This is a genomic window from Xanthomonas sp. NCPPB 2864, from assembly GCF_056675615.1.
Genome location: NZ_JBWWVS010000010.1, coordinates 1 through 115,343 on the forward strand (window position 1 = coordinate 1; position 115,343 = coordinate 115,343).

General features: G+C 65.9%; 98 protein-coding genes, 2 tRNA genes and 1 pseudogene (1 of these 101 running past the window's edge). 61 read left to right on the plus strand and 40 right to left on the minus strand.

Translation table 11 applies throughout. The features are described from left to right. From AC1KVE_RS17660 to AC1KVE_RS17670, 3 genes and pseudogenes are all read left to right on the plus strand, one after another. Positions 1-334, plus strand: a pseudogene (locus AC1KVE_RS17660) (xylose isomerase); the annotation flags it as partial. 87 nt (positions 335-421) lie between these two features. Beyond that, entirely contained in the window at positions 422-1,849 is a 1,428-nt protein-coding gene (locus tag AC1KVE_RS17665) for a sugar porter family MFS transporter (protein WP_481093082.1), read from the plus strand. A gap of 383 nt (positions 1,850-2,232) precedes the next feature. Beyond that, positions 2,233-3,771 (plus strand): MASE1 domain-containing protein, encoded by a 1,539-nt coding sequence (locus AC1KVE_RS17670; protein WP_065032301.1) that lies wholly within the window; start codon positions 2,233-2,235, stop codon positions 3,769-3,771. On the opposite strand, the gene AC1KVE_RS17675 is transcribed toward AC1KVE_RS17670, so the two are convergent. Next, a complete protein-coding gene (locus tag AC1KVE_RS17675) occupies positions 3,725-4,213 on the minus strand; it encodes a hypothetical protein (RefSeq protein ID WP_456362914.1) in 489 nt (162 codons plus the stop codon). The two genes, AC1KVE_RS17670 and AC1KVE_RS17675, sit on opposite strands and share 47 nt — an antisense overlap. Positions 4,214-4,402: 189 nt before the next feature. After that, positions 4,403-4,627: a hypothetical protein gene (locus AC1KVE_RS17680; protein WP_046342384.1), complete on the minus strand. Its 225-nt coding sequence runs from the start codon at positions 4,625-4,627 to the stop codon at positions 4,403-4,405. Positions 4,628-4,846: 219 nt separating this feature from the next. Between AC1KVE_RS17680 and AC1KVE_RS17685 the strand changes: the two genes are divergently transcribed. Then, positions 4,847-6,007, plus strand: coding sequence for an N-acetylmuramoyl-L-alanine amidase (locus tag AC1KVE_RS17685; RefSeq protein WP_481092460.1), 1,161 nt, complete (start codon positions 4,847-4,849; stop codon positions 6,005-6,007). A 35-nt stretch (positions 6,008-6,042) separates the two neighbouring features. After that, positions 6,043-6,972 (plus strand): GTP cyclohydrolase FolE2, encoded by a 930-nt coding sequence (folE2, locus tag AC1KVE_RS17690; protein WP_481092459.1) that lies wholly within the window; start codon positions 6,043-6,045, stop codon positions 6,970-6,972. Positions 6,973-7,410: 438 nt separating this feature from the next. On the opposite strand, the gene AC1KVE_RS17695 is transcribed toward folE2, so the two are convergent. Next, positions 7,411-7,485, minus strand: a tRNA-Glu gene (locus tag AC1KVE_RS17695). Between the two features lie 47 nt (positions 7,486-7,532). Between AC1KVE_RS17695 and pcnB the strand changes: the two genes are divergently transcribed. From pcnB to AC1KVE_RS17735, 8 genes are all read left to right on the plus strand, one after another. Continuing rightward, entirely contained in the window at positions 7,533-8,900 is a 1,368-nt protein-coding gene (pcnB, locus tag AC1KVE_RS17700) for a polynucleotide adenylyltransferase PcnB (protein WP_024939771.1), read from the plus strand. 4 nt (positions 8,901-8,904) lie between these two features. Beyond that, complete coding sequence (folK, locus tag AC1KVE_RS17705) at positions 8,905-9,390, plus strand: 2-amino-4-hydroxy-6-hydroxymethyldihydropteridine diphosphokinase (protein ID WP_046342387.1); 486 nt, start codon at positions 8,905-8,907, stop codon at positions 9,388-9,390. Between the two features lie 35 nt (positions 9,391-9,425). Further along, complete coding sequence (gene panB / locus AC1KVE_RS17710) at positions 9,426-10,241, plus strand: 3-methyl-2-oxobutanoate hydroxymethyltransferase (RefSeq protein WP_039510407.1); 816 nt, start codon at positions 9,426-9,428, stop codon at positions 10,239-10,241. Then, on the plus strand, positions 10,238-11,080 hold the full coding sequence (panC, locus tag AC1KVE_RS17715; protein ID WP_039510409.1) for a pantoate--beta-alanine ligase: 843 nt from the start codon (positions 10,238-10,240) through the stop codon (positions 11,078-11,080). Before panB ends, panC begins: the two co-directional genes overlap by 4 nt. Positions 11,081-11,256: 176 nt before the next feature. After that, positions 11,257-11,637: an aspartate 1-decarboxylase gene (gene panD, locus AC1KVE_RS17720; protein WP_024939767.1), complete on the plus strand. Its 381-nt coding sequence runs from the start codon at positions 11,257-11,259 to the stop codon at positions 11,635-11,637. Continuing rightward, the gene (gene pgi, locus AC1KVE_RS17725) at positions 11,634-13,148 is read left to right on the plus strand and encodes a glucose-6-phosphate isomerase (protein WP_065048970.1); all 1,515 of its coding nucleotides are present in this window, start codon (positions 11,634-11,636) and stop codon (positions 13,146-13,148) included. The genes panD and pgi overlap by 4 nt, the downstream gene beginning before the upstream one ends. A 157-nt stretch (positions 13,149-13,305) precedes the next feature. After that, positions 13,306-13,650, plus strand: a complete 345-nt coding sequence (locus AC1KVE_RS17730) for a type II toxin-antitoxin system prevent-host-death family antitoxin (RefSeq protein ID WP_047125491.1) — start codon at positions 13,306-13,308, stop codon at positions 13,648-13,650. Positions 13,651-13,653: 3 nt separating this feature from the next. Beyond that, the gene (locus tag AC1KVE_RS17735) at positions 13,654-14,277 is read left to right on the plus strand and encodes an ATPase (protein ID WP_184455753.1); all 624 of its coding nucleotides are present in this window, start codon (positions 13,654-13,656) and stop codon (positions 14,275-14,277) included. A gap of 788 nt (positions 14,278-15,065) precedes the next feature. On the opposite strand, the gene AC1KVE_RS17740 is transcribed toward AC1KVE_RS17735, so the two are convergent. After that, entirely contained in the window at positions 15,066-17,021 is a 1,956-nt protein-coding gene (locus tag AC1KVE_RS17740) for a PhoX family protein (protein WP_026064900.1), read from the minus strand. Between the two features lie 435 nt (positions 17,022-17,456). On the opposite strand from AC1KVE_RS17740, the gene AC1KVE_RS17745 reads away from it, so the two are divergent. Both AC1KVE_RS17745 and AC1KVE_RS17750 read left to right on the plus strand, forming a co-directional pair. Then, the gene (locus AC1KVE_RS17745; RefSeq protein ID WP_046345913.1) at positions 17,457-20,069 is read left to right on the plus strand and encodes a glycoside hydrolase family 3 protein; all 2,613 of its coding nucleotides are present in this window, start codon (positions 17,457-17,459) and stop codon (positions 20,067-20,069) included. A 257-nt stretch (positions 20,070-20,326) separates the two neighbouring features. After that, positions 20,327-21,889, plus strand: coding sequence for a sodium/sugar symporter (locus tag AC1KVE_RS17750; protein WP_039509865.1), 1,563 nt, complete (start codon positions 20,327-20,329; stop codon positions 21,887-21,889). Between the two features lie 92 nt (positions 21,890-21,981). Here the strand turns inward: AC1KVE_RS17750 and AC1KVE_RS17755 are convergent, their stop codons facing one another. After that, positions 21,982-23,838 carry a putative bifunctional diguanylate cyclase/phosphodiesterase gene (locus tag AC1KVE_RS17755; RefSeq protein WP_481092458.1) on the minus strand — a complete coding sequence of 619 codons (1,857 nt, stop codon included), beginning with the start codon at positions 23,836-23,838 and terminating at the stop codon, positions 21,982-21,984. Positions 23,839-24,319: 481 nt separating this feature from the next. Here AC1KVE_RS17755 and AC1KVE_RS17760 point away from each other — a divergent pair, with 481 nt between their 5' ends. Beyond that, on the plus strand, positions 24,320-25,276 hold the full coding sequence (locus tag AC1KVE_RS17760; RefSeq protein WP_481092464.1) for a glycoside hydrolase family 5 protein: 957 nt from the start codon (positions 24,320-24,322) through the stop codon (positions 25,274-25,276). A gap of 626 nt (positions 25,277-25,902) precedes the next feature. Here AC1KVE_RS17760 and AC1KVE_RS17765 read toward each other — a convergent pair. Both AC1KVE_RS17765 and AC1KVE_RS17770 read right to left on the minus strand, forming a co-directional pair. Beyond that, complete coding sequence (locus AC1KVE_RS17765; RefSeq protein ID WP_016903100.1) at positions 25,903-26,481, minus strand: response regulator transcription factor; 579 nt, start codon at positions 26,479-26,481, stop codon at positions 25,903-25,905. Beyond that, positions 26,478-27,704, minus strand: a complete 1,227-nt coding sequence (locus AC1KVE_RS17770) for an ATP-binding protein (RefSeq protein WP_016903101.1) — start codon at positions 27,702-27,704, stop codon at positions 26,478-26,480. Before AC1KVE_RS17770 ends, AC1KVE_RS17765 begins: the two co-directional genes overlap by 4 nt. 120 nt (positions 27,705-27,824) lie before the next feature. On the opposite strand from AC1KVE_RS17770, the gene ispG reads away from it, so the two are divergent. Then, positions 27,825-29,090, plus strand: coding sequence for a flavodoxin-dependent (E)-4-hydroxy-3-methylbut-2-enyl-diphosphate synthase (gene ispG, locus AC1KVE_RS17775; RefSeq protein ID WP_016903102.1), 1,266 nt, complete (start codon positions 27,825-27,827; stop codon positions 29,088-29,090). Next, positions 29,071-29,769: a phosphatase PAP2 family protein gene (locus AC1KVE_RS17780; RefSeq protein ID WP_104568526.1), complete on the plus strand. Its 699-nt coding sequence runs from the start codon at positions 29,071-29,073 to the stop codon at positions 29,767-29,769. Before ispG ends, AC1KVE_RS17780 begins: the two co-directional genes overlap by 20 nt. Positions 29,770-29,847: 78 nt before the next feature. Here AC1KVE_RS17780 and AC1KVE_RS17785 read toward each other — a convergent pair whose 3' ends face one another. The 8 genes from AC1KVE_RS17785 to amaB form a co-directional block, all read right to left on the minus strand. Then, positions 29,848-31,146 carry an MFS transporter gene (locus tag AC1KVE_RS17785; protein WP_481092457.1) on the minus strand — a complete coding sequence of 433 codons (1,299 nt, stop codon included), beginning with the start codon at positions 31,144-31,146 and terminating at the stop codon, positions 29,848-29,850. 165 nt (positions 31,147-31,311) lie between these two features. Next, positions 31,312-32,016: an aspartate/glutamate racemase family protein gene (locus tag AC1KVE_RS17790; protein ID WP_481092456.1), complete on the minus strand. Its 705-nt coding sequence runs from the start codon at positions 32,014-32,016 to the stop codon at positions 31,312-31,314. A gap of 141 nt (positions 32,017-32,157) precedes the next feature. Beyond that, complete coding sequence (locus tag AC1KVE_RS17795; RefSeq protein WP_481092455.1) at positions 32,158-33,069, minus strand: DMT family transporter; 912 nt, start codon at positions 33,067-33,069, stop codon at positions 32,158-32,160. Continuing rightward, a complete protein-coding gene (gene murB, locus AC1KVE_RS17800; RefSeq protein ID WP_226427755.1) occupies positions 33,063-34,115 on the minus strand; it encodes a UDP-N-acetylmuramate dehydrogenase in 1,053 nt (350 codons plus the stop codon). Before murB ends, AC1KVE_RS17795 begins: the two co-directional genes overlap by 7 nt. Further along, positions 34,112-35,167, minus strand: a complete 1,056-nt coding sequence (locus AC1KVE_RS17805; protein ID WP_481092454.1) for a quinone-dependent dihydroorotate dehydrogenase — start codon at positions 35,165-35,167, stop codon at positions 34,112-34,114. The genes murB and AC1KVE_RS17805 overlap by 4 nt, the downstream gene beginning before the upstream one ends. Before the next feature lie 5 nt (positions 35,168-35,172). Then, positions 35,173-35,940 carry a class I SAM-dependent methyltransferase gene (locus AC1KVE_RS17810; RefSeq protein ID WP_016903109.1) on the minus strand — a complete coding sequence of 256 codons (768 nt, stop codon included), beginning with the start codon at positions 35,938-35,940 and terminating at the stop codon, positions 35,173-35,175. 2 nt (positions 35,941-35,942) lie between these two features. After that, entirely contained in the window at positions 35,943-36,227 is a 285-nt protein-coding gene (locus AC1KVE_RS17815; RefSeq protein WP_016903110.1) for a DUF4190 domain-containing protein, read from the minus strand. A 336-nt stretch (positions 36,228-36,563) separates the two neighbouring features. Beyond that, on the minus strand, positions 36,564-38,096 hold the full coding sequence (amaB, locus tag AC1KVE_RS17820) for an L-piperidine-6-carboxylate dehydrogenase (protein ID WP_024940134.1): 1,533 nt from the start codon (positions 38,094-38,096) through the stop codon (positions 36,564-36,566). A gap of 133 nt (positions 38,097-38,229) precedes the next feature. Here amaB and AC1KVE_RS17825 point away from each other — a divergent pair. Further along, positions 38,230-38,306, plus strand: a tRNA-Arg gene (locus tag AC1KVE_RS17825). A 755-nt stretch (positions 38,307-39,061) separates the two neighbouring features. Here the strand turns inward: AC1KVE_RS17825 and pgaD are convergent. Genes pgaD through AC1KVE_RS17845 form a run of 4 tightly spaced genes read right to left on the minus strand, consistent with a single transcriptional unit; the run spans position 39,062 to position 44,600 of the window. Further along, positions 39,062-39,508, minus strand: coding sequence for a poly-beta-1,6-N-acetyl-D-glucosamine biosynthesis protein PgaD (pgaD, locus tag AC1KVE_RS17830; protein WP_016904642.1), 447 nt, complete (start codon positions 39,506-39,508; stop codon positions 39,062-39,064). Beyond that, the gene (gene pgaC, locus AC1KVE_RS17835; protein ID WP_039527593.1) at positions 39,505-40,758 is read right to left on the minus strand and encodes a poly-beta-1,6-N-acetyl-D-glucosamine synthase; all 1,254 of its coding nucleotides are present in this window, start codon (positions 40,756-40,758) and stop codon (positions 39,505-39,507) included. Before pgaC ends, pgaD begins: the two co-directional genes overlap by 4 nt. 3 nt (positions 40,759-40,761) lie before the next feature. Further along, the gene (pgaB, locus tag AC1KVE_RS17840) at positions 40,762-42,660 is read right to left on the minus strand and encodes a poly-beta-1,6-N-acetyl-D-glucosamine N-deacetylase PgaB (protein WP_481092453.1); all 1,899 of its coding nucleotides are present in this window, start codon (positions 42,658-42,660) and stop codon (positions 40,762-40,764) included. Continuing rightward, positions 42,642-44,600, minus strand: a complete 1,959-nt coding sequence (locus tag AC1KVE_RS17845; protein ID WP_481092452.1) for a tetratricopeptide repeat protein — start codon at positions 44,598-44,600, stop codon at positions 42,642-42,644. Before AC1KVE_RS17845 ends, pgaB begins: the two co-directional genes overlap by 19 nt. A 759-nt stretch (positions 44,601-45,359) precedes the next feature. Between AC1KVE_RS17845 and AC1KVE_RS17850 the strand changes: the two genes are divergently transcribed. The 3 genes from AC1KVE_RS17850 to AC1KVE_RS17860 all read left to right on the plus strand — a co-directional run bounded on the left by AC1KVE_RS17850 (position 45,360) and on the right by AC1KVE_RS17860 (position 49,856). After that, complete coding sequence (locus AC1KVE_RS17850) at positions 45,360-45,848, plus strand: TspO/MBR family protein (RefSeq protein WP_184455772.1); 489 nt, start codon at positions 45,360-45,362, stop codon at positions 45,846-45,848. A 520-nt stretch (positions 45,849-46,368) separates the two neighbouring features. Then, positions 46,369-48,876, plus strand: coding sequence for a bifunctional aspartate kinase/homoserine dehydrogenase I (gene thrA, locus AC1KVE_RS17855; protein ID WP_184455774.1), 2,508 nt, complete (start codon positions 46,369-46,371; stop codon positions 48,874-48,876). Between the two features lie 29 nt (positions 48,877-48,905). Then, positions 48,906-49,856, plus strand: coding sequence for a homoserine kinase (locus tag AC1KVE_RS17860; RefSeq protein ID WP_184455776.1), 951 nt, complete (start codon positions 48,906-48,908; stop codon positions 49,854-49,856). A gap of 74 nt (positions 49,857-49,930) precedes the next feature. On the opposite strand, the gene AC1KVE_RS17865 is transcribed toward AC1KVE_RS17860, so the two are convergent. Then, complete coding sequence (locus AC1KVE_RS17865) at positions 49,931-50,245, minus strand: EthD family reductase (protein ID WP_065032272.1); 315 nt, start codon at positions 50,243-50,245, stop codon at positions 49,931-49,933. Positions 50,246-50,391: 146 nt separating this feature from the next. Between AC1KVE_RS17865 and thrC the strand changes: the two genes are divergently transcribed. Together thrC and AC1KVE_RS17875 are read left to right on the plus strand one after the other, a co-directional pair. Beyond that, entirely contained in the window at positions 50,392-51,699 is a 1,308-nt protein-coding gene (thrC, locus tag AC1KVE_RS17870; RefSeq protein ID WP_154831918.1) for a threonine synthase, read from the plus strand. A 101-nt stretch (positions 51,700-51,800) separates the two neighbouring features. Further along, positions 51,801-52,547, plus strand: coding sequence for a murein L,D-transpeptidase catalytic domain family protein (locus AC1KVE_RS17875; protein ID WP_102257050.1), 747 nt, complete (start codon positions 51,801-51,803; stop codon positions 52,545-52,547). Between the two features lie 248 nt (positions 52,548-52,795). Here the strand turns inward: AC1KVE_RS17875 and AC1KVE_RS17880 are convergent, their stop codons facing one another. Continuing rightward, positions 52,796-53,419, minus strand: coding sequence for a Crp/Fnr family transcriptional regulator (locus AC1KVE_RS17880; RefSeq protein ID WP_054592468.1), 624 nt, complete (start codon positions 53,417-53,419; stop codon positions 52,796-52,798). A 245-nt stretch (positions 53,420-53,664) separates the two neighbouring features. Here AC1KVE_RS17880 and hisS point away from each other — a divergent pair, with 245 nt between their 5' ends. The 12 genes from hisS (at position 53,665) to AC1KVE_RS17940 (ending at position 64,806) form a co-directional block, all read left to right on the plus strand. Continuing rightward, entirely contained in the window at positions 53,665-55,098 is a 1,434-nt protein-coding gene (hisS, locus tag AC1KVE_RS17885) for a histidine--tRNA ligase (protein WP_039527572.1), read from the plus strand. Beyond that, positions 55,095-55,370, plus strand: coding sequence for a hypothetical protein (locus AC1KVE_RS17890; protein ID WP_052726698.1), 276 nt, complete (start codon positions 55,095-55,097; stop codon positions 55,368-55,370). The genes hisS and AC1KVE_RS17890 overlap by 4 nt, the downstream gene beginning before the upstream one ends. 228 nt (positions 55,371-55,598) lie before the next feature. Then, positions 55,599-55,925: a YerC/YecD family TrpR-related protein gene (locus AC1KVE_RS17895; RefSeq protein ID WP_126966357.1), complete on the plus strand. Its 327-nt coding sequence runs from the start codon at positions 55,599-55,601 to the stop codon at positions 55,923-55,925. Between the two features lie 9 nt (positions 55,926-55,934). Then, positions 55,935-56,849 carry an ATP phosphoribosyltransferase gene (gene hisG / locus AC1KVE_RS17900; RefSeq protein WP_024937748.1) on the plus strand — a complete coding sequence of 305 codons (915 nt, stop codon included), beginning with the start codon at positions 55,935-55,937 and terminating at the stop codon, positions 56,847-56,849. Beyond that, a complete protein-coding gene (gene hisD / locus AC1KVE_RS17905; protein ID WP_184455780.1) occupies positions 56,846-58,141 on the plus strand; it encodes a histidinol dehydrogenase in 1,296 nt (431 codons plus the stop codon). Before hisG ends, hisD begins: the two co-directional genes overlap by 4 nt. Beyond that, entirely contained in the window at positions 58,138-59,229 is a 1,092-nt protein-coding gene (hisC, locus tag AC1KVE_RS17910; protein ID WP_184455782.1) for a histidinol-phosphate transaminase, read from the plus strand. The genes hisD and hisC overlap by 4 nt, the downstream gene beginning before the upstream one ends. Continuing rightward, positions 59,226-60,353 (plus strand): bifunctional histidinol-phosphatase/imidazoleglycerol-phosphate dehydratase HisB, encoded by a 1,128-nt coding sequence (gene hisB, locus AC1KVE_RS17915; protein ID WP_046342437.1) that lies wholly within the window; start codon positions 59,226-59,228, stop codon positions 60,351-60,353. The genes hisC and hisB overlap by 4 nt, the downstream gene beginning before the upstream one ends. Next, positions 60,350-60,952, plus strand: a complete 603-nt coding sequence (gene hisH / locus AC1KVE_RS17920) for an imidazole glycerol phosphate synthase subunit HisH (protein WP_039521347.1) — start codon at positions 60,350-60,352, stop codon at positions 60,950-60,952. The genes hisB and hisH overlap by 4 nt, the downstream gene beginning before the upstream one ends. Continuing rightward, positions 60,949-61,683: a 1-(5-phosphoribosyl)-5-[(5-phosphoribosylamino)methylideneamino]imidazole-4-carboxamide isomerase gene (gene hisA, locus AC1KVE_RS17925; RefSeq protein ID WP_184380239.1), complete on the plus strand. Its 735-nt coding sequence runs from the start codon at positions 60,949-60,951 to the stop codon at positions 61,681-61,683. The genes hisH and hisA overlap by 4 nt, the downstream gene beginning before the upstream one ends. Beyond that, on the plus strand, positions 61,677-62,453 hold the full coding sequence (hisF, locus tag AC1KVE_RS17930) for an imidazole glycerol phosphate synthase subunit HisF (protein WP_046342440.1): 777 nt from the start codon (positions 61,677-61,679) through the stop codon (positions 62,451-62,453). Before hisA ends, hisF begins: the two co-directional genes overlap by 7 nt. After that, entirely contained in the window at positions 62,443-63,063 is a 621-nt protein-coding gene (gene hisIE / locus AC1KVE_RS17935; RefSeq protein WP_184455784.1) for a bifunctional phosphoribosyl-AMP cyclohydrolase/phosphoribosyl-ATP diphosphatase HisIE, read from the plus strand. The genes hisF and hisIE overlap by 11 nt, the downstream gene beginning before the upstream one ends. A gap of 156 nt (positions 63,064-63,219) precedes the next feature. Continuing rightward, complete coding sequence (locus tag AC1KVE_RS17940) at positions 63,220-64,806, plus strand: calcineurin-like phosphoesterase C-terminal domain-containing protein (protein ID WP_184455785.1); 1,587 nt, start codon at positions 63,220-63,222, stop codon at positions 64,804-64,806. A 276-nt stretch (positions 64,807-65,082) separates the two neighbouring features. Here the strand turns inward: AC1KVE_RS17940 and AC1KVE_RS17945 are convergent, their stop codons facing one another. The 6 genes from AC1KVE_RS17945 to AC1KVE_RS17970 form a co-directional block, all read right to left on the minus strand. Beyond that, entirely contained in the window at positions 65,083-66,159 is a 1,077-nt protein-coding gene (locus AC1KVE_RS17945; protein ID WP_481092451.1) for a C13 family peptidase, read from the minus strand. A 314-nt stretch (positions 66,160-66,473) separates the two neighbouring features. Then, on the minus strand, positions 66,474-67,172 hold the full coding sequence (gene mtnC / locus AC1KVE_RS17950) for an acireductone synthase (protein ID WP_184455789.1): 699 nt from the start codon (positions 67,170-67,172) through the stop codon (positions 66,474-66,476). A 2-nt stretch (positions 67,173-67,174) separates the two neighbouring features. Next, entirely contained in the window at positions 67,175-67,741 is a 567-nt protein-coding gene (locus tag AC1KVE_RS17955; protein WP_024937737.1) for a 1,2-dihydroxy-3-keto-5-methylthiopentene dioxygenase, read from the minus strand. Between the two features lie 40 nt (positions 67,742-67,781). Further along, complete coding sequence (locus AC1KVE_RS17960) at positions 67,782-68,435, minus strand: methylthioribulose 1-phosphate dehydratase (RefSeq protein ID WP_016904399.1); 654 nt, start codon at positions 68,433-68,435, stop codon at positions 67,782-67,784. A 616-nt stretch (positions 68,436-69,051) separates the two neighbouring features. Then, positions 69,052-70,482, minus strand: a complete 1,431-nt coding sequence (locus tag AC1KVE_RS17965) for an amino acid permease (RefSeq protein WP_016904398.1) — start codon at positions 70,480-70,482, stop codon at positions 69,052-69,054. Between the two features lie 128 nt (positions 70,483-70,610). Then, positions 70,611-72,083 (minus strand): amino acid permease, encoded by a 1,473-nt coding sequence (locus AC1KVE_RS17970; protein WP_054592451.1) that lies wholly within the window; start codon positions 72,081-72,083, stop codon positions 70,611-70,613. A gap of 140 nt (positions 72,084-72,223) precedes the next feature. Between AC1KVE_RS17970 and AC1KVE_RS17975 the strand changes: the two genes are divergently transcribed. Then, complete coding sequence (locus AC1KVE_RS17975; RefSeq protein WP_184455793.1) at positions 72,224-72,811, plus strand: NUDIX hydrolase; 588 nt, start codon at positions 72,224-72,226, stop codon at positions 72,809-72,811. A 902-nt stretch (positions 72,812-73,713) separates the two neighbouring features. Here AC1KVE_RS17975 and serA read toward each other — a convergent pair. Continuing rightward, a complete protein-coding gene (serA, locus tag AC1KVE_RS17980) occupies positions 73,714-74,955 on the minus strand; it encodes a phosphoglycerate dehydrogenase (RefSeq protein ID WP_054592450.1) in 1,242 nt (413 codons plus the stop codon). A gap of 208 nt (positions 74,956-75,163) precedes the next feature. Here serA and AC1KVE_RS17985 point away from each other — a divergent pair, with 208 nt between their 5' ends. From AC1KVE_RS17985 to AC1KVE_RS17995, 3 genes are read left to right on the plus strand one after another with little or no spacing between them, the layout of a single operon-like run. Then, on the plus strand, positions 75,164-76,582 hold the full coding sequence (locus tag AC1KVE_RS17985) for an FAD-binding oxidoreductase (protein ID WP_434983165.1): 1,419 nt from the start codon (positions 75,164-75,166) through the stop codon (positions 76,580-76,582). 34 nt (positions 76,583-76,616) lie between these two features. Beyond that, a complete protein-coding gene (locus AC1KVE_RS17990; RefSeq protein ID WP_024937732.1) occupies positions 76,617-76,916 on the plus strand; it encodes a DUF2388 domain-containing protein in 300 nt (99 codons plus the stop codon). Next, a complete protein-coding gene (locus tag AC1KVE_RS17995; RefSeq protein ID WP_184455797.1) occupies positions 76,913-78,748 on the plus strand; it encodes a DUF7844 domain-containing protein in 1,836 nt (611 codons plus the stop codon). Before AC1KVE_RS17990 ends, AC1KVE_RS17995 begins: the two co-directional genes overlap by 4 nt. A 74-nt stretch (positions 78,749-78,822) precedes the next feature. On the opposite strand, the gene AC1KVE_RS18000 is transcribed toward AC1KVE_RS17995, so the two are convergent. The 5 genes from AC1KVE_RS18000 to AC1KVE_RS18020 all read right to left on the minus strand — a co-directional run bounded on the left by AC1KVE_RS18000 (position 78,823) and on the right by AC1KVE_RS18020 (position 82,497). Next, a complete protein-coding gene (locus AC1KVE_RS18000; protein ID WP_024937731.1) occupies positions 78,823-79,215 on the minus strand; it encodes a hypothetical protein in 393 nt (130 codons plus the stop codon). Then, positions 79,215-79,781: an elongation factor P-like protein YeiP gene (yeiP, locus tag AC1KVE_RS18005; RefSeq protein ID WP_016904354.1), complete on the minus strand. Its 567-nt coding sequence runs from the start codon at positions 79,779-79,781 to the stop codon at positions 79,215-79,217. The genes AC1KVE_RS18000 and yeiP overlap by 1 nt, the downstream gene beginning before the upstream one ends. Before the next feature lie 114 nt (positions 79,782-79,895). Beyond that, positions 79,896-80,666: an SDR family oxidoreductase gene (locus AC1KVE_RS18010; protein ID WP_104570108.1), complete on the minus strand. Its 771-nt coding sequence runs from the start codon at positions 80,664-80,666 to the stop codon at positions 79,896-79,898. Positions 80,667-80,806: 140 nt separating this feature from the next. Then, the gene (locus AC1KVE_RS18015; protein WP_184455798.1) at positions 80,807-81,703 is read right to left on the minus strand and encodes a hydroxymethylglutaryl-CoA lyase; all 897 of its coding nucleotides are present in this window, start codon (positions 81,701-81,703) and stop codon (positions 80,807-80,809) included. Next, positions 81,700-82,497, minus strand: a complete 798-nt coding sequence (locus AC1KVE_RS18020; RefSeq protein ID WP_016904357.1) for an enoyl-CoA hydratase-related protein — start codon at positions 82,495-82,497, stop codon at positions 81,700-81,702. Before AC1KVE_RS18020 ends, AC1KVE_RS18015 begins: the two co-directional genes overlap by 4 nt. Before the next feature lie 116 nt (positions 82,498-82,613). Between AC1KVE_RS18020 and AC1KVE_RS18025 the strand changes: the two genes are divergently transcribed. From AC1KVE_RS18025 to AC1KVE_RS18045, 5 genes are all read left to right on the plus strand, one after another. Then, positions 82,614-82,862, plus strand: a complete 249-nt coding sequence (locus AC1KVE_RS18025; protein WP_016904358.1) for a FeoA family protein — start codon at positions 82,614-82,616, stop codon at positions 82,860-82,862. Next, positions 82,859-84,718, plus strand: coding sequence for a ferrous iron transporter B (gene feoB / locus AC1KVE_RS18030; RefSeq protein ID WP_104589242.1), 1,860 nt, complete (start codon positions 82,859-82,861; stop codon positions 84,716-84,718). The genes AC1KVE_RS18025 and feoB overlap by 4 nt, the downstream gene beginning before the upstream one ends. Position 84,719: 1 nt before the next feature. Further along, entirely contained in the window at positions 84,720-84,974 is a 255-nt protein-coding gene (locus AC1KVE_RS18035) for a DUF6587 family protein (RefSeq protein ID WP_016904924.1), read from the plus strand. Positions 84,975-85,130: 156 nt separating this feature from the next. Further along, entirely contained in the window at positions 85,131-86,333 is a 1,203-nt protein-coding gene (locus tag AC1KVE_RS18040; RefSeq protein ID WP_481092450.1) for an aminotransferase-like domain-containing protein, read from the plus strand. After that, the gene (locus AC1KVE_RS18045) at positions 86,330-87,052 is read left to right on the plus strand and encodes an MOSC domain-containing protein (RefSeq protein ID WP_481092449.1); all 723 of its coding nucleotides are present in this window, start codon (positions 86,330-86,332) and stop codon (positions 87,050-87,052) included. Before AC1KVE_RS18040 ends, AC1KVE_RS18045 begins: the two co-directional genes overlap by 4 nt. A gap of 25 nt (positions 87,053-87,077) precedes the next feature. Here the strand turns inward: AC1KVE_RS18045 and AC1KVE_RS18050 are convergent, their stop codons facing one another. Beyond that, positions 87,078-87,203, minus strand: coding sequence for a flagellar motor protein MotB (locus AC1KVE_RS18050; protein ID WP_481092448.1), 126 nt, complete (start codon positions 87,201-87,203; stop codon positions 87,078-87,080). Between the two features lie 286 nt (positions 87,204-87,489). Between AC1KVE_RS18050 and dapB the strand changes: the two genes are divergently transcribed. The 7 genes from dapB (at position 87,490) to recJ (ending at position 96,451) form a co-directional block, all read left to right on the plus strand. Then, a complete protein-coding gene (dapB, locus tag AC1KVE_RS18055; protein ID WP_039521385.1) occupies positions 87,490-88,206 on the plus strand; it encodes a 4-hydroxy-tetrahydrodipicolinate reductase in 717 nt (238 codons plus the stop codon). Positions 88,207-88,447: 241 nt separating this feature from the next. Further along, positions 88,448-89,581: a glutamine-hydrolyzing carbamoyl-phosphate synthase small subunit gene (gene carA / locus AC1KVE_RS18060; RefSeq protein ID WP_024937723.1), complete on the plus strand. Its 1,134-nt coding sequence runs from the start codon at positions 88,448-88,450 to the stop codon at positions 89,579-89,581. Next, the gene (locus AC1KVE_RS18065; RefSeq protein WP_184551913.1) at positions 89,578-89,934 is read left to right on the plus strand and encodes a hypothetical protein; all 357 of its coding nucleotides are present in this window, start codon (positions 89,578-89,580) and stop codon (positions 89,932-89,934) included. Before carA ends, AC1KVE_RS18065 begins: the two co-directional genes overlap by 4 nt. A 114-nt stretch (positions 89,935-90,048) precedes the next feature. Beyond that, positions 90,049-93,291, plus strand: coding sequence for a carbamoyl-phosphate synthase large subunit (carB, locus tag AC1KVE_RS18070; RefSeq protein ID WP_024937721.1), 3,243 nt, complete (start codon positions 90,049-90,051; stop codon positions 93,289-93,291). Between the two features lie 8 nt (positions 93,292-93,299). Beyond that, complete coding sequence (gene greA / locus AC1KVE_RS18075; protein WP_024937720.1) at positions 93,300-93,764, plus strand: transcription elongation factor GreA; 465 nt, start codon at positions 93,300-93,302, stop codon at positions 93,762-93,764. Positions 93,765-93,794: 30 nt separating this feature from the next. Beyond that, positions 93,795-94,715, plus strand: a complete 921-nt coding sequence (locus tag AC1KVE_RS18080) for a phosphoglycerate mutase (protein WP_481092447.1) — start codon at positions 93,795-93,797, stop codon at positions 94,713-94,715. Beyond that, positions 94,712-96,451: a single-stranded-DNA-specific exonuclease RecJ gene (gene recJ / locus AC1KVE_RS18085; RefSeq protein ID WP_481092446.1), complete on the plus strand. Its 1,740-nt coding sequence runs from the start codon at positions 94,712-94,714 to the stop codon at positions 96,449-96,451. The genes AC1KVE_RS18080 and recJ overlap by 4 nt, the downstream gene beginning before the upstream one ends. A 229-nt stretch (positions 96,452-96,680) precedes the next feature. Here recJ and AC1KVE_RS18090 read toward each other — a convergent pair whose 3' ends face one another. The 3 genes from AC1KVE_RS18090 to AC1KVE_RS18100 form a co-directional block, all read right to left on the minus strand. Next, on the minus strand, positions 96,681-97,718 hold the full coding sequence (locus AC1KVE_RS18090; protein WP_481092445.1) for a DUF1176 domain-containing protein: 1,038 nt from the start codon (positions 97,716-97,718) through the stop codon (positions 96,681-96,683). A 100-nt stretch (positions 97,719-97,818) separates the two neighbouring features. After that, positions 97,819-99,033, minus strand: coding sequence for an acyltransferase family protein (locus tag AC1KVE_RS18095; protein ID WP_481092463.1), 1,215 nt, complete (start codon positions 99,031-99,033; stop codon positions 97,819-97,821). A 188-nt stretch (positions 99,034-99,221) separates the two neighbouring features. After that, a complete protein-coding gene (locus tag AC1KVE_RS18100) occupies positions 99,222-100,451 on the minus strand; it encodes an acyltransferase family protein (RefSeq protein WP_237474929.1) in 1,230 nt (409 codons plus the stop codon). A 177-nt stretch (positions 100,452-100,628) separates the two neighbouring features. Here AC1KVE_RS18100 and AC1KVE_RS18105 point away from each other — a divergent pair, with 177 nt between their 5' ends. The 5 genes from AC1KVE_RS18105 to AC1KVE_RS18125 all read left to right on the plus strand — a co-directional run bounded on the left by AC1KVE_RS18105 (position 100,629) and on the right by AC1KVE_RS18125 (position 107,868). Continuing rightward, positions 100,629-101,477: a LytTR family DNA-binding domain-containing protein gene (locus AC1KVE_RS18105; RefSeq protein ID WP_228911227.1), complete on the plus strand. Its 849-nt coding sequence runs from the start codon at positions 100,629-100,631 to the stop codon at positions 101,475-101,477. Positions 101,478-101,550: 73 nt separating this feature from the next. Continuing rightward, a protein-coding gene (gene prfB / locus AC1KVE_RS18110) for a peptide chain release factor 2 (protein ID WP_102252050.1) occupies positions 101,551-102,676 on the plus strand; the annotation gives its coding sequence in 2 pieces (ribosomal slippage) (positions 101,551-101,625 and positions 101,627-102,676; 1,125 coding nt in all). 212 nt (positions 102,677-102,888) lie between these two features. After that, entirely contained in the window at positions 102,889-104,406 is a 1,518-nt protein-coding gene (lysS, locus tag AC1KVE_RS18115) for a lysine--tRNA ligase (RefSeq protein WP_046342469.1), read from the plus strand. A 140-nt stretch (positions 104,407-104,546) separates the two neighbouring features. Then, positions 104,547-105,683 carry a cyclic di-GMP phosphodiesterase response regulator RpfG gene (rpfG, locus tag AC1KVE_RS18120; RefSeq protein WP_029219717.1) on the plus strand — a complete coding sequence of 379 codons (1,137 nt, stop codon included), beginning with the start codon at positions 104,547-104,549 and terminating at the stop codon, positions 105,681-105,683. A gap of 37 nt (positions 105,684-105,720) precedes the next feature. Next, entirely contained in the window at positions 105,721-107,868 is a 2,148-nt protein-coding gene (locus AC1KVE_RS18125) for an ATP-binding protein (RefSeq protein ID WP_456362917.1), read from the plus strand. Between the two features lie 54 nt (positions 107,869-107,922). Here AC1KVE_RS18125 and AC1KVE_RS18130 read toward each other — a convergent pair whose 3' ends face one another. Both AC1KVE_RS18130 and rpfB read right to left on the minus strand, forming a co-directional pair. Continuing rightward, on the minus strand, positions 107,923-108,792 hold the full coding sequence (locus AC1KVE_RS18130; RefSeq protein WP_184455811.1) for a crotonase/enoyl-CoA hydratase family protein: 870 nt from the start codon (positions 108,790-108,792) through the stop codon (positions 107,923-107,925). 473 nt (positions 108,793-109,265) lie between these two features. Further along, on the minus strand, positions 109,266-110,948 hold the full coding sequence (gene rpfB / locus AC1KVE_RS18135) for a fatty acyl-CoA ligase RpfB (RefSeq protein ID WP_166771266.1): 1,683 nt from the start codon (positions 110,946-110,948) through the stop codon (positions 109,266-109,268). Between the two features lie 97 nt (positions 110,949-111,045). On the opposite strand from rpfB, the gene AC1KVE_RS18140 reads away from it, so the two are divergent. After that, positions 111,046-111,495 carry a Cif family virulence factor gene (locus tag AC1KVE_RS18140; protein WP_024937708.1) on the plus strand — a complete coding sequence of 150 codons (450 nt, stop codon included), beginning with the start codon at positions 111,046-111,048 and terminating at the stop codon, positions 111,493-111,495. A gap of 211 nt (positions 111,496-111,706) precedes the next feature. Here AC1KVE_RS18140 and acnA read toward each other — a convergent pair whose 3' ends face one another. Then, positions 111,707-114,475 carry an aconitate hydratase AcnA gene (gene acnA / locus AC1KVE_RS18145; protein ID WP_039527487.1) on the minus strand — a complete coding sequence of 923 codons (2,769 nt, stop codon included), beginning with the start codon at positions 114,473-114,475 and terminating at the stop codon, positions 111,707-111,709. Between the two features lie 151 nt (positions 114,476-114,626). On the opposite strand from acnA, the gene AC1KVE_RS18150 reads away from it, so the two are divergent. The 3 genes in view from AC1KVE_RS18150 to acnB are tightly spaced (at most 48 nt apart) and all read left to right on the plus strand, a layout consistent with a single transcriptional unit that may run on beyond the window. Further along, positions 114,627-114,875, plus strand: coding sequence for an AbrB/MazE/SpoVT family DNA-binding domain-containing protein (locus tag AC1KVE_RS18150; protein ID WP_016903180.1), 249 nt, complete (start codon positions 114,627-114,629; stop codon positions 114,873-114,875). Then, complete coding sequence (locus tag AC1KVE_RS18155; RefSeq protein WP_046342478.1) at positions 114,872-115,282, plus strand: type II toxin-antitoxin system VapC family toxin; 411 nt, start codon at positions 114,872-114,874, stop codon at positions 115,280-115,282. The genes AC1KVE_RS18150 and AC1KVE_RS18155 overlap by 4 nt, the downstream gene beginning before the upstream one ends. A 48-nt stretch (positions 115,283-115,330) precedes the next feature. Then, on the plus strand, positions 115,331-115,343 hold the 5' end (the start) of the coding sequence (acnB, locus tag AC1KVE_RS18160) for a bifunctional aconitate hydratase 2/2-methylisocitrate dehydratase (RefSeq protein ID WP_043087348.1). The gene runs 2,579 nt beyond the window's last position; only the first 13 of its 2,592 coding nucleotides appear in the window; the start codon lies at positions 115,331-115,333; its stop codon lies beyond the right edge, outside the window.

A 115,343-nucleotide genomic window follows, 5' to 3' on the forward strand; every position in this document is an offset into this window, starting at 1 on the left:
TCAGGGCGGGCTGGCACCGGGCGGACTGAACTTCGATGCCAAGGTGCGCCGCGAGTCGTCCGACCCGCAGGATCTGTTCCTGGCGCATATCGGCGGCATGGACGCGTTCGCACGCGGGCTGGAAGTGGCCAATGCGCTGCTGACTTCCTCGCCGCTGGAGCAGTGGCGCGCCGAGCGTTACGCCAGTTTCGACAGCGGCGCGGGTGCGGATTTCGCCAACGGCAGCAGCACGCTGGTGGATCTGGCCAAGTACGCCGCCGGCAACGAACCCAAGCAGCTCAGCGGCCGTCAGGAAGCCTACGAGAACCTGATCAACCAGTATCTGACCCGTTGATGTCCCGTGGCCGGCGGCGCACTGCGCGTCGCCGGCCGATGTCGGCCGCCCCCGTGGCCGCTCCCTTGCATGCTTCCAGGTGAATCCATGTCCAGTGTCTCCGTAAACGGCGCCCCCGATGCCGGTGAGAACACCCGTTTTATCGTCCTGATCAGTTGCGTAGCCACGATCGGCGGGTTTTTGTTCGGTTTCGATAGCGGTGTGATCAACGGCACTGTCGACGGCCTGAAGCAGACCTTCAATTCCAGTGCCGCCGAGACCGGGTTCGAAGTCGCCTCGATGCTGCTGGGCTGCGCCATCGGCGCCTTCTTTGCCGGCCGTCTGGCCGACCGCTGGGGTCGCCGTGCGGTCCTGATCATTTCGGCGGCACTGTTCCTGCTCTCGGCCATTGGCGCCGGTGCCTCGCACAGTTCCGGCTTCTTCATCTACGCTCGCGTGATGGGCGGCTTTGCGGTGGGCGCCGCCAGCGTCATCTCGCCGGCCTACATCGCCGAGGTCGCCTCCGCGCGCTATCGCGGCCGGCTCGCCACGATGCAGCAGATCGCCATCATCAGCGGGCTGTTTTGCGCATTCCTGAGCAACTACCTGCTGGCCAACGCCGCCGGTGCCTCCACCGAGCCGCTATGGGCCGGGCAGGCCGCCTGGCGCTGGATGTTCTGGATGCAGGCGGTTCCCTCGCTGCTGTTCCTGTTGCTGTTGCTGGTCATCCCGGAAAGCCCGCGCTACCTGGTGGTCAAGGGCCGCCGCGAGCAGGCGCTGGTGGTGCTGAAGCGGCTGTACGGCAACGCCGCCGCGCAGACCAAGCTGGCCGAGATCTCGGCCTCGATGTCGGCCGACCAGCACAAGCCCAAGTTCTCCGACCTCATCAACAAGGCCACCGGCAAGATCCGCCCGATCGTCTGGATCGGCGTGGGCCTGGCGGTGTTCCAGCAACTGGTCGGCATCAACGTGGTGTTCTATTACGGCGCGGTGCTGTGGCAGGCGGTGGGCTTCTCCGAGCAGGACGCACTGCTGATCAACGTGCTCTCCGGTGGCCTGAGCATCGGCGCCTGCCTGGTCACGGTGATGCTGGTCGACAAGATCGGCCGCAAGCCGTTGCTGTGGATCGGCTCGGCCGGCATGGCGGTCTCGCTGGCCCTGGTGACCTATGCTTTCGCCACCGCCTCGCTGGACCCCAACGGCAAGCTCGCCATGTCCGATGCCATGGGCATGCTCGCGTTGGTGGCCGCCAACGTCTACGTGGTGTTCTTCAATGCCTCGTGGGGCCCTGTGATGTGGGTGATGCTGGGCGAGATGTTCCCTAACCAGATCCGCGGCTCGGGCCTGGCCATTGCCGGCGCCGCACAGTGGACCTCCAACTTCGCCATCACCGTCAGCTTCCCGATCCTGCTCGGCAGCATCGGCCTGGCCGGCGCGTACGGCATCTACACCGTCGCCGCCTTCATCTCGGTGTTCTTCGTGCTCAAGTACGTCTACGAGACCAAGGGCAAGGAGCTGGAGCAGATGGAGGGCTGATCTCCCCGTTATGCGGATATCGGCATGGAAGACGAACAAGGCCGCGCACTGCGCGGCCTTGTTCGTTGATGGTCTTGCCGGGACCTTGCCGATGTCTCGCATGCCTGCATCGCTGCAGGTGCTCCAATCGCGCTGGCTGTCATCGTCGGGCTGGATTGGGTGCATGCGTCGTCTCGTGACTGCCGGCAGCTCCGGCCTGTGCTGTGTCAGGCGACCTGATTCCCATGTGGCCCAACGCACCAGCAAAGTGCAATGCGCGTCTTCAACGGCGATAACCGCCTGGGAGGGCACCGGCTCTTTTTGCAAATTGTGCGCCACCGCTATACTCCACCAGGCAGTTTCCCTCCAGACTAGGGCGAATCGTGGAACCAAGGAGTGGTGGTATGGCGGTAGCTAAAGAGCTTGTCAGGGGCATGCTGATCAGCGTGTGCTACTGCCTGGTGTTTCTGATGCTTTGGCGTTTTTCCCTTGATCAGTGGTACCTACCAGTTGGTTTGCGGGTTGTTACCTTGCTCTATCGACCTTATCGGGAGTGGCCGTTTCTGTTGGCGGGGGACGCCGCAGCGATGTTGTTCCTGCGGATTCCTTTGGGCGAGCTTCAGGGGTTCAGCCCGCTCTGGTCGTATTTGAGCCCCCTATTGCACGCGCCCTTGATCGCCTGTGCGATTGGACTGCTGCGTTACCGCGCTCCTTACATCGTCAAGCGGGAGCAGTGGCTTGTCCCCGCGGCTCTCGCGCTAGCGCTTTGGAATGCGTTATGCAGCCTGTTATTGAATGGGCTGCTCGGTGGGCCGCCGATCTACCCTGTAATAGACCTGCTGTTGCGATATGGGGCGGGCAGCTATCTCGGCGTGCTCACCCTGTTGTTGCCGGTAATGTTGTGGGCCAATTGGAATGAGAGCCCTGTGCGTTCCAGTTTTCCGCGGGATGTTGGTGTCGCTGTGGTTGTTGTCCTCAGCTTCTTCTTCACTCTTAGTGTCCTGAATGATCCATCGATTCGAAACGTTTTGATGGTCGCGATGCTCGTACCGATGGTGGTACTGACTTTCAGGCATGGGTGGAGAGGGAATGCCTTAGGGGCGCTGTTGGCAAGCTTTGCGCTTGAGTTCTCGATGCCTAAGGTGTATCAGCTCGGGTTCTTTGATCAGGCTGTTTTCAATATCCAACTGCTTTATGCGTTTGTGACGACGATTCTGTTTGTCTTCAACGCCCGTCTGCGTGAGCCTGCCCGCGGCGGTATATCGAATCAGTCGAAGGATGATATTTATACCTTTGGTCGCGCAAGTTACGCCAGCGCCGAGCGCCTGTTGCGCAATCGCGTGCTTGAATACTCCGACATCAATGTGCAGATCAATCGGATGCGCAAAGATGTGGTGGCCGATTTGAGAGCAAAAGGGCAGCATTCGGTTGCGATGGAGATGACAAGAGTGGGTGTTATCGAATCGCAGCTGTTGCAGCAATATGTGGCTGCATTGTATCCGTTGGAAATAGAAACGCATGGGTTGTATCAAGCGCTATGTTCGCCGGCGCTTGAGCGCTTCTGCGCTTCCAAGTTCCAATGTGTGTTTCGTGGCGACTGTAGGAGCCTGTCTTTGGAGCTACAGTTGAGTGCCTATCGCAGTGTGCTCAATTGCGTCGAGATTCTGCCTCCGGCTGGTAGGCATTTCATCCAGGTGCGTGCATGGATAGCGAGGGAGACGCGTGGTGTTGCAGTGCGTGTTATTGCTGATTCCTCATCGGTTGACGCGGTACGGCGCGACTCGAATGACGTAGAAGCAGAACTGAAAGCAAGATTGAAAGCGCATGGCGGCATGTTTCATCGCCGCCATGCATTGGTTCTGACATTCCTGGTGGCTGAAGCCAATCCCGTACTGGTCAGGGAGACACGATCCACTGATCCCCAGTTGCTCCGCGCCGTGTGAGCACTGTGAAGTTTCTTGTCTTATAGACAAGTTGGGCTTGATTGATCTGGGCTGCATCGTTTGCAGTCAGCTCGCTCAGGCTTGGAGCTGAGGAGATTTTATTTTTCTTGGGCAATACAACGCGATCCACATCCTTGCCCATTGGTAGGGTCCATAGAGCGTCATCCACCCGGGCGACGACAGCGTGGACCACACCGGTGACGTCGTTGATTTGCAAATATGTCACGCCATCACGATGGAACTCGTAGATGGCAAGCGAGGAGTCCATAGCGAGGTTGGCTGCCTTGGGATTGCTATCGCCAAGCCCGACGGCGGGCGCGCCGATGCCGCCACTGGGGCAGCAATCAGCCATCGCCGCGCTCGATGCGAAGAGTCCGATGATTAAACAAAAAGCCATAGGCCAGGTTTTTGCGTTCTTCATGATTTTGCCTTCCCCCTGCATGGGGCAACTCCGCCTGCGATTCAGGCGCTTATACGTTACGTGTTGAATGGCAGATTTTGTTGATTGTTTGTCGCAGAAAATCGCTGCGGCATACCGTCCGCCGATCAGCGAGGAACAGTCAACCGCATCCGCTGTTACCTGGACCTATCCGGTCAGGCGTGATGTGCAGTGCTGGAGCGCGCGCGCTATTTAGCGGCTCGGCTCGAGTTCGCCACCGGCACGTTCAAACCATCCAATCACTCGCCGGTGATGAGATTCGCCCCAACGACGCAAGAACTGCTGGGTGTGGTGGTCGCTCAGATCGCGCAGGCTTGCGATTCGTTGGGTGATGAAAGGGGCGGTCAGTGGCTGGGCGCAGTCGACTTCGATGCAGTGGCGCCAGGCGGTATAGCTGTCGGGGATGACGGGCGACATCGTTGTGCTCTTCGGTAAAAGTGAACGTGAGGGCAGTGGCGGGGCACGGCGGGCTTGATTTTGCGCAATAAGTGTTACTTTATAACACTTCATCCATCGTTCGTCCGGTCACGCCGTGTCGCGTTCCTTGCCGCAGAGTGTCGTTTGCCTGGTCACCATGCCGAACCGTCCGTGCTCGAAGTGGCGCGGTGGCCACGTCGATCCTCCGGGGTTGGCTCGATGAGGCGGCGGCAGGTGTTGCACGCCGTCGGTGCCGCCTTGGTGCTGTCGCCGCACCTGGTCCACGCGCAGCCGCAGCCGCTGCTGCGCAGTTGCAATCTGCAGCGTCAGGGCGCGGGACTGCGACTTCGGCTCGCATTGAGTACGCAGGTCGCCTACCGCAGCTTCAGCCTGTCCAATCCAGCGCGCTTGGTCATCGACCTGCCGGGCGTTTCGACGCAACCACCGCAGATCGATCCATTGCCTGACGATCTCGCGGTCGTCGCCATCCGTAGCGGCTCGCACGGCGATGGGCTGCGCGTGGTGCTCGATCTGGCGCAGCCGCTGACAGCCACGGCGCGCTGGGAGGATGGTGCACTGGTGGTCGATCTTGCTGCTGTGTCCGGCACTGCGTCGTTGTCCGCGGCCGATCCGACCGAGCCGGCCGTTGCGGCGGCTGCGCCCACGCGCTCCCGCCTGCATCCCTACGTGGTCGCCATCGACGCCGGTCACGGCGGCAAGGATCCCGGCGCGGTCAGTGCCGATGCGCGCTACGAGAAGCATGTGGCCATGGCGGTCGCGGGGCGGCTGCACCAGCGCCTGGCGGCCGATCCGCGTTACCGGCCGACCATGATCCGCAGCGATGATCGCTTCGTGGCGTTGCACGAGCGGGTGTTGATCGCCCATCGCCGCAATGCCGATCTGTTCGTGTCCATCCATGCCGATGCTGCGCCCAGCAGCCAGGCGCGCGGCGCGTCGGTGTTTGCCTTGTCGCAGAACGGCGCCAGCTCTGCATTTGCGCGCTGGATCGCCGACAGCGAAAACGCCGCCGACGACATGGGCGACAGTACGCGCCGTCTGCGGGTGCCAAGCAACCCGGTGTTGTCGCAGGTGCTGGCCGACCTGTCGCTGAGCGGCACCATCGCCAGCAGCGTGGCGTTCGGCAAGGTGATGCTCGGGCGGCTGCAGCAGGTGACGCGGCTGCATCAGGACCAGGTCGGGCAGGCCGGCTTTGCCGTGTTGAAGTCGCCGGATATTCCGTCGCTGCTGGTGGAAACCGGCTTCATGAGCAATCGCGACGATTGCCGGCGGCTGTGCGGCGATACGCATCAGGACGAACTGGCGCACATGCTGCATGCCGGTATCGACGATTACTTCCAGATGTTTCCCGGTCGCGCCTGAGGCGCGATTGCCCTCATCCCTTCTACGAGCTTTCGATGTCCGCCACGCTGCCCGATGTTGCCGTTACCGAACCTTCCCCACTGAGCGCGCCGCTGCGCTGGGTCGGCATGCAGGACATCGCCGTGCCGCTGCGGCTGGCCGATGCCGGGCCCGGCGGCAGCGTAGCCGCGCGTGCCATCGTGCAGGTGGATCTGCCGCGCCCGGAACTCAAGGGCATCCACATGTCGCGCTTGTACCGCCTGCTGGATCGGCATCTGGAGCAGCCGGTGTCGCCGGCGATGGTGTCGCATCTGCTGCAGGCGCTGATCGACAGTCATGCCGATTGCGGCAGCCGTGCGGCGCGGCTGGCGCTGAACTTCGAGTTGATGCTGCGGATGCCGGCGCTGCGCAGCGAAGGACTGAGCGGTTGGCGCGCCTATCCGGTGCGCATCGATGCGCAATCCAGGGCAGGCCACACCGAGATCCAGTTGCAGGTCGATGTGCTGTATGCCTCCACCTGTCCCTGTTCGGCGGCCTTGTCGCGCCAGTTGCTGAGCGATGCGTTTTTGCAGCAGCACCAAGGGCGCGATGCGTTACCGCTCGCAGAGGTTGCGCAATGGCTGCAACACAACGGTTCGTACGCCACGCCGCATAGCCAGCGCAGCGTGGCGCAGGTGCGCGTGGAGCTGAGCGCATGCGCGCAGCGCTTGGACATCCGCGAGCTGGTCAGCCTGTGCGAACAGGCACTGGCGACGCCGGTGCAGGCGGCGGTACGGCGCATCGACGAGCAGGCGTTTGCCCGCTTGAATGGCGCCAACCTGATGTATGTCGAAGATGCCGCGCGGCGGTTGCGCAAGGTGCTGGCCGAGCGCCATGCCGTCTTCCATGTGGCGGTGCGCCACCTGGAAAGTCTGCATGCCCATGACGCCACCGCCGAAACCGACAGTAGTGCCGATGCCGATGCGTTTCCTTCCTTCGCCGAGTGAGGAGTTGCCATGCAATGCAAACATCCACGTCGATCTGCCGTTGCTGCGCGCCAATGCGAGATTGATCGCACGCTGCGGCGATGCGGACGCGCGGTCGCGCAGGCCTATGTGTTGATTGGGCCTTACATGATTTTTTTATTGGGGTGATCGGCAAGAGCCACGCCCATGCGCCCACGCCAGGTTGCACGACGTGCAGCCGCAGGACTGAAGTGCGCGATCGGCGGCAAGGCGCAACCCGCAGCGCCCGGCGCCGTAACCAGCCTCAGCCAGTCGGCGCATCTCAGCACCTTGGATCGATGGCGTTGCCATGGGAGCTGCGCTTATCTGACCCTGGGCGGGATCGAGGCGCATCCACCCGACCAGCGGCAACCACCCATGCCCAATAACGCAAAAACCCCGCAGTGCGGGGTCTTGGCGTGTTCTGCAGTCAGACGACGGTGGTGCTCCCTAGGGGACTCGAACCCCTGTTTTAGCCTTGAGAGGGCCACGTCCTAACCATTAGACGAAGGGAGCGTTTGGTGCGTCTTGTGCAGCGCGCTAGTATAGTGCGCTAAAACCCGTTGGGCAATCCTGCAACACAAGACGGAAGCGCCATCATCGAACCCTCAGTTACATCTCCGTTCACGCTGCGCGTCATCCCACGCGATCAGCACACCATCTCGCGCAAGGACATCAGCCCCAACGCGCTGCGCGTGCTGTACCGCCTGCGCGAATCGGGCTTTGGTGCCTACCTGGTCGGCGGCGCCGTCCGCGACCTGCTGGTCGGCGGCCATCCCAAGGATTTCGACGTGGCCACCAGCGCCACGCCGGAAGAAGTCAAAGCGCTATTCCGCAACTGTCGCCTGATCGGCCGCCGCTTTCGCCTGGCGCATGTGGTGTTCGGCCGCGAGATCATCGAAGTGGCCACGTTCCGCGCCAACATCGACGATGGCAGCGGCGACCGCGAACTGGATAACGGCCGGCTGGTGCGCGACAACGTCTACGGCACCATCGAAGACGATGCGATCCGTCGCGACTTCACCTGCAACGCGCTGTACTACGCGATCGAGGATTTCTCGGTACGCGACTACTGCGGCGGCTTCGAGGACGTGCAGGCACGCCTGATGAAGCTGATCGGCGACCCGGAGCTGCGCTACCAGGAAGATCCGGTGCGCATGCTGCGCGCGGTGCGTCTGGCGGCCAAGCTGAACTTCGATATCGAAGCCGGCACCGCAGAACCCATCCCGCGCCTGGCCGGTCTGTTGTCCGAGGCCGCGCCGGCGCGCTTGTTCGAAGAGATTCTCAAGCTGTTCCTGTCCGGACACGGTGTGGCCAGTTTCGAGGGGCTGGAGCGTTACGGCCTGCTCGGTGCGCTGTTCCCGGAGAGTGCGGCCGCATTGCGCTCCAACCGCAGTGGCGCATTGCGCGCCATGGTGCTGGAAGGCCTGCGCAATACCGATGCGCGCGTGGCCAACGACGAGCCGGTGTCGCCGGCGTTCCTGTTCGCCCTGCTGCTCTGGCCGGCGTTCTGCCGCACCTTGATGGGCCTGCAGGCGCAGGGCGTGCAGCCGGAAGACGCGCAGCGTCGCGCCGCCGACCGGGTCACCCTGCATCAGCTCGAGCGCGTGGCGCTGCCGCGCCGTTTCTCGCTGCCGATGCAGGAAATCTGGCTGCTGCAGACGCGCTTCTCCTCGCGTCAGCGCAAGCGCGTGTTCCGCACCTTGTCGCATCCGCGTTTCCGCGCCGCGTTCGATTTCCTGGTGTTGCGCCAGTTCGCCTCGGCCGATCACGCCGCCGATGTGGAGTTCTGGCGCGAGGCGCAGAAGTCCTCCGGCCAGGAACTGGTCGATGCGATCGAAACCGCGCAGGCCGATCACGAAGGCGAGGAAGGTGCACCGCGCAAGCGGCGGCGCCGCCGTCGTCGCACCGGCGCACCGGCAGGCGAGTAGGGGCGTGCACACCGCCTTCGTCGGCCTGGGCGCCAACCTGGGCCCGGCCGAGGCCAGCGTGCGCGCGGCCATCGCCGCACTGGGCGAGCTGCCGCAATCCACCCTGATTGCCGCCTCGCGCCTGTACCGCACGCCGGCCTGGGGCCGCGAAGACCAGCCCGATTTCATCAATGCGGTGGCGCAGCTGCGCACTGCGCTGGCGCCATTGCAACTGCTGGAGGCCTTGCTCGGCATCGAGCAGGCCTTCGGCCGGCAGCGTATTGACGGCGAGCGCTGGGGCCCGCGCACGCTGGACCTGGATCTGCTGCTGTACGCCGATCAGGTGATCGACCTGCCACGCCTGCAGGTCCCGCACCCGCATCTGCAGGTGCGCGCCTTTGCGCTGCTGCCGCTGTCCGAGCTCGCTCCGGAGGCGATCATTCCGGGCCATGGAACAGTGCGACACGCACTGCAGGCCATCGATGTCTGCGGGCTGGAGCCGATTGGGTAGATAATGGCCGGCTTATCACCCCACGTAATGACTTCATGAGCAGCCATACCGACAGCAAGCCCTGGACCGTGCCCGCCTTGGCGCAGGCCAAGCGCGAGGGTCGAAAACTGGTCATGTTGACCGCCTACGACGCCGGCTTTGCGCGGACCTTCGATGCCAACGGCGTCGACCTGATCCTGGTTGGCGATTCGCTGGGCATGGTGGTGCAGGGGCACGATTCCACCTTGCCGGTGACCACCGCCGACATGGTCTACCACACCGCCGCAGTGGCCAGGGTGCTGGAGCGGGCGTTGCTGGTGGCCGATCTGTCGTTCCAGGCCGATGCCACGCCCGAGCGCGCACTGGACGCTGCCACCCAACTGCTGCAGGCTGGCGCGGAGATGGTCAAGATCGAGGGCGCCGGGCACAAGCTCGAGGTGATCCGCTATCTGGTCGAGCGCGAGATCCCGGTCTGCTCGCATCTGGGGCTGACCCCGCAATCGGTGCTGCGTTTCGGCGGTTACACGGTGCAGGGGCGCGGCGAAGCCGGCGAGCAGTTGCGTCGCGACGCGCAGGCCGTGGTCGATGCCGGTGCCAGCCTGGTCGTGCTGGAATGCGTGCCCACGCCGATCGCCACCCAGATCAGCGCCGCGCTCGGCGTGCCCACCATCGGCATTGGCGCCGGTCCCGGCTGCGATGGCCAGGTGCTGGTGATGCACGACATGCTGGGCCTGGACAGCGGTCACCGCCGGCCCAAGTTCGTCAAGGATTTCCTCGCCGAAGGCGGCTCGGTGGCGGGCGCGGTGCGCGCTTACGCGCAGGCCGTGCGCGACGGCAGCTTCCCCGACGCAGCGCACGCGTACGCCGCATGATCCAGACCCTGACCGATCTTTCCACCCTGCGCGCACTGGTCACCGGCTGGAAGCGCGAGGGCCTGCGCGTGGCGCTGGTGCCGACCATGGGCAACCTGCACGCCGGCCACTATTCGCTGGTGATGCTGGCGCGCCAGTACGCCGACCGCGTGGTGTCGAGCGTGTTCGTCAACCCGACCCAGTTCGGCCCCAACGAAGACTTCGCACGTTACCCGCGCACGCCCGAGGCCGACCTGCGCGGCCTGGAAGACGCCGGTTGCGATGCACTGTGGCTGCCCGACGTGGACACCATGTATCCGCTCGGCACCGCACTGGCCACACCGATCCACGCCCCGGGCGTCAGCGACGTGCTGGAAGGGGTGTGCCGGCCGGGGCATTTCGACGGCGTGTGCACGGTGGTGGCGCGGCTGTTCAATCAGGTGCAGCCGGACGTGGCCGCCTTCGGCAAGAAGGACTATCAGCAGCTGGCGGTGATCCGCCAGATGGTGGCCGACCTGGCGTTTCCGATCGAGATCCTGGGCGGCAGCATCGTGCGCGAGGCCGATGGCCTGGCGATGAGCTCGCGCAACCAGTATCTGACCGCCGACGAGCGCCCGCGCTCGACCCAGATCCGCAAGGTGCTGCTGCAGATGCGCGACAGCTACGCGGCCGGCACGCCGCGTGCGCAGGTCGAGGACGCCGCCACCCAGGCGCTGGAACAGGCCGGTTTCCGCGTCGATTACGCGGTGGTGCGGCTGCCCGATCTGAGCGAGCCGGGCGACAGCCATGCCGGCGCGCGCGTGGCCCTGATCGCCGCCCGTCTGGGCAGCACGCGGCTGATCGACAACCTGGAATTCTGAGCGGTCTGATGCCGCTGCAGGCGCTGCGTCACGCCGCAACCGGCAACGCCTGCGATCCTGCGCACAGGCGCAGTTGTCCAGTGCCGGCCTGAAGCCCTCACCACCGGTTGCGCGGCAGGCCGGTGGACACCGGCGCTTTCCGCTAAAATGCCGGCTTTCCTTTGCCGTTGCCCGTCATGCACCTGTCCCTGCTGAAAGCCAAGATCCACCGCGCCACCGTCACCCATTCCGAGCTCAATTACGAAGGCTCGATCGCCATCGACGGACTGCTGCTGGAAGCCACCGGCATCCGTGAGTTCGAACAGGTGCATATCTGGGACGTCACCAACGGTGCGCGTTTCAGCACCTATGCCATCCGCGCCGACGAAGGCAGCGGCATCATTTCGCTCAACGGCGGCGCCGCGCGTCACGTGCAGGTCGGCGACCTGATCATCGTGGCCGCCTTCGCCAGCATGAGCGAAGCCGAAGCCGAGACCTTCAAGCCCAATCTGGTATATGTGGACGGCAGCAACACGATCACCCACACCAACCACAGCATCCCCACGCAGGCCGCATGACACATACCAACGGATTCGACGCGCTTCACGCCCACGCCCAGCGCCTGCGCGGCGCTGCCATCCCCGCATTGCTTGCCGCCGAGCCGCAACGGCCGACGCAATACGCCAGGCAGGTCGGTCCGTTGTATTTCAATTTCGCGCGGCAGAAGTACGACCGCGCCGCGCTGGATGCCTTGTTCGCCATCGCGCGCGAGCGTGACCTGGCCGGCGCGTTCCAGCGCCTGTTCCGCGGCGAGCAGGTCAATGTCACCGAACAGCGCGCTGCATTGCACACCGCATTGCGCGGCGACCTGACCGATGCGCCGGTGGCCTCCGAAGCGTATGCCACCGCTGCGGAAGTCCGCCAACGCATGGGCGCGCTGATCCAGCAGCTGGAAGCCACCGACGTCACCGATATCGTCAGCGTCGGCATCGGCGGTTCGGACCTGGGGCCGCGGCTGGTGGCCGATGCCTTGCGGGCGCCGTCGGGCGCGCGTTTCCGCGTGCATTTCGTCTCCAACGTCGATGGCGCGGCGATGCAGCGCACGCTGGCCACGCTGGACCCGGCACACACCGCCGGCATCCTGATTTCCAAGACCTTCGGTACCCAGGAAACGCTGCTCAACGGCAGCATCCTGCACGCCTGGCTGGGCGGCAGCGAGCGCCTGTATGCGGTGAGTGCCAATCCCGAGCGCGCTGCCAAGGCCTTCGACATCGCACCGAGCCGCGTGCTGCCGATGTGGGACTGGGTCGGTGGGCGTTATTCGTTGTGGTCGGCGGTGGGTTTCCCGATCGCGCTGGCGATCGGCTTCGAGCGTTTCGAACAATTGCTGGAAGGCGCTGCGCAGTTCGACGCGCATGTGCTCGACACGCCATTGGAAGAAAACGTCGCCGTGCTGCACGGCCTGACCGCGGTGTGGAACCGCAACCTGCTCGGCAGCGCCACGCATGCGGTGATGACCTATGACCAGCGCCTGGCCCTGCTGCCGGCCTACCTGCAGCAGCTGGTGATGGAAAGCCTGGGCAAGCGGGTCAAGCTCGACGGTTCTGCAGTGGACAGCGACACCGTGTCGGTGTGGTGGGGCGGTGCGGGTACCGATGTGCAGCACAGCTTCTTCCAGGCGCTGCACCAGGGCACCAGCGTGGTGCCGGCCGATTTCATCGGCACCGTGCACAACGACGATCCGTATGCGGAGAACCACGTCGCGCTGATGGCCAACGTGCTGGCGCAGACCGAAGCGCTGGCCAACGGCCAGGACAGCAGCGATCCGCACCGCAGCTATCCGGGCGGCCGCCCAAGCACGGTGATCCTGCTCGATGCGCTGACCCCGCAGGCGCTGGGTGCGCTGATCTCGATGTACGAGCACAGCGTCTACGTGCAGTCGGTGATGTGGGGCATCAACGCGTTCGACCAGTTCGGCGTGGAGCTGGGCAAGCAGCTGGCCAGCCAGTTGCTGCCGGCGCTGAAGGGCGAGTCGGCCGACGTGGCCGACCCGGTGACGCGCGAGCTGCTGGCCAAGCTGCGCGGCTGAGCCTGTCGCGTATCGATGGTGTCAGACGACGGGGCCTGCGGGCCCCGTTTCGTTTCTGGAGTTCCTGCGTGGCAATAAATTTGGGCCAAATGGCCAAATTTCCCAAAATGGGACGTTGGGAGTAGGCTGGGGCCACCATAGCGCGCAGGACCGTCCCATGTCTCGCCTCCAGGATCTGCCCGAGCTCGAAAAATCCCCCGCTGCCGACATCAAGGTGAAGGGCTGGCCCAACCTGATGCGCAAGGTGCGCTCGCATGGCGCGGTGGTCATCACCAACCACAATCACCCCGAGGCGGTGGTGGTGGACGCGGAGGAATACCGCCGGCTGGTCAGCCAGGCAAGTGCAGCGACGGCCGCCTCGACGCGCGCGCAGTCGCTGCAGGCACTGCAGGCCAGGTTCGATGCACATCTTGCGGCGGTGACCGACGGCGCAGGCCTGGCCCAGGTGATCGGCAAGCCGGCACGCCGGGGCAGCAAGATCGCGCTGGGGCCGTCGCTGTAAATCGTGGGGAACATTCTGGTGCTGGCCGGCGTCAACGGCGCCGGCAAGAGTTCGCTGTTGGGCAGCCTGCTGCGGGAAGACGGCGCCACCTGGTTCAACCCGGATGCGTTCACCCGGGACCTGGTGGAGCAGGGCTGGTCACCCGAAGACGCCAATGCACAAGCCTGGCAGGAAGGCGTGCGGCGACTGCGTCAGGCCATGGACGCCGGCCATGACTGTGCGTTCGAAACCACCCTGGGCGCGACCACCATCCCGCGCCTGCTGTGGCAGGCCTGCGCGACGCACACGGTGGCGGTCTGGTTCTGCGGCCTGTCGAGCGTCGAGCTGCATATCGCACGTGTGGCGGCGCGCGTGGCCGCTGGCGGGCATGCCATCCCCGAGCACAAGATCCGCGAGCGTTACGATGCCTCGCGTGCCAACCTGATCGCACTATTGCCGCACCTGTCGGTGCTGCATGTCTACGACAACAGCGCGCCTGCCGACGCGACCGGGCAGGTCGCGCCGCTGCTGGTGCTGGAACTGGACCGCAACGGCCTGCAATACCCGCAAACGCCCGAAGAACTGGCGCAGGTGCCCGATTGGGCCAAGCCCATTGTGATGGCGGCGCTGGAGTTGCGGCAGTCCTGAATCGCACGCTCAGGCACGTGCGGTCTGATCTGCTTCTCACCGACGCGGCCAGACATCCAGCGACCTCACCCGTAGGAGCGCGCCCGGGCGCGACAGGCATACCGGCAACGCTCCTCGCGCCCAGGTGCGCTCCTACTGGCCTAGCGACAGTAGCGAGAACGCCATGCTGCACGTGTCGGCCTCACCCGTAGGAGCGCACCCGGGCGCGACAGGCATACCGGGAACGCTCCTCGCGCCCGGGTGCGCTCCTACCGGCCTTGCGACAGCAGCGAGAACGCCGCGCTGCACGTTCGGCCTCACCCGTAGGAGCGCACCCGGGCGCGACAGGCATACCGGGAAAGCTCCTCGCGCCCGGGTGCGCTTCTACCGGCCTTGCGACAGCAGCGAGAACGCCACGCCGCACGTGTCGGCCTCACCCGTAGGAGCGCACCGGGGCGCGACAGGCCATACCGATAAAGCTCCTCGCGCCCAGGTGCGCTCCTACTGGCCTAGCGACAGCAGCGAGAACGCCACGCTGCACGTGTCGGCCTCACCCGTAGGAGCGCACCCGGGCGCGACAGGCATACCGGCAACGCTCCTCGCGCCCAGGTGCGCTCCTACCGGCCTTGTGACAGCAGCGAGAACGCCGCGCTGCACGTTCGGCCTCACCCGTAGGAGCGCACCCGGGCGCGACAGGCCATACCGGTAAAGCTCCTCGCGCCCAGGTGCGCTCCTACCGGCCCTTGCGACAGCAGCGAGACGCCACTCGGCTGTAGCGTCACGCAGCGCTGTAACTGCAACGGCGGCGCTTACGCCTTGCCCAGCTTCACCGCCACCGGGTCGCCGGTGAGGTAGCCCACCGCCGCGCCGAAACGGTTCTTGTAGTTGGCGCGGATCAGCGGATCCAGCGTGGCCTTGACGGTGTCGTGCAGCGGGCTTTCCCAGTCGCCGGGATGCTGGAAATTGCTCATCACGTAGGTCCAGCCGTGGATCTGGTCGACCGCATGCAGGCCGGTGGATTCGGCGCCGGCCGGCACCGACAGCACCCGCGTCAGCGTGCCGCTGTCCACGTTGTAGGCCCACAGGAAATTGTTCACGTGCAGGCTACTGTCTTCGCCAATGAACAAGGTGCGCAGCGCTTCGGAGAACTTGAGGTTGTCCGGGTTGGCCAGCCGTTCCGGGTCGGCCAGGTTGCCCAGCGCGTCGGCCTTGGCCAGATCGTGGCCGGTGAGCGCGGCCGGTGCGGCCATGTCGATCGGCACCCAGTCGCTGTGGATCGGCGCGCCGTGGTTGTCGCGCTGGCCGCCACGCAGATTCAGGGCGTACACCGCACCCGCATCCGGGCCTTCCACCTTCACGTCGCCCGAGCCGTTGCGCATGCTGGTGACGATGTAGGACATCGCCATGTAGGCGATCTTGTCGCGCGCGTTGACGGTGGTGCCTTCGAGCTTGGTGAAGCCCAGGCTGCCGCCGGCCAGCGCCGCGTAGCGATGGGTTTCCAGATAAGTCGCCGCCTTCTCCATGCCCGGCTTGATGCGGATCCAGTTGAAGGTGCCGTTGAACGGGATCTTGGTAAACGAGGCATCGCCCGGGTCGCTCAGATGCACGTCGAGGATGTCGGCGGCGGTCAGGCGGTCGGCCATGGCCTGGATCTCGGCACTGGTGGCGTGGCCGAGCTTGATCCAGCGCAACGTGGCCGCGCCCGGGCCCACGCCCGAGGTCTGCTGCCACTTGCCCACGTACAAGGTGCCGGCCGACAGGTCCGCCTTGCGGTCGGCGATGAACATGAAAAGACCGCCATTGGTGGCGTCGTCGCCCATCAGCACGGTGCGCTGGTCGGGCATCACCTGCACCAGCTCGTGCGAGATGCGGCCCAGGCAGTAGTGCTTGCGCACGCTCCCGGTGCCGTCCGGGTGCACGGTGATTTCGGGCAGGTGGCCGTAGTGGTACGGATTGGCTTTTTCCGGGTCGCCGTACAGATGCGTGCTGTAGCTGCGGAACTGGGTGTTGCCGGCCAGCGCGGTGGCGTCGGGTTCGTACTCTTCGCTGGACAGGTGGGTATTCCACGGCGACAGGCTGGCGCCGCAGGTGGTCCACAGCCCGTGCACCGGCGCGGTGTCGACGTTGTGGTATTTCACCAGCGACAGCTTGCCGGTGGCCGGGTCCTGATCCAGCGTCAGCACCGCGATCGGCGCGGGCAGGTGGCGGTTGGTGTCGTTGCCGGCCTGGTCGCGGGTGGTGTATTCGAACTGCACCACCGCAAATACATGGTTGCCCTTGACCCCGGGCACCTTGGCATCGGGCAGGGTCAGCAGCGAGGAGCCGTCCGGGCAATCGGAAAAGAACGGGCGTTCGGCACCGGGTTTGGAGCGGTCGATGATCGGCCGATGCTGGATGTCGTAATAGCCACCGGCCAGCACGGTGCCACCCTTGCCGTCGGGCACCTGGTCGCCGGTGACGAAGAACGGGTGGTACGCAAGCGCATAACGCTGGGTGCTGCCGTCGCTGCGCGCCACCGTCAGCGCCGACCCCACCGTGGTGGTGGCCATCGCCGCGGGGTTGGCCAGGCTGGGTGCGGGCATGCCATGGAAGGTGGCCGACACCAGCTGGGTCGGGTTGTCCGACGGCCGCAACGGGTGTGCGGCCAGTGCCGCGCCGCCGAGGTGTTGCAGGGCGGCGGCGCTGGCGCTGCCCAGCGGCAACAGCGGGACGGACGCCAGCAACTGCATCAGGCGGCGGCGGGCGGGATCGGGGGAGGCAGACATCGAAACTCCAGGCAAAGACGACGATCAACGATGGCCGGTGGCGCATCGGCAAGCCGGTCACGCTAGGCCCGAGGTATGACAGTTGTTTGACGGCGAGCTCACCCGTTGGCGGGCGTTCGTACACGGTGCAACAAGCGAACCCAGCAGCGCGCGTGCAGGTGACAGGAGCTGCGCAATGGTGATCGCGGACAGTGGTGCATTGCAGCAAACTGCGCCGTCGCGAAAGATCAAGCGCCACGCCGGATTCGGCGCTTTGCCGTGGTTTGACAGGTGCTGCCGGTATTCCAAGCCTATAGCCCGGGCCAATAAGTTGGCCGGCGTTTGGCATACAAGCGCGTGTTGTTGACAGGGTAGGGGAATCACGCAAGCGTACGCCGCCTAATGGCCTGCGGCGTCACGCATCGCCGTGGGGAGAACCACCTGGAGACCTGGATCTTGGACAAGCTGCTTCGTCGTACCGCCGCGCCCGTGGCGCGTCGTGCCCTCTCTCTGGCCACCGCCGCAGCGGTGCTGATGCTGGCCGCCTGCCAAGGCAAGGACACCGCTGCCGAGGCGAGCAAGACCGCACCGGCCGCCGCACCTGCCGAGGCGTCCACCACGATCCATCCCGACCAGTGGCCGTCGCCGAAGTGGCCGTTCGCCCAGGACCAGGCCCTGGAGCAGCGCATCACCGATGTGATGGCCAAGATGAGCGTCGAAGAGAAGGTCGCGCAGACCATCCAGGGCGACATCGCCAGCATGACCCCGGACGATGTGCGCAAGTACCGCATCGGCTCGGTGCTGGCCGGCGGCAATTCCGATCCAGGCGGCAAGTACGACGCCAGCCCGGCCGAGTGGTTGAAGCTGGCCGACGCCTTCTATGAAGCGTCGATGGACACCTCCAAGGGCGGCAACGCGATTCCGATCATCTTCGGCATCGATGCGGTGCACGGCCAGAGCAACATCGTCGGCGCCACGCTGTTCCCGCACAACATCGGCCTGGGCGCCACGCGCAACCCGGAGCTGATCAAGCAGATCGGCGAAGTCACCGCCGCCGAAACCCGCGTCACCGGCATGGAGTGGACCTTCGCGCCGACCGTGGCGGTGCCGCAGGACGACCGCTGGGGCCGCAGCTACGAAGGCTATTCCGAGTCGCCGGAGGTGGTGGCCAGCTTCGCCGGCAAGATGGTCGAAGGCGTGCAGGGCGTGCCGGGCACGCCGCAGTTCCTCGATGGGAGCCACGTGATTTCCTCGGTGAAGCATTTCGTCGGCGACGGCGGCACCACCGACGGCAAGGACCAGGGCGACACCAAGGTGTCCGAAGCCACCATGCGCGATATCCACGCGGCCGGTTACCCGCCGGCGATCGCGGCCGGTGCGCAGACGGTGATGGCCTCGTTCAACAGCTTCAACGGCGAGAAGATGCACGGCAACAAGGTCATGCTGACCGACGTGCTCAAGGGCCGCATGAACTTCGGCGGTTTCGTGGTCGGCGACTGGAATGGCCACGGCCAGGTCAAGGGCTGCACCAACGAAAACTGCCCGGCCTCGTTCATTGCCGGCGTCGACATGGCGATGGCCTCCGACAGCTGGAAGGGCATCTACGAGACCGAACTGGCGGCAGTGAAGTCGGGCCAGATCTCCGCCGAGCGCCTGGACGATGCGGTGCGCCGGATCCTGCGCGTCAAGCTGCGCCTGGGCCTGTTCGAAGCCGGCAAGCCGTCCAAGCGCCCGCTCGGCGGCAAGTACGAATTGCTGGGCGCGCCGGAACACCGCGCGATCGCCCGCCAGGCGGTGCGCGAGTCGCTGGTGCTGCTCAAGAACCAGGCCGGCATCCTGCCGCTGGATCCAAAAAAGCGCGTACTGGTGCTGGGCGACGGTGCCAACGACATGGGCAAGCAATCCGGCGGCTGGACGCTGAACTGGCAGGGCACCGGCACCAAGCGCAGCGACTATCCCAATGGCAACACCATCTGGGAAGGCCTGGACAAGCAGATCAAGGCCGCCGGCGGCAAGGCCGAGCTGGCAGTCGATGGTGCGTACAAGACCAAGCCCGACGTGGCGGTGGTGGTATTCGGTGAGAACCCGTACGCCGAGTTCCAGGGCGACATCGCCACCCTGCTGTACAAGCCGGGCGACGAGAGCGAGCTGGCGCTGATCAAGAAGCTCAAGGCCGAAGGCATCCCGGTGGTGGCGGTGTTCCTGAGCGGGCGCCCGTTGTGGATGAACCAGTACATCAACGCCGCCGATGCCTTCGTCGCCGCCTGGTTGCCGGGTTCGGAAGGCGAGGGCATTGCCGACGTGCTGCTGCGCAAGGCCGATGGCACGGTACAGAACGACTTCAAGGGCAAGCTGAGCTTCTCCTGGCCCAAGACCGCGGTGCAGTTCGCCAACAACGTCGGGCAGAAGGATTACGACCCGCAGTTCAAGTTCGGCTTCGGCCTGACCTACGCCGACAAGGGCGACCTGGCTGCGTTGCCGGAAGAATCGGGCGTGTCCGGCGAGCAGTCGGTGGGCGGGGTGTACTTCGTGCGCGGCAAGCCGGCGCTGGGCATTGCGATGCAGCTGTCCAATGCCGGCCAGGCCAACATGCCGGCGACCACGCTGCCGGTGGGTCTGTCCGATGGCAGCCTGAAGATGACCGCGGTCGACCACAAGGCGCAGGAAGATGCGCGGCGCCTGGTCTGGTCCGGTGCCAAGGCCTCCAGTGTGTTGCTGGTGTCCGGCAAGCCGGTCGATGTCTCGCGTGAGAGCAACGGCGATGTGCAGTTGCAGCTGACCGTGCGCCGCGACAGCGCGGTGACCGCGCCGGTGTGGCTGGGCGTGGGCTGTGGCGACAAGTGCGGCGGCCGCGTCGATGCGCAGAAGACCCTGGCCGCGCTGCCGCAAGGCCAGTGGAAGGTGGTGGGCGTGCCGTTGAAGTGCTTCGCAGTGGCCGGTGCGGATGTGACCAAGCTGACCCAGGTCGCCAGCATCGAAAGCGCTGCAGCGCTGGACCTGTCGGTGTCGAAGATCGCGCTGGGCGCGCTCAACGAAGCCGAAGTCACGCTCGACTGCCCGGTCAAGTAAGCAGCACACCCGCAGGCGCGCTTGCGGGTATGCCCAGGTAAGAACCACATACATGCGTCGCCGGCCCCGGCGACGTGTCAAAGCGGCCACCCTCAGCGGTGGTGTCATCAGCCGCCGCGGGACGCGCGCGTCGATCGGCCGGGACGGCCTGCAGCTGCGGTTCGCCGCGCTGCTGCCACGCACGCAGTGCGGGCGGCGGCAGTCTGCAGACCTGTCCGGTCCACGACGCTCGGCCCAGAGCCAGACAGGAGAGTGCAGTGGGTTTGGCGACGTTGGATATCGTGATTGTGCTGGTCTATCTGACCGGCATCTTCGTGCTCGCGCAGTGGGTCTCGCGCGAGAAGGCAGGTCACAGCAAGAGCGCCGAGGATTACTTCCTGGCCAGCAAGTCGTTGCCGTGGTGGGCGATCGGCGCCTCGCTGATCGCCGCGAACATCTCGGCCGAACAGATCATCGGCATGGCCGGTTCCGGTTATGCGATCGGCCTGGCGATCGCCTCCTACGAGTGGATGGCGGCGCTGACGCTGCTGATCGTCGGCAAGTTCTTCCTGCCGATCTTTCTGCGCAACGGCATCTACACCATGCCGCAGTTCCTGGAACAGCGTTACGGCAAGTGGATCCGCACGCTGATGGCGGTGTTCTGGCTGCTGCTGTACGTGTTCGTCAATCTCACCTCGATCCTGTGGCTGGGGTCGATCGCGGTCAGCCAGGTCACCGGCATGGACCAGACCCTGGCGCTGGCGTTGATCGGCGTGTTCGCGCTGGTCTACCAGCTGTACGGCGGTCTTAAAGCGGTGGCCTTGACCGACATCGTGCAGGTCACGCTGCTGGTGCTGGGCGGCCTGCTGGTGGCCGGACTGACCCTGGCACGGATCGGCGACGGTGCCGGCGTGCTGGCCGGCTTCAAGCACCTGTGGAGTGCGCACCCGGAGCACTTCCACATGATCCTGAGCAAGGACAACCCGTTCTACAAGGACCTGCCCGGCCTGAGCGTGCTGCTGGGCGGTCTGTGGGTGATGAACATCAGCTACTGGGGTTTCAACCAGTACATCATCCAGCGCGCGCTGGCGGCCAAGAACATCGGCGAGGCGCAGAAGGGCATGGTGTTCGCCGCGTTCCTGAAGCTGCTGATGCCGTTGGTGATCGTGGTGCCGGGCATTGCCGCGGTGGTGCTGGCGCCGGACCTGGCCAAGCCCGACCAGGCCTATCCGACCATGATGCAGCTGTTGCCGACCGGCATCCTGGGCCTGGTGTTCGCGGCGCTGGTGGCGGCGATCGTGGCCTCGCTGGCTTCCAAGATCAACTCGGTGGCGACGATCTTCACCCTGGATTTCTACGCCAAGTTCCGTCCGCAGACCGAGCAGAAGCAGCTGGTGCGCGTGGGTCGCATCGTGGCGATCGTGGCGGTGGTGATCGGCATCCTCACCGCGCGGCCGTTGCTGGGCAACTTCGATCAGGGCTTCCAGTTCATCCAGGAATTCACCGGCTTCTTCACGCCTGGCGTGGTGGTGATCTTCATGCTTGGCCTGTTCTGGAAGCGCGCCAACGAAGCCGGCGCACTGACCGCGGCGATCGGCTCGGTGGTGCTGTCGTTCGCGCTCAAGTTCGCCTGGCCGGAATTGCCGTTCATGGACCGCATCGGCGTGGTGTTCGTGGCGGCGCTGGTGCTGGCAGTGCTGGTGTCGTTGATGACCGCGCCCACCCAGGCGCGCGACCTGATCCGTACCGACGATGTGGCCTACGGCACCACGCTGGGCTTCAAGGTCGGTGCGATCGGGGTGGTGGTGATCCTGATCGCGCTGTACGCGGTGTTCTGGTAATCGCCCAGCCAGTCCGCTGAAATTGGTTGTGCGCACGCGGCGCGACACTCAGGTGTCGCGCCGCGTGCGTTTTGGCTGCTTGCTGCTTTCGCTTACACCCGCGCCGCGGCCAGGCTTGCGGCGAGCAGATTGACCGGCGCTTCCAGCTGCTCATGCCACGGCGTCTGCAGCCAGGTTTCCAGTGCGGCCGCCGGCATCGGCTTGGCGATCCAGTAGCCCTGACCTTCGTCGCAGCCCCAGGTGCGCAGCTGCGCGTAGGCCTCCGCCGACTCGATGCCTTCGGCGACCACGCGCTGGCCCAGGCTGTGGCCGAGCTGGATCATCGCCGGCACCAGGGTGCGGTCGGTGCGGTTGTCCGGCAATGAGCGGATGAAGGACTGATCGATCTTCAACGAGCTGGCCGGCAGCTGCTTGAGATAGCTGAAATTGCTGTAGCCGGTGCCGAAGTCGTCGATGGCGATATGCACGCCCAGCGCCGCGATGGCCGCCAATTGCTCGGCCAGATGCTCGGGGTGGCGGATCATCGCGCTTTCGGTGAATTCGATCTCCAGCCGGCGCGGATCCAGGTTGTGGCGTTCCAGGCCACGCCGCAGCAGGCCAACGAATCCGGGCCGGTCCAGATCGGCGGCCGACACGTTCAGGGCCAGATTGAAATCCAGGCCCTGTTGCTGCCAGCGCGCGGCCTGGGCAATGCCGTTGTCGATGACCCAGGCGGTAATGCGGTTGATCAACGCGGTCTTCTCGGCCATCGGCACGAAGTCGGCGGGCATCACCGGGCCGATCATCGGATGCTGCCAGCGCAGCAGCGCTTCCACTCCGACGCAGCGGTGATCGTGCAGGTCCACGCGCGGCTGGTAGTGCAGGCGCAGCTGGCTGGCGCTGTCCAGCGCGGCGGGCAGGGAAGCCAGCAGGCGGAAGGTATTGCGCTGGGCCACGTCGTGCTTGCGCTCGTACATGCTCCACGGCACGCCGCGTTCGCGCGAGATATCCACCGAGGTGGTCAGCGAGCGGATGGTGTCGGCCGCGCCATAGCTGGTCTGCAACGAGACCGCGCCGATCGAGGCCACTGCGGTATGCGGAATGCCCTGATGTTCCAGCGTTTCGGCAAAGGCCTTGGAGACCTTGGTGCACAGCGCGGACAGACGCTGCGTTTCGGCCTGGGCCAGAAAACCGAAGGTGGTCGGGTCCAGCCGATACAGCGCGGTGCCGGTAGGCAGATAGGCGGCCAGCCGACGCTGCGCGATCGCCACATAACCGTCGGCGTAGTCCCAGCCCAGCGCCTTGACCATGTCGCGAAAGTAATCGCTGCCGCAGATGTCGACCGCCACCGCGGTGGTGGCCGGCGCGCTGTCGCGTTGCGACAGCCAGGCATCCAGGTCTTCGGCAAAGCGCGACCGATTGGGCAGCCCGGTCGGTCCGTCGCGGTAGGTGGTGCTGCGCAGGTTTTCCACCCGCAGCACCGCCAGGTCGCGCAGGCCTTCCAGCTGGGTGATCGCTTCGGCATCCAGGCCCGGGCGCGGGCTGGTCCCGATCACGCACAAGGTGCCGATGCGGTGGCCGTCGCGCAGCGTCAGCGGCGCGCCGGCGTAGAAACGGATGAACGGCGGTCCCAGCACCAGCGGGTTGTCGCAAAAGCGCGGATCCAGTTGCGCGTCGGGCACTACCATCACCTCGGGGGCACGGATCGCATGCGCACAGAACGCCTGGTCACGCGGCGTTTCCTGCGGTTCCAGGCCGATGCGGGCCTTGAACCACTGACGATGCTCGTCCACCAGCGACACCAGCGCGATTTCCGCGCCCAGGTTGCGGGCGGCCATGGCGGCGATGGTCTCGAACACCGGGTCCGGCGGCGAGTCCAGCAGGCACAGGCCACGCAGGACGGACAACCGGGTCGACTCGTCGACCACGGGCGGAGGAGGGGACTTGGCGGGAGCGAGCACGGATTGCATGTGCTTCTATCGGCCTGGAGCGTAATCCCTTGATCGATCGCGCTGGGCGCCGTTCAGTTGAAGCGGGCCTTGCCACGCAATGGCTGCGACTGAGCCGCTGCAGGGACGACAGCTACGCGATGGCAGCAGGCCACAGCATGAGGCGACAGCCAGGCGCGAGGCCCGCGGTCGCTCTGACTCCCACTTCATGCGTGATGTAAGCAAACGTGCGGCGTCGCGGCCGGCGCTGGCGCGCGGCCGCTAAACATTGGCGACGCCTTGCCGATCACTGAGGGTGCGCCTGCTTCGTTGCCCCATCACAACGTAATCGTTCAGCGCACCTGTTTTGGCGCTTGTTCGATATGTGACAGGGGTTGCATCGGCTGACACCTCAAATTGACACAGTGTTCACGCGCACTGTGAGTGCCGCCATCGCTCGTCGTCCTCCCCTCTGTCTGGAAAATCGATCGTGAAATCACCGTTGTCTCGTTTTGCCCATCGCATGCTGCTGGTCGTTGCAGGCCTGGCAGTGTCGTCTGCCGCGCACGCGGGGCTGTCGGTGTCCGGCACACAACTGCGTGAGTCCAATGGCAACACCGTGGTCCTGCGTGGCGTCAATCTGCCGCATGCCTGGTACGCAAGCCGTACCGACGCGGCCCTGGCTGCCATCGCTGCCACCGGCGCCAATAGCGTGCGCGTGGTGCTCAGTTCCGGTTATCGCTGGAACCGCACACCGGAGGCCGACGTGTCGCGCATCATCGCGCGTTGCAAAAGCCTGGGCCTGATCGCGGTGCTGGAAGTGCACGACACCACCGGCTATGGCGAAGACGGCGCTGCCGCTGGCCTGGCCCACGCTACTGCGTACTGGACTAGCATCCGCAAGGCGCTGATTGGCAACGAAGACCAGGTCATCATCAACATCGGCAACGAGCCGTTCGGCAATCAGTTGAGCGCCAGCGAATGGGTCAACGGCCATGCAACCGCGATCGCCGCATTGCGCAAGGCCGGACTGACCCACGCCCTGATGGTGGATGCGCCGAACTGGGGCCAGGACTGGAAGTTCTACATGCGCGACAACGCTGCGGCGTTGCTGGCGCGCGACAGCCGCCGCAACCTGCTCTTCAGCGTGCACATGTACGAAGTGTTCGGCAGCGATGCGACGGTCAACAATTATCTGCGCGCCTTCCGCGATAAAAAGCTGGCGCTGGTGATCGGCGAGTTCGGTGGAGACCATCGCGGCGCGCACGTGGACGAGGCAGCGATCATGCGCCGCGCCCGCGAATACAACGTCGGCTATCTGGGCTGGTCGTGGTCGGGCAATGACAGCAGCACGCAATCGCTGGATATCGCAATCGGCTGGAACGCCACGCGCCTCAGCAGCTGGGGGCGCAACTTGATCCTCGGCGCCGATGGCATCACCGCGACCTCGCGCAGGGCGAGCGTGTTCGGGCCACGTTGAGAGTGACGCCCTGCGGTCAACGTCTTTGGTTTTTCGGGATGGGTGAATGGGTTGCTTGCAGAGCTTCCGATTTGCGAGCTTTCTGCAGGGCCCTTGCCCGCCCACCATCGCAGGACACGCCGCAAGTACGTCCCTGTAGGCTCTTACGCGGCATCCATGCCGCGTAAGGTCCCGCGACGGTGGGCGGGCAAGGACCCGTCGAGATGGTCGGTGTGCATAGTAGAAATGGCGCATGACGTGCGCTGGTCGGATCACTAAGGGTTCGATCAACCTCTGACCATTTTCGCGTCGCAAGCCGAGCAGCAAACGGGCTTTCAACACGCTAGCTGCAAACGTCGCAGCTGCTGCCGCAAGCCGAGCAATACGCTTTCAAGAAAGTAGCCGGCCAACTTTCTGGCGCGGTGTCCTTGCCGGTTGCGGGACCCTTGGCGGCATGGATGCCGCCAAGGAGCCTCCATGGACGGATTCACGGCGTGTCCCGCAAGCGGCGAGGGCATCGCGCACTCGACTCGCCGAGCTTTTGACTCAAGTGTCGGATCGAACCAAAAAACAACGCCGTGTTTGAATGGATCAAGCCTGGAATAGCACCTGAAAAACGCCACGGTTCAACGTTTCGTTGTCAGGCCTCAACGCCCGGGCTCGCGTAACGGCCCCGGGCTTGGCCGCTTGGTCAGCTTGCGCTGCAGCGAGCGGCGGTGCATGCCGAGCAGGCGTGCGGCGGCGGAGACATTGCCGCCGGTTTCGTGCAGCGCCTGCTGGATATGTTCCCACTGCAGGCGGCTGAGCGGTGTCATCATTTCCCGCGCGGTTTCTTCTTCGTCCGGCTCCGGCAGCTCGTCGTCCTCTTCGCCCAGCGCCCGCATGATGGTCGGGATATTGGCCGGCTTGGGCAGATAGTCGTCGGCGCCGAGCTTGATCGCCTCCACCGCGGTGGCGATGCTGGCATAGCCGGTGACCAGCAGGATGCGCATGTCGGCGCGGATCTCGCGCAGCGGCTGGATCAGGCTCAGGCCGGAATCGTGGCCGAGCTTGAGATCGATCAATGCGAAATCGGGCAGGGCGCTGCGTGCGGTCGACAGGGCACTGGCCGCGTCGGTGGCGGTCAGGGTTTCCACGCCGCGGCGGGCGAGGCTGCGCTGCAGCGTGCGCAGGTACAAGGTGTCGTCGTCGACCAGCAGGCCGGTACGCAGGGGAGTGCTTGTCATGCGAGTGCCTCGTGTTCGGAGAGCGGCAGACGGAAACCGACGCGGGCGCCGCTGCCTTCGGCGGGCAGCATCCACAACTCGCCCTGCAGCCGCTCGACGGTGGCGTGCGAGAGCGCCAGCCCGACGCCCATGCCGTCGTGCTTGCCGCTGTTGAACAAGGTGCCCGGCAACATGGCCTGCGAGGTGTCGAAGCCCGGACCATAGTCGCGGACTTCGCCGCTGAGATGGTCCTGCTCCACGCGCAGGGTGAGATCGATCTGCGGCCGGCCGGCACGTTCGCCGGCATCGGCCGCATTGTTGAGCAGCACCATCAGCAGATGGCTGACGCCGGGCTGCAGCAGCAGGCGCATCGGTGCGTCGTCGTTGCGGCGCAGCTCGATGGTCGGGCGTACCAGCCGCCATTGTTCCAGCACGTCCTTGACCGCCACCTCGCGGCTGAGGTGGCCGTTGTCGGCCGGTGCGGCCAGCGCCAGCACGCGCTCGTGGCACTGCACCAGCAGTTCGCGCAGGGTGTCCAGATCCTCGCGCAATTCGCCCTGGTCGCATTGGTCGGCGATGTCGTCGACCAGCAGGGTCATCGTCGCCAGTGGCGTGTTGAGCTCATGCGCCACCGAGGCCGCATGCGTGGCCAGCGCGACGATGCCCTCGTTGCGCGCAAAGCGCTCGCGCAGCGTGGAGATCTCGCGCTCGCGTTCGCGCATCGACAAGGCCAGCCGGGTGGCGAAGGCCAGGACCACTACCGTCGACAGCAGGAAGTTGGCCGCCATGCCCCACATGTGCAGGCTGAGCGGGTCGAAGCTGCCGTAGGGCAGCGGCAGGCCAAACGCCGCACTGATCACATAGCCGGCCACACAGGACGCCGCCACCGCCATCGCCCAGCCCAGCGGCAGGGCCAGCGCGGCCAGCGCGATCAGCACCAAGAACAGCGAGCCGAACGGGTTGGCGATGCCGCCGCTCCAGCCCACCATCCAGGTCAGCACGGTGACATCGACCAGGATGTGGCCGAACTCGGTGGCCGGGCTGACCGCGCCGCGGTGGGCCACCCGCAGTTGCGCATACAGGTTGAACACCGCCAGTGCGGCCACGCCGGCCCACAAGGGTTGCTGCGGCAGGTCCAGGCCCATCAGGCCGGTGGCGACCAGGATGGTAGCGGCCTGGCCGGCGGTGGCCAGCCAGCGCAGGCTGCACAGGGTCCGCAGGAAGGAGGCGTCTGAGGAATTCATCACGGCAATGCTATGCGCTCGGGGGCGTGGCGGCCTGCGACAAACCGTCGCATCGGCCCGGAAGACGGCCTGCGCAGCGCTTCAGCTGTGAGCGGACCGATGACAGGCTAAAATACCGCGATGTACGACGCCGTGACTCGCCCAACCCCTCCCGCCGACGCCACCGCCTGGCCGCGCCGCATCACCCAGGCCGTCAAGATCGGCAGCGTGACTGTGGGCGGCGGCCACCCGGTGGTCGTCCAGTCGATGACCAATACCGATACCGCCGACATCGCCGGCAGCGTCAAGCAGGTGGCCGACCTGTGGCGCGCCGGCTCGGAAATGGTGCGCCTGACCGTCAACAATGCCGAGTCGGCCGCGGCCATTCCGCGCATCGTCGACAAGCTGCGCATGATGGGGATCGAGGTGCCGTTGATCGGCGACTTCCATTACAACGGTCACCAGTTGCTCGCCGCCGAGCCGGCCTGCGCCGAAGCGCTGGCCAAGTACCGCATCAATCCGGGCAATGTCGGCTTCGGCAAGAAGAAGGATCTGCAGTTCGCGCAGCTGATCGAGTTCGCGATCAAGTACGACAAACCGGTACGCATCGGCGCCAACTGGGGCTCGCTGGACCAGTCGCTGGCTGCGCAGCTGATGGACGAGAACTCGCAGCGCGCCACGCCCTGGGATGCCGGCCGCGTGCTGCGCGAGGCCTTGATCCGTTCGGCGGTGGATTCGGCCGAGCGCGCGGTGGAACTGGGGCTGGCGCGCGAGCGCATCATTTTGTCGGCCAAGGTATCCGGTGTGCAGGAGCTGATCGCGGTGTATCGCGACATGGCGAGCCGCTGCGACTTTGCGCTGCATCTGGGCCTGACCGAGGCCGGCATCGGCAGCAAGGGCATCGTGGCCTCCGCCGCCGCGCTGAGCGTGCTGCTGCAGGAAGGCATCGGCGACACCATCCGCATCTCGCTGACGCCGGAACCGGGCCAGTCGCGCACCCAGGAAGTGATCGTCGCGCAGGAACTGCTGCAGACCACCGGCCAGCGCGCCTTCACGCCGATGGTCACAGCCTGCCCGGGCTGCGGCCGCACCACCTCCGAGTTCTTCCAGGAACTGGCCGGCGTGGTGCAGAACCATGTGCGCGCCAAGATGCCGGAGTGGAAGATCAGCAACCCCGGCGCGGAAAACATGACCCTGGCGGTGATGGGCTGCGTGGTCAACGGGCCGGGCGAATCGCGCCACGCCAACATCGGTATTTCGTTGCCGGGCACCGGCGAGGCGCCGTCGGCACCGGTGTTCATCGATGGCGAAAAAAGCGTCACCTTGCGTGGTGAAAACATCGCCTACGAGTTCATCGATCTGATCGATCAGTACGTCGAACGCACCTATGTCCGTCGCGCCGGCTGAATCGCCGGCGGGTTTCAGGGGATGGCTGCGCAGCAATGCGTGGCGCATGGCGTTGCTGTTTGCCGGCGTGCTGCTGCCGTTGGGCTTGTTCGTCGACCTGGCCGACGAAGTCCACGAGCTGGAAAATTTCTATTTCGACGAGCCCCTGCTGTGGAGCATGCGCAGCATCGCCACGCCGGGGCTGGATGCGTTTTTCGGGGTGGTGTCCAAGATCGGCTACCAGTACGGGGTGATCCCGGCCGATGTCGCCATCGTGCTGGTGTTGCTGATGTTGCGGCGCTGGCGCGAGGGAACCTTTGCCGCACTCGGCTTCGGCGGCTCGGCCTTGTTGAACATGGGCGCCAAGCAGGTGTTCCAGCGCGACCGCCCGAGCCTGTGGGAATCGATCGCCCCGGAAAGCACCTTCAGCTTTCCCAGCGGGCATGCGATGGGCTCGATGACGCTCGCTGCGGTGGTCATCGCGCTGGCCTGGAACACGCGCTGGCGCTGGCCGGTGACCACTGCCGCCAGCCTGTTCGCGGTGCTGGTCGGCGTGTCGCGGATCTACCTGGGCGTGCATTATCCCTCCGATATCCTGGGCGGCTGGTCGGCCGCGCTGGTATGGGTGGTCGGGCTGTATCTGGTGATGTTTCGCGGCGCACGGCGGCCGCATTGGCGCCGCCATCTCACCTCGGCCTGAGGGTACGGCCGCGCGACGTCGAACGTGGTCGGCGCAGGTGTGTGACCGGGACTGGCGCAGACCGGCACGGTGTTCGACTCAGTAACGACGTACGCGCTCCCGGCGCCACAACTGCAGCCCGATCACGCTGCCGATTGCGGCCAGCAGAATCATGTAATACGCCGGGCCCATCGGGTGCTGCTTGAGCAACATCACCACCACCAGCGGGGTCAGGCCACCGAATACCGCATAGCCCAGGTTATAGGCGAACGACACGCCGGACAGACGCACCACCGGCGGAAACGCTTCGACCATGACGCGCGGAACCGCTCCCAGGACGCCGAGCGCCGCGCCCAGCAGGGCGTACAGCGGGAACAGCAACTGCGGATCACCGGCCAGGCGATAGAACAGCCAGGCGCTGGCGCCCAGGAACACGCTGCCGGCAAGCAGCACGCGTCCGTTGCCGTAGCGATCGGACAAGGCGCCGGCCACGATCGAGCCGATCGCCTGCAGCAGGACCGCGAGCAGGTTGACCTGCAAGGCGACCGCTGCCGGGTAGTGGTACGCGCTCTGCAGCAGCGTCGGCGTCATCAACGACACCACCAGCACCCCGGCTGCCACCATCCAGGTCAGCCACAACGACTGCGCCACACTGCGTGGATGATCGCGCAGCACCAGCTTGAGCGGCGTTTCGCGCGCGACGGCACGCATCGCCATCAGCTCGGCGAACACCGGTGTTTCGTGCAGCCAACGCCGCAGATATACGGAAAGCAGGCCGAAGAGGCCGCCGGCCAAGAACGGCAGGCGCCAGGCATAGTCGGCGATTTCCTGCGGCGTGAAGGCGCGATTGATCGCCCCGGCGCTGAGCGAACCGAGCAACACCCCGGCGGCCAGGCCGGCGGTCAGTGTTCCGCAGGCCAGTCCCCTGCGTTGCGCAGGCACGTGCTCTGCGACGAAGACCCATGCACTGGGGACTTCGCCGCCGATGGCTGCGCCCTGCAGCAACCGCATCGTCAGCAGCAGCAGCGGGGCGGCCAGGCCGATCTGCGCGTAGGTCGGCAGCATGCCGATGGCCAGCGTCGGCAAGGCCATCAATCCGATGCTGAGCGCGAACATGCGCTTGCGACCGAGCAGGTCGCCGAAGTGCGCCATCACGATCCCGCCCAGCGGACGGATCAGGTAGCCGGCAGCAAAGATGCCGAAAGTCTGCAACTGCCGCATCCAGTCCGGTATGCCCGGCGGAAAGAACAGCTCCCCCAGCACCGTCGCGAAGAAGATGAAGATGATGAAGTCGTAGAATTCCAGCGCGCCGCCCAGGGCGGACAGGGCCAGCGTCTTGTAATCGCCGCGTGTGAGCTGGTTTGCGGGTGCGGTGCCTGTTGCGGGATGGGTCTTCAAGGCATGACATCCTGTGGCAGGTGCTCGCGCGCATGCGCGTGCTGGGGCAGTGAGGTATGAGTCATCCGTGCTATTGCCGCGGCAATGCGCAGCTTGCACGCTTGTCCGCCACGGGCGGGCGCATGCACTTCGGGAAAGGCGCGCTGGCTGCGCCTTCGGTGCCTATCAGTCGCGCACACTTGCGTGCGCCGCCGCTTCGGCATGCAGTGCGGTGGTGTCGAACAACGGCAGATGGGCATCGCTGCTGTCCACCAGCAGCGAAATCTCGGTACAGCCCAGGATGATCGCTTGCGCACCCTCCTGGCCGAGGTCGCCCATGACCTGGCGGAAATAGCCGCGTGACTCCGGCCGGATGATGCCCTGGCAGAGTTCGTCGTAGATCACCCGATGCAGTTGCGCGCGTGCGTCGGCCGGCGGTACCAGCACCTGCAGGCCACGCGCAGCCAGGCGCTCGCGATAGAACGGCTGTTCCATGGTGAAACGCGTGCCGAGCAGCCCGACCCGGGTGACCCCCGCGGCAATCAACGCATCGGCGGTGGCATCGGCGATATGCAGCAAGGGCAGCGGCGTTGCGGAGGTGATCGCATCGGCAACGCAATGCATGGTGTTGGTGCACAGCACCAGGAAGTCGGCACCGCCGGCATGCAGCGCGCGCGCCGCTGCCGCCATTGCCTGGCCTGCGCCGTCCCAGTCGCCGGCGTGTTGCAGGCGCTCGATCTCATGGAAATTGACGCTGTACAGCAACAGCCTTGCCGAATGCAGGCCGCCGCAGGCCAGGCGCACCCGCTGGTTGATGATGCGGTAATAGGGCAGGGTAGATTCCCAGCTCATGCCGCCGATCAGGCCGATGGTCTTGCTTGGAACCGGCATGCCGACCTCACCTTGGAACCGTCAACGAAAGTGGGTGCGCATCGCCCCTTCGATGGCCGGGGAGCGCGTACCAGCGCAGTGTACGTCGGCATCGTCGCCACGCCACCGCGCGGGCCGGTCAGGCCGCTCGCAGACGGTCGATCACTCGCCCGGTTTTGCGCCTTCCAGCGGTGCGTGCGTGGCGGCGCGACGCGCCAGCACGCTTTCACGATGGGCGATGTAGACATTGGCGCAGATGATGATGGCCGCACCGATCAGGGTACGGCGTTCGATCGCCTCGCCGAACAGCCACCAGCCCAGCAGCGCCACCAGCGGCAGCTGCATGAAGCTGATCGGCTGCAGTGCGGAGACTTCGCCCAGCTTGAGTGCGCGCGTCCAGAACAGCTGCCCGGCGGTACCGAAGATGCCCGTCGCCGCCAGCCAGAGCCAGTCGATGCCCTGCGGCCAGCTCCACTGAAACAACGCCGGAATCAGCGACATCGGCACCCAGAACACATAGGTGTAGAACACCACGGTGTCCGAGTCGTCGCTGCGCGAGAGCTGCTTGATCTGGATCGCCACCACGGCGCTGATCACCGCTGCCAGCAGTGCAATCAGCAGGCCGGGCGTAAAGGTGGACGAGCCTGGCCGCAGGATCACCAACACGCCGATGAATCCGGCCGCCACCGCCAGCCAGCGGCGCAGGCGCACCTGTTCGTGCAGCCACACCACGGCCAGCACGGTGACGAACAACGGGGTGGAATACGACAGCGAGATCGCCTGCGACAACGGCAGGTGGCCGATCGCCCAGAACCCGCACAGCATCGACGCCAGGCCGATCAGGGTGCGTGCCAGGTACTGCGGCAATTGCCGCGTGCGCGGCAGCGCCTTGCCGGCGCGCAGGATCAGCGGCAACAGGGCTAACAGCCCGAACGCATTGCGAAAGAACGCGATCTCGGTGGTGGCGATCGTGCCCGAGGCCAGCCGGATGCAGATGGCCATCAGGCCGAAGGCGAAGGTACTGGTGAGCATCCACAGCGCAGCACGTCGTGATGCCTGCTGCGCTGTCACCAATGCGCTCCGATGATGCGCGGCTCCGGCTCCAGGATCACCGAGTAACGCTCGCGCACCGATTCGGCGATGCGCCGCGCAAAGTCCAGCAGCTGCGCACCGCTGGCGGTGCCGTAATTGACCAGCACCAGGGCGTGATCCGGCGACACCCCGGCATCGCCTTCGCGCCGGCCCTTCCAGCCGCACTGCTCGATCAACCAGGCCGCCGACAACTTGCCCTGGCCGGGCTGTTCGCCGGGATACACCGGCATATCGGCAAAGGTGGCCTGCAGCGCGGCGATCTGCTCGCTGGGCAGCAAGGGATTCTTGAAGAAGCTGCCGGCATTGCCGAGCACATCCGGGTCGGGCAGTTTGCGCCGACGGATGTTGATCACCGCCTGCGCCACATCGGCGGCACCGGCCAGGTCGGCGCCCATGCTGGCCAGCTCCTCGCGGATACCGGCGTAGTCCAGCCGCAACTCGTGCAGCAGCGGCAGATTGAATTCCACCGCGACGATCAGATAACGCTCCGGCTGCTGCTTGAACACGCTGTCGCGATAGGCAAAGGCGCACTCGGCCGCGGTCAGCCGCACGAACTGCTGGGCATGCAGATCGAAGGCGTCCACCACATGGATGAAGTCGCCCACCTGTGCGCCGTATGCGCCGATGTTCTGGATCGGGCAGGCGCCGACGGTGCCGGGAATCAAGGCCAGATTCTCCAGCCCCGACAAGCCTTGCTGCAGTGAATACAGCACCAGCGCGTGCCAGTTGACGCCGGCACCGGCGCGCACGATGGCGTGGTCGGCATGGTGCGCGATGATGGCGACGTCGCGGTTTTCGAAACACAGCACGCAGCCCGGCGGGTCGCCGGCCAGCAGCACGTTGCTGCCGCTGCCCAGCACCAGCAGCGCTTGCCCGGCGATCTCCGGCGCTGCCAGCGCCTGCGGCAAGGCATCGGGTGCGTGGATGCTCAGCAACCAGCGCGCCGTGGCATCGACATGAAAGGTATTGAGCGCGCGCAGGGGCGCGTGTTCGCTCAAGCGCCAGCCGGCCTGCGCTGCAGCGCTCATAGCGGCGACACCGCACCACCGCTGGGCGCTTCGCGGCGGCGACGGATCGCGTCCACGCATTCGCCGATCAGCGGCGGCCCGCGATAGACCAGGCCGCTGTAGCACTGCACCAGCGTCGCGCCGGCCGCCATCTTGGCCACCGCATCCGCACCGGAGTTGATGCCGCCCACGCCGATCAACGGAATCGACTCCGGCAAACGCGCGCGCAGGCGGCGCAGCACCAGCGTGGATTGCCCCAGCAGCGGCGCGCCCGACAGGCCGCCGGCCTCGGCAGCCAGCGGATGGTTGGCGATCAGGGTGCGCGTCACCGTGGTGTTGGTGGCGATCACACCATCCACCGCCAGATCGGCCAGCACGCGCGCGGCCGCATCGATGTCGCGGTCGTTGAGATCTGGCGCCACCTTCACCAGCATCGGCACGCGCTTGCCATGTTGCGCGGCCAGGGCTTCCTGGGTGTCGCGCAGATCGGCGATCAGCCGGCGCAGCGCCTGTTCTTCCTGCAGCTCGCGCAAGCCGGCAGTGTTGGGCGAAGAAATGTTAACGGTGATGTAGTCGGCCAGCGGGTAGACGCGCTCCATGCAATAGCGGTAGTCGCTGGTGGCTTCCTCGTTGGGCGTGTCCTTGTTCTTGCCGATGTTGATGCCGAGCAGGCCGCCGCGACGCCGCGCGCGTTGCACGTTGGCCACCAGCACGTCCACGCCCAGGTTGTTGAAGCCCATGCGGTTGATCACCGCCTGGTATTCCGGCAAGCGGAACATGCGCGGCTTGGGATTGCCTTCCTGCGGCCGCGGCGTCACCGTGCCGATCTCGACGAAGCCGAAACCCAGCGCAAGCAGTGCATCGATGTGCTCGCCGTTCTTGTCCAGGCCGGCACCGAGCCCGACCGGGTTGGGAAATATCAGACCGAAGGCCGGCGTCGGCAGCGGCACCGGGCGCTTGGCCAGCAGCGGCGTGGTGCCGGTGCGGTAGGCGACATCGATGGAGCGCAATGCCAGCGCGTGGGCGCGCTCGGCATCGAGGGAAAACAGAAAGGGGCGGGCAAGCGAATACATGCGGGTCAGTTCAATCCCCCGGCGAACACCCGGGTCTGGTATTGGAAGTCGATCAGCCCGTCGCGTGCATGCGCGTCGAACAGCGTGCGTAGCGCGGCGAGCATCGGGGCATGGCGTGGGTCATGCGCGAGCGGGGCATACGACGAAGACAACAGCCGGCCGCGTAAGGCATCGAAGTCCAGCCGTTGCACATTCGGAAAGCGTGCCATCGCGCGGAAGCCTTCGCCGAACCACGCCTGCATGGTGGCATCGTCCTGATAGCGTTCGGCCACGGCCGAATAGTCGGTGCCGTAGTCCAGCAGCAATTGCTCGTAGCCGCGCAGGAAGTCGGTGGTGTCCAGCTCGCGGCTGTTCCAGTAGATCACCGCCAGCCCGCCGGGCTGCAGGATGCGCGCCCACTCGGCACGCACCGCCTGCACGTCGAACCAGTGAAAGGCCTGCGCCGCGGACACCAAGCCGACGCTGGCATCGGCCAGCCCGGTGGCCTCGGCGGTGCCGTCGACCGCGCGGAACTTGGGGAACTCCGCCAGCCACTGCTGCGCGGCTGCGCGCATGGCCGGGTTGGGTTCCACCGCCGTGACCGGATAACCGGCCTCCAGAAACAGCCGGCTGGAGATGCCGGTGCCGGCACCGATATCGGCCACCGCGGTGGCCGGCGTCAGGCCCAGCTCTTCGTGCAGCCAGCGCAGCAGCTGCGGCGGATAGCTCGGCCGGTAGCGCACATAGGCCGCGACGCGGTCGTTGAAACGTTGGGCGGAGGAGGGCGCGGCCATGCTCAACTGTTGGCGGCCGCAAGCCAGGCCAGGCCGCCGAAGAACAGGATGAAGATCGCCACCCCTGCCACCCAGAGCGCAACCGCCAGCCAGCCAAGAATCAGCCCGCCGATGGCCAGCCCGTCGCCGTCCAGCCCCTGCGGATTGCGGCGGATTTCGCCGCGCGCCAGGTGGCCGGTGATGATGGCGCAGAGGCTGCCGAGGAACGGGATCAGCGTCCAGCCGAGAATGCCCGAGACCAGGCTGACGATGGCCATGGCACTGGTCTGTCGAACGACGACGTTCATCATGAACTCCTGAAGTGGCGGCAGCCGACGGCTGGCGTGGGCCGATTATCCCAGAGCCGCCGCCCGAATGGCGTGCCGTCTGCGGCCAGACGCTGTGCGTGGCCGGTTTTGACCGGAATGGGCGAGGCTGCATCTCTGGCCGTGCCCGACATCGGGACTAGCGGCCGATGAAGCGTTGAGCACCAAGATCGTGCGCAACTGCGTGACTCACTGCAAATGATCCAGGCACCCGGCCGCCGCTGATTGGCCGAGCCGTGCGCAGGCGCAACGTGGCGGCCATGCTCCGGTACGCGTGCGACAGCGCGCCGGCTCGATGCCCGGCGCGCTGCACCTCGATCAAAGATCGAACTTGATGCCCTGCGCCAGTGGCAGCGAGTCGGAGTAGTTGATCGTATTGGTCTGGCGACGCATATAGACCTTCCACGCATCCGAGCCGGATTCGCGGCCACCGCCGGTCTCCTTTTCGCCACCGAACGCGCCGCCGATCTCCGCACCCGAGGTACCGATGTTGACGTTGGCGATGCCGCAGTCGCTGCCGGCCGCCGACAGGAACTTCTCGGCCGCCTTCAGGTTCTGGGTGAAGATCGACGACGACAGGCCCTGCGGCACGCCGTTCTGCAGCTCGATCGCCTCGTCCAGCGTGCTGTACTTCATCACGTACAGGATCGGCGCGAAAGTCTCGTGCTGCACCACCGCGTCGCTGTTCTGCAGCCCGGTGACGATGGCCGGCAGCACGAAGTTGCCGGGGCGGTCGATCGCGGTGCCGCCCACTTCGACCGTGCCGCCAGCGGCCTTGGCCTTGGCGATCGAGGCCAGGAACTGCTCCACCGCGCCCTGGCTGTTGAGCGGGCCCATCAGGTTTGCCGGGTCGGTCGGGTCGCCGATCTTGCTGTCGAGCTGCTTGTACGCCTTGACCAGCGTGGCCAGCACGTTGTCGTAGATGGATGCGTGCACGATCAGGCGGCGCGTGGTGGTGCAGCGCTGTCCGGCGGTGCCCACCGCGCCGAACACGATGCCCGGGATGGCCAGCTTCAGGTCGGCGGTCTCGTCCAGGATGATGGCGTTGTTGCCGCCCAGCTCCAGCAGGCAACGGCCCAGGCGGTGGGCGACCTTTTCCGCCACCACGCGGCCGATCTGGGTCGAACCGGTGAAGCTGATCAGCGGCACGCGGCCGTCTTCGACCAGCTTCTGCGACAGCGCCGTGCCGGCATCGTTGATCAGGAAGAAGATGTCCGGGAAGCCGGCGTCCTTCAATGCCGCATTGCAGATCTTCATCGTCGCGATCGCGGTCAGCGGGGTCTTGTTGGACGGCTTCCAGATGCAGATATCGCCGCAGATGGCCGCCAGGAACGCATTCCACGCCCACACCGCCACCGGGAAGTTGAACGCGCTGATGATGCCGACCAGGCCCAGCGGCTGGTACTGCTCGTACATGCGGTGGCCCGGCCGCTCCGAGTGCATGGTGTAGCCGTACAGCATGCGGCTCTGGCCGACTGCGAAGTCGGCGATGTCGATCATCTCCTGTACTTCGCCGTCGCCCTCGGGCTTGCTCTTGCCCATTTCCAGCGCCACCAGCGAGCCCAGCGCATCCTTGTGCGCACGCAGCGCCTCGCCACACAGGCGAACGGCTTCGCCACGGCGCGGCGCAGGCGTGGTCCGCCACACCTTGAAGGCGGCCTGTGCACGCTGGACGATCAGCTCGTAGTCTTCCGGCGTGGTGGCCTGCACCTCGGCGATCACCGCGTTGGTGGTCGGATTGAGCGGCTGCAGCACCCCGGCGCCGGTGGCCTGCGACCAGGTCGCCTCGCCAAGATAGGTACCGGAATTGGACGCGGCGAGGTCGAGCGCCTTGAGCAGGTCAGCGGACATGGGATCTCCAAAGGTCGGGACGGTCGCGCGGCGGCCAGGGCCCCCGCGACACGGGTAGCCGCCGATTTTAGCAGGCTCCGCCGACCACCCGCCGGCTTGGCAATCGCAACGATCGTGCGACAATGCCCACCTTGGCCCCGTAGCTCAGCTGGATAGAGCGTCCCCCTCCTAAGGGGAAGGTCGCCCGTTCGAATCGGGCCGGGGTCACCATGAATCAACGAATGAGCGCCGATTTTCTTTTCGGGTCTTGCCAGATTTAGAGACATATCCACAGCCGACTGCCACAGTTGCCACAAGCGTGCTCGCGTGGCCGAAGTTGGCGATGAAGCGCTTCAATTCCCCTCGCGCCTTGCCTGCTGTAGCGGGGGGATTGGCCGCGTACCAATCCACGTACCACTCAAGGTAGACGCTCACCAGTGGCAGGCGCGCAAGGATGCGTACGCCATGCGTCAGCTCAGCTTCTTTTGCTGCTGGTATTTCCTCAGCTTTATGAGCGCCGAGGCGGCCGAGGCAGATGCGGTGAGGTACGCCGCTCTGGTGCCAGCGGAGGTAGGCACTTGCGCCTCGCAGAGGCTAACGAGCGAGTTAGCGCACCGCTGGTTACTTGACTTGCTGCGGTGCGGGCAAGCAGGCTCCGCTGCGTCTGAGGAAAGATGGATATGCCCATGCGCGAAATTGATGGGTGGACAGTTTCCGCCCATGTGGAGACGGATGAAAAGGGGAAGCCCGTGGCCGGCATTTTGAGCAGGCGCTCGAAGGCCGGGCACGTCATATGCTTTGGCTGCGTGGCTTCAAATTTCGCAATGAACGTGAGGCGAGAGAACACGCTGAGCGTGTTATTGCCAAGATCCGGGGCGTCACCGGTGAGGGCGTTGCGATACCTTCCTGACTAGCGCTTAGAGGCCAAGACCTGCCCGCGCAAAACAGGCCCTAGTTCATTTGTCGTTGCGCAAACGCCACCTTTCTCAGCCATGCCGCACAACCCGCACCCCCACCGGCCGTGCAAACTTGTCCATCGCCACCGAGGAGATGCGGCTATGGCGCAGCAGGCTGCCGAGCTGTTCGGGGACGCCCAGGCGTTGATCGACTTCCGGTTCGAGCACGGTGCGGCGGCGTTTGCGTTGATCGGCCTTGGCGAAGCGGATGCGGTTGTACTCGGCCCAGCCGACGGTGGTGATGGCGCTCATCAAAGCGATCACCGGCAGGGCGCCCAGTGCGAACGGATCCAGCGCGTTGTGCTTGAGGTACAGCTCCATATAGGCGCTGCGCAGGCCGAAGAACCAGGCGATCAGCGTTGCCAGCGGTGCCCACAGATAGAAGTAGACCATCCAGGCGCCGGCGGTGGCGGCGCCGTAGGCGAGGCGGCGCGAGCGGCCGAGGCGTTGCGGCAGGTTGATGATGGGCGGAGTCATTGGATTCCTCGGTCGGGGCTTTTCCAGCGGGCGCGTTTGCTGCGGCGCGCGAGCAGGGCACGGGGGAAGGCGATGACGGCAGTGAGCATGCCGATCATCCAGAAGGCGACCGGATACCAGATCACCCAGAAGAACTGGCGCGCCAGGCCTTTTTCGTAGCGGCGTTCGATCACCAGGCTGGTGGCGAACTGCATCAGGCACACCACCGCCAGCACCAGGCCATGCCAACGCGGCAGGATGGTGTCGACGTACAGCGCAGGCGGCAGCGGGATGACCTTGCCGAGCAGCCACAGCACGATGATGAAGAGCATCGTGTAGGCCCAGGCCAGGCTGAGTGCGTATTCCAGCAGCACGCCCCACATGCGTCGGCTGCGCCAGGACAGCACGCGGCGGCCATGGCTCAGCAACACTTCCACACCACCGCGCGCCCAGCGCAGGCGCTGCATCCACAGGCCGCGGAAGGTCTCCGGCATCAGGATCCAGCACAGCGCGTTGGGTTCGTAGCGGATATCCCAGTCGTCGAGCTGCAGGCGCCAGGAGATGTCGATGTCTTCGGTGACCATGTTGTCGGACCAGAAGCCGACGTGATGCAGCGCCGACCGCCGGAACGCGCAGATCACGCCCGACACGGTGAACAGCCGCCCGTAAACACGCTGCGCACGCTTGATCAAACCGACGATGGCGGAAAATTCGCCCACCTGCATGCGGCCCATCAGCGTGGTGCGGTTACGCACCCGCGGGTTGCCGGTGACGCCGCCGACGCGCGGGCCGGAGATCAGGTGGCCGACCATCCAGCGGGTGGCGTTCGGGTCCAGGATGGCGTCGGCATCCACGCACACCAGATAGTCCGAGCGCGACGCCAGCGTGCCGACGCGCAGCGCGTTGGCCTTGCCGTGGTTCTGCTCCAGGTGCACCACGCGCAGGCGCGGATGCTGGTGGGTGAGATCGTCGAGCGCTTGGGCGGTGTCGTCGCTGCTGCCATCGTTGATGGCGATGATCTCGAAGTCCGGGTAGTTCTGCGCACTCATCGCGGCGATGGTTTCGCCGACATGCTTGGCCTCGTTGTAGCAGGGCACCAGCAACGACACGAACGGCTCGCTGGCCAACGGTGGCGGCGACGAGGGACCCGGTGTGCCGCGTTCGCGTCGCAGGTAGTAGTACGTGCCTCCGATCATCCAGAAGAACGCCATGATGATGGGATAGAAAAACGCGAAGTTGAACAGGGCGCCCAACAGGAGGCTGGTCGTCATCGGCTACCGCTCGATATATGGGAATTGCCGAGCCGACATGGCCTCGCGCGCTTCGGGAAGAGACGGGTGGCCGCCGATGAAGTCGTCGGGGTAGTACGCCAGGTGGCGCACGCCCGCAGCCAGGAGCAACTTGCTGTGTTCGAGCAGCAGGCCCTCCGGCAAGGGCTTGCCGGTGCGCCAATCCACGGTCTGCAGTTCGAAAATGGTGTTCTCGAAACCATGCGGCTGCTGGCCGACCCGCTGCGCCAGCTGCTGCAGCCACTGTTGCGGGTCGTCGGCCTGCTCCATGTACGGCATCGCCATCAGCGCGGTATAGTCGTAGGCCGAAGCAAATGCGTCCAGGCGCTGCGCGAACCAGGCCTCGCTATGCGGCTGCAGCACTGGCTGCGCGAACAAGTTGCGCACGGTCACCAGCTTGGGGCGCCAGCGTTCGGCGGCTGCTTTCAGCTCCTGGGTGAAGCCGATCAGCTGCTGCGTGCGCGTGGCAGGATCGCCATTGCCGTAGGCAGGCACTTCGTCGTCGCGCAGATAGGCATCGTCGTGGAACAGCAGGCCTTCGAAGTAGGTGTTGGCGGCCAGGTCTTCGTAGATGTCGGCGACCAGCTGATGCGTGCGCGGATTGCCCGGATCCAGGCGCGGCACATCCTTCGGGTCGTTGCCGCGAATCTGCAGCGCCGCCTGCTGGTGCGCGTCGGGGAGACGGAAGCCCAGCACCGGCAACCAGGCAAACACGCGCACGCCGGCACGGGTGCGCAGCTGCCAGGCCACACGCCCGAACAGATCCGCGCGCATCGGCAGATGCCGGTTGGGGAAGTACAGCGCATCGGCTGCGCCATCGCCATCCGGGTCGGCGAAGGCCTGCAGGAACACATGGCTGGGGCCGATGTCCTTGACGCGCTGGACCAGGATGTCGAGGTTGCGTGCCATCTGCGCCGGGTCCGGGTCGTAGACGTAATCCAGATCGATCTGGATCGCACGCAGGCCATCGCGCGACAGGTCGCGTCGCAGTTCGCCGGCCAGGTCGCGCACATCGGGGTTGTTGAACAGCAACAGGCGGCCGAGGCTGGCCAGCGATTGCCCGTCCACGCGGTCGCGGCCCTGCTGGCCGATATCGGCTTCGTGCGAACGGCCTTCCAGGTCGAAGCTGAGCGTCATGCCCAGTTGCGCGGCAATGGCGTTGCTGGCGCGGTTGTAGGCGGCATACGGCCACACCATAGCGCGCGGCGGTTTGCCCAGGTGCGCCACGATGGCGTCGCGGCTATGGCGCAGATCGGTCTGGATGCGCTGGCGATAATCCGCTTCGCTCTCATAGCCCTTGCCCGCTTCCCAACGACGGGTGACCGCTGCCGGGGTCTGATTGCCGAATGGATTGCCGGGGATACCTTTGTGCAGATCGTCGCTGTGCGAACCGATTTCGATCAGGCCGCTGTCCTGCATTTCGCGCAGTTGTGCCCAGGTGACGAAATCATCGTGGGTGAAATCGCGATGGCCGTAGGGCACCACCTGGTCGGCCGGCAATTCGACCCAGCTGGTGACCGGTGCGACCAGCGCGGGATAGCCATAGGCCTGCAATAAGGGGAACACACGCGTGTAGACGCTGCGCAAGCCATCGTCGAAGGTCAGTAGCACCGGCCTGGAGGGCAGGGCGCGCCTGCCGGCACGTGCATCCAGGACCTGCTGCACACTCACCGGGTGATAGGCGTGCGAGCGCAGCCAGTCCAGATGCGCGGCGAAGTTGCTCGTGGACACCGCATAACGATCGGGATCGCCCTTGGCGGCGACGTCGTCGCGAATATCGTGGTAGCTGAGCACCAGCAGGCCCGCCTGCGCCGACGACGCGAATGTCATCAGCAGCAAGGCGACCAGCAACAGCGGCAGGCGGATCAAGGCGTACCTCCCCATCGGAAATCCAGGTCGAATCCAAGTTGTTGTTCGCGCTGACCGTCGTAGACCGGGCGCGACCAGCTCACGCCGTAGCTCAGCGCACTGCCGTCGCCCAGCGACCACAGGTGTCGATACGCCGCGCTGGGCACCCACTGGCTGCCGAAGCCGGACTGATAGGTCGGCCCGACGGTGACCTCCAGCCGCTGCCGGAAGGCGTAGTCGTAGCGACGCCAGCCGATCTGATCGATGCGCACGCCAGCGGCCACCGCAGAGTTGCGGCGCGGATTGAAGTAACTGACGGCGCGGTCGTCTTCGGCGCGTCCGGCCGAAGCGGCGAACAGGCCATCGAGCAGCACGTGCGGGCTGGCCCACAGGCGCTGGCTGCCGGACAGATCCAGCTGATCGCGCCGATTGCCGTCGCTGTAGCGCAGCTGGCGTGCCTGCAGTTCCCAACGGCTTTCGTCGTTGGGTGTCCAGCGCAGGGCGGCGCCGATGCTGTCGCCAGTGATGCCGAAACGGCGTGCCTGCAATGAGGCGTCCGGATCATGTGTGCGCCAGGCCAGGCTGCCGTACCAGGCATCGGAAAACCGCCAGCCGGCATCCAGCGCCCAGGCGGTGCCATCGCGATCGAATTCGTCGAGCGCCCGTCCGCCGTAGGCGCTGACATCCAGGCGGTCGTAGCGGTAGTGCGTGCCCAGCCAGAAGCTGCGATAACGCACGCGTGTTTCCTGGAAATCGGCCCAATCGTCGCGTGCACGCAATCCCACGCGCCAGCGCTCGCCGAGCAGCGGCGATTCGGCTTCCAGCAGCGTGCTGCCGAAGTCGTTGCCGAGCGGCGAGGTGCTGTTGGTCAGGGTGTCGTTGTCGCTGCGGCCGCGCGCATGGCTGAGATGTACCTGCCAGCCGCGTTGGCGTTCCAGCGAGGCGCCAAGCCGCTGCAGGCCGGCGTCATCCGGATATTCCTTGCGCAGCGGCGCAAAGGTCGCTGCGGCCAGATCCAGGCGATCCAGATCGCGCTGCGCTTCGACCACGCCACTGCGCGCCTGTTTCTGGTGCGGATCCAGCGTCAATGCCATCGCGTTGCGTTGCAGCGCTGCGCTCGGGTGCCCGCGACGGAATTCGATCGAGGCCAGTGCCGCCTGCAGCTCCGCATTGTCGGGGCCGATGGCCACACGTTCGCGCAACAGGGCGTCTGCGTCGCGATTGTGGTTGGCCGCCGAGCGTGCGGTGGCCAGGGCAATGTCTGCGCTGAAGCGATCCCAATTTTCGTAGCCGCTGCTGGCGCCGTTGCGGCGCGGCCACGGCGCCTGCGTGGCCGCGAGTCTTTCAAACAGCGGCATCGCCAGGTCGAAGCGTTCCTGCTCGAGCAAGGCATAGCCCAGCAGCAGCTGCGTATTGAAGTCGTCGGGATTGTGCTGCAGGGCCTGCCGGAGCACGGCTTCGGCCTCGGCCGGGCGACGCAGGCCCATCAGCGAATCGCCGACCGTCGGCAGTACATAGGCGGGAACCTCGATACCTTCCGCCTTCAACGCCTGGTAGTTGGCCACGACGTCGCGATGGCGCTGCCGCTGGTTGAGCGCGACCAGGCTGTCGACGCGCAGCCGCGTGGCTTCCCACGTCAGCGTCGGCGGTGATTCGCGTTCGATGCGGGCGACATTGACCAGGGCCTGGTCGGTCTCGGCATAGCGGTGTGCGGTGTCGATGGGTTCGGCGCTGGCCCACCCGATCATGCGGGCGACACGATCGTTTTCGATGCGCTCGCGCTCCTGCTGCGAGAACCAGTCCGGATGCCGCCACACGGCCTCTGCTGCGAGCTGTGCGCTGCCGAGGTCGCTCAGCGTGATCGCACGCATGGCATAGGCGCCACGGTCCCGTGGGTTCGCACGCAGTACACGCTCATAGATGGCCAAGGCATCCGCATGGCGTTGCTGGGCGCGCAACTGCTCAGCCTGCTGCATGGGAGTAAGGGCGGTGGAGGCATCAGTCACCCCGTTAGGCCGCACTTCACCACTGTGCGCCTGGGGCACACATGCGGCGATCAAAGCGAGGCTGAGCAGAGGAGTGAGTGCGCCCGTGCGGTCAGGACAACCGCGACGCACGTGGTTGCAAAAGCTGGGGGAAAAGGCAGTGCATTAGCGGTCCAGGCGTATGACGACTGGCGATACTGCGTATGCCTATGTAAAGCCTACGTCATCACGAATTTAACGCGATCTTCATCGGATCAGTCCGCTTTAAATGTGACTTAAGTCACATTTAAGTGTCGAATCAATGACCACAAGTGGGCTATGTTGATCACTGGCGTAACCGCACATGTGTGTGGAGAGGCTCATTGAACAGGCTGCAGGGTTCGGTGCGATAAAGTTCGGCGTTAAGCAGCCCAGCACGACTACCCCATCATCGCGATTAAGTAAATATAAATTTTCACCTAAGCGTGCAATTGGATTTTTGTGAGAATGGTTTTTTTTCTAATCTGCGTCGGAATGGTTATTTAGTTGACCCCTTGGTTAAGGGTTTGGCGGGCTGTCTGAATTAATTTTCATGTAAAAGCCGGGATTTTAGGTGGCTTACTAAAGGGCAGGGGTTTTAAATTGGGCGTTGATGTGTCAATTATGTATCCGAATTTACCGCGTCGGAATCTGCCGCTGCAGAGGTATGAAATTTTGCGTTGCGGTGAACGACTTTTTTAAAAGTGGGTTGTAACCAGATTGGATGGCGACATGATGAGTAAATCGCGATGGTTGGGGCTGCTGGGCTGGTTGGTGCTGTGCTATCTGGTGGCGGCCCTGGGAGCGGCGGCATCGATCCAAGCGGCGAGTTTCTACGCCGGCTTGCAGCGGCCGGACTGGGCACCGCCGGGATGGTTATTCGGGCCGGTGTGGACTGTGCTGTACGGGATGATGGCGATATCGGCGTGGCTGGTCTGGCGGCGCGGTGGGTGGAGCAGTGCGCGTGGGGCGCTGGGTCTGTTCGTGCTGCAGTTGGGGTTGAACGGGTTGTGGAGCTGGTTGTTCTTTGCCTGGCACATGGGTGCTTGGGCGTTTGTCGATATCGCGGCGCTGTGGATGGCGTTGGTGCTGACGATCGTAGCGTTCGCCAAGTGGCAGCGGGTGGCTGCGTGGTTGCTAGTTCCGTATCTTCTGTGGGTGAGTTTTGCGGCGGCGTTGAACTATGCGGTGTGGCAGCTCAATCCGCAGGTGCTTGGCTAAGGGTTGTATGGATCAAAAGTGGCTGATGCACCTCTGCGTTTGGCGCGAGAAGGGTGCGCGGCGGCTACTCGCATCAGCCGGATCCGACGTCGTCTAGCACCAGGTCTCACTATGGGATGCTGCGCAAGCAGCGCTTGGTCCGGCGCATAAAAAGTTTCCATAGCAATCAATCGTTTGGGACTGCCTTGCTTAAATCTTTGTCCCGCAAGGCTTTCTGTATAGGCGCCGCGTTGCGCAAGGTTGGTTTGATACACAGCGCTTGACAGGCCTCGGCCCGGTGATGTCTTTTGCGTACATGCATAACGCCTGCGCCAACGCTTCGCTTACCTGTCAGCCGCAGCTGCGGCCGGGTGCGGGCGTGGCCGGCATTACCACCACCATTACCACCGTCACCATTCGCCCGGTGCGGCCCGTCGTCTTCGCGTAACTTCCGAAAACAACGGCCCCGCACCCGGATCAGGATGCGGGGGCTTTCCTCCCTCATCTGATGCGGACGGGGCCTCCCTAACGAGGTCTGTCGATGTCATCGCCTGTTGTTTTGCTCGAACCCGCCGCTGTTGCCGCATCTTCCGCACGCACCATCGTGCACAAATTCGGCGGCACGTCGGTGGCAGATGCCGAGCGCTACCGGCATGTGGCGCAGTTGTTGCTGGCACGCGACGAGTCGGTGCAGGTTACCGTGGCGTCGGCGATGAAGGGGGTGACCGATGCCTTGATCGCGCTGGCCGAACTGGCCGCGCAGAACCGCCCCGAATGGCGCGAGCGCTGGCATGAGACGCGGGCGCGCCATCGCGGTGCGGCGGTGGCCCTGCTGGGCGAGCATTCCGGGCCGACGGTGGAGTGGCTGGACGAGCGCTTCGAGCACCTGTCGCAAATCCTCGGTGCATTGGCGGTGATCGGCGAGTTGCCGCGCGAGGTGCTCGACCGCGTGCAAGGCCTGGGCGAGGTGTATTCGGCGCAGTTGCTGGGCGACCATTTCCGCGCGCTTGGCGAGGATTGTGCGGTGCTGGATGCGCGTGAGGTGCTGGTGGTCAATCGCGGCGAACTCGGTGTCGATGTGGACTGGGACACCAGCGCGCAGCGCCTTGCGACCTGGCGCCAGGCGCATCCGCAGACGCGCGTGGTGGTCACCGGGTTCGTGGCGCGCGACCGCGCCGACCGCATCACCACGTTGGGGCGCAATGGCAGCGATTATTCCGGCGCGATCTTCGCGGCCTTGTTCGATGCCGATGAGCTGCATATCTGGACCGATGTGGACGGCGTGCTGTCGGCCGACCCGCGCGTGGTGCCCGAAGCAGTGCAGCTGGAAACGCTGAGCTACGACGAGGCCTGCGAACTGGCGTACTTCGGGGCCAAGGTGGTGCATCCGCAGACCATGTCGCCGGCGATCGAACGCGGTTTGCCGATCATCATCCGCAACACCTTCCAGCCGGAACATCCGGGCACGCGCATCACTGCCAGCAGCGCGGTGAGCGGGCCGATCAAGGGGCTGACGCTCAGCCCCGACCTGGCCGTGCTGAATCTGGAGGGCACCGGATTGATCGGCGTGCCCGGCACCGCCGAGCGGGTGTTCGCGGCGCTGCGCACGGCGCAGGTGTCGGTGGTGATGATCTCGCAGGGCTCGTCCGAGCATTCGATCTGTTGCGTGGTCAAGCAGCATGAATCCGAGCGCGCACGCAATGCCTTGCTGCAGGCGTTTGCGCATGAACTCACGGTCGGTCAGGTGCAGCGTGTGCAGCTGACCACCGGCATCAGTGTGCTCGCCGCAGTGGGCGATGGCATGGCCGGGCAGCCGGGTGTGGCGGCGCGGCTGTTCGAGTCACTGGGGCGTGCGCAGGTCAATATCCTGGCGATCGCACAGGGTTCGTCGGAGCGCAACATCTCGGTGGCCATCGACGCAGCGCATGCGACCAAGGCCTTGCGCGCTGCGCATGCCGGCTTCTGGCTGTCGCCGCAGACGTTCTCGGTGGGCGTTATCGGCCCGGGTAACGTGGGTGCGGCGTTGCTGGACCAGTTGCGCATTGCGCAGCCGCAGTTGCTGGGCAAGGCCAACCTGGATCTGCGCCTTCGCGCAGTGGTCTCGCGCGGCCGCATGCTGCTGGACGAGCGCGGCCTGGTCGGCAACTGGCGCGATGCCTTCGCCTCTGCAGCCACCGCGACCGATCTGGAGCGTTTCACCACGCACCTGTTGTCCGCGCATCTGCCGCATACGGTGATCATCGATTGCAGCGGCAGCGCGGAAGTGGCCGATCGCTACGCGGACTGGTTGGCTGCCGGCATCCATGTGGTGACGCCGAACAAACAGGCTGGCTCCGGTCCGTTGCAGCGGTATCAGGCGATCCGTGCGGCGGCCGATGCCAGCGGCGCGCGCTTCCGTTACGAAGCCACCGTGGGCGCCGGCTTGCCGGTGATCACCACGCTGCGCGATCTGGTCGATACCGGCGATGCGGTGACCTCGATCGAGGGCATCTTTTCCGGCACGTTGGCCTGGCTGTTCAACAAGTACGACGGCAGCGTGCCGTTCGCCGAGCTGGTGACGCAGGCGCGCGGCATGGGCTATACCGAACCGGATCCACGCGACGATCTGTCCGGCGTGGATGTGGCGCGCAAGCTGGTGATCCTGGCGCGCGAAGCCGGGCGCGAGATCAGCCTGGAAGATGTGCAGGTCGAGAGCCTGGTGCCTGAAGCACTGCGTCAGGCCAGCGTGGACGATTTCATGGCGCGCCTGCATGAGGTGGATGCGACGTTCGCGCAGCGCCTGGCCGACGCACGTGCACGCGGCAATGTGCTGCGCTATGTCGCGCAGCTGCCGCCGGATCGCGCACCGAGCGTCGGCCTGGTCGAACTGCCGGCCGATCACGCGTTCGCCAACTTGCGCCTGACCGACAACGTGGTGCAGTTCACCACGCGCCGCTACTGCGAAAACCCGTTGGTGGTGCAAGGCCCAGGCGCTGGCCCGGAGGTCACCGCGGCCGGCGTGTTTGCCGATCTGCTGCGGGTGGCGGCGGGCGAGGGGGCACGCTTGTGAATCAGGCGGTTGCAGACCAGTCCGCGGAGATGCAACAGGTGGCGATCGCTGCGCGCGAGCTTGGCCAGGCACGCGCCTTTGCACCGGCCTCGGTGGCGAATGTGGCGGTGGGATTCGATCTGCTCGGCTATCCCATCGACGGCGTCGGCGACACCGTCACGGTGCGGCGCATCGATGCGCCTGTGGTGCGCATCGCCGCCATCCGCGGCACCACCGTGGCCTTGCCGCTGGATGCCGAACGCAACACGGCGGGTGCGGCCTTGATGTCGTTGCGCGCGGCGTTGGCGCTGCCGTTCGGCTTTGAAATCGAAATCGACAAAGGCATCGCCTTGAGTTCGGGCATGGGCGGCTCGGCAGCGTCATGCGTGGCGGCGTTGGTTGCCGCCAACGCGCTGCTGGATGCGCCGCTGAGTAACGAGCAGCTGTATCAGCACGCACTCGATGGCGAGGCGGTGGCCAGCGGTAGCCGCCACGGCGACAATCTTGGCCCGTTGTTTTTGGGCGGCCTGGTGCTGTGCACGCTGGAGCGTCTGGTGCCGATCAGCGTGCCGGCGGCGTGGCACAGCCTGCTTGTGCATCCGGATGCGGTGCTGGAAACCCGCCGCGCGCGCGAAGCCCTGGCCGGCGACTATCAGCTGCGCGAGTTCGTCGCGCAGAGCACCAACCTGGCCTTGGTACTGGCCGGCTGCCATGCCGGCGATGCGGGGCTGGTGCGGGCGGGCCTGCGCGATGTGCTGGTCGAACCACGCCGCGCGCCGTTGATCGCCGGCTTTGCCGCTGCCAAGCAGGCCGCGCTGGGTCACGATGCCTTGGGCGCCAGCATCTCCGGCGCCGGCCCCAGTGTGTTCGCCTGGTTCGCATCGCGCGCGGCCGCCGACGCGGCCGCCGCATCGGTCAAGGCCGCCTTCGCAGGTGTTGGCCTGGACAGCCAGCACTGGGTGTCCCCGATCGCCAGCCCGGCCGCGCGGTTGCTCGCATGAGCCATCTCGCGGATGTCTTCGTCGATCGATCGCCCGCGCACGGCAGGCATGCCGTGCAGCGCGCAAGGCACGCTTCAACCGACCACGACCTCACTGATCTGCATGACCGGCGCAAGATCGGTGTAGTTGGCGATATCGGCGAGAATCTCCTCGGCGTGCGGCCCGAAGCTAGCGCCGAAGGCCTCCACCGACTCGCAGAAGATATGGCACATGCCGATGAAGGCCGGGGGGCTGCCCGGCTCGCCGCCGCTGATGCCCTTGTCCACCGTGTAGCGCAGGCAGGCCGCGCCCATCCGCGCGCTCACCAGCGGCATGTGCGAGTCGCGGTAGTAGGCATGGTCGAAGCGGGCGCCTTCGCGGTAGGGGTACATCACGCTGACCTTGATCATCTGCCGGCTCCACTGGAAGGTGCGCGCAGCATAGCGCTGCGCCGCCCTTGCCGGGCGCCGCCGCAACGCGGCGCGGCCATGCCGCAGTGTCCGGCCTTCTCATTCACGGGCAACGCCCCGTCTTCGTCTTGTCTGGAGTCGTCACCATGAACTTTCTCTCCACCCGTGGCCGCGCGCCCGCCGCAAGCCTGAGCCAGGCGATTGCCGCCGGCCTGGCGCCCGATGGCGGCCTGTACGTGCCGCAGACCCTGCCACCGGCACGCACGCTGACGGCCGGCACCACCTTGGCCGACACCGCCGCCACGTTGCTGCAGCCGTTCTTCGACGGCGATGCGCTGGCGGCCGAGCTGCCGGCCATCTGTGCCGAAGCGTTCGACTTCCCGGCGCCGCTGGTGGCCCTGGGCACGCCCGGCGATTACGCGCTGGAGCTGTTCCATGGCCCGACCGCCGCGTTCAAGGATTTCGGCGCACGCTTTCTTGCCGCCTGCCTGACCCGCCTGCGCCGTGCCGAAGACCGCCCGCTCACCATCCTGGTTGCCACCTCCGGCGACACCGGCGCTGCCGTGGCCGCGGCATTCCACCGCCAGCCGGGGCTGCGCGTGGTGGTGCTGTATCCGGACGGGCGCGTGTCGCCGCGCCAGGCGCATCAGCTGGGCTGCTTCGGCGACAACATCCACGCCCTGCGCGTGGCCGGCTCGTTCGACGATTGCCAGGCGATGGTCAAGCAGGCCTTGAACGATGCCGACCTACAGGCGCAGCTGCCGCTGAGTTCGGCCAACAGCATCAGCCTGGGCCGCTTGCTGCCGCAGATGAGCTATTACGCGCACGCCGCCCTGCAGCACCATGCCGGGGCGGGGGCGGCGCTGAATCTGGTGGTGCCCACCGGCAATCTGGGCAACGGGCTGGCGGCGATCCTGGCGCGCGCGCTCGGTGTGCCGCTGGGCCGTATCGCGTTGGCGTCCAATGCCAATCATGTGTTGCCGGATTATTTTGCCGGCGACGATTACGCGCCGCAGCCCAGCATCGCCACGCTGGCCAATGCGATGGACGTGGGTGCGCCGAGCAACTTCGAACGGCTGCGCTGGCTCTACCAGGGCGACGATGCGGCGCTGCGCGAGGCCTTCCGTGCGCTCTCGGTGGACGATGCGGCGATCCGCCACACCGTGCAGCAGCGCTTTGCGCGCTATGGCGAAGTGCATTGCCCGCATACCGCCACCGCCGTGCATGTGCTCGAGCAGCTGCGCGCAGAAGGGGCCGAGGGCGGCACCGGCGACTGGGCGGTGGCGGCCACCGCACATCCGGCCAAGTTCGAGGGCGTGGTCGAGCCGCTGATCGGGCGTGAGGTGGAGGTGCCGCCGGCACTGGCCGCGCTGCTGCAGCGTCCTGCGCATGCCGAAACGCTGGCGCCGGACTACGCGGCGTTCCGGCAGCGCCTGCTTGCGGATGCGGCCTGACCGAACGCGTTCAGCCTGCCGGGGTTGGAAAGTGCCGCACATGCGGCTATTTGTAGGGGGTGCGGTTCCGCCATGGCGCCGCGTCCGATGTGGGTCGTTGCATGTCTTATCGAGTGATCGCCGTTGCCGCCGCGTTGTGCGGGTGGGCAGCGGCTGGAACGGCCAGTGCGGCCGATGCCATCTCCGCCGCGCCGTTGCCGGGGCTGGGCGTACCGCGTATGGGTCTGGTCGATGCACTGGCGCGGCAGGCGCCGTCGTTGGATCGCCAGGTGCTGGCCCTGGCGGCCGAGGCGCTGCAGTGCGCGCGGCAGCGCCAGCAGGTGGGCGCCGAACGCGTGCTCAGCGTCATCGACTACAGCCGGCCGTCGACCGAACGCCGGATGTGGGTGTTCGATCTGGAGCGGCAGCGGCTGCTGTTCCAGGAATGGGTGGCGCACGGGCGCAATACCGGCAACAACCTGGCGGCCAAGTTTTCCAACGACGACGGCAGTTTCCAGTCCAGCCTGGGCGCGTTCACCGCGCAGGAGTCATACACCGGCCACAACGGCTATTCGTTACGGCTGAAGGGTCTGGAGCCCGGCTTCAACGACCATGCGCGCGACCGCGCGATCGTGATCCACGGCGCGCCTTATGTCAGCGAGGCGGTGATCCGCACGCAGGGCCGGCTTGGCCGCAGCCTGGGCTGCCCGGCAGTGCGTCCGGCGGTGGCCAGACAGTTGATCGATACCTTGCGTGAAGGCGCCTTCGTATTCGCCTACTATCCGGACCGGGCCTGGCTGCGGCAATCGCGGTTGCTGGGCGGCGGCTGCGGCGCGTCGGTGGCGAGCGCGAATCTGGGCGGTCGCTGAGTCGTTGTAGGCGGCGCGGGCTGTGACGATCGCGCGAGCGGCCTGGAGTGCCGGCATCGCGTTCGAATCTGCGGGTCAGTCACGCGGCGATGCGTGCTATCTGCGCGAAGCGCAAAGCAAAGCTTGGTCGATGGCCTGGTGCGGACGGGCGCGCAAACATCGGAAATTGCTGATGCCAACATCCGCACCACTTGCGCCTATGGGCGCGCGCGCTCGCTGGTTACATCGGTCCTGCTGGCCGCCGCGTTTCAGACGGTATCGCCCGCCAGGCTGCGCAGCGCCGCGTAATCCAGGATCTGCACCAGATGCAGCTGCGGCAGCGCGATCAGCTGCTGTTGCCGCAGCTTGGTGAAGGTGCGGCTCACCGTTTCCACGGTCAGCCCGAGGTGGTCGGCGATATCGCTGCGGCTCATCGGCAGGGCGACGGTGTCGCCGCTGGCGCCGGGCTGGGTGGAGCGGGCGGCCAGTCGCAGCAGGAAGTGCGCCAGCCGTTCGCCCGGTTGCAGGCGCGCCAGCAGCAGGCCGGTGTCCTGCGCGGCGGCCAGCTCCATGCTGGCACGCTGCAGCAGCTTGCGTTCCAGCTGCGGGTAGCGCTCGCGCAACTGGCGCATCTGCGCCAGCGGCGTGCGGCAGACCCGGCTGTCGATGATGGCTTCGATATCGTGGCGGTGCTGCGGGGTTTCGGTCAGCCCCACGTAATCGCCCGGCAGCACGAAGCCGGTGACCTGGCGGCGGCCGTCGGCCAGCGTGCGCACCATGCGCAGCGCACCGGAGGTCAGCGTATAGACGTGGTGGCGGGTGTCACCGGCGCGCACCAGGGTGCTGCCGGGCGCGTACGACTGGGCGCTGGTGGCCTGGTCGAGTGCGTCCATTTCCTGCGGCGACAGCGCCGCGCAGATGGCCCGGCCGCGGACCGCACACTGTGCGCAGTCGGAGCCGCGCGCATCGGTGCGCGTGGCCGCGCCGGGCGCCGGGCAGGTCGTGCTGGGGTCTGGAAGCTGCCGGTACATGAGTCACGCACTGCTGGAATGCGTGTGAATGATACGCCATGCGGTCAGCGCGGCCGGCAGCCGGTAGAATTGCGCGTTCGCCACATTGCCCTGCAGGAGTTTCGCTCGTGATCAAGCCCCGTACGCCGCCCGGCATCATGGAATTGCTGCCGCGCGAGCAGATCGCGTTCCAGCGCATGCTGGACGTCATCCGCCGCAACTACGAGCGGTTCGGGTTCCTGCCGGTCGAAACCCCGGTGTTCGAGCTGTCCGATGTGTTGCTGACCAAGTCCGGCGGCGAGACCGAGCGCCAGGTCTACTTCGTGCAGTCCACCGGCGCGCTGGCCAATGCCGCCGCGGCGGCAGACGAGGGCGGCGAGGGCGGCCTGCCGGAGCTGGCACTGCGTTTCGACCTGACCGTGCCGCTGGCCCGCTACGTGGCCGAGCACGAGCACGACTTGAGCTTCCCGTTCCGCCGCTACCAGATGCAGCGCGTGTATCGCGGCGAGCGTGCCCAGCGCGGGCGGTTCCGCGAGTTCTACCAGTGCGACATCGACGTGATCGGCAAGGATGCGTTGAGCATCCGCTACGACGCCGAAGTGCTGGCGGTGATCCACGCGGTGTTCGCCGAGCTGGGCATCGGCGCGTTCAAGGTGCAGTTGAACAACCGCAAGCTGTTGCGCGGCTTCTTCGAAAGCCTGGGCGTGGCCGAGGGCGAGCTGCAGCTGGCGGTGTTGCGCGAGGTCGACAAGATCGACAAGCGCGGCGCCGATTACGTGCGCGACACGCTGGTGGGCGAAGGCTTCGGCATCGCCGCCGCGCAGGTCGACAAGATCCTGGCCTTCGTGGCGGTGCGCTCGAACGGGCATGCCGATGCGCTGGCACAGCTGCAGGCGCTGGAGGCCTCGGTCGCTGCGAGCGCGACGCTGGGCGAGGGCATTGCCGAGCTGCGCGAGGTGCTGGAACTGGTCAAGGCGCTGGGCGTGCCCGAGAGCGCGTACTGCCTGAACTTCTCGATCGCGCGCGGGCTGGACTACTACACCGGCACCGTCTACGAGACCACGCTGACCGACCACCCGCAGATCGGCTCGATCTGCTCGGGCGGCCGTTACGAAAGCCTGGCCAGCCACTACACCAAGTCCAAGTTGCCCGGCGTGGGCATCTCGATCGGCCTGACCCGGCTGTTCTGGCAGCTGCGCGAGGCCGGTCTGATCCAGGGCATCGCCGAGAGCAGCGTGCACGCGATGGTGGCGCTGATGGACGAGTCGCGCCTGGACGATGCGCTGGATATCGCGCGCCGGCTGCGCATCGGCGGCATCAATACCGAAGTGCAGATGGAGCCGAAGAAGATCGGCAAGCAGTTCCAGTACGCCGCACGCGCGGGCATCCGCTTCGTGGTGCTGGCCGGCGACGACGAGCTGGCGCGCGGGGTGGTGGCGGTCAAGGACCTGGTGCGCGAGCAGCAGTTCGATGTGGCCCGCGACGAGCTGGCCAGCACCTTGCTGGTGGAGCTGGAGCAGGCCAGGGCGATGCTGGTGGCCGGGGGCGTTCATCTTAAGTGACGCGAGAAATCGTCGAAGTTCAGCTTGAAGGACCGCTCTTCTTTGCGAGGGAGGACGAGGAGCGTTTCTTCAATTGGCTTTATGACTTGCCTGCTTTTCGTGATGTTGAGGGCAGTGGGCGTGTCCTGCACCTTCGCCTGACTGCCCCGGTAGATGTTGATACGGTTGAGCAGTTGCTGGTCATTTGCCATCGCTGGAAGATCGACAACGCCCCGCTCGCACCGCTGAAACTCGGTGCCGTTGCCGATCACATCTTGTGGCGCGCTGATTAAAGAAGTCGTAGGCCCTGCCGCGTAGTTCAGAGCCGATTCTGTACAGCTTGGTCTCGCCCGGCACGGGTACGTCTGGAGCGCGCTTCGTCCGACACCACTAGAAAAATGCCCGGTTCTGCGCTGCATCAGCGCAGGGCCCCTGTCTCGTTTCCTGAACTGTAAGTCTGGAAGGCGGTGACAACCCGGCTGCTTTGCGTTAATGTGCTAACACGCTATTACATTAACGCAATGAAACAACGACCTGCCCCCCGCGAAAGTGCCGATGCCGCCGCCTCCCTCAAGATGCTGGCCGATGCGCTGGCGTGCCTGAAGGAACCCGGCGCGGTCGAGGCCTTTCTGCGCGACCTGTGCACGCCCGCCGAGCTGGAGGCCATGTCCGACCGCTGGCGGGTGGTGCCCTTGTTGATCAAGGGCGTGCCGTATCGCGAAATCCACGAGCTGACCCAGGTCAGCGTGACCACCATCGGGCGCGTTGCGCGCACCCTGGAACATGGCGCCGGCGGCTATGCCGAGGCCCTGCGCGAGCAATCGTCGCGCCCTGTCAAATCCCACTGAGAGAACAAGATGAGTGCTTCCACGGCAGCACCGGCACGTGACCGGTTGCGTATCGCCATCCAGAAGAGCGGCCGTCTGGCCGAACCGGCGCGCAGCCTGCTGGCGGCCTGCGGGCTGAGCTGGCGGCAGAGCCGCGACAAGCTGTTCTGCTACGGCGAATCGCTGCCGGTGGACCTGCTGCTGGTGCGCGATGACGACATCCCCGGCCTGATCGCCGATGGCGTCTGCGATCTGGGCATCGTTGGCCAGAACGAACTCGAAGAGCAGGCATCCGAGCGACGCCGCAACGGCCTGCCGGCCGCGTATCACGCGGTGCGCGGAGTCGGTTTCGGCCAGTGCCGGTTGATGCTCGCGGTGCCGGAAGAGTGGGACTGGCAGGGCGTGGCGCAACTGGCCGGCAAGCGCATCGCCACCAGCTACCCGTCAATCCTGGCCGACTGGCTGGAGCGCCAGGGCATCGACGCGGCGGTGGTGGAGCTGTCCGGCTCGGTGGAGATCGCCCCGCGCCTGGGCACCGCCGATTTGATTTGCGATCTGGTTTCCAGCGGCGCCACCCTGGCCGCCAACCAGCTCAAGCCGGTCGAGCTGGTGATGGAGAGCGAAGCAGTGCTGGCCGGTGCGGTGCGCGAGCCGGCCGACGCACGCGCCGCGCTGCTGGCGATGCTGTTGCGGCGCATGGACGGTGTGCTCAAGCTGCGCGACAGCAAGCTGCTGATGTTCCGCGCTGAACACGGCAACGTGGATGCGCTGCGCCGTCTGCTGCCCGATGCCGAGCCGCTGGTGCAACTGCCCGACGATGGCAACGGCGCGTTGCGCCTGCAGACCATGTGTCATGGCGCGGTGACTTGGCAACGCTTGGAAGAACTCGAACGCGCAGGTGCGCAAGGTCTGATGGTGTTGACGGTGGAGCGCTCGCTGGCATGAATATTCTCGATTGGTCGCAACTGGATGCCGCTGCGCGGACGCAGGCATTGACCCGCCCGGTGCAGACCGTGGCCACGCAGACGCGCGACGCGGTGGCTGCATTGATTGCCGATGTGCGCACACGCGGCGATGCCGCCTTGCGCGAGATCACCGCGCGTTTCGATGGCGTGGCGCTGGACAGCTTTGCCGTGAGCGAGGCCGAATTCGCTGCCGCCGAAGCGGCGGTGGCGCCGGAACTGCGTCAGGCCATGCAGGATGCGGTGGCGCGCATCGACACCTTCCACCGCGCCGGCATGAGCGAGGGGTATGCGGTGGAGACCGCGCCGGGCGTGGTGTGCGAAAAGATCGTGCGGCCGATCGGCCGGGTCGGCCTGTACGTGCCGGCCGGCAGTGCGCCGTTGCCGTCGACTGCGCTGATGCTGGGCGTGCCGGCACGTCTGGCCGGATGCCGCGAGGTGGTGTTGTGCACGCCGCCGCGCAAGGACGGCAGCGTGGACCCGGCGGTGCTGGTCGCCGCGCAGCTGACCGGCGTGCGCCGGGTGTTCAAGCTCGGCGGTGCGCAGGCGATTGCGGCAATGGCGTATGGCAGCGAATCGGTTCCGAGTTGCGACAAGCTGTTCGGCCCGGGCAACAGCTTCGTCACCGAAGCCAAGCAGCAGGTGGCGCAGTCCGGCGCGGCGGCCATCGACATGCCGGCCGGTCCGTCCGAAGTGCTGGTGATTGCCGATGCCGGTGCGCAGCCGGCCTTCGTTGCCGCCGATCTGCTGTCGCAGGCCGAACACGGCCCGGACTCGCAGGTCCTGTTGTTGTCCGATAGCGATGCGCTGATCGCGGCGGTGCAGGTGGAGCTCGATGCCCAACTGGCGCAACTGTCGCGCGCCGGGATCGCACGCCAGGCGCTGGCGCAATCGCGCCTGATCAAGGTGCAGACCCTGGACGAGGCGTTTGCGATCAGCAACCGCTATGCACCTGAGCATTTGATTCTCGCGTTGCGCGAGCCGCGTGCGTGGCTGAGCCAGGTCGAAGCGGCTGGCTCGGTGTTTCTCGGCGATTACACGCCCGAAGCATTGGGCGATTACTGCAGCGGCACCAACCATGTGTTGCCGACCAGCGGCGCGGCGCGCGCCTACAGCGGCGTGAGCGTGGCAAGCTTCCAGAACATGGTCAGCGTGCAGGCGGCCAGCAAGGCAGGCATCGACGGCATCGGCGCATGCGCGCTGATTCTGGCGCGCGCCGAAGGCCTGGATGCGCACGCCAATGCAGTGGCATTGCGCATGGGAGTGGCAGCATGAACACGTCATCGATTCTGGATCTGGTGCGCGAGGACCTGCGTGCGTTCGCCGGCTATTCGTCGGCACGCACCAGCGCCTTGCAGGGCGATGTGTGGCTCAACGCCAACGAGTCGGCCTGGGGCAATCCGGCCGACCCGGGCGCAAGCACGCGGCGGTATCCGGATCCGCAACCCAAGGGTTTACGCAGCGCCCTGGCGGCGCTGTACGGCTGCGCGCCCGAGCAGCTGTTGATCGGCCGCGGCAGCGACGAGGCGATCGATCTGCTGGTGCGCGGCCTGTGCGCCCCCGGGCGCGATGCGGTGGTGGTGACGCCGCCGGTGTTCGGCATGTACGCGGTGTGCGCACGCCTGCAGAACGCACCCCTGGTCGAGGTGCCGCTGGTGGACGGGCCTGCGGGTTTCCACGCGGATATTCCGGCGATCGTCGCGGCAGCGCTGGCCTCGCAGGCCAAGCTGGTGTTCCTGTGTTCGCCGTCCAACCCGGCCGGCTCGGCGATTGCCCTGGACGCGATCGAAACCGTCGTGCAGGCCCTACAGGGCAAGGCGCTGGTGGTGGTCGACGAGGCCTACGGCGAATTCTCCGATGTGCCATCGGCTGTGAGCCTGCTTGCGCGCTACGACAATCTGGCGGTGTTGCGCACGCTGTCCAAGGCGCATGCGCTGGCAGCGGCGCGCATCGGCAGCCTGATCGCCAACGCCGAGCTGATCGCCCTGCTGCGGCGCTGCCAGGCGCCGTACCCGGTGCCGACGCCGTGCGCGGCAATGGCCGAGCAGGCCTTGTCGGCGCCTGCGCTGGAGGTCACGCGTCGGCGCATCGCCGAGGTGCGCAGCGAGCGCACGCGCGTGCACCAGGCGCTCGAGCAGCTTGCCGGTGTGCGTCAGGTGTATCCCTCGCAGGGCAACTTCCTGCTGGTGCGCTTCGACGATGCCGAAGCGGCATTCCAGGCGCTGCTGGAGGCCGGTGTGGTGGTACGCGACCAACGCGCGGTTGCGCAGCTGTCCGATGCGCTGCGCATCACCCTGGGCACGCCCGAACAGAACGAGCGCGTGCTGAGCGCGCTGCAACGCAAGCAGGAGGCCGCCGCATGACCCCGATTCTTTTCGTCGACCGCGACGGCACGCTGATCACCGAGCCGGCCGATTACCAGATCGACGCCTATGAAAAACTGCGCCTGGTCGACAACGTGATTCCGGCGATGCTGAAGTTGCGCGATGCCGGCTATCAGTTCGTCATCGTCAGTAACCAGGACGGGCTGGGCAGCGACAGCTATCCGCGCGCGTCCTTCGATGGCCCCAACAACCTGATGCTGCAGATCTTCGCCAGCCAGGGCATCGTGTTCCGCGAAGTGTTGATTGATTGCAGCTGGCCGGCCGACAACGCGCCCACGCGCAAACCCGGTGTCGGCCTGATGGTGCCTTACCTGCAGGACCGCACGATCGACTGGGCACGCTCGGCAATGGTGGGCGACCGCATCACCGACATCCAGTTCGCGCAGAACCTCAATATCCGTGGCTTCCAGTTGCGCACCGACGAGTTCGGTGGCGAGTGGGACTGGCCCGGCATCGCACACGAGCTGGCCGATGCGCCAAGGCGTGCGGTGGTTCAACGCAACACGAAGGAAACCAAAATCCGCGTCGAACTGGATCTGGACCGTGTGGCCGAGCCGAAGACCGCAACCGGCCTGCCGTTCTTCGATCACATGCTGGAGCAGATCGGCAAGCACGGCGGCTTTGCGCTGGACATCCGTGCCGAAGGCGACCTGCACATCGACGAGCACCACACCATCGAAGACACCGGTCTGGCGCTGGGCCAAGCGCTGCGCGAAGCGCTGGGCGACAAGCGCGGCATCGGCCGTTACGGCTTCGATCCCGATGACAGCCCGTGGCGCGTGGCCGGCGCCACCGCGCAGCATGGTTTCACGCTGCCGATGGACGAAACCATCGCCAGTGCCGCGCTGGATTTCAGTGGCCGGCCGTACTTCGTGTTCGAAGGCGAGTTCAAACGCGAACGTGTGGGCGACATGCCGACCGAACTGGTGCCGCATTTCTTCCGTTCGATCTGCGATGCCTCCGGTTTGAACCTGCACCTGAGCGTGCGCGGCGAAAACGATCACCACAAGGTCGAAGCCTGCTTCAAGGCCCTGGCACGTGCGTTGCGCCAGGCGATCCGTCGCGAAGGCACCGCGTTGCCCACCACCAAGGGTGCGCTATGACCGATGTCGCGTTGATCGATGCCGGCGGCGCCAACCTGGGCTCGGTGCGCTACGCGTTGGAGCGGCTGGGCGTGGAAGCGCGGCTGGTACGCGATGCAGCCGGGTTGCAGGGCGCGCAGCGGGTGATCCTGCCTGGCGTCGGCGCTGCGCCCGAAGCGATGTCGCGCCTGCGCGCACAGGGCCTGGTTGAGCCGTTGCGACAACTGCAGGTGCCGCTGATCGGCATCTGCTTAGGGATGCAATTGCTGTTCGAACATTCCGAAGAAGGCGATGTCGATTGCCTAGGCTTGCTGCCGGGCATCGTGCGTCACATGACGCCGGCGCTCGGCATTCGCGTACCGCATATGGGTTGGAATCAGCTGGTGCCGATGCGCGCGTCCGCGCTGCTGGACGGCCTGCCGGAGCGTGCCAGTGCGTATTTCGTGCATGGTTATGCCGCGCCGGTGACGGCCGACACCGTGGCCGCCTGCGATCACGGCGGTCTGTTCACGGCGGTGGTGCAGCAAGGCCTGCGCTGCGGCGCGCAGTTCCACCCCGAGCGTTCGGCCGAAACCGGTGCACGCATCCTGCGCAATTTTCTTGAGATGAGCTTCCCATGAGTTTCACCGTTTACCCGGCCCTGGATATCCGCAACGGCCGCGTGGTGCGCCTGCTGCAAGGCGACTACGCACGCGAGACGCAGTACGGCGACGATGTGCTGCCGCGCGCGCAGGCGTTTGCCGATGCCGGCGCGCGGTGGATGCATCTGGTCGATCTGGATGCGGCAAAGGCCGGTGGTTACACGCTGGCCACCACGCTGGGCGAGATTGCACGTGCCACCGGCTTGCGGGTGCAGACCGGTGGTGGCGTTCGCTCACGCGCCGATGTGGCGCGTATCCTCGATGCCGGCGCCGCACGCGTGGTGATCGGCTCGTTGGCGGTGCGCCAGCCCGACAGCGTCATCGAATGGCTGCAGGAATTTGGCGCCGATCGGTTGACCATCGCGCTGGACACGCGCCAGGACGCCGACGGCGTATGGCAGTTGCCGGTGCACGGCTGGACCGAGCCCGCCGAGGCCACGCTGGATCAGTTGGCCGTACGTTACGCGCAGGCCGGCCTGCAGCATCTGCTGTGCACCGACATCGCACGCGACGGCATGCTGTCCGGCCCGAATATGGATTTGTACGCGCACCTGCGCACGCTGGCGCCGCAGTTGCAGGTGCAGGTGTCCGGCGGTGCGCGCAACCTGGCCGATGTCGCGGCCGCCAAGGCTGCCGGCTGCGCGGGCATCGTGCTCGGCAAGGCCTTGCTGGAAGGGCATCTGGCATTGAAGGAGGCACTGGCATGCTGAGCCGCCGCATCATTCCGTGCCTGGACGTGCGCGACGGGCGCGTGGTCAAGGGCGTCAAGTTCCGCGACCACATCGACATGGGCGACATCGTCGAACTGGCGCTGCGCTACCGCGACCAGGGCGCAGACGAACTGGTGTTCTACGACATCGGTGCCAGCCCGGAAGGGCGCTCGGTCGACTACACCTGGGTCGAGCGGGTGGCGCGGCTGATCGATATCCCGTTCTGCGTGGCCGGCGGCATCGGTAATGTCGAAACCGCGCGCGCGGTGCTGCACGCCGGTGCCGACAAGATTTCGATCAACTCGCCGGCGCTCGGCAGGCCGCAGTTGATCTCCGAGCTGGCCGACGCCTTCGGCGTGCAGTGCGTGGTGGTCGGTGTCGACTCGATTCGTGAGGACGATGGGCAGTGGAGGGTGCGTCGCTATACCGGCGACCCGAGCAAGACCCAGGCCTTGCCGATGCGAACGCTGGACTGGGTGGCCGAAGCGCAGCGCCTGGGTGCGGGCGAGATCGTGCTCAACTGCATGGACAACGACGGCGTGCGGCGCGGTTACGACATCGCGCAATTGCGTCAGGTGCGTGCACTCTGCAGCGTGCCGTTGATCGCCTCCGGCGGTGCTGGCGAGATGCAGCATTTTGCCGACGTGTTCGACCAGGCCGATGTCGATGGCGCGCTGGCGGCAAGTGTGTTTCACAGCGGAGCGATTCCGATCCCGGCACTCAAGCAATTTTTGCGCGCGCAACAGATCGAGGTACGTGATGGGCAGTAACGAGATGACAGCGGGCGACGCGCTCGCCGCGCTGGACTGGAGCAAGGGCGAGGGCCTGTTGCCGGTGGTCGTGCAGGACGCCGACAACCTGCGCGTGCTGATGCTGGGCTACATGAACGCCGAAGCGCTGGCGGTGACGCAGCAGCGTGGCGAAGTGACCTTCTTCAGCCGTAGCAAGCAGCGCCTGTGGACCAAGGGCGAGAGCTCGGGCAACGTGTTGCGGGTGGTGTCGATCGAGACCGATTGCGACGCCGACACGCTGCTGGTGCAGGCGCGCCCGCACGGGCCGACCTGCCATCTGGGCCGCATTAGCTGCTTTCCGGACGCGCCCGGCCAGTTCCTCGGCAGCCTGGATGCCTTGATCGCCACGCGCGAGCAGGAGCGCCCGCACGGCAGCTACACCACCAAGCTGTTCGAACAGGGCATCCGCCGCATCGCGCAGAAGGTGGGCGAGGAGGGCGTGGAAACCGCGCTGGCCGGCGTGGTGCAGGGCGATGCCGAGTTGCTCGGCGAGTCTGCCGATCTGCTGTATCACCTGATCGTGCTGCTGCGTGCGCGCGGGCTGGGCCTGGGCGATGCGGTGGCGCTGTTGGAGTCGCGGCACAAGTAACGTAGTCATGTAGGAGCGCACCCGGGCGCGACGGGCGTTATCGGTAATGCCCGTCGCGCCCGGGTGCGCTCCTACGGAAAGTGTCGGCGTGTCTTTCGCGCCGTGCGCCTGGCGAGGGCGGGTACAATTTCCGCTGATCTTCGCGCGGGAAAACGCATGCAGCTTCGCTTCGCTCTGTTGGCCCTGGGTGTGCTCGCGGGAAGCGCCTACGCGCGCGATGCCGTGGTCGATGGCACCGTCTACGAAGAACGCGACGGGCGTGCCGGGCGCAGCGCCGATGAGCCGGGCATTGCCGATGTAGCGGTCTCCAACGGCGAGCAACTGGTGCGTACCGACGCGCAAGGCCGCTATCGCCTGCCGGTGCGTGACGGGCAGACGGTGTTCGTGATCAAACCGGGCGAGCGCAGCTTCGTGCCAGCCGCCGACGGACTGCCGGGTTTCTGGCGTCACTACGCGCCCAAGGGCTCGGCCAAGCGCAAGTATCCAGGCATCGCTGCAACCGGGCGCAATACGCAGCACTGGGATTTTGCGCTGACCCCGCGCGCCAGTGCCGGCAAGGAAGGCTTCCAGATGCTGGTGTTTGCCGACAGCCAGACCGCCAGCCTGACCGACGTGGGCTACTACCAGCGCGATATCGTGGCACCGATCGTCGGCAAGACCTCGGCCAGGCTGGGCACCACGCTGGGCGATATCGTCAGCGACGATCTGAGCCTGTACCCGGCCTTGAACAAGGTCACCACCCAATTGGGGGTGCCGTGGTTCCATGTGCCGGGCAATCACGATCTCAACGTCGACGCGGGCGACGATGCGCATTCGCTCGACAGCTGGCGTGCGGTCTATGGCCCGGACACCTATGCGGTGGAAGAGGCCAACGCCAGCTTCGTGTTCCTGGACGATGTGATCTATACGCCAGGCGGCAAACCGGCTTATGTGGGCGGCTTGCGCGAGGATCAGTTCACGTTCCTGCAGGCCTATCTGGCGCAGCTGCCGCGCGAGCGGCTGCTGGTGCTGGGCATGCATATTCCGTTGTTCGACGCGGCGCCGGGGCAGGAGACCTTCCGGCATGTCGATCGTCGCCGCCTGTTCGCCTTGTTGAAGGATTTTCCGCATGTGCTGGTGCTCAGCGCACACAGCCATACCCAGCGACAGGTCGATCACGGCGCCGACGAAGGTTGGCAGGGCGCCCGCCCGCTGCACGAATACAACGTCGGCGCGGCCTGCGGGGCGTTCTGGTCCGGTGCCAAGGATGCCGACGGCATTCCCGACGCGACGATGAGCGACGGCACGCCGAACGGGTACGCGGTGCTGCGGGTCGCGCCCGGCGGCGACTACACGCTGGCCTATCACGTCGCGCGTTCGGTCGATGATGCGCAACTGCTGCTGCACGCGCCCAAGGTGCTGCGCCAGGGTGCGTATGCGGCCTGGGGGATCTACGCCAATGTCTTCATGGGCCAGGACGACACCCTCGTCGAGATGCGCATCGACAATGGCGCATGGCAGCCGATGAAGCGGGTGGAGCGCGCCGATCCGCGCCTGCTGGCCGAGAACGTGCGCGACGATGCGGCCGAGCAATTGCGCGGCTACGACCGCTCGCCCGAGGCCACGCCGTCCACGCATCTATGGCGTGGTGCGTTGCCGACCACGCTGGAAGTGGGCGAGCACGCGGTGGATGTACGCGCATCGCTGCCGACCGGGCAGTACAGCGCACGCACGGTATATCGCTTGCAGCGCGCCGATCCCTGATAGGGAGGCGTGCGTGGTGCCGGGGGTTCTTGGGTGGAGCCCGTCGCGCATCAATGCGCTCCTACGGTGATTGGTTGTTGGTTCGTTCGACGCTTGAACCCTATTGCCGGAAACACAAACGCCTCCACGAGGGAGGCGTTTTGGGACCCGGGCTGGCAGGCGATGGCGCGCTGGCGGGGATCGATGCTGGCTGGCGTGAGCTGGCTGGCCGGGCGAGTGTAGCGAGGCTGCGCCAGCGCTGACGAAATGAGAATTAGTCTCAGCGCGTGGCAATCTTCATGGCGTCGCGGGTGCCGGCACGGGCGACGGTTTGCGCGGGCTGGCCGGTGCGGCCGGCACCTTGACCTTGGTCGGGTCGTCCAGCGACCTGCTATCGGGATCGGATTCCGGATCCTGGTCCTGCCCGGCATCCGGAGCGGTCTCCAGCGGCGGATACGGGTAGGCTACGGCCGCGCCTGCATGTAGCCCTGCACGCCAGCGTGCCAGCACCGGCGCAATGCGCTTGCCGAGCGATTGCTGCGGCAACGACGGCAGTTCGCCTTCCTGCTTCTCACGCGCAGTGATCGCCGTCCTGGCCATATCGAACGCGGCCAGCGGGTCGTCGCTGCGGTTCATCGCATCGATCAGCCAGGCCTGGCCGAAGTAGGTTGCATTGGAGGTGTTGCCGCAGCCGAACGAGGGTCGGTCCGCGCGCGCGGCGGTGAGGATCAGCGTGTCGGGCGAACGCAGCGCCGGAATGAAGCCACCCGAGTAGCAGGCCGACAGCACGATGATGCGATTGCCGATGCCGGCATCGTCGAGTGCCTGGCGCAGATCCTGCGGGCTGATGAAGTCTTCCTCGTCCTGGTCCACCTGCACGTACAGCGTGTGGTCTTCGGTGCCATGGGTGGTGACGAACAGCAGCAGCGCGTCTTGCTTGCGATCCATGCGCTTGCCGATTGCGGCGAGCGTGTCGTACAGGTTGTCATAGTTTGCCAGCGGTGCGTACGGCTGCTCGCCCAGATTGTCGGGGTTGTTGACCAGCGTCACCACGCGGCCGCGCGCAGCGAAGCGTTGTTCGAACAGCTGCCTGAGGTAGAGCGTCTCGTTGCGAAACACATCGTCGCTGGCATCGCCGGCGAAGCCGACCACATACAGGTCGGTCACCCCAGGACGCTGTGGCTGCAGCGCGTTCAATGCCTGCGCAAGCGCCGCCTGGTCGACCGGGTCGACCTCATCCTTGCCTGCCGCCGCCTGGTTCGGCAGTGCGGCACCGGCATCGGGATGACAGCCGGCCATCAAGGCCACGATGAAGATCAACAAGGAGAGTCGCCGCAACAAGGCGTTCGGTTCGAAGGGGGAGTGCAGCGACATGACAAACGCCGAGGTCTGGGAGGACGGGTGGAGCGCCTGGGCGCAGTGATCGCAACGCAGGCCATGACGTTGCACAACGTCCATCGATCCGCTTCAAGCACATCTTGCAGAACACGTTGCCTGCAGCAGGCCTGCCAAGTCTCGCCACTGCGCATCGACAAGGTCGGCTGAGCCACGCCTGCAACAGCGCCGCGAGCCTGCCGTCAGGCGGGTGCGCACGGCGCGCTTGAACCGCAATGCATCAGGAGCGCATGCAACGCGGAGTAACGACTGCGCTCACCCGAGGATGAGCGCAGCGGACTTGCAGATCGCGCCTACAGCGCCAGCTCGGTGAAACTTTCCACGCGCTGGTGGCTGCCGATCTCGTCGGCCGAGCGTGGGGTCGGGTAATCCTCGCGACGGTCCAGCAACGCGGTACGCATGCCGACACGCTTGGCGGCGTCCAGCTCTTCGATCACGTCCGACAGGAACAGGATTTCGCCCGGCGGCACGCCGATGCGTTCGGCGATACGGCGGTAGCTGGCGCTCTCGCGCTTGGGGCCGACTTCGGTATCGAACCAGTCGGTGACCAGCGCGCTCAGGTCGCCGGCATCGCTATGGGCGAAGAACAGCTTCTGCGCCGGCACCGAGCCGGACGAATACACGTACAGCGGAATGCCGGCCGCATGCCAGGCCTGCAGCTGGATCGCTGCATCGGCATAGATGTGCGCGGTGAAGTCGGCGGTCTTGTAGCCGTCGCTCCAGATCATCCCCTGCAGCGCCTTGAGCGCAGTGTGCTTGCGATCCTCGTCGATCCAGGTCTGCAGGGTGCTGACCAGGACTTCGTCCGGTACGTCCTCGCCGATCTCGTCGGCCACCTGGTTGAGCCAGTGCCGCACCTGCGGGTGACCGCCGTGCTCCTGCACGTAGGCCGGCATGGCGCGGCGCGCATACGGAAACAACACGTCCTTGACGAACGAGATGCTGCTGGTGGTGCCTTCGATATCGGTGAGGATCGCTTGCGGTTGTGTCATCGTCAGCTGGCCTTTGGAGGTTTCTCGGGGGCGTAGCGGGGGAATTGTTGGGCGATTTCGGTGCCGGTGAAGTGGCCGACCCAGCCATCGGGCTCGGTGAAGAAGCGGATCGCCACGAAGTGCGGCTCCGGCCCCATGTCGAACCAGTGCAGGGTGCTGTCGGGCACGGCGATCAGGTCGTCCTTCACGCATTCGATCTCGTAGACCTTGTTGTCCACGTGCAGCGTGAACTGGCCCGAGCCGGCGACGAAGAAGCGCACCTCGTCTTCCTTGTGGAAGTGCTCGTCCAGGAACTTGGCGCGCATTTCCTCGCGCTTGGGATTGTCCGGCGCGATGCTGACCACATCGACGGTCTTCAGGCCGCGCTCGGCGCTGAGCCGCTCGATATCCTCGCGGTAGGCTGCCATCACCTGCTCGGGTGATGCGCCCGGCTCGATCGGCTGATTGGCCTTCCAGCGCTCGAAGGTCACGCCGATCTTGCTCAGCTCGGCGGCAATCTGCTCGCCGTCGCGGCTATCGAGCTGCGGCAGGTTGGGATCGGAATCGTTGTAGATGCGAAGTCGGCTCATGGCGATCTGGCTCACAAGGAAGGGGGGAGGTGGCGAGGACTCAGCGCGGGCCGCGCAGCTTCAGCAGTTCGAGTTCGCAATGCAGCAGGAATTCGAAGGCCTCCAGGTGACGGCGCGCCTCGGCCATGTTGCGGCCCCAGGCATACAGACCGTGTCCTTCGATGAGATACCCCCACAGGCTCTGTTTGTCCAGCAGGGCCTCGACCTGCGCGGCCAGCACCTGCATGTCCTGCGTATTGGCGAACACCGGCACGTCCACTGCCGTTTCATGTGTGGTGTTGCCTTCGAAGGCTTTCAACAGCTCATAGCCCTCCAGCCGGATCATGCCGCTGCCGGCGTACAGCCGCGAGGCAATGGTCTGCACCGGCGAATGCGTGTGCAGCACGCAGCCGATCTCGGGGAAGCGGCGATACAGCTGGGTGTGCAGCAGCGTTTCCGCAGACGGACGCAACGGACGGCCAACCGCCAGGCCATCGAAGTCCACCACCATGATGTCTTCTTCGACCAGGCGGCCCTTGTCGCGGCCGGACACGGTGATCGCCGCGTGCTGTTCGTCCAGGCGATGGGAGAAATTGCTGCTGGTGGCCGGCGTCCAGCCGGCCTGGGCCAGTTCGCGGATATTGCCGATCAGCAGGTGCGCCAGCTCGTGCAGACGCGCGGCGCTATAGGGCAGGGGGGCAGTGGTCGCATTCATGGACCTATTCTACTGCCCCGCCGGATTACGGTCAGGTGCAGCGCAGCAGGGTTTTGTTCCCGCCACACCCGTACCCAGATCGGCCGACAAAACGTGAGGAGCGCACGCCTGGCAGAGGTCAAATGCCTAGCTGGTCGGGAGCGCGGTGCCCTCACCACTTGCGGGACACGCCGTGAATCCGTCCATGGAGGCTCCTTGGCGGCATCCATGCCGCCAAGGGTCCCGCAACCGGCGAGGGCACCGCACCAGGAAGCTGATCGGTGGTCGTATGAAAAGCCGCTTGTCGCCCCCGTGTCGCACCTCGAGCCGGCGCATCAGTGTCGAACAAAGCGCACTACGCACGGCGGTTACTGCTCTTCAACTGTGCACACCGATCATCCCGGTTGGTCCTTGCCCGCCCACCGTCGCGGGACCTTACGCGGCATGGATGCCGCGTAAGAGCCTACAGGGACGTACTTGCGGCGTGTCCCGCGCCGGTGGGCGGGCAAGGGCCCTGCAGCCAGGCCGCAGACCAGCACCCACCAACCAAGCTACAGATCAGCCCGCCCAGATCAGCCGCTCTGCGATAGACCGGCGCGCAGGCGTTCTATCGGCCGCTCTCAGCCCATGCGTGTGATCAACGACCGTCGCGCAGACGGCTGTGGCGGTAACCGTAGCCGAAATAGACCACCAGCCCGACCAGCGTCCACACCCCCATCAGCATCCAGTTGTGCAGGGTCATCGCCGACAGCAGGGCCAGGCAGCTCAACACGCCAGCGCTGCAGATCAGCCAGGCCACCGGCATGCGGAACGGACGCGGCAGTTCCGGGTGGGTGCGGCGCAGGATCAGCACGCCGGCGCACACCGCGGCGAACGCGATCAGCGTGCCCATCGAGGTCAGCTCGCCCAGCACATCCAGCGGGAACACCGCTGCCAGCAGGGCGATGCCCACGCCGGTGATCACGGTATTGACGTGCGGGGTGCGGTACTTGGGATGGATGCGGGTGAAGATCGACGGCAGCAGCCCGTCGCGCGCGATGATCATGAAGATGCGCGGCTGGCCGATGATCATCACCAGCACCACCGACGACAGCCCGATCAGCGCGCCGACTTCCACCACCACGCGCAACCAGGCCAGCTGCGGATGCGCCGCCACCGCGGTCACCACCGGCTCGTCGGTGCCGAGCAGGGTGTAGGGCACCAGGCCGGTCATCACCGCCGCCATGGCGATGTACAGCACGGTGCAGATGACCAGCGACAGGATCATGCCGATTGGCAGGTCGCGTTGCGGGCGGTGCGACTCCTGCGCCGCCACCGACACCGCCTCGAAGCCGATATACGCGAAGAACACCATCGCCGCACCGCGCAGCACGCCTTCCATGCCGTATTTGCCCGGACCTTCGTTGGCCGGAATGAACGGGTGCCAGTTGGCGGTATCCACGTACTTCCAGCCCACCGCGATCACCAGCAGGATCAGCCCCGTCTTGAGGATCACCATCGCCATGTTCATCGCTGACGACTTGCGGATGCCCACGTAGCACAGCCAGGTCAGCAGCAGCACGATGCCGGCGGCAGGCAGGTTGGCGATCGCGCCGGTGCGCTGCAGCTTGCCGTCCAGCGGCGCGCTGACCAGGGCGGCCGGCAGGTGAATGTTGAAATGTTCCAGCAGGCTGAGGAAATAGCCGGTCCAGCTGACCGCCACCGCCGAGGCGGACACGCCGTACTCCAGCACCAGCATCCAGCCGATGAACCAGGCCGCCAACTCGCCGAAGGTGGCATAGGTATAGGTGTAGGCGCTGCCGGATACCGGCACCATCGCCGCGAACTCGGCGTAGGCCATTGCGCAGAACGCGCAGCACACCGCGGCCAGCACGAACGACAGCATGATCGCCGGGCCGGCATGGTCGGCCGCGGCCTGGCCGGTGATGACGAAGATGCCGCCGCCGATCACCGCCCCGATACCCAGGGCGGTCAGCCCCCACGGCCCGAGTGCGCGTTGCAGGCCCAGCCCGTCGGCCGCCTCGTGGCTGGCGTGCGGGTGCTTGGTGGCCCAGAGTTGCTTGAACATGCAGCGGTTCCTGTTGAATCCCTGCACATGGCGGTGCGGGCGTGTGCGAGATGTGCGGGCTGTTGCGAAGGACGCGTGTCGTCAAATCCCCGCACACGGATGTGCGGGCTCTTGCGAGGGACTCGCAATCAAACCTTGCGGGCCAGCCGGCTATGGCGAATGCCATAACCGAAATAGATGACCAGGCCGATCACGGTCCAGCCCACGAACACCTTCCAGTGTTCCTGGAAGGCCTGGAAGAACAGGAACAGGCAGGCCAGCGCGCCCAGCGGGCAGATCAGCATCGCCAGCGGCACTCGGAACGGGCGCGGCAGATCCGGCTTGGTGAAGCGCAGCACCATCACCCCGGCGCACACGGTGGCGAAGGCGAGCAGGGTACCCATCGACACCAGCTCGCCCAGCACGCTGAGCGGGATCAACCCTGCCAGCAACGCCGCGACCACGCCGACGAAGATCGTGCCGACATAGGGGGTATGGAACTTCGGATGCACCTTGCCGAACAGTCGGGGCATCAACCCGTCCTTGGCCATGGTGTAGAAGATGCGCGGCTGCGCCATCAGCATCACCAGCACCACCGAGGACAGGCCGGCGATCGCGCCGATCTCCACCGCGGTCTTGAGCCAGGTCAGCTGTGGGTGCGCTTCCAGCGCGGTGGCTACCGGCTTGGCGGTGCCGAGCTGGGTGTAGGGCAGCAGGCCGGTCAGCACCGCGCAGACGATGATGTAGATGACGGTGCAGACCGCCAGCGATACCAGAATGCCGATCGGCATGTTCTTCTGCGGATCCTTGGTCTCGCCGGCGGAGGTGGAGACCGCGTCAAAGCCGATATACGAGAAGAACACGATGGAGGCGGCGCGGAACACGCCGTCCCAGCCGAACTGGCCCGGCCCGGTGTTCTCCGGGATGAAGGGATGCCAGTTGGCCGGGTCGATGTAGGCGATACCGAAGCCGACGAACAGGCAGATCACCACCACCTTGATCGCCACCACGATGGCGTTGGCGAATGCCGACTGAGTGACGCCGACGTAGCACAGCATGCTCACCGCAGCCACGATCAGCACGGCCGGCAGGTTGATGAGGTTGCCGGAGCTGACAAAGTTGTGGCCGTCCCAGGCCAGTGGCGCGCCGGCCAGCTCGGCCGGGAACGGCAATCCAAGCGTTCCGGTCAGGAAACTGATCAGGTAGGCGGACCAGCCGACCGCAACGCTGGAGCCGGCGAACAGGTATTCCAGCACCAGGCACCAGCCGATGAACCAGGCGATGCCCTCGCCGAGGGTGGCATATGAATACGAGTAGGCGCTGCCGGAGACCGGCATCATCGCCGCGAACTCCGCGTAGCACAGGCCGGCGAACGCACAGGCGATGCCGGCGAACACGAACGACAGCATCACCGCCGGGCCGGCATGGTTGGCAGCGGCCTGGCCGGTCAACACGAAGATGCCGGCGCCGATCACCGCACCGATTCCCAACATGATCAGGTGCTTGGCGGTCAGGGTGCGTTGCAGGGTGGCTTCGCCTTGCAGGCTGCCTTCGACCGGTTCGCCCCCGTCGACATGTCCAGCGGGCTCGATCGGTTTGACCCTCAACAGAGACTTCAGCATTCGGTACATCCCTAAGTGGCAACTAAGGCGCGCGCGCCTGGGCGAAGGTGGTGCGCCGCGTCCCGGTGGGACAGGCAAGCGGCCTACCTTGCCAAAGCTACACGCTCACGACAAGCGCGTACGCAGCATGAATGGCGATAATGGCCGCCTGGCCCGCAACGGGCGACCGGGAACGACAGATGGTGGATGCAACCCTGCAACAGCGATTGGCCGACTACCGCGCACGCTGGCCGGACGAAGCGGAGCTGGCCGAGCAGTTCGCTCAGCTGCTGGACGATGCCACCAACCCGTTCCTGCGCGAGCGTGTCGAAGGTCATTTCACCGGCTCGGCGTGGGTGGTCAGTGCCGATGGCACGCGCACGTTGATGACCCATCACCGCAAGTTGCAACGCTGGCTGCAGCTGGGCGGGCACGCCGACGGCGACCGCGACCTGGCGCAGGTGGCCTTGCGCGAGGCGCAGGAGGAGTCCGGATTGACCGGCTTGCGCCTGGCTGACGCGGCCATCTTCGACCTGGACCGGCACTGGATTCCCACGCGCGGCGAGGTGGCCGGGCACTGGCATTACGACGCGCGCTATGTGGTGGTGGCTGGGGCGAACGAGGCATTCGAAGTCAGCGAGGAATCGCTGGCCTTGGCATGGCGCCCGGTCGCCGAGCTGCTTGCCGATCCGCAGCTGGATCCGTCGATGCGGCGCATGGCGGAGAAGTGGGTGGCGCGCGTGCGTTGAGCAGCTTGTCAAAGCCCCTTTTGTCGGGGCGATAAGGCACTGCTTGCGCGCCACTGGCTCGGGTGCCGCAAGCGCGGGCACGCCTGTTACTTGCCGGCTTCGGTGGGCGGCAGCAGCGCGGCCGGCGATCGGCTGCTCGGCTCGGTCAGACATCCTGTCTGACTCGCCGCCGCGGCACATCCGTGTGCCGCTCTCCGCCAATCCCCGGCCACGCTGCTGCCTCGGCCATTCGCTGTCATGGCCTTGGAAGCAGTGGGTGAGTGATGAGACGCCTTTTCGTGCTCAGGTCTGCGAAAGCCCCTCTCCCGTCGAGACGAGCAGGCACAGCTTGCGCGCCACAAGCGCGGCCTGGCCTGTCGCTTAGCGGCTTGGGTGGGTGGCAGCAGCGCGGCCAGCGATCGGCTGCCCGGCTCGGTCAGACATCCTGTCTGACTCGCCGCCGCGGCACATCCCTGTGCCGCTCTCCGCCAATCCCCGGCCACGCTGCTGCCTCGGCCATTCGCTGTCATGATCTTGGACGCAGTGGGTGAGTGATGAGACGTTTTTTCGTGCTCAGGTCTGCGAAAGCCCCTCTCCCGTCGAGACGAGCAGGCACAGCTTGCGCCATGGGCGCGCGTGCCTGGGAGCGCCCGCGCCGCAAGCGCGGGCCGGGGCGCGGAGCGGGGGAGGGTACGGTTGAATAGTTAGGGGGATAAGGCACTGCCTGCGCGCCACTGGCGCGGAGCGGGGGTTTGGGGGAGTACCGCCAGGCACCGGCTGCCAGTCTACGAGTCAGCCTTACTGGCGCGGGGCGAGGCGTTTGCCATGGCAGACGCGCCGAAGTTGGCCGCAGCGCCCCTCATCCGGCCCTTCGGGTCACCTTCTCCCGTTGGGAGAAGGGGGCACGTCAGTACAACGTCCGCTCAGTACAGAATGCGCGTCCGCAAGGTCCCTTCGATCAAGGCCAGGCCTTCCTTCAGTGCGGTGGCCTGCGCCTCGCTGGCGCTGACGTCGATGACCACGTAGCCCACCTTGGGATCGGTGCGCAGGAACTGGCCGTCGATGTTGACGTTGTGGCGCGAGAACAGTTCGTTGATCTTGGACAGCACGCCCGGCACGTTGCGGTGGATATGCAGCAGACGCAGGCTGTCGGGGTGCTCGGGCAGGGTGACCTCGGGGAAGTTCACCGCCGACAGGGTGCTGCCGTTGTCGCTGTAGCGCACCAGCTTGGCGGCCACTTCGATGCCGATATTATCCTGCGCTTCCAGCGTGCTGCCACCCACGTGCGGGGTCAGGATCACGTTGTCGTGTGCGGTCAACTTTGATTCGAACGCATCGCCATTGCCCTTGGGCTCGATCGGGAACACGTCCACCGCCGCGCCGCCGATCTGGCCCGAGCTCAGCGCCGCGTCCAGTGCGTCGATGTCGATCACCGTGCCGCGCGAGGCGTTGATCAGATGCGCGCCGTGCTTCATGCGCGCGATTTCCGCCGCGCCGATCATGTCCTTGGTTGACGGCGTCTCCGGCACATGCAGGGTCACCACGTCCGCGCGTGCCAGCAGGTCGTCCAGATCGATCGCCGCGCGCGCGTTGCCCAGCGACAGCTTGGTTTCGATGTCGTGGAAGATCACCTGCATGCCCAGCGACTCGGCCAGCACGCCGACCTGGGTGCCGATATGCCCGTAACCGACGATGCCCAGCACCTTGCCGCGCGTTTCGTGGCTGCCGGCGGCCGACTTGGACCACCCACCGCGATGGCACTCGGCGTTCTTCTGCGGGATGCCGCGCAACAGCAGGATCGCCTCGGCGATGACCAGCTCGGCCACGCTGCGGGTATTGGAGTAGGGCGCGTTGAACACCGGGATGCCGGCCAGCTCGGCCGCGTCCAGATCGACCTGGTTGGTGCCGATGCAGAAGCAGCCCACTGCGATCAGCCGCTTGGCATGCGCCAGCACCTCGGCGCTCAACTGCGTGCGCGAGCGGATGCCGACGATATGCGCCTCGGCGATGCGCGCGATGAGTTCGTCTTCCGGCAACGACTTGGCGTGCAGTTCGATCTGCGAATAACCGGCGGCGCGGAACACATCCACGGCCGTCTGGCTGATGCCTTCCAGCAACAGAACGCGGATATCCTGCTTGGGAAACGAGGTTCTCTTCGGCGACATGGGGGAGCGCATTGCAGCAATCGGGTCGGCAACTATGCCAGATGGGCCGCGCGATGGGGCGCCCGCAACGCAGTGTTTGCGCAGGCAAAGTCCTTGTGGTGCAACGGTTTCAGCTGAATCCAACGCCGCGGCGGCGCCATGTCGTGCAACTGGACGAGGCCGGCGCGCACTGGCACGCTGTGCGGTTCCTACTGCAGCGCCGTGTGCCATGACCGATCCCCGCATCCTTTCGTTGCAACAGGCCGTGCCCGCGTTGCGTTTGAAGACCGAGCCGGCCGACCTGGAACACTACGGCCGCGACTGGACGCGGCGCTGGACGCCCAACCCGCTGGCGATCGCCTTGCCCGGTTCGGTGGACGAGGTGCAGGCGGTGCTGCGCTGGGCCAATGCGAACGCGGTTGCGGTGGTGCCTTCGGGCGGGCGCACCGGCTTGTCCGGCGGTGCGGTGGCTGCCAACGGCGAGCTGGTGCTGAGCCTGGAGCGCCTGAACAAGCCGCTGGAGTTCAATGCGGTGGATCGCACGCTCACCGTCCAGGCCGGCATGCCGCTGGAAGCGGTGCACAATGCCGCGCGCGAGCATGGTCTGTTGTATCCGGTGGATTTCGCCGCGCGCGGCTCGTGTTCGATCGGCGGCAATATCGCCACCAATGCCGGCGGCATCCGCGTGATCCGCTACGGCAATACCCGCGACTGGGTTGCCGGCCTGAAGGTGGTCACCGGTGCCGGCGAACTGCTGGAGCTCAACAACGCGCTGGTGAAGAATTCCAGCGGCTACGATTTCCGCCATCTGATGATCGGCTCCGAAGGCACGCTCGGCGTGGTGGTCGAAGCGACATTGCGACTGACCGAGCCGCCGCCGCCCAGCAACGTGATGCTGCTGGCGCTGCCTTCATTCGAGGTGTTGATGCAGGTGTTTGCCGCGTTCCGCGCGCAGCTGCGGCTGGAGGCATTCGAGTTCTTCACCGACCGCGCGCTCGAACACGTGCTGGCGCACGGCGCGCAGGCGCCGTTTGCGCAAGTGCATCCGTATTACGTGGTCACCGAATTCGCTGCTGGCGACGAGGCGCAGGAAGCCGCAGCGATGGCGGCATTCGAGACCTGCATGGAGCAGGGCTGGGTCAGCGACGGGGTGATCAGCCAGAGCGATGCGCAGGCCGCGCAACTGTGGCGGCTGCGCGAAGGCATCACCGAAGCGCTGGCGCGCTACACGCCGTACAAGAACGACGTGTCGGTGCGCATCTCGGCGATGCCGGCGTTCCTGGCCGAAACCCAGGCGTTGCTGCACGATGCGTATCCGCATTTCGATGTGGTGTGGTTCGGCCATATCGGCGACGGCAACCTGCATATCAACGTGCTCAAGCCCGACGACACCAGCCAGGCCGATTTCGTGGCGGCCTGCGATCAGGTGACCAAGTTGCTGGCGCAGGCCTTGCAGCGTTTTGGCGGCAGCATCTCTGCCGAACACGGCATCGGCCTGGTCAAGAAGGCCTATCTGTGGAGCACGCGCTCGGCCGAGGAGATCGCCTTGATGCGCGGGATCAAACATGTGCTCGATCCTCATCTTTTGCTGAATCCCGGCAAGCTGTTCGAGATGGACGACGCGCCTGCCGCCACGCGTGCCGGTTAGTCTTTCACCACCTTCACATGGAATCGATACGCCAATGATGCGCTCCCTCGTGTTTTGCGCTTTGACGCTGCTGCCGCTGGCGGCCTTCGCATCCAGCCTGGCCGGAACCTCGGCGGGTGCATCGTCGGCCGGTTCGTCCAATTCCTCCGGCAGCAGTTCCGGCGACGACAAGGTGGTGGCCGACGCACGCGAAGATGCCGCCGGCTTCGTCGCCAGCGATGGCGCGATCCGCGGCGCACGGCTGGAAGCGGCGCTGCTGCAGTTGCGCAGCCGTAGCGATGCGGCGCGGCTGTCCAGCGACCTGGAGCTGGCGCAGTCCATCCTGGCCCAGTGAGTTCTCCTCGCCGGTGCTGGTGGCTGTGGCTGGCCGCAGCGATCGCACCGGCGGCGCAGGCCGAATTACGCATCGATGTCGATCCGCAGGGCCTGTCTGCGGCGCAGATCGACGCCGCGCACGCGTTGGTGGAACAGGTGGCGCAGCGTCTGCCGCCGGCCTGGATGCAGCGCATCGACGCACCGATCCAGCTGCAGTGGCGCACGGATTTGCCGGCACACGTGCATGGCCGCGCGATCGGCCGGCGCATCCTGCTCGATCGCGACCTGCTGGATGCCTGGAGCGTGCAGGCGACAGCTACGCAGACCGACCCCGAGGCACCGGCCACGCGCGCGGCAATGGCCGCCGTGGTGCATGAACTGGCGCATGTGCTGGACCGCGGTGCGCACGGCGGCTTGTCGCGCGACCCGCGGCTGCGCGATCTGGCCGGCTGGCAGGTGCGTCCCTGGCGGATCGGGCGTGGCGCAAACCGGTTCAGCGATCGCAGCCCCGACGATTACGAGCGGCGCAGCCCAGCCGAATTCGTCGCGGTGAATCTCGAACACTACGTGCTCGATGCCGATTATCACTGCCGGCGTCCGGCGCTGGCGGCCTGGTTCGCCGAGCGGGTCGGTGGCATGCCCGGTGCAACCCATTGCGAGACGACGCTACCGTACCTGCAGGCCGATAACGATGCCGGCGCGATGTCGCTGCTGGCACTGGATCCAGCGCGTGTGTACGCGGTGGACTACCTGCTGGCCGAGGGCAATGCGCAGCCGATGAGCCGCTGGGGCCACAGCATGCTGCGTCTGGTGATCTGTGCCCCTGGCCGCGCGCCCGGTCCCGATTGCCGTCTGGATCTGCAGTATCACCGCGTGCTGTCGTTCCGCGCCTTCGTCGGCGATGTGCAGATTTCCAGCTGGCGCGGGCTGACCGGTTCGTATCCCTCGCGGCTGTTCGTATTGCCGTTGAATCAAGTCGTGGACGAATACACCAAGGTGGAGCTGCGCGCGCTGTCGTCGGTGCCGCTGACACTGACGCGCGGGGAGATCGCCGCGCTGCTCGCACGCGCCGCGCAGGTGCATTGGAGTTACGACGGCCGCTACTACTTCATCGGCAACAACTGCGCGGTGGAGACCTTCAAGCTCCTGCACGACGGCGTGCCGCGGCTGGCCGCGGCACGGCTGTCGTCGATCACCCCGCGCGGCGTGAGGCAGCGCTTGCAGCGCGCCGGCATCGCCGACATGCAGGTGCTGGACGACCCTGCGCAGGCGATTCGCCAGGGCTATTACTTCGAGTCGGCGGCAGCGCATTACCAGACCATGTTCGAGGTGATCCGCCGCGGCCTGCCGGTGCCGCAGACCAGCGTGGAGCAATGGCTGGACGCGCGCGCGGACGCGCGTGCGCAGTGGTTCGACCGCGGCGGTCTGCGCGAGACCGCTGCAGCGTTGTTGCTGGAACAGGCCGCGTTGCGCCGCCAGGAATTGCTGGCACGCGATGCGCTCAAGCGCCTGCTGACACCCGGCGCGGCCGGGCGTGACTCGGTGCAGGGTCAGCTGCAGTCGCTGTTCGCGCGGCAGGCCCGGCTCAGTCATCCGGCCACGCTGTTGGGCAGCGCCGGCTACGGACTGCCGCAAGCAGACGAGCGGCAGGACCTGAGCGCGCGCGTGGTGCAGGAAACCGGCGTACTGGTCGACGGCTGGAAACAACTGCAGGCGCTGGGGCGGCAGCAACTGCCGGCCGACGTCCGCACTGGATTGGAGCAGGGCGAGGCGAATGTGCAGCGCCTGCGCGCACGCCTGCGCGAGCTAGCGCGCGGTGATGCGGCTGCCGACAAACGCCTGCAGCGGTAAGTCCCAGTTCCCGGTGCTCCGGCCAGGGACGACGCATTGCACCAGCTGGCACCTGTCACACCAGCCGGCGCACCTCAGCCAGCCGGTTGCAGATCCGCCTGCACCGAATACTTGCGCAGCCAGTCGCTGACCTGCGCGTTGTTGCGGTACTGCTGCATCAGCTTTGCAAGCCGTGCCGGTGCGGGCGTGCAGAATTGCGCGATCGCCACTTCGATCTCGTGGCGACGATCGGCGTCGTACGGGTCCTCGCCCGCGAAGTGCTCGCAGGTGTCGTAATCCTCCACCAGCGTGCGTACGTCCTCCGGCATGCCGCACAGGCCGGGCGGATGTTGCAGCCACTCCTCGTCCACCTTGGCATCGGTGCAGGCCACCGGCGCAGGTGCGGGCGTGGCTGTCGGCGCCGGGGCTGGTTGCGCCGTGCAGGCGCCCAGCAGCCCCAGCGTCACCACAACGACCAGCTTGCGCATCAGTCGGCGCGGCCCGCGAATTCGCCGGTGGTGGTGTTGACCAGCACGCGCTCACCGTTGGTGATGTACTCGGGCACCATGATTTCCAGGCCGGTATTGAGCTTGGCCGGCTTGGGCCGCTTGGTGGCGGTGCCGCCCTTGAGTTCGGGCGGGGTTTCGACCACTTCCAGCGTCACCGTCTGCGGCAGTTGCACGGCCACCGGCTGGTCGTCGATCACCTGCACGTAGATGCCGGTCAGCCCGTCGATGATGTAGCCGGCATCGGTGCCGATCACGTCCGCATCCAGCGTATACGGGGTGAAATCCTCGTCGTCCATGAACACGAACGCCTCGCCATCCTTGTACGAGAACGTCGACAGGCGACGCAGCAACTCCACTTCCGGCAGGTTGTCGTCGGCGTCGAAGCTGGCGTCCAGCTTGGCGCCACCGGGCACGCTGTACATGATGAAGCGGAAGCGCACGTTGCCACCGCGGCCCTGCGGCGAGCTGCGCTCGATGTCGCGGATCTGGTAAATGCCGCCGTTGTATTCGACGACGTTGCCTTTCTTGATGTCGTTAGCTTTCATGGAATGAGTCAGGGATTGGTGATTTGGGATTAGGGATTGGCAAAGCAGAGCTGGAGCGGGCGGGCAGGGCAGTAGTGCTGTTACGAATCCCCAATCCCGACGCACCAATCCCCGCTACTTCGGCGCCAACCGCACGCCGCCGTCCAGGCGAATCACGTCGCCATTGAGATAGCGATTGCGCAGGATGAAGGCGACGGTGTCGGCGTATTCGTCGGGTTGGCCCAGGCGCGAGGGGAACGGGATCGCCGCGGCCAGCGATTGCTGCACCGCCTCCGGCATGCCGTCCACCATCGGGGTCCAGAACACGCCCGGTGCGATCGTCATCACGCGGATGCCGAAGCGGGCCAGCTCGCGCGCCATCGGCAAGGTCATGCCGACCACGCCCCCCTTGCTGGCGGCATAGGCGGCCTGGCCGATCTGGCCTTCGTAGGCGGCCACCGACGCGGTGTTGATGATCACGCCGCGCTCGCCATCGTCGCCGGCGCTGTTGTGCTGCATCACATCGGCTGCGGCCTTGGCGACATTGAAGCTGCCGACCAGGTTGACCAGCACGGTGGTGCGGAAGGTCGCCAGCGGCATTGGCGCTTCCTTGCCGAGCACGCGGCCCGAGCCCAGGATGCCGGCGCAGTTCACCGCCAGGTTGAGCCCGCCCAGCGCCTGCGCGGCCTGCGCCACGTTGGCGGCGACCTGCGCCTCGTCGGTGACGTCGGTGGCGAAATACTGCGCGTTGCCGTCACCGAGCAGCGCCAGCGCCGCCTCGGCCTTGTCGGCGTTGACGTCGAACAGGGCGACCTTGCCGCCGTCGGCCACGATGCGCTGCGCCACGGCCAGGCCCAGGCCGGAAACGCCGCCGGTGACGATGGCAAGAACAGAAGAAGACTGCATGCGGTGGTTCCTTGAAAATCCTGGAAGCCGGTGGATGCCGGCAGGCGAACGGGTGACGACGCAGCCGGCGATTCTAGCCGAAGCGTCCGTGTGACCGCCCTGGAAGATGTGCGGGTGCGGCAGCGTGCGGGACTGAAATCTCAGCCGGCCGCCGCCAAGGCCTTGCCGACCTTGCTGCCGGTCTCGCGGCCCAGTAACTGCGCCAGCCAGCGGCCGGTACGGGCGAGGGCAGGCAGGTCGATGCCGGTCGACATGCCCAGCCCATGCAGCAGATACACCACATCTTCGCTGGCCACATTGCCGCTGGCGCCCTTGGCGTAGGGGCAGCCGCCGGCACCGGACACCGCCGCATCGACCACGCGCACGCCTTGCTCCAGACAGGCGGCGATGTTGGCCAGCGCCTGGCCGTAGGTGTCGTGGAAGTGCACGGCCAATGCCGGCATCGGGACCGCCTGCGCCACCGCAGCAAGCATCTGGCGTGCCTTGGCCGGGGTGCCGACGCCGATGGTGTCGCCCAGCGAAATCTCGTAGCAGCCCAGTGCGTACAGCCGTTGCGTGACATCGACCACATCGGCCACCGGCACCCCGCCCTGATACGGGCAGCCCAGTACGGTGGAGACATAACCACGCACGCGCACGCCGTCGAGCGCGGCCTGTTCCAGGATCGGCCGAAAGCGCGCGATCGATTCGTCGATGCCGGCGTTGGTGTTGGTGCGATTGAAGGCCTCCGACGCCGCGGTGAACACCGCCACCTCCTGTGCACCGGCGGCGCGTGCGCGCGCATAGCCCTGCAGGTTCGGCACCAGCACCGGATAGGCGATGCCCGGCGCCTGGGTGATGCCGGCGAACACCTCGGCCGCATCGGCCAGCTGCGGCACCCAGCGCGGGCTGACGAAGCTGGTCGCCTCGATGCTGCGCAGCCCGGTCGCGGAGAGTTGATCGATCAAGGCGATCTTGTCGGCGGTGGCGATCGGTGCCGCTTCGTTCTGCAGGCCATCGCGCGGGCCGACCTCGACAATGCGGACGAAGTCGCTCACGCCGCGCCCTCCGGCACCCAGGCCGGGCTGCGCTTGTCGAGGAAGGCGCCCAGGCCTTCCTGGCCTTCCGGGGAAACGCGCAGGCGCGCGATCCACGCGGCATTGGCAGCGTCGATGGCGTCGCGGTCGATCGGTGGCAGCACCGCGCGCACCAGCGCCTTGGCGCTGGCCGCGGCCAATGGGGCGGCCGCCAGCAACAGGCGGACCTGGCGCTCCACCGCGATATCCAATTGGTCGGCGGCGACCAGTTGATGCAACAGGCCCAGCAGCTGCGCGGTGGCCGCATCGAAGATCTCGGCAGTGGCGAACCAGCGCCGTGCCTGGCGCGCGCCGATCGCGGCGATCACATACGGTGAAATCACCGCCGGCAGCAGGCCGAGCTTGCTCTCGGTCAGCCCGAAGCGTGCCTCGGTGCAGCCGATGGCGATATCGCAGCACGCCACCAGGCCCACGCCGCCGCCAAACGCTGCGCCGTTGACGCGCGCGATGGTCGGCTTGGGCAGTTCGTCCAGCGTGCGCATCAGGCGCGCCAGGGCGAGCGCATCGGCCGCGTTGTCGGCCTCGCTGGCACCGGCCATGCCGCGCATCCAGTTCAGGTCGGCGCCCGCAGAGAACGCAGCGCCGGCACCGGTGATCACGACGACGCGGATCTGCGCTGCCCGGCCGGCCTGCTGCAAGGCGTCGGTGAGCGCGCCGATCAAGGTCGCATCGAAGGCGTTGTGCACCGCCGGGCGGTGCAGTCGCAACGTGCGGACCGCTCCCTGGTCCTCCACGATCAAGCCGGTGTCCTGCATTGCGTCAACGTCCATGAATGGGATGCGAACCATGATAGCGGCACGGGTCGGCTGAGCCATGACGCGGTGCGTCGATGCTAGAATTGAGAACCATTCCTAACAATCAGGCCGTCTTTGTGACGCTGTCCGACATGCCCTTGCATCGCGCCGCCATCGTGGATTCCGTGGAGGATCGCCTCCCCAACGACACGATCGCCCGGCGTCTGCGCGAACTGGGTTTTGTCGCCGGCGAAGAAGTCACGGTGCTGGCGACCGGGCCGGTCGGGCGCGAACCACTGCTGGTACAGGTCGGTTACACCCGGTTCGCCCTGCGCCGCAGCGAGGCCGCACGCGTGCAGGTGCGCGTCGATGGAGCACAGGCATGAGCGCGGCGAGCGTCCCGTTGCGGCTGGCGCTGGTGGGCAATCCCAACAGCGGCAAGACCGCACTGTTCAATCAGCTGACCGGCAGCCGGCAGAAGGTCGCCAACTACACCGGCGTCACCGTCGAACGCAAGGAAGGGCAGTTCCGTGCGCCATCCGGGCGCGACTTCGCGGTGCTGGATCTGCCCGGCGCCTATAGCCTGCAGCCGGCCAGCCTGGACGAGGCGATCACCCGCGACCTGTGCCGTGGCTTCTACCCCGGCGAACCGGCACCGGACGTGCTGGTCTGCGTGATGGATGCGACCAACCTGCGCCTGCACCTGCGCTTTGCGCTGGAGTTGCGCGAGCTGGGCCGGCCGATGATCGTGGCCTTGAATATGGTCGACGCCGCGCAACGACGCGGCATCGTCATCGACCTGCCGGCGCTGGAACAGGCGCTCGGGGTGCCGGTGGTGGAAACCGTGGCGGTACGCCGCGGCGGTGCCAAGGCGCTGGTCGAGCGGCTCGATACGCAGGCCGCGCGCCTGGTCGCCCCCAGCGCCGCGCCGCCGGCCGATGGCAACTATCACGCCCAGGTGCGGCAGATCCTGAGTGCGGCCGTCAGCATGCCGACCCGCACCTCGCGGGTGGACGATGCGCTGGACCGCTGGCTGCTGCACCCGCTCTGGGGCCTGGTCACGCTGGCGGTCGTGATGTTCCTGATCTTCCAGGCGGTGTATGCCTGGGCCACGCCGGTGATGGACCTGATCGACGGCGGCACCTCGGCACTGGGCGAGTGGGTCGGCGCCACCTTGCCGGAAGGCCCGCTCAACAGCCTGCTCAAGGACGGCATCATCGCCGGCCTGGGCGGGGTGGTGATCTTCCTGCCGCAGATTTTGATCCTGTTCGCCTTCATCCTGGCGCTGGAGGAGTCCGGCTACCTGCCGCGCGCGGCCTTCCTGCTCGACCGCATGATGTCTGCCGCCGGCTTGTCCGGGCGCTCGTTCATTCCGTTGCTGTCGAGCTTTGCCTGCGCGGTGCCGGGCATCATGTCCACACGCAGCATCCAGGACCCGCGCGACCGGCTCGCCACCATCATGGTCGCGCCATTGATGACGTGTTCGGCGCGCCTGCCGGTGTATGCCTTGCTGATCGGCGCCTTCATCCCGCAGAAGACCGTGTGGGGCATCTTCAACCAGCAGGGCCTGATCCTGTTCGGGTTGTATGCCGCGGCCATCGTCAGTGCGCTGCTGGTGTCGTGGACGATGAAGAAGTGGCGCCGCGACAAGAGCGAGCATCCACTGATGCTGGAGTTGCCGTCGTACCGCCTGCCGCATCTGCCCGACCTGGCGCTGGGGCTGTGGGAGCGTGCGCTGATCTTCCTCAAGCGCGTCGGCGGCATCATTCTGGCCCTGACCATCCTGCTGTGGTTCCTGCTGTCGTTCCCGGCCGCGCCGGCCGACGCCACCTTGCCGGCGATCGATTACAGCTTCGCCGGGCGCATCGGCCATGCGATGGCGGTCTTCTTCGCGCCGCTGGGCTTCAACTGGCAGATCTGCATCGCGCTGATCCCCGGCCTGGCCGCGCGCGAAGTGGCGGTGGCCTCGCTGGCGACCGTGTACGCGCTGTCGGCTGCCGACGACGATGCCGCCGCGCAGGCCTTGTCGCCGCTGATCAGCGATGGCTGGTCGCTGGCCACCGCGCTGTCGCTGCTGGTCTGGTACATCTACGCGCCGATGTGCATCTCCACGCTGGCCACGATCAAGCGCGAAACCAACTCGTGGAAGCAGATGACGGTCAGCGCGGTGTACCTGTTCGCGCTGGCCTACCTGGCCTCGCTGGTGACCTACCAGCTGGCCGTGCTGCTGGGAGCCGGCTGAAGTGGATCTGTCGCTCACGCTGCAATACGTTGTCATCGCGCTGGCGGTGTTGCTCAGCCTGTGGGTGGTGATGAAGAAGCAATTTCCCGGCACGCTGCGGCGTCTGCGCGGCGCAGTGGCGATCGGCCTGCTGCGCGATGGGCGGCCTGCGTGGATGCGGGCGCTGGGCCGCCGCGTGGCGCCGCCGGCCGCGCAGAACGCCGCGGCCTGCGGTGGCTGCGACAGCTGCGGGCCGACCCCGCCACGTCGTCACTGACACACCGCAGTTCTTCGGTAGCGCCACCGCGACCCAGGCGTGTGTCGTGACGCGTGGCGATGGTCGGCGCAGCGGCGATACCGCCACTGGGCGGGTTGCGTCGTCGACGCTGCAGTGCACAGCGCGTCGGCCGTGGGCCTTCGCTATGCTTGCGCGATGACGACCTCTTTCCAGATCTCCCGACGTGCGCAGGCGCTGACCAGTTCGGCGATTCGCGAAATCCTCAAGGTGACCGAGCGGCCGGAGGTGATTTCTTTCGCCGGCGGGCTGCCGTCGCCGGCCACCTTTCCGGTGGAGCGCATGCGCGCGGCCAGCGATCAGGTGCTGCGCGATGCGCCGCAGGCCGCGCTGCAATACGGCCCCACCGAAGGCTATGCGCCGCTGCGCGAATGGGTGGCCACACGCCTGAGCCGCGACGGCGCCAGCATTCGGCCCAGCCAGGTGTTGATCACCACCGGCTCGCAGCAGGGCTTGGACCTGCTCGGCAAGGTCTTCATCGACGAAGGCAGCAAGGTGCTGGTGGAAACGCCAAGCTACCTGGGCGCGCTGCAGGCGTTCTCGCTGTTCCAGCCGAGCTTTGTCGGCATGCCCTCGGACGAGGACGGAGTGGTGGTGGACGCGCTGGATCCTGCAGTGCTGGCCGATGCGCGCTTTCTGTATTGCCTGCCGAACTTCCAGAACCCCACCGGTCGCCGGCTGCCGCTGGCGCGCCGTCAGGCCCTGGTGGCGCGGGCGGCGGAGGCGGGCGTGCCGATCGTCGAAGACGACCCGTATGGCGAGCTGTATTACAGCGGCCAGCCGCTGCCGAGCCTGCTGTCGCTCAACCCGGAGGGCGTGATCTACATGGGCTCGTTCTCCAAGGTGCTTGCGCCCGGGTTGCGGCTGGGCTACGTGGTCGCGCCCGAAGCGGTGTTGGGCAAGCTGATCCAGGCCAAGCAGGCGGCCGATCTGCATACGCCCTCGTTCACCCAGCGCGTGGTCCACCAGACGTTGCAGGACGATTTCCTGGACACGCATATTCCGCAGATCCGCGCGCTGTATGCGCGTCAATGCAGCCTGATGCTGGAGGCACTGGATCGGCATTTCCCGCCCCAGGTGCTATGGAATCGCCCCGAAGGCGGCATGTTCCTGTGGGTGACCCTGCCACCCGGGCTGGACGGCACCGCGCTGCTGGCGCGTGCGATCGTGCGCAATGTCGCGTTCGTGCCGGGCGCGCCGTTCTACGCCACCTTGCCGCAGGTCAATACCTGGCGGCTGTCGTTTGTCACCGTGCCCGGCGACAGGATCGACGCCGGCATCCAGGTCCTGGGCGAGGTGCTGCGCGAGGCGCTGGCCGAATTGCCCGGACAGGGCGCGTGAGCACGCAGACCGCTGGCGTGCAGGCGCCTGCGCTTGCGATCACCATCGACAGCGTTGCGATCGGCATCGCACGCGACTTCACCCGGCCCGGTAGCCGCAGCGCGATCGACAAGCGGGCGGTGGACGGCAGGGTGCACGTCGGTCCCGACGGTCTGCACGGCGACGAGCAGGGCGACCGGCGTGTGCATGGCGGGCCGGACAAGGCGATCCATCACTATCCACGCGATCACTACGCCGCCTGGCAGGCCGAGCTCGGTGCGCAGGCATTGCTGGAGACGGCCGGCGCATTCGGCGAGAACCTGAGCAGCCTCGGCCTTACCGAAGCCGAGGTCTGCCTGGGCGATCGCTTTGCATTGGGTACGGCAGTGGTGGAGGTCTCGCAGCTGCGTCAGCCATGCTGGAAGCTGTCCGACCGTTTCGGCCTGCGCGACATGGCGCGCCGCGTCCAGGACACCGGCCGCACCGGCTGGTATTACCGCGTGCTGCAGCCCGGCGACGTTTCGGCCGGCGACATGCTGACACTGCAGCAGCGACCGCATTCGCAATGGACGCTGTCGCGCCTGCAACAGCTGCTGTATGCGCGCGATGTCGACGTCGCCGCCATCACCGAGGTGCTGCAACTGCCGCTGGTACCGTCATGGCAGGCGCTGTTCCAACGCCGCCTGCAACGCCGCGAAATAGAGAGCTGGAGCAAGCGCCTGCAAGGCGCAGGCGACTGAGAGCCGCCAACACCATCGCGCGAGATCAAAGGCCGCGGCCGCGCCAGCTGCAGGGCTGAGATTTGGGATTCGGGAGTCGGGATTGGGGAATCGCGGTCACGAAGTCGGCAAACGCCACCTTCCAGGCGCCGCCATGATGGCCGTGTGCCATGCGTCCTCATCGTCCTTACCGACGTACAGTGGCGCAGCCCTTACCAATCCATGGCCGCTTGCGACGTTGTATGCCAACCACCACGCGCACCCCACGGACGCCACCAAGCCCAAGCGCCACAGCACATAAAACGCGCACACCCGCATCCGCTCTCACGAGTTCCTGATCCCGATTCCCGGCTTTAACGACTCCCCAATCCCGGCTCCCCAATCCCAGCTTTTACGATTCCCGATTCCCGATTCCCAGCTATCTTGTACAACCCCATCGCCCAGCTAGGCCTGCCGCCATGACACCGTCTCCTGTGAAAGTTCTGATCCACGGCGCCTCCGGGCGGATGGGCAAGGCGTTGCTGCGCCTGGCTGCCGAAGACGAGGCGCTGCACGTCGTCGGTGCGGTAGTGGGGCGCTCGCCGTCGCAACGCGTGGTGGACGGCGTGCCGTACTTTGCCGCCAGCGAACTCGGCGGTGCGCCGGCCTTCGATGTGGCAATCGACTTCAGCCTGCCGCAGGGCTTTGCACCGATCCTGGCGCTGTGCGCACAGCGCGGCAAACCGCTGGTGTCCGGCACCACCGGTCTGGATGAGGCGCAGCGCGCTGCGTTGCTGGAGGCCGCGCAACAGATCCCATTGGTGTGGGCGTCCAACTTCAGCCTGGGCGTTGCGGTGCTGACCGAACTGGTGGAGCGTGCCGCCGGCAGCCTGCCGGGCTGGGATTGCGACATCGTCGAAGCGCATCACGTACACAAGCAGGACGCACCCTCCGGGACCGCACTGACGCTGGGGGAGGCGGCCACCGGCAGCGGCGCGCAGCCGCGCTTTGCCAGCCTGCGCGCAGGCGACATCGTCGGCGAGCACACGGTGCAGTTCACCGGGCTGGGCGAGCGGGTGGAGCTGGTGCACCGCGCCACCAACCGCGACATCTTCGCGCGCGGTGCCCTGCATGCGGCCAAGCGATTGCTCGGCAAGCCGGCCGGCAGCTATCGCGTGCGCGATCTGGTGCTGTAAGCCGGCGCTTCGCCGCGCATGTAATGGCAAATGATCGCGGTGGCGCATTCATCCCGCCATTGCGATGCCACCGCGGCGACCGGTGTTCTCCAGGCTGGCATGCCGGGGCACTTGCCTTTACAATTCTCGCTTGCCCGAACCAGCGTCGGACCGGTCCTCAGCACCGCGTCCGCGCTTTGCTGCAACCGGAATTTGGCCGGAAGCGCATCGGAGTCCCAGGCAGCCAGAGCGAGACCCCCACGTGACCCAACCCGCAATCCTTGTCCTCGAAGACGGCACCGTGTTCGAGGGCGAATCCGTAGGCGCCAACGGGCTTTCCGTCGGCGAAGTGGTGTTCAACACCGCCATGACCGGTTACCAGGAAGTCCTGACCGATCCCTCCTACGCCCGCCAGATGGTCACGCTGACCTATCCGCATATCGGCAACACCGGCTTTACCGATCAGGATGACGAGGCCAGCAAGATCTGGGCCGCCGGCCTGATCGTGCGTGACGTGCCGCGTCGCCCCAGCAGCTGGCGCAGCGAAGTCGCACTGCCGGAGTGGCTGCAGGCCCGCGGTGTGGTGGCCATTTCCGGCATCGACACCCGCAAGCTGACCCGCCTGTTGCGGCAGAAGGGCGCACAGAACGGTGCACTGATGGCCGGCGAGATCGATGTCGCCAAGGCGCTGGAAGCCGCGCGCAGTTTCCCCGGCCTGAAGGGCATGGACCTGGCCAAGGTGGTTTCCACCGAGACCAGTTACAGCTGGCAGGAAGGCTCGCTGGATCTGAATTCCGACACCTTCGTGCGCGCCGAGCTGAAGCACAAGGTTGTTGCTTACGATTACGGCGTCAAGCTCAACATCCTGCGCATGCTGGCCGACCGTGGGTGCGACGTCACCGTGGTGCCGGCACGCACGCCGGTGGCCGAGGTGCTGGCGATGAATCCGGACGGCGTGTTCCTGTCCAACGGCCCGGGCGACCCGGAGCCCTGCGATTACGCCATCAGCGCCATCCAGGAACTGATCGCCAGGCAGGTGCCCACCTTCGGCATCTGTCTGGGCCATCAGCTGCTGGCGCTGGCCGCCGGCGCCAGCACGGTCAAGATGACCACCGGCCATCACGGCGCCAACCATCCGGTGCAGGATCTGGACGGCGGACGGGTGATGATCACCTCGCAGAACCATGGCTTTGCGGTCGACGAAAGCACGCTGCCGGCCAATGTCCGGGTGACCCATCGGTCGCTGTTCGATGGCACCAATCAGGGCATCGCGCTGACCGACGCACCGGCGTTCTCGTTCCAGGGCCACCCGGAAGCCTCGCCGGGCCCGCGCGATGTGGGGCCGTTGTTCGACCGGTTCGTGGAGTTGATGGCCAAGGATGCCAAGCGCGCATGAGCGCTCGTTTGATGGGTGTGCTGATCGTGCTGATGGGCGTTGCGCTGACATATTGGGGCGTGTGGATGCCGCTGGAGCAGGCACGCGCTGGCGCACAGTCGATCACGCTGCACGGCGGCATGAAGCTGGCCTTGCTGGTGCCGATGTGCTTCGTTTTCGGTGTCGGCTATGTGGCTGGAGGAGGATCCTTTCACCACCGCATGCAGAACACCGACCCGGACAAGGTACGCCGTTGGGGCAAGACCTCCGGGATCGGCTGGCTGCTGATCCTGGGCAGCTTTGCCGCGTCCTTCGGGCTGTATCAATGGATGCAGCACACCCTGCGCGCCCTCGGCTATGGATCTGCCGGATGAACCCGGCATTCGGCTCTGCCGAGCCGATGCACTATCACGCCGCGTCGCGATGCGATCGCCGCGGCCACTCTTCCGCACCTGCGGCTCGCCGCATGTTCCTAATCGAGTAAAGAAATGCCAAAGCGCACCGACCTAAAAACCATCCTGATCATCGGCGCCGGCCCGATCGTCATCGGCCAGGCCTGCGAGTTCGATTACTCCGGCGCGCAGGCGTGCAAGGCGCTGCGCGACGAGGGCTATCGCGTGGTGCTGGTCAACAGCAATCCGGCCACGATCATGACCGACCCGGACATGGCCGATGCGGTGTACATCGAGCCGATCAACTGGCAGACGGTCGAGAAGATCATCGCCAAGGAAAAGCCCGATGCCCTGCTGCCGACCATGGGCGGGCAGACCGCGCTGAACTGCGCGCTGGATCTGGCCGACCACGGCGTGCTGGAGAAGTACAACGTCGAGCTGATCGGTGCCAAGCGCGAAGCCATCCGCATGGCCGAAGACCGCGAGCTGTTCCGCGTGGCGATGGGCGAGATCGGCCTGGATTGCCCCCGCGCCGAAGTGGCGCACACGCTGGAAGAGGCGCTGGATATCCAGACCCGGGTCGGCTACCCGACCATCATCCGTCCCAGCTTCACCCTGGGCGGCAGCGGCGGCGGCATCGCCTACAACCGCGAAGAGCTGATCGAGATCGTCGGCCGTGGCCTGGAACTGTCACCGACCACCGAGGTGCTGGTGGAAGAATCGGTGCTGGGCTGGAAGGAATTCGAGATGGAAGTGGTCCGCGACACCGCGGACAACTGCATCATCGTCTGCGCGATCGAAAACCTCGATCCGATGGGCGTGCATACCGGCGACTCGATCACCGTGGCGCCGGCGCAGACGCTGACCGACAAGGAGTACCAGCGCCTGCGCGATGCCTCGATCGCAGTGCTGCGCAAGATCGGTGTGGATACCGGCGGCTCCAACGTGCAGTTCGGCATCAGCCCGACCACCGGCCGCGTGGTGGTGATCGAGATGAACCCGCGCGTGTCGCGCTCCTCGGCGCTGGCGTCCAAGGCCACCGGTTTCCCGATCGCCAAGGTCGCCGCCAAGCTGGCGGTGGGCTACACGCTGGACGAATTGAAGAACGAGATCACCGGTGGCCTGACCCCGGCCTCGTTCGAGCCGTCGATCGACTACGTGGTCACCAAGATCCCGCGCTTTGCGTTCGAAAAATTCCCGCAGGCCGATGCGCGCCTGACCACCCAGATGAAGTCGGTGGGCGAGGTGATGGCAATGGGCCGCACCTTCCAGGAATCGCTGCAGAAGGCGCTGCGTGGCCTGGAAACCGGCAAGATCGGGCTGGACCCGACCGGCCTGGATCTGAGCAGCGAAGACGATATCGCCGCGCTCAAGCGCGAGCTCAAGGCGCCGGGCCCGGAGCGTCTGTTCTATGTCGCCGATGCGTTCCGCGCCGGCATGAGCGTGGCCGATGTCTACGCGCTGTCGTTCATCGACCCGTGGTTCCTGGACCAGATCGAAGAACTGATCAGCCACGAACAGCAACTGGCCGATGACGGCATGCCGGCACTGGATGCGGCGCGTCTGCGCACGCTCAAGCGCGCCGGTTTCTCCGACGCGCGGCTGGCCGAGTTGACCGGCACCAACGAAGAGTCGGTGCGCACGCTGCGTCGCGCGCTCAAGGTGCGCCCGGTCTACAAGCGCGTGGATTCCTGCGCCGCCGAATTCGCCACCAGCACCGCGTATCTGTATTCGACCTACGAGGACGAGTGCGAGGCGCTGCCGACCGACCGCGACAAGATCATGATCCTGGGCGGTGGCCCCAACCGCATCGGCCAGGGCATCGAGTTCGACTACTGCTGCGTGCATGCGGCGCTGGCGCTGCGCGATGACGGCTACGAGACCATCATGGTCAACTGCAACCCGGAGACCGTGTCCACCGACTACGACACTTCCGACCGTCTCTACTTCGAGCCGCTGACGCTGGAAGACGTGCTGGAAATCGTCGAGCTGGAAAAACCCAAGGGCGTGATCGTGCAGTACGGCGGCCAGACCCCGCTGAAGCTGGCGCGCGCGCTGGAAGCCAACGGCGTGCCGGTGATCGGCACCTCGCCCGATTCGATCGATCTGGCCGAAGACCGCGAGCGGTTCCAGCAACTGGTCGACAAGCTGGGCCTGAAGCAGCCGCCGAACCGCATTGCCCGCAATGCCGAGGAAGCGCTGGTGCTGGCGCGCGAAATCGGCTATCCGCTGGTGGTGCGCCCGAGCTACGTGCTGGGCGGCCGCGCGATGGAAATCGTCTACGGCGAATCCGACCTGGCGCGCTATGTGCGTGACGCGGTCAAGGTCTCCAACGATTCGCCGGTGCTGCTGGACCGCTTCCTCGACAACGCGGTGGAAGTGGACGTGGACATCATTGCCGACAAGGACGGCAACGTGCTGATCGGCGGGCTGATGGAACACATCGAAGAGGCTGGCGTGCATTCGGGCGATTCGTCCTGCTCGCTGCCGCCGTACTCGCTCTCGCCCAAGACCCAGGCCGAGCTGCGCCGTCAGGTGGTGATGCTGGCCGAAGGCCTGAACGTGGTCGGCCTGATGAATACCCAGTTCGCGGTGCAGGTGAACGAGGCCGGCGACGATGTGGTGTTCCTGCTGGAAGTGAATCCGCGTGCCTCGCGCACCGTGCCGTTCGTGTCCAAGGCGATCGGCATGCCGCTGGCCAAGATCGCCGCGCGCTGCATGGCCGGCAAGACGCTGGCCGAGCAGGGCGCCACCAAGGAAATCGTGCCGGGCTATTACTCGGTGAAGGAGGCGATCTTCCCGTTCGCCAAGTTCCAGGGCGTGGACCCGATCCTCGGGCCGGAGATGCGCTCCACCGGTGAGGTGATGGGCGTGGGCCGCAGCTTCAGCGCCGCGTTCGCACGCGCGCAGGAGGCCGGCGGCATCAAGGCCCCGCCGGTGGGCAAGGCGTTCGTGTCGGTGCGCGATCCGGACAAGCAGCGCGTGTTGCCGGTGGCGCAGGCGCTGGTGGAGCGTGGCTATACGCTGGTCGCCACGCGCGGCACCGGTGCCTGGCTGCAGCAGAACGGGCTGAGCTGCGAGATCGTCAACAAGGTCGCCGAAGGGCGCCCGCATATCGTCGATTCGATCAAGAACGGCGAGATCGTGTATATCGTCAACACCACCGAAGGTCGCGCCGCCATCTCCGACTCGTTCTCGATCCGGCGTGAAGCGTTGCAGCATCGCGTGACCTATTCGACCACTGTTGCCGGCGCCAAGGCGCTGGTGCATTCGCTGGAATTCCGCGGCACCGGCCCTGTGTGGTCGCTGCAGGAACTGCACAAGGAGCTGGAAGCATGAGAGCACCCATGACGGCAAAGGGCGCGCAGCGTCTGCGCGAAGAGCTGGACCAGCTGAAGTCGGTCAAGCGTCCGGCGGTGATCAACGCGATCGCCGAAGCGCGCGCGCACGGCGATCTGAAGGAAAACGCCGAGTACCACGCCGCACGCGAGCAGCAGAGCTTCATCGAAGGCCGCATCAAGCAGCTGGAAGGCGAGCTCTCGCATGCCGAGATCATCGACATCACCAAGCTGTCGGCCGGCACCAAGATTGTGTTCGGTGCCACGGTGACGCTGGCCGACACCGAGACCGACGAAGAAAAGCGCTACCAGATCGTTGGCGATCTGGAAGCGGACATCAAGCTGGGCATGATCGCGATCTCCTCGCCGCTGGCGCGTGCGTTGATCGGCAAGCTGGAAGGCGACTCGGTCACCATCGATGCGCCGGCCGGCCAGCGCGAGTACGAAGTGGTCAGCGTTGCCTATCTGGACTGACGGGCCGGGATTGAACGACGCCACCGCCCGATGACCACCGCCACGCTGCTGCTGCCGGAAAAACGCCGCCTGCCCGGTGAACTGGGCGACACGCCGGTGGCACGCGCACTGGCGCGTGCCGACCAGCACGGTGCCGAGCCCGGCGAAGTGGCGCAGCTGCAGCGCCACTTCACGCTGACGCCTGCGCACTGGCCGGTGGCTGCGTTGACCCGCCAGCTCGATGCCGGCGATGCGGCGGGTGCGACCTGGGTGCGTGCCGATCCGGCCTATGTGGTGCCGGATATGCAGGGCGCGCGCTTGATGGGCTACGGCGAGGCACTCGGCCCCACGGCCGAGGACCTGGCGGTGTTGCTGCCCATCCTCAAGCCGATGTTCGGCGATGCCGGCTTCCTGCTGGATGCGCCCACGCCTGCGCGCTGGTACCTGCGGCTGTCGCCGGATGCCAAATTGCCGGAATTTGCGCCACCGGATCTGGCGATCGGCGACGACCTGTTCGAGCATCTGCCGGCCGGCGAGATCGGCCGGCGCTGGCGCGCCTTGCTGACCGAAGCGCAGGTGCTGCTGCATCAGCACCCCTGGAACGAGGGCCGCGTGGCCAGCGGCAAGCCGGCGATCAATTCGCTGTGGTTCTGGGGCGGCGGCGTGCTGCCGCATGAGGTGAGCTCGCCGCACCGTCAGGTACGCAGCCGCGAATCGCTGCTGCGTGCGCTGGCGCTGGCGGCCGGTGCCGATGCGCAGGGCGAACAACGCGTGGATGCGTTGGTGGACCTGCGCCATCTGCGCTCGCTGCAGCAGTTCAGCGACGATGCGGTGGCGCCCCTGCTGGCGGCGATGGCACGTGGCGAACTGGATCGGCTGGTGCTGGATTTCCAGGACGGCGAAACCGTGTCGCTGACGCATGCGCAACGCTGGCGTTTCTGGCGCAAGCCGCGGGCACAGCTGGCGCAATGACCTCCACCCCGCGGATCGTCCGGCGCCCGCCCGGGCAGGCCGGCAGCTGGCCCGATGCCATGTTGCCGCTGCTGCGCCGCATCTATGCCGCGCGCGGCGTCACCGATACCCACGGCGCGCAGCCGCGCCTGGGTCAGTTGCTGTCGCCGCAGTTGCTGCACAACAGTGACGTGGCCGCCGAGTTGCTGGCCGATGCGATCGCCCGGCAACGGCGCATCCTGGTGGTGGGCGATTTCGACTGCGATGGCGCCACCGCCTGTGCGGTCGGCGTGCGTGGCTTGCGCATGCTCGGCGCGCTGGATGTGCATCACGCGGTACCCAATCGCATGGTGCATGGCTACGGCCTGTCGCCGGCACTGGTGGAGGAACTGGCCGCATTGCAGCCGGATCTGCTGGTCACGGTCGATCACGGCATCGCCTGCCACGCCGGCGTGGCTGCGGCCAAGGCGCGTGGCTGGACGGTGCTGGTCACCGACCATCACCTGCCTGGCGAGGTATTGCCGCCGGCCGATGCGATCGTCGATCCGAATCTGGCCAACGATCGCTTCCCGAGCAAATCCCTGGCCGGGGTCGGGGTGATCTTCTATGTGCTGATGGCCTTGCGCGGTGTGCTGCGCGCGCGCGGCGCCTTCGCCGAACGCGCCGAGCCGGATCTGTCGGTATTGCTGGACCTGGTGGCAGTCGGCACCGTCGCCGATCTGGTGCCGCTGGACACCAACAACCGGGCGCTGGTGTCGGCCGGCCTGCGCCGCCTGCGCGAGGGCAAGGGTTGCATCGGCCTGCGCGCCTTGATCGATGCCAGCGGCCGCGACGTGGCGCGTCTGAGCGCCAGCGATATCGGATTTGCGTTGGGCCCGCGTCTCAACGCAGCCGGCCGGCTGGAAGACATGGCGCTGGGCATCGAGCTGCTGCTCAGCGAGGACTGGAACCGGGCGCGCGAGATCGCCGGCATGCTGGAAGAGATCAACGCCGAGCGCCGCGCGGTGCAGCAATTGATGACCGACGATGCCGAACAGTCCGTCACCAAAGTGGTGCTGGATGCCGATGGCGCGCTGCCGATCGCCGCGTGCCTGTTCGATGCCGACTGGCACCCGGGCGTGATCGGCCTGGTCGCCTCCAAGCTCAAGGACCGCCTGCATCGCCCGGTGATTGCATTGGCGCCGGCCGAGCCGGGCAGCAGTCAGCTGCGTGGTTCGGCGCGCTCGATCCCCGGCCTGCATATCCGCGATGTGCTGGCGGCAGTGGATGCGCGCCACCCGGGCCTGATCCAGAAGTTCGGCGGGCATGCGATGGCCGCGGGGCTGAGTCTGGAGCATGCCGCGCTGGCGACCTTCGAACAGGCATTCCAGCGCCAGGTGCAGGCGATGGTCGACGCCTCGCTGCTGCATGCCGAGTTGCATAGCGATGGCGAACTGGCCGCGCACGAACTCGATCACCTGCATGCCGAGGCGCTACGCGTGGCCGGGCCGTGGGGGCAGGGCTTTCCCGAGCCGCTGTTCGATGGTCAGTTCGAAGTGCTGCAATGGCGCCTGCTCAAGGAACGCCATCTCAAGCTCACGCTGCGCTGTGCCGGCCGTGCCGAACCGCTCAATGCCATCCACTTCAACGGCTGGCGCGGCAGCGAACCGGCACGCATGGTGCGGCTGGCGTACCGCTTGGTCAGCGACGACTATCGCGGCGGCACCGCGGTGCAGTTGATCGTCGAGCACTGCGAGCCGGCGACAGTCACGGGCTGAGCGCGCGGCTGTCAACCGCGGCTTTGGTAGGGGCGACAGCGCGGCCCTGCAGCCAGGCTTCACATCAACCGCTCTACACGGGGCGGCGCACCCACAGCCGGCATGTACGTGGTGGTACATGCCGCAAGTGGCGCATGCCTGATGGCGGCAAGATGGTTTCGTTCGCCGCTCAAGGCGTCTTGCAAGACAGTGCTGCAAGCAGACCTGCGCTCGCACGACCTCGCCCCGGTCAGGGCGCCTTCTTGACCTCGGTCACCAAGGTCGGCAATTCCCACGCGCCGCCAGCGGCGACCAATCTGCACAGGCCCGAGGTGGATTCGGAGGTCGGCACGAAACGGCGGCCGTCCCAGGTCCAGCTGGACTCGCTGTAGCAGTCACCCAGGCCGCGTCCCTTCTGCGATGCAAGGATGGTGGAGCCGTCGATATCGCTGGCTTGCGTGGTCACCAACGTCGGCGCGAACGGCGGACGTGCATTGATGACCCAGAAACCGGTGCCGATGTTGTAGGCGCCCATCCAGCAGTCGGTCGAGACCAGCAGTTTGTCGCCGCTGAGCCGGGTGACCGACAGCGGCTCGGCTGCATCGCCAGCCTGCAGCCCCTTGCATTCCTCATCGGCCGGCAAGCTGGCACGCAGCGCTTGGTACAACGCCGGCAGCGTGCCCAGGCGCGCATCGGCTGCTTGCGTTGCTGCGAGTTTGACCGCTCGCACCTGCGGTGCGGGCACAGCCGGCAGCACTGCAGCCTCGTCGCGATCGCCCTTGCGCAACAGGGCGCCGCGCGTGCCCAGCCGGCCCTGGAACTCGTCCATCTTCAGCAGCACCGCTGCGGCGCCGCGGTCGGACAGCTGCCAGCGGCGACCATCGTTGCCGAGCGCCACGATCTTGCTGCTGCGGGTCAGTGCGGCCAGCAGTGCGGTCACCTGCGCGCTGGTCAGCGGTGCGGTGCCGCTGTCGCGATTCAATGCCAGCTTGCCCAGGTCGCGCTGGTCGATGCGCAAGGTGAGCGATGCCGGCATCTTGACCTCGTCGTACTGGCCCAGCATCAACTCAGCAGTGACCTGCTGCCCCGCACCGGCCTTGCGCGTCAGCAAGACCGACACCGGCGTGCTGCCGTCGTCATCCGGCTGATAGCCAGCGGCGCGGCAGGTGCGGGTGTTGTCGCAGGCGATGGTCCAGTCCTGGTGCTCGAAGGCGATGCCGACCGGTGCATCGGCAAGGGCGGCGACGGGTGCGAGCAACAAGGTGGCGGCAAGCAGGGTAGGGCGCATGGTGTCTTCGAAAGAGCGTATCCGGCGGGCATCTTGCGTTGCTGCCGACGGGCCGTCCAGTACGTCGCATGCCGAAGCGGGACACGCCTGCGCAACATTTTCATGACGGCACCGGCGCGCTGTCGGTCTTGCTCGCCGGTCGCGGCCTGCGTGCACGCAATCCGAACAAGGGACGCAACCAGCGCACCCGGCGGATCGCAAACTCATGCAACGCCAGGCAGCCGATCACGGTGGCGGCGATCACCAGCGCCGGCTCCAGCCAGGCATGCAGATGCAGCGGCATCAGCCAGTACAGCGTCACGATGATCAGGCTCTGGTGCAGGATGTACCACGGGAACACCGCCTCCGTGCAGTACGGCAGCCAGCGGAACGGGCGATTCAATCGAAGCCTGGCCCAGCCAAGAATCGTCAGCAGCGCCAGCCAGGTGTAGGCGGCACGTGCGCTGTGTTCGATCGCCTCCCACGGCAGCGCGGCCAGCGGTGCACCCAGGTGCGCAGTCTGCCCCTGGATGCTGGCATAGCGAATGCCCAGTTCGGTGCAGATCGCCACCAGTGCGGTGCCCAAGGTGAGCCAGCGCAGTTGTACGGCCAGCTGCCAGAAGCGTTCGCGGCGTGCCAGCAGATACCCCAGGACGAACAGCGGGAACGATTCGGCGTGCACGAACCAGTCGCCAAACAGCGCGTGGGTGGGCGGATGCCGCGGCATCACCCACAGCACGCAGAACGCTTCCCACAGCATCGGCAACAGCAGCAGTGCCGGCACCGCCAGCGCGGCGGGTAAGCGCGGCCACGCGGCCAACCGCAGCGGTCGGGTCAGCGATACCAGCGCCATCAAGGCGATGGTGTAGGGCAGCAGATAGGCCAGATACCACAGATGGTTCCAGGTGATGCCGTGCTCCCAGCCATCGAAGCTGCCGGCCGGCCATGGCCGCACCTGCCAGTAGCGCAACAGGAAGCTGCCGAAGCCCGGGCTGACCTTGCCGTTGCTCACGCCCTGGCAATAGGCCTGCACCGCGACCACCACGAACATGCCGAACAACAGCGGCGGCAGCAATCGCCCGCAGCGTTGCAGGGCGAAATGCCAGGGCCTGGCCTGCTGCCGCGCCAGCCCGATCGCGATGCCGGAGATCATGAACAACAGCGGCATCCGCCAGCGGTTGAGCACGATCATCGGCCATTGCAGCCATTGCGCGGTGTGCACGCTCTTGAGGTGGAAATCCCAGTCGGCCACATAGGCCATGCCCACGTGGTAGAGGATCAGCAGTGCGAAGGCGAAGACGCGCAAGGCATCGATATCGTGACGGCGTTCGGTCATGGTGGTGTCGGCAGGAGGCATGCCCGCATCCTCGGCAACGCAGGCCCCAAGCAGCTGCGCCAAGGGCGGCAATGCCGTCCCCGAGTGACCAGTTGCAGTCCCACAGGGACGAACCGGGGACGGCAAGCGGGCGGTTTTGTCGAAGATGCGCGGCTGCATTCCCGAGTCAGAAGCCAGGTCTGACATTGCTAGACCTCAGTTTCACCCTTTATTGGAATTGCGGCGCGCGGCGCCGGTAACGTCGGCAGGCCAAATAGCGGCCGCAGCCAGCGCTGCTTGCGAATGACCTCATAGCTGGCCAAGCACAGCACAGCGGTTGCGACGATCAGCGTCGCACTCTCGGCTAGCTGCGGCAGCGCCAATGGCTTCAGGGAATGCGCCAGTACCACGATGATCGTCTGGTGCAGGACATATACCGGAAACACTGCAGCAGTGAGATAGCGCAGTACGGCACCATCGGCATGACGGAAACGATAGGCGAAGCCCAGGATGGCGGCGATCGCGCACCATTGTTCTACCGCCCACACGGCACGCAAGAGCAGGCGCAGGGCGGTGGGTGCCGGGTGAGCATCGTCATAGATGGAGAAGTACCAGGTGTGGATCATCAGCGCATAGCTGCAAGAGGCCAGCAGCAGTGCCACCCAGCGCAGGCGCTGTAACGATTCCCAGATGCTGGCTATTGGCGCGATCAGCACCCCGATTAGGAAGACCAGCAGGTACTGCGCGTGGTTGTACCAGTCATCGAACAGCCAGTTGGTTTGCTGGAAGCGAGCCACCAGCACCAGCCGTGCGACCGCCAGTAGCGTCAGCGGTACCAGTAACGCACCCCAGCCCTGGAGCGGGCGCGCAGCCCATGCGCACAGACGCACCTTCGCTGCCGCAGGAAGCAGGCGCCAGAGCAGCCACACCACCAGGGTGTACGCCCACAGGTAGGGCAAAAACCACAGGTGATTCCAGGTGGGCAGGCGCAGGCAGTCGCCATCGGCTCCACAAAACCCTTGGTAGGCGCTCAGATACTTGGCATAAAATGCCAGATAGCCCTGGCGGTAGCCGCCGGGCAATTGTTCGACGACTTGATAGTAGGACTGTGGTGGCACGATCACGGCCATACCGAACAGCAGCGGCAGTAGCAGCTGACGCGAACGTCGGTACAGCAAGCCCTCGGGCTTGTTGTTCAGCATGAAGGCGGTGGCGACACCGGAAATCAGGAACAGCAGCGACATCCGCCACGGGCTGCTGAGCAGCATGACCGGCTCCAGCATCAGGTGGGTCGAGGAACTTTTGACGTGCCAGTCCCAGGTCACGTAATACATGCCGACGTGATAAAGCACCAATAGGCCGAAGGCGATGACGCGCAGCCAGTCCAGATCGTGACGCCTTTGCATTGGCCGCCCTGCACCAAGGATGATATGCCCCAACTACGCGAGATGACGCAGCGGGCGACCAGCGGGAAGGGACGAAACAGGGATCTTCAGGGACGAATGGGTTCCGCCGTGGGGTGACGATCGGCGCCGCCAGCCTAGAATATGGGGATGAGTACCGACCCGGCACGCACGATCCTGGAGCGCTTTCTGCCTTGGCAGCGCAGCGCAGGCATGTTGTTTTGGCTGATGGTGGTGGTGGTCAACGCCAGTGGCAACGCCGTTACCGAGTTGATGGATCGCCGGCGCGCCGGGCTGCCGATCCAGAGCTGGGAACCCTGGGTGTGGGAGATGTCCAGCGGCTTGGTCTGGCTGCTGATGCTCGTCCCCGTCATCGCCTGGTTCACGCGGAAGCTGCCGTTACATCTGGATACCTGGCGGCGCCGGCTACCCTGGTATCTGTTGGTCAGCGTGGCGGTCTCGGTGGTGCATGTCGTCACGATGGTCGGCCTGCGCTTGCTGACCTATCGGCTGCTGGGCGAACATTATGATTTTGGAGCGTGGCCGCAGGAATTGTTTTACGAGTACCTCAAGGACGTGCGTACTTTCGCGATCATCGTTGCGTGCATGCATGGCTACCGGTTTTTGCTGCGCCGCCTGCAGGGCGAGGTGCGGCTGCTGGCCGCGCCGGACGAAGGCCCGCCGGTCGAGCCGCTGGACCGTCCGGAACGCTTTCTGGTGCGCAAGCTGGGGCGCGACTTCCTAGTCGCCACTGCCGACATCGAGTGGGTCCAGGCGTCGGGCAACTACGTCAACCTGCATGTACGCGGCCATGATTACCCACTGCGCAGCACGATGGCCGCGATCGAGGCCAGACTCGATCCGGCCGTGTTTGTGCGAATCCATCGCAGCTACATCGTCAACCTGGGCTGCGTGGTGTCGATCGAACCGCTGGACGCAGGCGAGGCGCGCGTGCATCTGTCCGGCAATGGCCAGCTGCCCTGCAGCCGTCGTTACCTGGCGCCGCTGCGGCGCGCCGCCGGACATGCCGAGGCGCCAGCGGTCCCGGCTATGCCGGGCTGAACAGCATGCCTACCGCGTTCCGCCACCGTCGCCCGCTTGCTAAACTAGCCAGCTTGTTTGCCGGAAGTCCGTCATGATCGAAACCAATCCGATCCGCCAGCGCATCACCGATCTCAACGATCGCGTGCTCTCGCTCAGGGGGTATCTTTGACTACGACGTCAAGAAAGAGCGTCTAGAAGAAGTCAGCCGGGAGCTTGAGAGCCCCGATGTGTGGAACGACGCCGAGCGCGCGCAGGCCCTGGGCCGCGAACGCTCGCTGCTGGAAAAGACCGTCATCGGCATCGCCGATGTGCTGGCCGGCCTGAGCGATGCGGCCGATCTGCTGGAACTGGCCGAAAGCGAGCAGGACGAGGACACCGCGGTGGCGGTGATCGCCGATCTGGACAAGTACCAGACCCATGTCGAGAAGCTGGAATTCCAGCGCATGTTCTCCGGCCAGATGGACGGCGCCAATGCGTTCGTCGACATCCAGGCCGGTGCCGGCGGCACCGAGGCGCAGGACTGGGCCGAAATCCTGTTGCGCATGTACCTGCGCTGGGCCGAGTCGCGCGGCTGGAAGACCGAGCTGATGGAAGTGTCCGGCGGCGAAGTGGCGGGCATCAAGTCGGCCACGATCCGCATCGAGGGCGAGTACGCCTATGGCTGGCTGAAGACCGAGATCGGCGTGCACCGGCTGGTGCGCAAGTCGCCGTTCGATTCGGACAACCGCCGGCATACCAGCTTCACCTCGGTGTTCGTGTCGCCGGAAGTGGACGACAATATCGAGATCGACATCAACCCGGCCGACCTGCGCACCGACGTGTATCGCTCCTCCGGCGCCGGTGGTCAGCACGTCAACAAGACCGAATCGGCGGTGCGCATTACGCACATCCCGACCAATACCGTGGTCGCCTGCCAGACCGGCCGCAGCCAGCACCAGAACCGCGACAACGCGATGAAGATGCTGGCCGCCAAGTTGTATGAGCTGGAAGTGCAGAAGCGCAACGTCGAGCGCGACGCGCTGGAAGCCACCAAGTCCGACATCGGCTGGGGCAGCCAGATCCGCAACTACGTGCTCGACCAGAGCCGCATCAAGGATCTGCGCACCGGCATCGAACGCAGCGACACGCAGAAAGTGCTGGACGGCGACCTGGACGAATTCGTCGAGGCCAGCCTCAAGGCCGGTCTGGCGGCAGGCTCCAAGCGCCTGGATGCCTGACCGCAGCAAGACCTCGCCGCGCCCGCCGCGCAGCGACGTCTTTTTTCGCGGACGCTGCGACATGTGCAGCGCCGCGCAGCCTGTACATCGCCACGCAGTCCCGTCGCGCCGTGCAGTTGTCACCGATACACCGTAAAACGCAGGAACCGGCCAGCCCGGTTCCGCATTCTCCACCGGGCACGCGCCCGACCTATCGCAGACCGATTCCCGCCATGACCGAGCAGACCCCCGCGCCGCAGATCCCCGCCGACGAGAACAGCCTCATCGCCGAGCGTCGCGCGAAACTGGGCGCGTTGCGCGGCCAGGGCATCGCCTATCCCAACGATTTCGTGCGCGAACACTTCGCCGGCGATCTGCAGGCCGAATTTGCCGATGCCGACACCTGGACCTCCGAGGCACTGGAAGCAAGCGGCCGTACGGTCAGGATGGCCGGCCGCCTGATGGCCAAGCGGGTGATGGGCAAGGCCAGCTTTGCGCAGATCCAGGACGAGTCCGGGCGCGTGCAGCTGTTCCTGCAGGGCAATGTGCTGGGCGATGCCTATGCCGCGTTCAAGGGCTGGGATGTCGGCGACATCGTGGCGGTGGAGGGCGGGCTGACCCGCACCAAGACCGGCGAGCTGTCGGTCAAGGCCAGTGCGTTGCGCCTGCTGACCAAGTCGCTGCGTCCGTTGCCGGACAAGTGGCACGGCCTGTCGGACGTGGAGCAGCGCTATCGCCAGCGTTACGTCGATCTGATCGTCACTCCGGAGGCGCGCGAGGTCTTCATCAAGCGCTCCAGGATCATCCGCGCGATCCGCGCCTGGCTGGATACGCGCCGCTTCCTGGAAGTGGAAACGCCGATGATGCATTACATCCCCGGTGGCGCCACCGCCAAGCCGTTCACCACCCACCACAACGCGCTGGACCTGGACCTGTACCTGCGCGTGGCGCCGGAGCTGTACCTCAAGCGGCTGGTGGTCGGTGGGCTGGAACGGGTCTACGAGATCAACCGCAATTTCCGCAACGAGGGCGTGTCGACCCGGCACAACCCCGAGTTCACCATGCTCGAGCTCTACGAGGCCTATGCCACGTACCACGAGATCATGGACCTGACCGAGCAGGTGATCCGCGACACCGCGCAGTCGGTACTGGGCACCGCCCAGGTGAACTGGGACGGCGCCGCCATCGATCTGGCGCCGGCTTTCCGGCGCTGGCGCATGGATGAGGCCGTTCGTCACCACAATCCGGAGATCAGCGCGGCCGATTGCACCGATCGCGATGCGCTGCTGCGCCATTGCGAACGGCTGAAAATCAAGGTCAAGCCGTCCTACGGCTGGGGCAAGTTGCTGCTGGAGATCTTCGAGGCCACCGTGGAACACACCCTGGTGCAGCCGACCTTCATCACCGACCACCCGGTCGAGGTGTCGCCGCTGGCGCGTTCCAGCGACACCGAGCCGGGGTACACCGACCGCTTCGAGCTGTTCATCAACGGCAAGGAGCTCGCCAATGGCTTCTCCGAGCTCAACGACCCGGAAGACCAGGCCGCGCGCTTCCAGGCGCAGGTGCAGGCCAAGGACGGTGGAGACGACGAAGCGATGCATTACGACGCCGATTACATCCGTGCGTTGGAGTACGGCATGGCGCCGACCGGCGGCCTGGGCATCGGTATCGACCGGCTGGTGATGCTGCTGACCGGCAGCACCTCGATCCGCGATGTGCTGCTGTTCCCGTACATGCGTCCGGAAGCCTGATCTTTTTTGTGCCGTCGGCGTGCCGACGGCACAGATACTGCATATGCTAGAGCGGAGCCCCGAATGGCGTATCGTCGGGGGAGTCGGCACAGCGGCCGGCGTCATCGCTTTTCCGTTCTCGGGATAGAGGAGCAACGGCTATGCAGGATGTTTTGGGTAATCTTGCCGGCGTATCGTCGGCGGATCCATCGGGAAGCTGGTCGGAAAAGGCGGATCTGGGATTGAACATCGTCATTGTCGATGACCAGATGTCTGCGCGGACGATGCTGCGCCACGTCATCGAGGACATCGCACCGGAGTTGAAAGTCTACGATTTCGGTGACCCGCTCGACGCGCTGGCGTGGTGCGAGGCCGGACGGGTGGATCTATTGCTGCTCGACTACCGCATGCCCGGCATGGATGGGCTGGAGTTCGCCCGGCGTCTGCGCCGGCTGCCCAGCCATCGCGATATTCCGATCATCCTGATCACCATCGTCGGCGACGAGCCGATCCGCCAGGCGGCGCTGGAAGCGGGCGTGATCGATTTCCTGGTCAAGCCGATCCGCCCGCGCGAACTGCGTGCGCGCTGCGCCAATTTGCTGCAGCTGCGTCAGCAGAGCGAAAGCGTCAAGCAACGCGCACTGTCGCTGGAGCAGCGTCTGCTGGCCAGCATGAACGAGGTCGAGGAGCGCGAACGCGAGACGCTGTCGCGACTGGCGCGTGCCATCGAGTACCGCGACTCGGGCACCAGCGCCTTCCTGGAGCGCATGTCGCATGTGGCCGGCCTGATCGCCGAGCAGCTCGGCTTGTCGGAAGAAGAAGTGCGCATCATCGAGATGGCCGCACCGCTGCACGACATGGGCAAGATCGCCATTCCCGATGCGGTGCTGCTCAAGCCGGGCAAGCTCACCGACGACGAGATGAGCATCATGAAGCGGCATCCGCGGATCGGCTACGAGCTGCTCAGCGGCAGCCAGAACCGCTTCATCCAGGTCGGCGCCCTGATCGCGCTGCGTCACCACGAGCGCTACGACGGCACCGGCTATCCGGATGGACTGGTGGGCGAGGCGATTCCGCTGGAAGCGCGCATCGTGGCGGTGGCCGACGTCTTCGACGCACTGTTGTCGCCGCGCCCGTACAAGGAGGCCTGGACCATGGACGCCGCGCTGGCTTATCTCTACGCACAACGCGGCCGCCTGTTCGACCCACGCTGTGTGGATGCGCTGCTGCGCGGCCGCGCGCAGCTGGACCAGATCTGCGGCGAATTCTCGACCGCATCGGCACGACCCGGGGTGTAAGGCTATGAATCCGTTCGGAAGGATCCGGCAGCGGTTGATGAATCGACCTGACAGCGAACATGGCCAGGCGATCGTCCGCATCGTTCTGATCAGCCTGATCCTGTCGTATGTCCTCGTGCCGAGTGTCCGGCACAGTTTGCCGCTGCACCAGCACACCGGTGTCTTGGTCATCGTGCTGACAGGTCTCGGGCTTGGCCTGGCGTTGTTTGGATGGCTGCTGTGGCGACCCGACCGCTCGGATGCGCGTCGTATCCTGGGCATGCTGGCCGATTACGGGTTGATGGCGGCCGGCATGATCCAGATGGGCGAGCCGCTGGCCTGGGTCTATGTCGTGGTGATGTGGGTCACCGTCGGTAATGGCCTGCGCTACGGCAACCGCTATCTGTATCTTGCGGTGGCAATGGCGGTGGTGAGCTTTTCCACGACGCTGTCGATGACCGAATACTGGCAACGCAACCAGCGCCTTGGGGTCGGGCTTGCGGTTGGTCTGGCCGCCGTTCCGCTGTATTTCTCCAGTCTGCTGCGGCAGTTGACCCGTGCAACCGCCGAGGCGCGCCGCGCCAGCGAGGCCAAGAGCCGCTTTCTGGCCAACATGAGTCACGAGTTTCGGACACCGTTGAACGGTCTGTCCGGCATGACCGAAGTATTGGCAACGACGCAGCTGGACGATGAGCAGCGCGAATGCCTGAAAACCATTCAAGCCTCCACACGCAGTCTGCTGGCGCTGGTGGAGGAGGTGCTGGACATCTCGGCCATCGAAGCTGGCAAGCTGCGGATCAACGCGTCCGACTTTGCAGTGCATGACACCTTGCAGGCAATCGGTCTGATCCTGGAGCCGCAGGCCAAGGCCAAGGGCTTGCGTTATCAGGCAACTATCGCTGCAGATGTCCCTCCCCGCGTGCACGGGGATGCGGGACATCTGCAGCAGATCCTGCTCAATCTGGTCGGCAATGCGGTCAAGTTCACCGACCACGGCAGTGTCCAGTTGAAGGTGGCGGCCACCGAGGCCAGTGGCCGCGCTGGTGTGCTGCTCCGTTTTGAAGTGCTCGATACCGGGATCGGTGTTCCGGTCGATATGCGTCCGCGTTTGTTCGAGGCGTTCGAACAGGCGGACACCGGACTGGCGCGCCGGTTCGAAGGCAGCGGCCTCGGAACGACGATCGCCAGGGGGCTGGTGCAGTCGATGGGTGGCGCGATCGGGTTTGAGGAAAATCTCGAAGGCGGCAGCTTGTTCTGGTTTGAACTGCCGTTCGGCCTGGCAACCGCCAAGCCTGCAGCTACTCCATCGCCTGTGCTGCATGAGACGGAGTCCACCACCATACCGGGCAACGTGATTGCGTTTGCCGATCCGTTCCTACGTCACCGTGCCCGCGTGCGTAGCATGCAGATCCTGGTGGCAGACGACCATCTGGCAAATCGCCTCGTGCTGCAGCGGCTGCTGCAAAAAGCAGGGCATCGCGTGACCTGTGTTGATGGCGGCGAAGCCGTTCTGGATGCGTTGGCCGAAGCCGACTACGACGCGGCCATCGTCGACCTGCACATGCCTGGTGTCAGCGGTCTGGACATGTTGAAGCAGCTGAGGGTCATGCAGGCCGGTGGTAAGCCGGGAACCCCGATCGTGGTATTGAGCGCTGATGTCACCCCCGAGTCGATTCGCAGCTGCGAACAGGCGGGCGCCTATGCATTCCTGGCCAAGCCGGTGGCGGCGATCAAGTTGCTGGATACGCTGGCCGAAATCGCCGTCAACCAGAAGCTGCGTCAGACCGATCTGAGCATTGGTACCCGTAGCGCGGCCCCAAGCGGCGCAGTCCTCGATCCTGCCGTGCTCGACGAGCTGGCGGAACTGGGGATGGGAAATGAGTTCGAACGCGAGTTCATTCAACAATGTCTCAGCGATGCTGCGGCATGTGTTGTCCAGCTCGGTAAGGCGGCGGCCGACGGAGACTGGGCACGTCTACGTGAGCATGCTCACGCGGTCAAAGGTGTTTCCAGCAATCTCGGGCTGGTGATGTTGGCAGAACAGGGCGGTGAGTTGATGCGCCTGCCGGAAGCGCAGCTGCGAGCAGAATGGAGTCAAAGACTGGAGCAGCTGAAGACTGGTTTGAAACTTGGGCGCGAAGCGCTCGCCCAGCGTGCTCAAAATAAGTCCGACGGAGGCGTCAGCGGGAATGGCGACCGTGGGTAAGCGAAGCCCGGCAATAGGCCGGGCCTGATTCCCCCAGTATTGGATCCACCAAAATCAGGCGACACCCGCGCCTGCGCGGCGGTTCTGTGCTTTGACCAAACGGTCCATCGTGCGCAGTGATTTCTCATTGAGTGCCAGGGCCGTGTCTACCCAGACTTCGGTGATGCGCAGCAATTCCTCGTAAGGCACCGCCTGCGCGAGATTGCGTGCGGCGTTCATCGCCAGATAGGAATGGGAGATGCGCTTTTGCTGGCGAATCAGCGTTTCGGTGGCAACCACGCCTTGGCCCTTCGGTACGAGTACGTCCACGATCCCCATCGCATGCATTTCTTCGCTGCTGTAAATGCGTCCATCGAGAATGATTTTTTCCGCCAGATGGGGCGAAACGCGACGGCACAGGAAGGAATACGCGCCCATGCCCGGAAACAGGCCGAACAGGACCTCGGGCAGTCCCATGCCGATGCCTTCCTCGGCCACGATGGTATGGCAGGCCAGGGCCATCTCCAGTCCGCCTCCCAATGCATCGCCCTGCAGCAGCGCAATGCTGCGCACGTCCCCACCGAAGCCGGTATGCAGGTGATGGACGCCTTCCACGCAGCGAATCGCATACCGCATGAGTTGCTCGCGATTCTGTTCGCGGATCAAGCGTGCGAACAGGTCCAGATCGCCACCGAGATTGAAGGCGTCCGCGTCGGAGGCGAGTACGAAATGGCGCAGTTCCCCACTGCGTCGCTCATGCGGAGCGCGGGTGATGGAGCCCATGACATCCCAGATGTCGTCCAATAACTCAGGACTGCAGCAGGGACGTATGCCAAAAGGCGCATCGGCATGCATGAACAACCAGTGGGTGCCGTCAGCAGCCGAAGAATCGACCCGAATGGTGGAGTGGGGACGACCGAGGGAAATCTTTTCAATCGTGTTCATGGGCGTGATCCTGGAAAAGCCCGCAGTGGGAGAGTGAACGCCGGCGGGCGCGCGCGATCCACTCCAAATCGATGCTACACCGGCACTATCTCCATGAACGCAGAGGGCTTCCTTTCTATCCGGTGGGCCCTATGACCTGAATCTTTCAGTGAATTTCCGCAAGCAAAAGTAGTTTATTGTGAATTGCACATTCTTGAAATTATGTGTTCCGTGATTCTGCGTTCCGGGTCCACCGAAGTACTCCTGGGGGACTGTCATGAGCTTTAAAAACGCATGGTATTTCCATGCATCGGAACGGCGCAGATAACCAAGTGCAAATCGGCCCTTATTCCGGCGCGCGCGTCGTCGCACGCTGGCCGTCCGAAACGAACGTTCCGTCCGAAGCGTGCAAAAACAAACGCCCGCAAGCCTGGCGGCAGTGCGGGCGTTGGATGACAGCCGAGTGGCTGTCGACCTGCGCTGGCGCCGGTGGATTATCCCTTGGGCGTATCCCGCAGTTCGCGGCGCAGGATCTTGCCGACGTTGGTTTTCGGCAGTTCCTTGCGGAACTCGATCACTCGCGGCTGCTTGTAGCCGGTCAGGTTGGCGCGGCAGTGCGCCTTGACGGCGTCGGCGGTCAGGGCAGGGTCTTTCTTCACGATGACGGCCTTGACGATCTCGCCGGACTTCTCGTCCGGTACGCCGACGGCGGCCACTTCCAGCACGCCGGGCATCTCGGCAATCACGTCCTCGATCTCGTTCGGATACACGTTGAAGCCGGACACCAGGATCATGTCCTTCTTGCGGTCGACGATGTAGACGAAGCCCTGTTCGTCCATCCGCGCGATATCACCGGTATGCAGCCAGCCGTCGGCATCCATGACCTTGGCGGTTTCTTCGGGCTTCTTCCAGTAGCCCTTCATCACCTGCGGACCCTTGATGCACAGCTCGCCGATCTCGCCCAATGGCAGCGCCGCGCCGGCGTCGTCCTTGATGCAGGCATCGGTGGACGGAATCGGCAGGCCGATCGAGCCGTTGTAGTCCTTCAGGTCCATCGGGTTGATGCAGGCGGCCGGCGAGGTTTCGGTCAGGCCGTAGGCCTCGACCAGGGTCAGGCCGGTGACCTTTTTCCAGCGTTCGGCGACCGAACGTTGCACCGCCATGCCGCCGCCCAGGGTCATCTTGAGCGAGGAGAAATCCACCTGATCGAAGCCGGGGGTATTGAGCAGGCCGTTGAACAGCGTGTTGACCCCGGTGAAGGCGGTGAAGCGGGTCTTCTTCAGTTCCTTGACGAAGCCGGGCATGTCGCGCGGATTGCTGATCAGGTGATTGCAGCCGCCGATCTTCATGAAGACCAGGCCGTTGGCCGTCAATGCGAAGATGTGGTACAGCGGCAGCGCGGTGATCACCACCTCGGCGCCTTCTTCCAGCTTGCCGGTGCCGGCAAGCCACTGATGGGCCTGCTGCATGTTGGCCACCAGATTGCGGTGGGTGAGCATCGCGCCCTTGGCCACGCCGGTGGTGCCGCCGGTGTACTGCAGGAAGGCGATGTCGTCGGGCTCGATCTGCAAGGTCGGCACGCTGTGCTTGCGGCCCAGCGCCAGTGCGTCGCGGAAACGGATCGCGCCATTGATGCGGTAATCGGGCACCAGCTTCTTGACGTACTTGACGACGAAATTGACCAGCGCCGCTTTCGGGAAGCCGAGCATGTCGCCCAGCCCGGTGGTGATCACCTGCTTGACCGGGGTGTCGGCGATGACCTGCTGCACAGTGGTGCCGAAGTTGTCGATCACCACCAGCACGCTGGCGCCGGAGTCGATCAGCTGATGCTTCAGCTCGCGCGGGGTGTACAGCGGATTGACGTTGACCACGGTCAGGCCGGCACGCAGGATGCCAAAGGTGGCGACCGGATACTGCAGACAGTTGGGCATCATCAGGGCGACGCGGTCGCCTTTCTTCAACTGCAGTTCGCCAAGCAGATAGGCGGCGAACTGCTCGACCAGTTGATCAGCTTCGCGATAGGTGATGGTCTTGCCGAAGCTGTGATACGCGGGGCGGTCGGCAAACCGCTTGACCGAGGTGGCGAACACCTCGGCCACGGTACGGAACTGCTCCAGATCGATCTCGGCGGCGACGCCGGCCGGATAACTTTGCAACCAAGGACGTGCCTGATTCATCTGCCCCCCTCCAGGGTATTCGGTACGTGACGCGGTGTGTTCCACGGCACTACAACAGCAGGCAGCATACCGTCATGGATGGAAAAGGCGAAGCGTGATGCAGAGCAGCATTCAAGCGTGGTGGCGGGTCGGGCTGGTCGCGATTTTGGTCGTGGCCTTGAGCGGTTGCACGCGTGCCGCACCGGAGCAACGGCTACGCGCAACACTGGAAGCGATGCATCAGGCGATCGAGGCGCGGCAGATTGGCGCGGCGATGGCGCCGGTGGCCGAGGACTTTGTCGGCGAACAAGGGCTGGACGCAGCCGGGCTGCGGCGACTGATGCAACTGCAGATGCTGGGCAACCGCCGCATCGGCGTGACCCTGGGGCCGGTGGAGGTGCAGCTGCGCGACGACACCGCGCGCGTGCGCTTCACCGCGCTGCTGACCGGTGGCAGCGGACGCTGGCTGCCCGAGCAGGCACAGACCTATCAGGTGACCACCGGCTGGCGCCTGCAGGACGGCGACTGGCAGCTGACGCACGCGCAATGGGAGCCCGCGGGGCGCTGAGCACGGCGACTCCGGTGTGCGCATCGTCAGGCGAGCGCGGCCGGTGTCTGGTGGCAAGGTATCTCCCCCGTTGCGCTGCGTCGCGTGCAGCGTCTTGCTGCCTCCGACGACGGTTCACCGTCCCGGCGTTGGCGAGTTCTGGCCACCCAAAACGACACTCCCGCCAGGCGGCGGGAGTGTCGTCGAGCTGATGGCGCAGCGCGCCTTGCGATCAGGCTGCCTTGCGTGCGGCCAGTTGGCGCAGCACGTACTGCAGCAGGCCGCCGTGCTTGAAGTACTCCACTTCCTTGGGCGTCAGCAGCAGCACCTTGACCTGGAACTGCTTGACGCTGCCGTCGGACTTTCTGGCATCCACGGTGGCACGGCGGCTGGCGCCGTCCTGCAGGCCGGTAATGTCCAGCACTTCCGAACCATCCAGGCCCAGCGTCTGCGCGTTTTCGTTCTCCAGGAACTGCAGCGGCAGCACGCCCATGCCGACCAGGTTGGAGCGATGGATACGCTCGAAGCTCTCGGCGATCACCGCCTTGACGCCGAGCAGGTTGGTGCCCTTGGCCGCCCAGTCGCGCGAGGAGCCGGTGCCGTATTCCTTGCCGGCCAGCACCACCAGCGGCACGCCGTCGGCCTTGTACTTCACTGCCGCATCGTAGATCGCCAGTTTTTCCGGCGCCGCGCCGTCCTTTCCGTAGTACAGCGTGTTGCCGCCTTCTTCGCCGCCGAACATCAGGTTCTTGATGCGGATATTGGCGAAGGTACCGCGCACCATCACGTCGTCATTGCCGCGGCGGCTGCCGTAGCTGTTGAAGTCGGCCGGTTGCACGCCGCGCTCCTGCAGGAAACGGCCCGCCGGCGAATCCTTCTTGATGTTGCCGGCCGGCGAGATGTGGTCGGTGGTGATCGAGTCGCCGAACAGGCCCATGATGCGCGCACCGTGCACGTCCTCGACATGGCCGACCTGCATGGTCATGCCGTCGAAGTAGGGCGGGTTCTTGATGTAGGTCGAGGCCGCGTCCCATTCGTACAGCGCACCATCCGGGGAGGCGATGGTGTTCCAGCGGCTGTCGCCCTTGAACACGTCGGCGTAGTTCTGCTTGAACATTTCCGGGCCGACGGTGGCGGCGATGGTGTCGCCGATTTCCTTGTTGCTCGGCCAGATGTCGCGCAGATACACCGGCTGCCCGTCGCTACCGGTGCCCAGCGGATCCGTGGTTAGGTTGATGTCGGTGGTACCGGCGATCGCGTACGCCACCACCAGCGGCGGCGAGGCGAGGTAGTTCATCTTCACTTCGGGATGCACGCGGCCTTCGAAGTTGCGGTTGCCCGACAACACCGAAGACACCACCAGGTCGTCCTTGGCGATCGCCGCAGACACATCGTCCGGCAGCGGGCCGGAATTGCCGATGCAGGTGGTGCAGCCGTAGCCGACCACGTAGAAACCGAGCGTTTCCAGATCGGCGAGCACACCGGCCTTGCTCAGGTAATCGGTGACCACGCGTGAGCCCGGCCCGAGCGAGGTCTTCACCCATGGCTGCGCCTTCAGCCCCTTGGCCGCCGCGTTACGCGCGAGCAGGCCGGCGCCCAGCATCACTGCCGGGTTGGAGGTGTTGGTGCACGAGGTGATCGCGGCGATCACCACCGAGCCGTCGCGCAGCTGCCAGCCGGCACCGCTGTCGGTGGAACTCTCGGCCTGCGCTGCCTTGGCGCCGACCGCAGTGCCGCCGCCGCCTTCGTTCTTCAGCCGGTCTTCCTGCTTGATGTCGGTCAGGCGCTTGCTGCGCGCATCCACGAACGGCTTGAGGCTCTCGCGGAAGTTGGACTGCATGTCTTCCAGCAGCACGCGGTCCTGCGGGCGCTTGGGGCCGGCCAGCGACGGCTTGACCTCGCCCATGTCCAGCTCCAGCGTGGCGCTGTACTGCGCCGGCGGGGTGTTGGCGTCGTGCCACAGGCCCTGCGCCTTGGCATAGGCCTCGACCAGCGCGATCTGCTCCTCGCTGCGGCCGGACAGGCGCAAATAGGTCAGCGATTCGTCGTCGACCGGGAAGATGCCGCAGGTGGCACCATACTCCGGCGCCATGTTGCCGATGGTGGCGCGGTCGGCCAGCGGCAGATGCTGCAGGCCTTCGCCGTAGAACTCGACGAACTTGCCGACCACGCCGGCCTTGCGCAGCATCTGGGTGACGGTGAGCACCAGATCGGTGGCGGTGGCGCCTTCGGGCAGCTTGCCGCTGAGCTTGAAGCCGACCACCTGCGGGATCAGCATCGACGAGGGCTGCCCCAGCATCGCGGCCTCGGCCTCGATCCCGCCCACGCCCCAGCCCAGCACGCCGATGCCGTTGATCATGGTGGTATGGCTGTCGGTGCCGAACACGGTGTCCGGGTAGGCGATCTGTGTTCCGTCCTTGTCCGCGCTCATCACCACGCGCGCCAGATTCTCCAGGTTCACCTGGTGGACGATGCCGGTGTTGGGTGGCACCACCTTGAAGTTTTCGAATGCCTTCTGGCCCCAGCGCAGGAAGCCGTAGCGTTCCTGGTTGCGCTGGAATTCGATCTTGCCGTTGAGGTCGAGCGCATCGGCCGAGCCGAACACGTCCACCTGCACCGAGTGGTCGATGACCAGTTCGGAGGGGATCTGCGGGTTGATCTGGTCGGCGTTGCCGCCGAGCTTGACCACGGCATCGCGCATCGCGGCCAGGTCGACCACGCATGGCACGCCGGTGAAGTCCTGCAGCACCACGCGGGCGGGCATGAAGGCGATTTCGATATCGGGCTCGGCGGTGGGGTCCCACTTGGCGACCGCTTCGATGTGGTCCTTGCCGACGGTGACACCGCCGTCCTCGTGCCGGAGCAGGTTCTCCAGCAGGATCTTCATCGAATAGGGCAGATGGCCGATATCGAAGCGCTCGCCCAGCTTCGGCAGGCTGTAGTACTCGTAGCGCTTGCCGTGGACCTCAAGCGAGGTGCGGGTGGAAAAGGAATCGCTCATGCATCACTCCTATGGCTGCAGGCTGTAGGTCTGTTTGGAACAGTGTGACCAATTCAGTGTGTACGTTCGGTTGCAGGACAGGGTATGTGGCCTTGAGTACGACAAGTCAAGTATGTAAAATCGGCGCATACTTTCTGCCGGGGCCACCTCCATGGAAGCCACAGTTGCCGAACGCGGACAGATCACGCTGCCCAAGGCCGTGCGCGATGCCCTGGGCCTGACCAAGGGCACCACACTCAAGATCGAGCTCGACGGCGGGCGCATCATCCTGCGCAAGGACGTCAGCGAGGCGCTGCGCAAGGTGCGCGGCAAGTTCAAGCTGGTCGACGGGCTGACCAGCACCGACGAGGCGATGCGCGCCATCCGCGGCCGCGCCCCCGGGGATCCGTTCGACCCATGATCGCCCTGGATTCATCGGTGCTGCTGGACATCCTGGTCGGCGATGCGGTCTACGGCGAGGTGTCGGAGATCTGCATCGGCGATGCGCTGGCGCGCGACGAGGTGGTGGTCTGCGATGCAGTGGTGGCCGAGGTGCTGGCCATGCTCGATACCCAGGTCGACCTGATGGAAACCCTGGCCTCGATCGGGGTGCGTTACGAAGCCACCCAGGAAGCGGCGGCGGTGCGCGCCGGCCATATGAACAAGCGCTTCCGCGCGCGCGGCGGCAAACGCGAGCGGGTGGTGGCCGATTTCCTGATCGGCGCCCACGCGCTGCTCCAGTGCGACGGGTTGATCACCCGCGACGAGGGCTTTTTCCGCGACTACTTCAAGGGTTTGAAGATCATTGTTCCCAAACCCGCAAGCTGATCCACGTTTCGCGTCTACACATTCACTGTTGTCTTTCGGAGAATCCGCATGTTGGAAGCCT

Bases quoted from the DNA above. Each gene is read 5' to 3' on its own strand.
- AC1KVE_RS17665 (WP_481093082.1), top strand. From the start codon at position 422: ATGTCCAGTGTCTCCGTAAACGGCGCCCCCGATGCCGGTGAGAACACC.
- AC1KVE_RS17670 (WP_065032301.1), top strand. From the start codon at position 2,233: ATGGCGGTAGCTAAAGAGCTTGTCAGGGGCATGCTGATCAGCGTGTGC.
- AC1KVE_RS17675 (WP_456362914.1), bottom strand. From the start codon at position 4,213: ATGCAGGGGGAAGGCAAAATCATGAAGAACGCAAAAACCTGGCCTATG.
- AC1KVE_RS17680 (WP_046342384.1), bottom strand. From the start codon at position 4,627: ATGTCGCCCGTCATCCCCGACAGCTATACCGCCTGGCGCCACTGCATC.
- AC1KVE_RS17685 (WP_481092460.1), top strand. From the start codon at position 4,847: ATGAGGCGGCGGCAGGTGTTGCACGCCGTCGGTGCCGCCTTGGTGCTG.
- folE2 (WP_481092459.1), top strand. From the start codon at position 6,043: ATGTCCGCCACGCTGCCCGATGTTGCCGTTACCGAACCTTCCCCACTG.
- panB (WP_039510407.1), top strand. From the start codon at position 9,426: ATGAGCAGCCATACCGACAGCAAGCCCTGGACCGTGCCCGCCTTGGCG.
- panC (WP_039510409.1), top strand. From the start codon at position 10,238: ATGATCCAGACCCTGACCGATCTTTCCACCCTGCGCGCACTGGTCACC.
- panD (WP_024939767.1), top strand. From the start codon at position 11,257: ATGCACCTGTCCCTGCTGAAAGCCAAGATCCACCGCGCCACCGTCACC.
- pgi (WP_065048970.1), top strand. From the start codon at position 11,634: ATGACACATACCAACGGATTCGACGCGCTTCACGCCCACGCCCAGCGC.
- AC1KVE_RS17730 (WP_047125491.1), top strand. From the start codon at position 13,306: ATGTCTCGCCTCCAGGATCTGCCCGAGCTCGAAAAATCCCCCGCTGCC.
- AC1KVE_RS17740 (WP_026064900.1), bottom strand. From the start codon at position 17,021: ATGTCTGCCTCCCCCGATCCCGCCCGCCGCCGCCTGATGCAGTTGCTG.
- AC1KVE_RS17755 (WP_481092458.1), bottom strand. From the start codon at position 23,838: ATGCAATCCGTGCTCGCTCCCGCCAAGTCCCCTCCTCCGCCCGTGGTC.
- AC1KVE_RS17760 (WP_481092464.1), top strand. From the start codon at position 24,320: ATGCTGCTGGTCGTTGCAGGCCTGGCAGTGTCGTCTGCCGCGCACGCG.
- AC1KVE_RS17765 (WP_016903100.1), bottom strand. From the start codon at position 26,481: ATGACAAGCACTCCCCTGCGTACCGGCCTGCTGGTCGACGACGACACC.
- AC1KVE_RS17770 (WP_016903101.1), bottom strand. From the start codon at position 27,704: ATGAATTCCTCAGACGCCTCCTTCCTGCGGACCCTGTGCAGCCTGCGC.
- ispG (WP_016903102.1), top strand. From the start codon at position 27,825: ATGTACGACGCCGTGACTCGCCCAACCCCTCCCGCCGACGCCACCGCC.
- AC1KVE_RS17780 (WP_104568526.1), top strand. From the start codon at position 29,071: ATGTCCGTCGCGCCGGCTGAATCGCCGGCGGGTTTCAGGGGATGGCTG.
- AC1KVE_RS17790 (WP_481092456.1), bottom strand. From the start codon at position 32,016: ATGCCGGTTCCAAGCAAGACCATCGGCCTGATCGGCGGCATGAGCTGG.
- murB (WP_226427755.1), bottom strand. From the start codon at position 34,115: ATGAGCGCTGCAGCGCAGGCCGGCTGGCGCTTGAGCGAACACGCGCCC.
- AC1KVE_RS17805 (WP_481092454.1), bottom strand. From the start codon at position 35,167: ATGTATTCGCTTGCCCGCCCCTTTCTGTTTTCCCTCGATGCCGAGCGC.
- AC1KVE_RS17810 (WP_016903109.1), bottom strand. From the start codon at position 35,940: ATGGCCGCGCCCTCCTCCGCCCAACGTTTCAACGACCGCGTCGCGGCC.
- AC1KVE_RS17815 (WP_016903110.1), bottom strand. From the start codon at position 36,227: ATGAACGTCGTCGTTCGACAGACCAGTGCCATGGCCATCGTCAGCCTG.
- amaB (WP_024940134.1), bottom strand. From the start codon at position 38,096: ATGTCCGCTGACCTGCTCAAGGCGCTCGACCTCGCCGCGTCCAATTCC.
- pgaD (WP_016904642.1), bottom strand. From the start codon at position 39,508: ATGACTCCGCCCATCATCAACCTGCCGCAACGCCTCGGCCGCTCGCGC.
- pgaC (WP_039527593.1), bottom strand. From the start codon at position 40,758: ATGACGACCAGCCTCCTGTTGGGCGCCCTGTTCAACTTCGCGTTTTTC.
- pgaB (WP_481092453.1), bottom strand. From the start codon at position 42,660: ATGGGGAGGTACGCCTTGATCCGCCTGCCGCTGTTGCTGGTCGCCTTG.
- AC1KVE_RS17845 (WP_481092452.1), bottom strand. From the start codon at position 44,600: ATGCAGCAGGCTGAGCAGTTGCGCGCCCAGCAACGCCATGCGGATGCC.
- AC1KVE_RS17850 (WP_184455772.1), top strand. From the start codon at position 45,360: ATGATGAGTAAATCGCGATGGTTGGGGCTGCTGGGCTGGTTGGTGCTG.
- thrA (WP_184455774.1), top strand. From the start codon at position 46,369: ATGTCATCGCCTGTTGTTTTGCTCGAACCCGCCGCTGTTGCCGCATCT.
- AC1KVE_RS17860 (WP_184455776.1), top strand. From the start codon at position 48,906: ATGCAACAGGTGGCGATCGCTGCGCGCGAGCTTGGCCAGGCACGCGCC.
- AC1KVE_RS17865 (WP_065032272.1), bottom strand. From the start codon at position 50,245: ATGATCAAGGTCAGCGTGATGTACCCCTACCGCGAAGGCGCCCGCTTC.
- thrC (WP_154831918.1), top strand. From the start codon at position 50,392: ATGAACTTTCTCTCCACCCGTGGCCGCGCGCCCGCCGCAAGCCTGAGC.
- AC1KVE_RS17875 (WP_102257050.1), top strand. From the start codon at position 51,801: ATGTCTTATCGAGTGATCGCCGTTGCCGCCGCGTTGTGCGGGTGGGCA.
- AC1KVE_RS17880 (WP_054592468.1), bottom strand. From the start codon at position 53,419: ATGGACGCACTCGACCAGGCCACCAGCGCCCAGTCGTACGCGCCCGGC.
- AC1KVE_RS17895 (WP_126966357.1), top strand. From the start codon at position 55,599: ATGAAACAACGACCTGCCCCCCGCGAAAGTGCCGATGCCGCCGCCTCC.
- hisG (WP_024937748.1), top strand. From the start codon at position 55,935: ATGAGTGCTTCCACGGCAGCACCGGCACGTGACCGGTTGCGTATCGCC.
- hisD (WP_184455780.1), top strand. From the start codon at position 56,846: ATGAATATTCTCGATTGGTCGCAACTGGATGCCGCTGCGCGGACGCAG.
- hisC (WP_184455782.1), top strand. From the start codon at position 58,138: ATGAACACGTCATCGATTCTGGATCTGGTGCGCGAGGACCTGCGTGCG.
- hisB (WP_046342437.1), top strand. From the start codon at position 59,226: ATGACCCCGATTCTTTTCGTCGACCGCGACGGCACGCTGATCACCGAG.
- hisH (WP_039521347.1), top strand. From the start codon at position 60,350: ATGACCGATGTCGCGTTGATCGATGCCGGCGGCGCCAACCTGGGCTCG.
- hisA (WP_184380239.1), top strand. From the start codon at position 60,949: ATGAGTTTCACCGTTTACCCGGCCCTGGATATCCGCAACGGCCGCGTG.
- hisF (WP_046342440.1), top strand. From the start codon at position 61,677: ATGCTGAGCCGCCGCATCATTCCGTGCCTGGACGTGCGCGACGGGCGC.
- hisIE (WP_184455784.1), top strand. From the start codon at position 62,443: ATGGGCAGTAACGAGATGACAGCGGGCGACGCGCTCGCCGCGCTGGAC.
- AC1KVE_RS17940 (WP_184455785.1), top strand. From the start codon at position 63,220: ATGCAGCTTCGCTTCGCTCTGTTGGCCCTGGGTGTGCTCGCGGGAAGC.
- AC1KVE_RS17945 (WP_481092451.1), bottom strand. From the start codon at position 66,159: ATGTCGCTGCACTCCCCCTTCGAACCGAACGCCTTGTTGCGGCGACTC.
- mtnC (WP_184455789.1), bottom strand. From the start codon at position 67,172: ATGACACAACCGCAAGCGATCCTCACCGATATCGAAGGCACCACCAGC.
- AC1KVE_RS17955 (WP_024937737.1), bottom strand. From the start codon at position 67,741: ATGAGCCGACTTCGCATCTACAACGATTCCGATCCCAACCTGCCGCAG.
- AC1KVE_RS17960 (WP_016904399.1), bottom strand. From the start codon at position 68,435: ATGAATGCGACCACTGCCCCCCTGCCCTATAGCGCCGCGCGTCTGCAC.
- AC1KVE_RS17965 (WP_016904398.1), bottom strand. From the start codon at position 70,482: ATGTTCAAGCAACTCTGGGCCACCAAGCACCCGCACGCCAGCCACGAG.
- AC1KVE_RS17970 (WP_054592451.1), bottom strand. From the start codon at position 72,083: ATGCTGAAGTCTCTGTTGAGGGTCAAACCGATCGAGCCCGCTGGACAT.
- AC1KVE_RS17975 (WP_184455793.1), top strand. From the start codon at position 72,224: ATGGCCGCCTGGCCCGCAACGGGCGACCGGGAACGACAGATGGTGGAT.
- serA (WP_054592450.1), bottom strand. From the start codon at position 74,955: ATGTCGCCGAAGAGAACCTCGTTTCCCAAGCAGGATATCCGCGTTCTG.
- AC1KVE_RS17985 (WP_434983165.1), top strand. From the start codon at position 75,164: ATGACCGATCCCCGCATCCTTTCGTTGCAACAGGCCGTGCCCGCGTTG.
- AC1KVE_RS17990 (WP_024937732.1), top strand. From the start codon at position 76,617: ATGATGCGCTCCCTCGTGTTTTGCGCTTTGACGCTGCTGCCGCTGGCG.
- AC1KVE_RS18000 (WP_024937731.1), bottom strand. From the start codon at position 79,215: ATGCGCAAGCTGGTCGTTGTGGTGACGCTGGGGCTGCTGGGCGCCTGC.
- yeiP (WP_016904354.1), bottom strand. From the start codon at position 79,781: ATGAAAGCTAACGACATCAAGAAAGGCAACGTCGTCGAATACAACGGC.
- AC1KVE_RS18010 (WP_104570108.1), bottom strand. From the start codon at position 80,666: ATGCAGTCTTCTTCTGTTCTTGCCATCGTCACCGGCGGCGTTTCCGGC.
- AC1KVE_RS18020 (WP_016904357.1), bottom strand. From the start codon at position 82,497: ATGCAGGACACCGGCTTGATCGTGGAGGACCAGGGAGCGGTCCGCACG.
- feoB (WP_104589242.1), top strand. From the start codon at position 82,859: ATGAGCGCGGCGAGCGTCCCGTTGCGGCTGGCGCTGGTGGGCAATCCC.
- AC1KVE_RS18040 (WP_481092450.1), top strand. From the start codon at position 85,131: ATGACGACCTCTTTCCAGATCTCCCGACGTGCGCAGGCGCTGACCAGT.
- AC1KVE_RS18050 (WP_481092448.1), bottom strand. From the start codon at position 87,203: ATGGCACACGGCCATCATGGCGGCGCCTGGAAGGTGGCGTTTGCCGAC.
- dapB (WP_039521385.1), top strand. From the start codon at position 87,490: ATGACACCGTCTCCTGTGAAAGTTCTGATCCACGGCGCCTCCGGGCGG.
- AC1KVE_RS18065 (WP_184551913.1), top strand. From the start codon at position 89,578: ATGAGCGCTCGTTTGATGGGTGTGCTGATCGTGCTGATGGGCGTTGCG.
- carB (WP_024937721.1), top strand. From the start codon at position 90,049: ATGCCAAAGCGCACCGACCTAAAAACCATCCTGATCATCGGCGCCGGC.
- greA (WP_024937720.1), top strand. From the start codon at position 93,300: ATGACGGCAAAGGGCGCGCAGCGTCTGCGCGAAGAGCTGGACCAGCTG.
- AC1KVE_RS18080 (WP_481092447.1), top strand. From the start codon at position 93,795: ATGACCACCGCCACGCTGCTGCTGCCGGAAAAACGCCGCCTGCCCGGT.
- recJ (WP_481092446.1), top strand. From the start codon at position 94,712: ATGACCTCCACCCCGCGGATCGTCCGGCGCCCGCCCGGGCAGGCCGGC.
- AC1KVE_RS18090 (WP_481092445.1), bottom strand. From the start codon at position 97,718: ATGCGCCCTACCCTGCTTGCCGCCACCTTGTTGCTCGCACCCGTCGCC.
- AC1KVE_RS18095 (WP_481092463.1), bottom strand. From the start codon at position 99,033: ATGACCGAACGCCGTCACGATATCGATGCCTTGCGCGTCTTCGCCTTC.
- AC1KVE_RS18105 (WP_228911227.1), top strand. From the start codon at position 100,629: ATGTTGTTTTGGCTGATGGTGGTGGTGGTCAACGCCAGTGGCAACGCC.
- lysS (WP_046342469.1), top strand. From the start codon at position 102,889: ATGACCGAGCAGACCCCCGCGCCGCAGATCCCCGCCGACGAGAACAGC.
- rpfG (WP_029219717.1), top strand. From the start codon at position 104,547: ATGCAGGATGTTTTGGGTAATCTTGCCGGCGTATCGTCGGCGGATCCA.
- AC1KVE_RS18125 (WP_456362917.1), top strand. From the start codon at position 105,721: ATGAATCGACCTGACAGCGAACATGGCCAGGCGATCGTCCGCATCGTT.
- AC1KVE_RS18130 (WP_184455811.1), bottom strand. From the start codon at position 108,792: ATGAACACGATTGAAAAGATTTCCCTCGGTCGTCCCCACTCCACCATT.
- rpfB (WP_166771266.1), bottom strand. From the start codon at position 110,948: ATGAATCAGGCACGTCCTTGGTTGCAAAGTTATCCGGCCGGCGTCGCC.
- AC1KVE_RS18140 (WP_024937708.1), top strand. From the start codon at position 111,046: ATGCAGAGCAGCATTCAAGCGTGGTGGCGGGTCGGGCTGGTCGCGATT.
- acnA (WP_039527487.1), bottom strand. From the start codon at position 114,475: ATGAGCGATTCCTTTTCCACCCGCACCTCGCTTGAGGTCCACGGCAAG.
- AC1KVE_RS18150 (WP_016903180.1), top strand. From the start codon at position 114,627: ATGGAAGCCACAGTTGCCGAACGCGGACAGATCACGCTGCCCAAGGCC.
- AC1KVE_RS18155 (WP_046342478.1), top strand. From the start codon at position 114,872: ATGATCGCCCTGGATTCATCGGTGCTGCTGGACATCCTGGTCGGCGAT.